Raw genomic sequence first — 115343 nt, forward strand, 5'->3', positions numbered from 1 at the left:
ACCCAATGATCAAACCGGGCGGAACTCTGGAAGAGCTGATCATGGATTGTTAGAAGGGAGAATGAAATTATGAGTGGAACAAATAATGGAATGAAAAAACGCTGGATATCACTTTATGTAGAAAATCAGGTAGGTGTTCTGTCTAAAATTTCCGGACTCTTTTCTGGAAAGTCATATAATCTGGACAGCCTTACTGTAGGAACAACAGAAGATCCGACTGTGTCGAGAATGACAATAGCAACGGTCAGTGACGATGAGACGTTTGAACAGATCAAAAAGCAGCTCAACCGTACGGTAGAGGTTATTAAAGTCATTGATTTTACAGATGTTTTTGTAAGAATGAAAGAAATTATGTACATTAAAGTTCAAAAATGTACACCGGAGGATAAGGTGGAATGTTTCCAGATCGCGGAGACGTTTAAGGCAAAAGTCATTGACTACGGAAGAGATAGTCTTTTGCTGGAATTTGTACAGACAGGAACCAAAAATGACGCAGTTATTAAGCTGATGAAAGAAGAGTTCAAGAGTATTGAAGTTGTGCGTGGAGGAAGCGTTGGAATTGAGTCTATTAGTATGATGGAAAGATAATTCTAAAAAAACAGAGCGCACTCTTGAATTTTGAATATGATGGTATTATAATAATGTTAGTAAAATAGTTAAAAAATTAAAGTTATATAGATGAACGGAGGAAATTATCATGGAGAAAAAGAACATTGACTGGTCAAACATCGGATTTGGCTACATGCAGACAGATAAGAGATATGTATCCAACTACAAAGACGGAGCATGGGATGAAGGAACTCTTACCTCCGACGCAACCATAACAATCAGTGAGTGCGCAGGTGTACTTCAGTATGCACAGACATGCTTTGAAGGAATGAAAGCTTACACAACAGAAGACGGACATATCGTAACTTTCCGTCCAGATTTAAATGCAGCAAGAATGGCTGATTCAGCAGCAAGACTTGAGATGCCGGTATTCCCAGAGGACAGATTCGTAGATGCAATCAAACAGGTCGTAGCAGCTAATGCAGCATATGTACCGCCTTATGGATCAGGAGCTACACTTTATGTAAGACCGTATATGTTTGGTTCCAGTCCGGTTATTGGAGTAAAACCTGCAGAGGAGTATCAGTTCCGTGTATTTGCTACACCAGTTGGACCATACTTTAAAGGCGGCGCTAAGCCGATTACAATTAAGGTTTCAGACTTTGATCGTGCCGCACCGCATGGAACAGGTCATGTAAAAGCAGGTCTTAACTATGCAATGAGCCTTCATGCAATCGTGACAGCACATGGAGAAGGATACGATGAGAATATGTATCTGGATGCTGCAACAAGAACAAAAGTAGAAGAGACAGGTGGAGCAAACTTTATCTTCGTAACAAAAGACAATAAAGTCGTAACACCGAAGTCATCTACAATCCTTCCTTCTATTACAAGACGTTCTCTGATGTATGTAGCAGAGCATTATCTTGGACTGGAAGTAGAAGAAAGAGAAGTATACCTTGATGAAGTAAAAGATTTTGCAGAGTGTGGACTTTGTGGAACAGCAGCAGTTATTTCACCAGTTGGCAAGATTGTAGATCATGGCAAAGAAATCTGCTTCCCAAGTGGAATGGAAGAGATGGGACCAGTTACAAAGAAACTGTATGAGACATTGACAGGAATCCAGATGGGTCACATTGAAGCACCAGAGGGCTGGATCTGTAAGATCTGCTAGGATTGAGAAAAAGCCAGGCACAAGAACAATCACAGACTCTACATTGTTTTCAGATAATACAAGATTCATATGCGAGATGAGGTTGACGGAAAAATAAGAATTTTGTAAAATAATGTCAAGACACATGGAGCGGGACAGAAACGCGAAAATCTGTCCCGCTCTTTTCGCAATATAGGGAGTTTTCCTTTTAACGGAATCCGGGAGCGGGCATGATGCGGGGATTCTGCTTTTGATGGAAAAGTATCATATTCCATTGATTCTGTTATCTATGGGCAAGAAATGAAAAGGAACTTGGAGAGATGCTGGAGTTTGCCAATGCAGCAGCATCTATTGTAACAACAAGAAAAGGGGCGCTTCGGGTAATGCCCAAGTTAGAGGAGATTTTGCATGTGCAAAGAGGAGTGTAAGTCAGAAGAAATGAAATATCGCCTGGCGGAAGCTGTGAAAGTCTGCATGAAGACGACATCGGTGGAGAAGATTACGGTAAAGGAAATCGTAGATGCGTGCGGAACGACCAGACAAACATTTTACCGGCATTTTCAGGATAAATATGACCTGGTTAACTGGTATTTTGATAAGATCCTTCTGGAATCCTTTGAACATATGGGAGAAGGCGAAACCATCTATGAAGGACTGGTGAAAAAATTTCAGTATATTCAGAAAGAGAAACTTTTCTTTAAAATGGCATTTAAATCTGATGATCAGAACTGTCTGAGAGACCATGATTTTGAACTGATCCTGGCATTTTATTCAGACCGGATCCAGGAAAAATCCGGAAAGCCATTGTCGGAAGATTTAAAATTTCTGCTGGAAATGTATTGCCAGGGTTCTATTTACATGACTGTACAATGGGTGTTTGGAAGGGTGAAACGCACGCCGGAGGAACTGGCAGCAGATCTCGTGAAAGCAATGCCGGAAGAACTGGCGGGGGTGTTTGAAAGACTGGATCTTTTATGATCCGGTCACGTTACATTTTCATAATTTTGTAACTTTCATTTTTTTAATAACATTGTTAAAATAAAAACATAAAAGCAAATTATGTCATGTAAGAAAAGGAGAGATTGAAATGGCAAACAGAATTATGCTGAATGAGACATCTTATCACGGAGCAGGAGCAATCAAGGAGATTGCAACAGAGGCAAAATCAAGAGCATTTAAGAAAGCATTTGTATGCTCTGATCCAGACCTTATCAAATTTGGGGTAACAAAGAAAGTGACAGATGTATTAGATGAGGCTGGACTCGCATATGAGATTTATTCTGACATCAAAGCCAATCCTACGATTCAGAACGTACAGAATGGTGTTGCAGCATTCAAGAGCGCTGAGGCTGATTACATTGTAGCAATCGGTGGAGGATCTTCCATGGATACAGCAAAAGCAATCGGTATCATTATTGCTAATCCGGAATTCGAGGATGTAAGAAGTCTGGAAGGTGTTGCGCCAACTAAGAAACCTTGTGTACCGATCATTGCAGTTCCGACAACAGCAGGTACAGCAGCAGAGGTTACGATCAACTACGTTATTACAGATGTAGAGAAGAAGAGAAAATTTGTCTGTGTTGACCCACATGATATGCCGGTCATCGCAGTTGTAGACCCGGATATGATGTCCTCTATGCCAAAAGGACTGACAGCTTCCACAGGTATGGATGCTCTTACACATGCAATCGAAGGATATACAACAAAGGCTGCATGGGAGATGACAGATATGTTCCATATCAAAGCAATCGAGATTATTTCCAAATCCTTAAGAGGAGCAGTTGCAAATGAGAAAGAGGGTCGTGAGGGAATGGCTCTTGGACAGTATATCGCAGGAATGGGATTCTCAAATGTAGGTCTTGGAATTGCTCATTCTATGGCTCATACACTTGGAGCTGTTTATGACACACCACATGGTGTTGCATGTGCTATGATGCTTCCAATCGTTATGGAGTATAATGCTGAATGCACAGGCGAGAAATACAAAGAGATCGCAAGAGCTATGGGTGTCAAAGGTGTTGATGATATGTCTGTAGAAGAATACAGAAAAGCAGCAGTAGACGCTGTTTCGCAGCTTTCTATCGACGTTGGAATCCCAACAAAACTGGAAGCGTTAAAAGAAGAGGATCTTGACTTCTTAGCTGAGTCTGCACACGCAGATGCATGCGCTCCGGGTAATCCGAAAGATGCAAGTGTTGAAGATCTGAAGAATCTGTTCAGAAAATTAATGTAATGATGCCAGAGTAATCCGCATGCATCATGCATTATTACATAATCTAAGATAAGAGAACTCCTGACATTGATATCCAGTGCCAGGAGTTTTTAATATTTCGAAAAATTAAAATGAGAAGAAAACAGTATAAAACAGTATATAACAGTTGACAACTGTTATATACTGTTTTATACTGTTTATAACGAAGGAGGAGTTTTATGGATATCATAGTAAACCATTCATCCATGCAGCCAATCTATGAACAGATTGGAGATCAGATAAAAGAAAAGATCATGCATGGTATATTAAAAGCAGATACCCCACTCCCGTCAGTTCGTACTTTAGCTAAAGAACTTAAGGTCAGTGCACTGACCGTGAAAAAAGCATATGATGCTCTGGAAGAAGAAGGATTTGTAATTACGATTCATGGAAAAGGAAGTTTCGTAGCATTTGCAGATCAGGGGCTGATGCTGGAGGAGAAGAAAAAGGAAGTGGAAGCTGATTTGGAGATGGCCATCCGAAAAGGCAAAAGCTGTGGAATGACGGATCAGGAATTACTGGAGTTGTTTCAGATTGTTTTGGAGGATTGATAAGTATGTTGAAATTTGAAGGTGTGAAAAAGCACTATGAAGATTTTGAACTGGATCTTACCCTGGAAGTACCGGAAGGTTATGTTACCGGACTGATCGGAGCCAATGGTGCAGGAAAAAGTACAGCGTTTAAAGCAGCATTAGGTCTGATCAGACCAGACGCAGGTGTTGTAAAGATGCTGGGAAAAAATGTAGAAGATTTTACAGTGCAGGATAAAGAGTGGATTGGAGTTGTTCTGGCTGATTCCGGTTTCAGTGGATATTTACGTGTGAAAGATATACTTCCGATGCTTGAAAGTATGTACCATAAGTTTCAGAAAGAAGATTTCCTGGAAATGTGCAAAAAATACCAGTTGCCATTAGACAAAAAGATCAAGGAGTTTTCAACGGGAATGAAACGTAAATTACAGATTGCAGCGGCAGTTTCACATGGCGCAGATGTGTTGCTTCTGGATGAACCGACCGCAGGACTGGATGTTATGGCAAGAGATGATATGCTGGAAATTTTAAGAGAATATATGGAAACTCCGGGACGTTCTATTCTGATTAGTTCACACATTTCCACAGATCTGGAAGGAATCTGTGATGACATTTATATGATTGATGAAGGAAAGATTCTTTTGCATGAAGAGACCGACAAACTTTTGGATCAGTATGGACTTTTAAAGGTGAAGGCAGACCAGTACGAGGCGCTTGACAAGGCGTACATTTTGGCGCATAAGAAAGAAGAGTATGGTTATAGCTGCCTGACAAATGAACGGCAGTATTATCAGGAAAACTATCCGGATATCACCATTGAAAAAGGAAAAATTGATGATGTGATTATTATGATGAAAAGGGGGCAGCAAGAATGAAAGGATTGTTGATCAAAGATTACAAACTCATGTTGGGACAAAAATCCTTTTTGGGAATGGCAGCTCTTATGGCGGTATTATATCTCATTATTTACAAAGACCCTATAGTTGCTGTTATATTTATTACGGTCATGTGTACTATGTTTACCGTTAGTACACTAAGTTATGACGAATATGAAAATGGAATGGCTTATTTGTTTACACTTCCAATCAGTAGAAACACATATGTATTAGAAAAGTATGCATTTGCATTGGTGAATTGCATCGTGACAGGAGTGATCATGTATGTTATGGCATGTGGATCCATTAAAATCCGCGGACTGGCAATATCACAAAGCGATATGTATTCAGGTCTGGCCGGTGCCTGCTTTGTATCAATTATTATGATAAGCTATATGATTCCGTTGTATATAAAGTTTGGAATAGAAAAGAGCAGAATTGTGTCAGTAAGCGGAATGGCAGCTATTTTTTTAATACTGTACCTGGGAATAAAAATATCAAAAGAACGGAATGGGGCGATACTGAAAATCATAAGTCGAGCTGAAAAATTAAGTGATGGAATTGTAATTTTACTGATTTTTGCAGTTTCGGTTATATTAATTTGCATTTCACTAGTGTGCGCAATGAAAGCAATGAAAAAGCGCGAATTTTAAAAAGGGACAGGTGTGAGAAACAGTAAAGACTGAGAATACGTGATGGTAAAAAAATTGGGGACGGGGTTTTTTTAGAAAAACCCCGTCCCCAATTTTTGAAAAATGCAGTTTTATTGTCTGTGGCTTGCAATTATTAGCCGTACTGTCCGATACAGATAAGGCTTATATTCTTCGATGGACAGTGGTTCGTTATATAAAATCGAATTATATGCCGTGGATCCGGTCAGTTCTACGATGGTGAATAGCATAACGTCCGGACATTCGTATTTGTAAGAATCTTCATTAACGAGATTGAGAAATTCTTCATAAAAATCTGGTTCGGTCCGTTCTTCGGTGAGAAGGGCGGAGCGAAGTGCGCCCATGACTAGATTCTTGGAAATAAAGTTTAACAATGCCTTATTGCTGGCGAGAGCATCTATAATGTAATCAATGATAAAGATTAATTGTTCTTCCAGCCCGGAAATGTCTGCTTTCCGTAATGCTTTTGCTGCTTTCTCAAATAGTTCATGAGTCTTGAAAGCGGTAAGTTTATTCTTGATATCATATTTGTCTTTAAAATACAAATAGAAAGTTCCTTTTGCAACACCGGCTTTTTCTACAATATCAGAAATAGCAGTAGCATTGATACCTTTTGTGGTAAAAAGTTCGTATGCGGTGTTGAAGAGGGCTTCTTTTTTCTTCTTTTTATTTTCGTCTACTTTTCCCATGATTATCCTCTTTTCTGTTCAACAGCAATTATAACTGTACGGTAAGGTAATGTGCAAGTTAATTTTTTGCTTAAAGGTAGAAAACGTGAGTGTATTTCTAATGTATGATTGTAAAAGTAATGTGTCATATTTTTATTGATGAAAATATTTTAACACAAAAATGACCAATAGTCAAAAATATATTGACTATTGGTTATTTTTGGTGTATTATGCTGTTTGAAAAAGAAAATGACTAACAGTCATAAATGAAAGGGAGAAGGAGTTATGGTTAACTTTGGAAAGAAAGTGGTGAAATACAGAGTATTGATACTGATACTTGGCGTGCTGTTGCTGATTCCGTCAGTCTTCGGTTATCTGAATACCCGGGTCAATTATGATGTGCTGACTTATCTTCCAGACAATATCGAGACGATGAAAGGACAGGATATTCTGGTGAATGATTTTGGAACCGGAGCATTTTCTATGTTCATTGTTGATGGTATGGAAGAGAAAGATGTAGCGGAACTGAAAGAGAAGATTGAGAAAGTCGATCATGTGGCAAATGTAATATGGTACGACTCTATTGCAGATATTTCCGTGCCGATGAGTATGTTGCCGGACGACATTTACGATGTATTTAATTCCGATACCGGAACGATGATGGCGATTTTCTTTGATGAGGGAACATCTTCAGATGGAACGATGGATGCAATTGCACAGATCCGGAAAATTGCCGGCAAGCAATGTTTTTTAAGTGGAATGTCCGCAGTAGTTACGGACACGAAGAATCTGGCAGAAAAAGAGACTCCGGTCTATGTACTGATTGCCGTTATTTTGGCGGTCATTGTACTTGGACTGACAATGGAATCATTTTTCGTACCGTTACTTTTTATGCTGAGTATCGGAATGGCAATCATTTACAATCTGGGAAGTAACTATTTTATGGGAGAAATTTCTTATATTACGAAAGCGTTGGCAGCGGTATTGCAGCTAGGTGTTACGTTAGATTATTCCATTTTCCTGATGCACAGTTATGAAGAACAGCAGGTGAGATACGACGGAGATAAGAAGCGTGCCATGGCACATGCGATTTCCCAGACATTTTCATCTGTTATAGGAAGCTCCATTACAACAATTGCCGGATTCATTGCATTATGCTTTATGTCCTTTACACTGGGACTGGATATTGGAATCGTTATGGTAAAAGGAGTTATCTTTGGAGTGATTGCATGTGTGACCATTCTTCCGTCTATGATTCTTTGCTGTGACAAAATCATTGAGAAGACGAAACACAAACCATTCCTCCCGGATATTGGAAGAATTTCTGACAAGGTTACGAAACGATACCTGGTATATGTAGTATTGTTTTTGTTATTCTTATTTCCTGCAATTTATGGAAATAATCATACAGCAGTTTATTACAACCTGGACGAGACATTACCAAAGGATCTGCCAAGTATCATTGCAAATGAAAAGTTAAAAGAAGATTACGATATGAATACAACGCACATGATTCTGGTGGACAGTTCCGTATCTTCAACAGATGTCAATAAAATGATAAAAGAAATGGATAAGGTAGACGGTGTCAAATGGGCACTTGGGCTGGACTCTCTTGTAGGTCCGTCAGTTCCGTCTGATATGATTCCGGAGTCCGTATCCAGTATGCTGAAAAATGATAAATATCAGCTGCTTCTTGTAAACTCTGAATATAAGGTAGCATCTGATGAAGTCAATGCCCAGATTAAGGCATTGAATAAGATTTTGCACAAATATGATAAGACCGGAATGCTGATTGGTGAAGGACCGCTGACCGCAGATCTGATTGATATTACAGATCAGGATTTTAAGACAGTCAGTGCAGTATCCATTGGAATTATATTTGTCATTATCCTTGTGTTATTCAAATCCATTTCACTTCCGGTCATTCTGGTAGGTGTTATTGAATTTGCAATTTTTGTAAATATGGGAATTCCTTATTACACAGGCACGAAGCTTCCGTTTGTTGCTTCTATCGTTATCGGAACGATTCAGCTGGGATCTACGGTTGACTATGCAATCCTGATGACGACAAGATATAAGCGTGAACGAAACCATGGGGCAAATAAACATGATGCCATTACGACAGCCCACCGTGTATCAGCACAGTCCATTATGGTCAGTGCCTTAAGCTTCTTCGCAGCGACCATCGGAGTCGGACTTTATTCCAACATTGATATGATCAGTTCGCTGTGTATCCTGATGGCAAGGGGAGCGCTGATAAGTATGGTAGTTGTAATCTTCGTACTGCCATCCATGTTTATGGTATTTGACAAAGTAATCGTAAAAACAAGTAAAGGTTTTCTGCCGAAAGAGGCATAAGATTTACAGGAGGGATCACTATGAACGGAAATAAAAAAATCGCAAAAAAAATTGTAGCAGGATCTATGGCTGTCATGATGGCTGCCGGACTTGCCGGAACATATGAATATCACAGTAATGCTATGCAGGTACAGGCAGCAGAGCAAAAGGACAAAGACACTCAGGAATTAAAAGAGACTGCGGAAAATGTATTGGCAGACCACGCAACAGATTCTGAGGATACAGGATTTTCAAAAGAGGAATCTGTGTATGTAAAAGCAGATGCAAGTGGAAATGTAAAGAAAACGACGGTATCTGAATGGCTGAAAAATCCGGAAAAAGGAACTATTTCTGACACATCTGAATTGAAAGATATTAAAAATGTAAAAGGTGACGAAACATTTGAGACAGGAAGCAACAACAACGTAAGCTGGAAGTCTGAAGGAAATGACATTTACTATCAGGGAACAATAGATAAAGAGCTCCCGGTAGATGTGAAAGTATCCTACAAACTGGACGGAAAGAGCATTTCCCCGAAAGATCTGAAAGGTAAAAGCGGAAAGGTTGAGATTCAGTTTAGCTATGACAACAAATCAAAACAGACTGTCAATGTAAATGGTGAAGATGTAGAAATGTACACACCATTTACCATGGTCAGTGCAATGATGCTTTCCTCTGATGAGTACAGCAATGTGTCTGTTGAAAATGGAAAACTTATTTCTGACGGAGATAAAAATATTGTAGTCGGAGTTGCATTCCCGGGACTTGCAAATGATTTGAATCTGAAAGATCTGGATCTGGACATTGATATTCCGGAGACAGTAACAATTACAGCAGATGTCAAAGATGCAACAGTCGGAACAAGTATTACAATGGCTTCCGCAGAGTTGATGAATGAATTCGGACCGGACGACATCGACAGCTTTGATGACTTGCAGGATTCTATCGATGACCTGGAAGATGCAACAAATCAGTTGGTAGATGGATCAAAGGAAGCAGCAGATGGATCAAAAGAGCTGGCAGACGGAGCTGGAACATTGAATGACGGAGCCGGAACACTGGCAAGTGGAGCCGGAACACTGGCGGACGGTGTGAATACACTGAATGAAAAGAGTGGAACACTGGTCAGCGGAGTGAACACACTGGCGAGCGGAGTGCAGGCTTATACTGGTGGAGTAGAAGAATTATATGCCGGAAGTAATGACCTGGTTTCAGGAGCACAGACATTGGCAAGTGGAGCGGCTGCAGTAAATGAAGGTGTGAAAGCGGCAAAGAGTGGAGCAGATGCGCTGGCAGCAGGAGCAGAGTCAGAAAAAAAAGGATTTATAACGGCAAAAAATAATTTACAAACAGCTAATGAACTTATCGGAACGATTAGCGCACAGAAAATTCTTGATAGTGTGAGTGTAGATACATCGAAAGTAACTGCGAGCGTAACAAAACCGAAGGAAGAAAGTATAGCAGCTATTGCAGCAAGTACCGGATTATCAGAGGACGATCAAAAGAAAGTAATTAAGGCAATAAATACAGCATTAGACAGCTGTGAAGTTACAACAGACACAAGTAGCATATCGAAATCATTAAATAATACGGATATATTGACTAATATGGGCTATGCTCAAGCATATATAAACGGAGTTGGTACATCTCTTACAACTAAATCAGAAAATCCAAAAGCACCTAGTCTGTATGACGGAATTGATTCTATCGAATCGGGAGCATCTGAATTAGCAGGAAAATTAAGTGTTGGTGATGGAAAGACAGAAACGATTGGCTTAGGAGCAGCAGGATTAGCTTCTGGAAGTGCATCACTTCTTGAGGGAACTCAAAAACTTCAGGCAGGAGTATCGCAGCTCCATGAGAACAGTGCACCTCTTATGGCTGGTGTAACATCCTTAAAGGATGGCGGTGCCCAGCTTGCAAGCGGTGTCAGCCAGTTAGCAAGTGGTGCTAATCAGGTTGCAGACGGAGCCGGAACATTATCTAACGGAACTCAGACATTATTAGATGGAGCGAACACCTTAGCGGATGGAAACCAGACTCTGGCAGATGGAATGCAGGAGTATAAAGAAGAAGCAATCGATAAGCTGACAGATCTTTTTAATGGTGATATCAGCAGTGTGACAGACCGAATTGATGCAATGTCTAATCTTGCAAAAGAGTATAATTCATTTGCAGGAATCAGTGATGGAGTATCCGGAACAACAAAATTCATCATCGAGACAGAAGGTGTCGATGACTAATATCAGCTGGGAGATGACTCCCACCTATAGGTGGTGAGAAACAAGCTGGTATCAGTGGCGGGAGTCAATCCCCAAGCTGATATAGCCTCCGGCAGGATTGCAGAGGTGCGCAGTAGAAGTAAGTCATGCAATTGCATTCTTGAATTTTCCTTATAAATTGAGTAAAGAGAAATAATCAATCACAGGGCGGGAGTGAAAAGACTTCCGTCCTTTTCAATCTTATTTCTTAAGGAAAAGATAAGAAAATATTTCTTGAGTTCATATCACGACTATGCTATTCTATCTACACGCAGACGATGGTTCTAATTATCTGCAAAGTATCTATATTGATTTCATTCATTTTCGGAGCTAGAAGAATCGGCAGCAATTCCTAAAGTGATGATAAGCAGACAGATAAATTAAGTTTGAAAAAATGAAGTGAAATTTTCTTCATATACTGGAATATACTGAAAGTATATGTTAATCTATAAGTAGAAATCATAGCATTTTCTTTCAGACAGACATTTATCTGCAAAAAGAAAGGAGAAGCTATGGCAGCAAAAGAGAAGAGAAAACTGAAAGACCTGAACCTGTTGGATAAGTTCCTGTTTGATGAAGCGATGGAAGATGAGGAAAATATGAAGACGCTTCTGGATATCATTCTGGGACAGGATACGCATCTGAAGCAACCGCCACAGACGGAGAAGGAGTGCAGAAGTTCTTTAGAAAAACGTCAGATAAGACTAGATGTTTACACTGTCGATGAAGACGATGTGGTGTATGATACAGAACCACAAAAGACAAACACGAAAAATCTTCCAAAACGAAGCCGGTTATATCAGGGAATGATAGACAGCCGTTTGTTACCGCCGGGGTGCATTGATTTTAATTTGCTAAATCCTGTGGTAATTATAATGATTATGCCATTTGACTTATTTGGATATGAGTTATATCGCTATACATTCAAAATGCAATGTGAGGAAGTTCCGGAACTGGAACTGGGAGACGATGCAACGAGAATCTTCCTGAATAGCCATGGAAAACACCCGGAGTTAGTCAGCCAGGAATTGATTGAACTTCTGGAATACATGGAGAAATCCACAGATGTGGTTGTGGAGGAATGTGAAAGTAAACGGATCCATCAGATGCATGAACGAATCAACAGGCTAAAGTCGAGCAAAGAAATGGAGATAAAGTTTATGCAGAAGTGGGAAGAAAAAGAAATGGAAAGACAGGAAGCATATGCAGAAGGCGAACGTGCTGGAGAGGCACGAATTAACAAACTGATCATGTATTTGATTGAGCAGGGGCGCAATGAAGACTTGGCAAAAGCAGCAGCGAATTCCGAGTATCAGGCGAAGCTTTTAAAAGAACTGGGGTTGTAGATGACATGTTCAATGTATATACTAGTAGTTTTCAGTAGTTTTCAGAAGCAAAATCTGCATTGTTTAATAGTTGGCATATCCGGAAAAATAAGATATAATGGACGATGGTAACGGATGCGCTACCTGGAATATGATACGAAAGTATAGAAGGAGTCTTTCTGAATATGGAAGCTTATACGAGTTTTGCGAGGGTATATGATACCTTCATGGATAATGTGCCGTATAAAGAGTGGGCGGATTATCTGGGGAAAATATTAAAGGAATATGGAATTGATGACGGGCTTGTTCTGGATCTTGGCTGTGGAACTGGAAGCATGACAGAAATGCTGGCTTCATCCGGTTATGATATGATCGGTGTGGATAATGCAGAAGAGATGCTGGAGATTGCCATGGAGAAGAAGGTCGAGAGTGGACATGATATTTTGTATCTTCTTCAGGATATGCGGGAATTTGAATTATACGGAACGGTCAGAGCAGTTATAAGTGCCTGCGATTCTGTGAACTATATTACGGACGATGAGGACCTGACGGAAGTTTTTCGGTTGGTGAATAATTATCTGGATCCGGAAGGGCTGTTTGTATTTGATTTTAATACGGAGTATAAGTATCGGGAGATACTTGGAGAACAGACAATTGCAGAAGACCGTGAGGAATGCAGCTTTATCTGGGATAATTATTACGATGAAGACGAACGGATCAATGAATATGAACTGACTCTTTTTGTGCGGGACGAAGAACAACCACAGCTTTATCGTAAGTATCAGGAAGAACATTTTCAGAGAGCATATACGCTGGAGCAGATCAGACATATGCTTACTGAGGCAGGACTTGAATATGTAACTGCCTACGATGACTATACAAAAGAAAGTCCACATGACCGGAGTGAGAGAATCTGTGTAGTGGCAAGAGAACATGGGAAAGGATTGGCATAAGACAATTATGGAAGATTATATTGTAAGAGCGACAGCGGCAGGAGGACAGATGCGTGCATTTGCTGCGACAACGAAAAACCTTGTAGAGTCTGCAAGAGTGCATCATAATACAAGCCCGGTTGCGACTGCGGCACTTGGAAGGACACTGACAGCAGGGGCAATCATGGGAAGTATGATGAAAAATGATACAGATATGCTGACACTTCAGATTCGTGGAGACGGACCAATCGAGGGCATCACTGTAACTGCAGACAGCCATGCAAATGTAAAAGGATATGTTGGAAATCCGGACGTGATGCTTCCACCAAAGAATGGCAAGCTGGACGTCGGAGGAGCAGTTGGTATCGGTCTTTTACAGGTGATTAAAGATATGGGACTGAAAGAGCCTTATGTGGGACAGACAATTCTTGTAAGCAGTGAGATCGCAGAAGATCTGACTTATTATTTTGCAAGTTCCGAGCAGGTACCTTCCTCAGTGGGACTTGGTGTTCTGATGAATAAAGATAATACTGTACGCTGTGCAGGTGGATTTATTATTCAGTTGATGCCATTTGCAACAGAAGAGACTATCAGCCAGTTGGAGGAGAATCTGAAGGATGTGACTTCTGTTACAGATTTTCTGGACAAGGGCTATACACCGGAGCAGATGTTAGAGAAACTGATCGGACATTTGGATCTTGAAATCACAGATACTATTCCAACACAGTTTTACTGTAATTGTTCTAAAGAACGCGTAGAGCAGGCAGTTGCAAGTATCGGAAAGAAAGACATTCAGGAAATGATCGATGAAGGAAAAGACATCGAAGTAAAATGTCATTTTTGCAATACGGCATATAACTATACAGTCGAAGACTTGAAGAACATTCTGAAAAGAAGTAAGAAATAATCAGGTGAATAGACCGGATAATAGAATAGTAGAGAGAGAATTGCGGTCAAATTTATGACCGCAATTCATTATAAGATATTAGATGTAAATTTGTATGGAGGAAGATTATGAGACATGGTTTTATAAAAGTCGCGGCAGCAACACCGGATATCCGGGTAGCGGATGTGGATTACAATAAAGGGCAGATTATAAAGCAGATGGATGAGGCAGCAGAAGCAGGTGCCAAGATTATTGTATTTCCGGAGCTTTGTATTACAGGATATACATGCAGTGATCTTTTCCTTCAGGATATTTTATTAAATAGTGCGAAAAAAGCACTTGTAGAAATTGCAGAACATACAAAAAATCTGGATGCGCTTGTGTTTGTGGGAGTCCCTATTGCAGTTGGCGGGGAACTTTATAATGTAGCAGCAGCTTTGAACCATGGAAATATATTAGGTTTCACAACGAAGAGCTTTCTGCCCAATTATGGGGAATTCTATGAGATGCGCCAGTTCCGTCCGGGACCGAAAAAAGCAGAGAAAATTCTGTTTGGCGGAAAAGAGATTCCATTTGGACCGCAGCTTTTATTTGTGGAAAATCAGATGGCTAATCTGATCGTGTCAGCAGAAATCTGTGAGGACGTGTGGTCACCGGTTCCACCGAGCATTGAGGCGGCAAGAGAGGGAGCGACTGTGATCGTCAACTGTTCGGCCAGTGATGAGACGATTGGAAAGGCTTCTTACCGGGAGGCATTAATTTCCGGGCAGTCTGCAAGGCTGATCAGCGGGTATATCTATGCCAACGCAGGAGAAGGTGAATCGACTACAGATCTTGTATTTGGCGGACATAATCTGATCGCGGAAAATGGAACGATTTTGGCAGAGGCGAAGAGATTTTCGAACGGGATTATTTATACAGAATTTGATGTACAGAAAATTGCGAATGAACGCAGAAAAAATACGACATTTACAGAGACACAGGAACATGTACTTCCGAGGATTCCGTTTGGATTAGAACAGACAGAAACTATTCTTACAAGAACATTTCCGTCCAGACCATTCGTTCCTCGTGATGATCAGGAGAGGGCAAAGCGCTGTGAGGAGATTTTAACAATTCAGGCGATGGGACTGAAAAAGCGGCTTGCACATACTCATGCAAAAAGTGCAGTAGTTGGAATATCCGGAGGTCTGGATTCTACATTGGCACTGCTTGTGACAGCCAAGGCATTTGATGCACTGGGACTTGAGCGCAGCGGTATTACGGCAGTGACCATGCCGTGTTTTGGAACGACAGACAGAACGTATCAGAATGCATGTAAAATGTCTCTGAAAGTCGGAGCAACTCTCAGAGAAGTCAGAATCGGTGATGCAGTTATGCAGCATTTTAAAGATATTGGACATGACCCACAAGACCACAGCGTAACTTATGAGAATTCACAGGCAAGGGAACGGACACAGGTGCTTATGGACATTGCTAATCAAACGGGAGGACTTGTAATCGGAACGGGAGATATGTCGGAGCTGGCACTTGGCTGGGCAACCTACAATGGAGATCATATGTCTATGTACGGAGTAAATGCTTCCGTGCCAAAGACGCTGGTCAGACATCTGGTTCATTATTATGCAGACACTTGTGAAGATTCATCGTTGAAAGAAGTGCTTTATGATGTGCTTGATACGCCGGTAAGCCCGGAACTTCTGCCGCCAAAAGACGGTGAAATCGCGCAGAAGACAGAAGATCTTGTAGGACCATATGAACTTCATGACTTTTTCCTGTATTATTTCCTGAGAATGGGATATGAGCCAGGAAAGATTTACCGGATCGCGAAGCTTTCCTTTGCCGGGGAGTATGACGACGAGACAATTTATAAATGGCTTCGTACGTTTTGCTGGAGATTCTTTTCACAGCAGTTTAAGAGATCCTGTCTGCCGGATGGTCCGAAGGTCGGAACGGTTGCATTGTCTCCGAGAGGCGACTGGAGAATGCCAAGTGATGCGTGTGTAGCATTGTGGATACAGAATCTTGAAAAAGAGGCGGGAAAATAACGTCTATAAAGGTAATAAGAGATTAAAAAAAGGAACATTGCCGAATTATAAAGATTACGGGAATGTTCCTTTTTTGTTGCCAAGCATACGACAAAAAGGTCCGGTGGACCTTTTTTAGTTTTACAAGTAAATGAAAAGTTTTATAATTGGATGTTCTTGAAAAGATCGCCAAGGCTTGTTCCGATGTCTTCGCTCTTTGGAATCTCGACCTTAACTTCTTCCTCCTCCTGGATGGCTTCTTCAAGAGCTTTCATGCTCAGGCTGATCTTGCCATCTTTGACACCGATGACTTTGACCTGAACTTCATCACCTACATTCAGGACATCTTTTGGGAATTTGATACGTTTCTGGCTGATCTGGGAAACGTGTACAAGTCCGGAAAGTCCGTCTTCCAGACGTACAAATGCACCGTAGTTCTGGAGGGATTCTACGGTTCCGGTAAGAACGCTTCCTACTTTGATGTTTGCAATTTTTTCTTCACGCTCTTTTTTCTCTTTTTCTTTGAGAAGTTCACGGGCGGAAAGTACCAGCCGGTTATTTGCCTGATCTACATCAATGACCTGAACTTCGATATCTTTTAACAGATAAGATTCCAGATCTTCGATATAGGATAAAGAAAGTCGGGAAGCAGGAATAAATCCACGGATTCCTTCTACCATTGCGATAGCACCGCCATTTACAATTCCTTCGATTTTTACAGGGAGCACAGTTCCTTTTTCGAGGTAGGACTGAACTACATTCCATGGATTTGCATCATCAAAATGATCTTCCAGATCTGCCATAGTTACATTTTCTTCGTTGAATTCTTCGCTCATAGTATATTCCTTCCTATCAGTAAAATTGTTGCTTTTAGTATAGCATAAATAAACTGCATGTACAAAGAAAATTAACTATGTTAGAATATGTTGTAGAAAATAAGTAACAGTTCGAGTGAGATATACAAATTATTGGAAAAATGATGAGTATAGCCGGATGCAATCAGAAAAACCGATATGGACTGCTCGAATTAGCAAGAAGATAATAAGGTGATATATATGGGAAAGAGAAAAGAAAAAGTTTATGTGATCGGACATAAGAATCCGGATACAGATTCTATCTGTTCCGCGATTGCCTATGCAGATCTGAGGCAGAAAGTGACCGGACAGGTTCATGAGGCAAAGCGGGCAGGACATGTGAATGATGAGACTGCTTATGTACTGGATCGTTTTGGGGTAGAGGCTCCCAAGCTTCTTACAGATGTCAGACTTCAAGTGAGAGATCTGGATATTCACGAGATGCCGGGGCTTAAGCCCAATGCGTCCATTCGTGATACATGGGAGCGTATGCGGCAGGAGCAGGCAAAGACACTGCCAATCGTGAAGGATGATGAGCTGGTAGGAGTTGTATCTACCGGAGATATTGCAAAATCTTATATGGATGTGTATGATAGTGAGATATTATCAAAAGCGAGAACCCAATATCGGAATATTATCAAGACACTGGACGGTACAATGATAACAGGTAATGAGCATGGGTATTTTATGAGAGGAAAAGTAGCAATCGGAGCCTCAAGTCCGAATCTTATGGAAGAGTTTATTGAAAAGGACGATCTGGTGATATTAGGAGATCGTGAGGAAGCTCAGGCATGTGCCGTGAATATTGATGCCAGCTGTATGGTTATCTGCAAAGATGCAGAAGTTTCTCCGAAATTGATTCAGAAGGCAAAAGAACAGAGTATAGTGATCATTCAGACTCCGTATGATACATTTACGACAGCAAGACTGATTAATCAGAGCATTCCGGTGAAGTTTTATATGACCTCTGGACCACTGACTATGTTCCGGATGAATGATTATGTTGATGATATTAAAGATATTATGGCGAAAAAGCGTTTCCGCGATTTCCCGATTCTGGATCGTCATGGCAGATTTAAAGGATTCATTTCCAGACGTCGTTTCCTCGGTGCCAGCAAGAAAAAAGTAATCCTGGTGGATCATAACGAACGGTCACAGGCAGTTGATGGAATTGAGGAAGCAGAAATCATTGAGATTATTGATCATCACAGACTTGGAGATATCGAGACAGTCAGCCCGATTACGTTCCGTAATCAGCCAGTGGGATGCACGGCGACGATTATTAACCAGATGTATGAGGAGAATGAAATCGAAGTTCCAAGAGAGATTGCCGGGCTTTTATGTGGCGCAATTATTTCGGATACATTATTGTTCCGTTCACCGACCTGTACGCCGTTAGATGAAAGGACTGCGAAAAAACTGGCAAAAATTTCAGATATTGACCTGGAACAGATGGCGCAGGAAATGTTCAATGCAGGAAGCAACTTGAAAGGCAAGAGTGCAGAGGATATCTGTTTCCAGGATTTCAAGCAGTTTACAGTCAACGACACGATATTTGGTGTAGGACAGATCACGTCCATGAGCAAAGAAGAACTGGCAGCTATTCGTGATATGATGACGGAGCATTTGCCAAAGGTACTGGAAGCACATAACCTGAATATGATTTATTTTATGCTGACAGATATTCTGGCAGAATCCACGGAGCTTTTGTGTGTGGGAACCGGTGCGAGAGGAATTGCCCTCAGCGCATTTGATCTTCCGGATAATGCAAAGAGTCTGATATTAAAAGGAGTTGTGTCCAGAAAGAAACAGCTGATACCAGTGCTGGTCGAGACCATGCAGCAGATGTAGAAAGGATAGCGTACTATGGGAAAAGAATTATGGAAACCGGGGAATATGGTGTATCCGCTCCCGGCGGTTATGGTAAGTTGTGCGGACAAAGAAGGGCATGACAATATCATTACAATTGCATGGACAGGGACAATCTGTACAAATCCGGCAATGTTATATATATCCGTGCGTCCGACGAGATATTCTTATCATTTGATTAGGGAAAGCGGAGAATTTGTAGTGAACCTGACGACAAAAGATCTGGTAAAAGCGACGGATTGGTGCGGGGTGCGTTCAGGAAGAGATGTGGACAAATGGAGTGAAATGCATCTGACTCGCGGAAATGCTCAGACACTTATCTATGCTCCGATAATTGAGGAAAGTCCAGTCAATATTGAGTGTCAGGTCGTGAAAGTCGAAGAGTTGGGTTCACACCACATGTTTCTTGCAAAAGTGACCGGCGTGCAGGTGGATGACCGGTTCATGCAGGATAATGGAAAATTTGCACTGAACAAAACAGGACTTCTGGCATATTCCCACGGGGAATATTTTGATCTTGGAAAATCACTTGGAACATTTGGCTACAGTGTGAAAAAGAAGAAAAAGGTGAAAAAGAAAAAATAATAAAGCGCAGGATTTCATATATATAAAGAGACTGGTAGTGCAAAGGTAACAGGTCTCTTTATTATGAAAGAATGGAAATTAAAAAAAGTGATACAGATTCTTACAGCGTGTCTGGCAATGATAGTTGTTTTAAATGTTTCAGGAATTTCTATGAAAACAATGCAAACAATTGATATTAATAAGAAAGAATCAAAAACGAACCGACGAGATTCAAATCTGCAAATGGAGTCAGAAACACGGGAAACAATATCCCGGATTTTGAATGAGCAGATACAGACAGAGCTGCCTCAGATTGCCATTACATTTGATGACGGACCCAGTGTGTGCACACCGGCACTTCTTGACGGATTAAAAGAGAGAGGTGTGAAGGCAACATTTTTTCTGGTAGGAGAAAATGTTGAGACCTATCCGGATATTGTGAAACGAATTTATGAAGAAGGACATTTAATTGGAAATCACACGTATCATCATGTTGAGATTACGAAACTTTCTGATGAAGAAGCAATGTATGAAATTAACAAGACTGATGAGCTGATTGCGGCAATTACCGGACAGCGCGTGCAGTATATCCGTCCGCCCTTTGGAGTCTGGCAGAGAGAACTGGAGAATTATCTGGACGTATTACCTGTCATGTGGACGGTAGACCCTTTGGACTGGACTACGGAAAATATAGATGAAGTTGTGAATAAAGTAGTGTCGCAGGCGAAGGAGAATGATATTATTTTATTACATGATTGTTATAAATCCTCGGTAGAGGCGGCGCTTCGGATCGTAGATCTTTTAAAGGCAGAAGGCTTTGAATTTGTGACAGTAGATAAACTGATTCTTGAGTAAGGAAAACCAGAAGAAATCAGGAAGAATGGAGATAGAAAAAGCATGGATTTGTTTGAATATGCAAGACAGAAAAATATGGATCAGGAGGCACCGCTGGCGTCCAGGCTTCGGCCGACAACGCTGGAGGAAGTGGTAGGACAGCAGCATATTATTGGAAAAGACAAGTTGTTGTACCGTGCAATCAAAGCGGATAAGTTAAGTTCTATTATCTTTTATGGGCCGCCGGGAACCGGTAAGACGACACTGGCGAAAGTGATTGCCCATACGACAAGTGCAGAATTCACCCAGATCAATGCAACGGTGGCGGGCAAGAAAGATATGGAAGAAGTGGTACAGAAAGCGAAAGAGACGCTGGGCATGTATCAGAAGAAGACCATTCTTTTTGTAGATGAGATTCATCGTTTTAACAAAGGACAGCAGGATTATCTGCTTCCATTTGTGGAGGACGGAACAATTATTCTGATTGGAGCTACCACGGAGAATCCTTATTTTGAGGTCAATGGAGCATTAATTTCCCGTTCCAGTATCTTTGAACTTCATCCGCTTGAAAAAGAAGATATCAAAACACTTTTGAAGCGGGCAGTCTATGATCAGGAAAAAGGTATGGGAAGCTATCATGCGGAAATTGACGAGGAAGCACTGGAGTTCCTTGCAGACATTGCAGGAGGAGATGCGAGAAATGCATTGAATGCTATTGAACTCGGGATTCTCACGACAGAACGAAGTGCGGACGGAAAGATCCATATTACACTTGACGTGGCGTCCGAGTGTATTCAAAAACGTGTAGTGCGCTATGACAAGACAGGAGACAATCATTACGATACGATCTCTGCATTTATCAAAAGTATGAGGGGGTCAGACCCTGATGCGGCAGTATATTATCTTGCAAAAATGCTATATGCAGGGGAAGACGTGAAATTTATTGCCAGAAGGATCATGATCTGTGCATCGGAAGATGTTGGAAATGCAGATCCGATGGCGCTACAAGTGGCTGTGGCAGCAGCCCAGGCAGTAGAGCGGATCGGAATGCCGGAATCCCAGATCATTTTATCTCAGGCAGTGACATATGTGGCAACAGCACCAAAGAGTAATGCGGCAGTCAAAGCAATCAGTGCCGCCATGGAAAATGTAAGAAATTATAAAACTACGGTGCCGGCGCATTTGCAGGATGCTCATTATAAAGGTTCACAAAAACTTGGACATGGTGTGGGTTACAAGTATGCACATGATTATCCGAACCACTATGTGGAACAGCAATACATGCCTTCCGAAATCCAAAAAGCAAAGTTTTATGAGCCGAGTGACAACGGACATGAAAAAGAAATAAAAGAATGGATGGAGTTTTTAAAGAAGAATTCATAGAAAAGCTTGAATTTTTTATAGAGAAAACGTATAATCGAAGCAGAATCTGTACTGTCGTCAGAAATGTGGCGCCAGAGTGTATGTTATTATCAGGAGGGAAAATAAAATGAAGGTATACGATTCAGTAAACAAAACAGAAGTAGAAGTAGACGGAACACAGGGACTTATCGACATTATGGTATCCGGACGTCAGGTAGACATTTATCTTAAAGGAGAGAAATCTGATGCAGATGGATATCTGACATGGGATGTTGAGCACTGGTCAAGCATTGACAAGCAGAGATTTATCCGCTGCTATTCTTACAAAGGAAAGGTTCTGACCGAGTCTACAGGACACAACATCTACGATTTACAGAACGACTTCAAGCCAGAAGAGGCAGAGAAGATCGAGTTAAGCTAATATAAAAAATCAAAGTAGCTGAAAACAAAAGAATTTAAATCTGTAATAAAAAAAGAAACTGACAGATGCAATTTTTCCCAATTGCATCTGTCAGTTTCTTTCGTATAATGGAAAGATTATTTTTCTTCATATTTATTTCACAAAAAAAGTAAGAAATGTTGTTGACAAAAGTCAAATCGAGTGATACATTAATAGTCGAAAGGTGTTAGCACTCCAATATAATGAGTGCTAACAAATCCGAAAGAAGGAGGCATATGATGATTCAGGAACAGGAACTGAGCGAACGAAAATTAAAGATCCTTCAGGCAATCATTAAGAATTATCTGGAGACAGGCGAGCCGGTGGGTTCCAGAACAATTTCCAAGTACACGGATCTGAACTTAAGTTCAGCAACTATTCGTAATGAGATGGCGGATCTGGAAGAACTTGGATATATTTTACAGCCTCATACGTCTGCTGGACGTATTCCTTCGGACAAAGGCTACAGACTCTATGTAGATATGCTGATGGAGCAGAAAGAACAGGAACTAAGTGAGATGCAGGATCAGATGCTTGAGAAAGCAGATAAGATGGATCAGCTTCTGAAACAGGCAGCAAAAGTTCTGGCGAACAGTACGAACTATGCGACATTGGTTTCTTCACCGATGAACAATCGTAACCGGATCAAGTTCATACAGCTTACGATGGTTGATGAGGAACAGATGATTGCAGTAATCGTACTTGAGGGAAATGTGATCAAGAATAAGATTATACATGTAGATGAGCCAATCAACAATGAAAACTTGTTAAAGCTCAACATGCTTCTGAACACAACACTTAATGGTATGTCTATAGAAGAGATTAATCTTGGACTGATTGCGAGACTGAAAGAAGGAGCCGGAATCCACAGCGAGGTTGTGGGGAATGTACTGGACGCAGTTGCAGATGTTATTCAGGTCGATGAAGACATGCAGATCTACACAAGCGGTGCAACAAACATTTTCAAGTATCCGGAACTTAGTGACAAGCAGAGTGCACAGGAAATTATCAGTGCATTTGAAGAAAAGCAGCAGCTTACAGATCTCGTTACACAGACATTATCCAATGAAGAGAACACAGGCATTCAGGTATATATCGGAGATGAAGCTCCGGTGAAGACTATGAAAGATTGCAGTGTTGTCACCGCCACTTATGAATTAGGAGACGGTGTGAAGGGAACGATAGGTATTATCGGACCGAAGCGAATGGATTATGAGAATGTGTTAAAGTCAATGAAGCGTCTCCAGAGTGAACTGGATCAGATGTTTCATAAAGAGGAATAGAAAGGTGGAATTGATCCTTGGAAGATAAAGAAAAGAAAAGCCAGGAAGATATGGTAAAAGAAGCCGTAGAAGAGGCAAAGAAAGAAGCAGAAGCTTCAAAAGATGAAGCAGAAGAAGCCAAGACAGAAGAAGCTTCAGAAGAACAGGAAGCAGAGACAGAGAATCAGACAGAAGAAAAAGCTTCCAAAAAATTCTTCGGCAAGAAGGATAAGAAAGACAAAAAGGACGAGAAGATCGAAGAACTGACAGACAGACTTACTCGTCAGATGGCAGAGTTTGATAACTTCCGCAAACGTACAGAAAAGGAAAAATCCCAAATGTACGAAGTAGGAGCGAAAGATATCATAGAGAAGATTCTCCCGGTGGTAGATAACTTCGAAAGAGGATTAGATGCAGTTCCGGAAGAGAAAAAAGAAGACCCGTTCATTCAGGGAATGGAAAAGGTCTACAAACAATTTATGACGGTTCTGGAGAGCGTTGAGGTTAAGCCGATAGAGGCGCTTGGCAATCAGTTCGATCCGAATTTCCATAATGCAGTGATGCATGTGGAAGATGAAAACTTCGGAGAGAATGAAGTCGCAGAAGAGTTCCAGAAAGGTTATATGTATCGTGACTCAGTAGTGAGACACAGTATGGTAAAGGTAGCAAATTAAGGAGGAATAGATCATGGGCAAAATTATTGGTATTGACTTAGGAACAACAAACAGCTGTGTAGCCGTTATGGAAGGTGGACAGCCAACAGTTATTGCAAATACAGAAGGAGCAAGAACAACACCATCAGTTGTAGCATTTACAAAGACAGGTGAGCGTCTTGTTGGTGAGCCTGCAAAACGTCAGGCAGTTACGAATGCAGAGAGAACAATCTCTTCTATTAAGAGAGAGATGGGATCTGATTACAGAGTAACAATCGATGATAAGAAATATTCTCCACAGGAGATTTCAGCTATGATCCTTCAGAAACTGAAAGCAGATGCAGAAGGATACTTAGGAGAGAAAGTAACAGAGGCTGTTATCACAGTACCTGCTTACTTCAACGATGCTCAGCGTCAGGCAACAAAAGATGCTGGTAAGATTGCAGGACTTGATGTAAAACGTATCATCAATGAGCCTACAGCAGCAGCACTTGCTTATGGACTTGACAATGAGAATGAGCAGAAGATCATGGTATATGACCTTGGTGGTGGTACATTTGATGTATCTGTTATCGAGATTGGTGATGGAGTTATCGAAGTATTATCAACAGCAGGTAACAACAGACTTGGTGGAGATGATTTCGATCAGAAGATTACAGACTACATGATTGCTGAGTTCAAGAAACAGGAAGGCGTTGACTTATCTACAGATAAGATGGCACTTCAGAGATTAAAAGAAGCTGCAGAGAAAGCGAAAAAAGAGCTGTCTTCCGCAACAACAACAAACATCAACCTTCCGTTCATCACAGCAACTGCTGAAGGACCGAAGCATTTTGATATGAATCTTACAAGAGCTAAATTCGATGAGTTGACACATGATCTTGTTATGAAGACATCTGAGCCGGTACAGAGAGCTCTGTCTGATGCAGGAATCACAGCATCTGAACTTGGTCAGGTACTTCTTGTAGGTGGATCAACACGTATCCCTGCTGTACAGGAAGAAGTAAAACGTCTGACAGGTAAAGAGCCAAGCAAATCTCTGAACCCAGATGAGTGTGTAGCACTTGGAGCATCTGTTCAGGGCGGTAAACTTGCCGGAGATACAGGCGCTGGAGATATCCTTCTTCTTGATGTAACACCACTGTCACTGTCTATTGAGACTATGGGTGGAGTTGCTACAAGACTGATTGAGAGAAATACAACAATTCCTACAAAGAAGAGCCAGATCTTCTCAACAGCAGCAGATAACCAGACAGCCGTTGATATCAACGTTGTACAGGGTGAGAGACAGTTCGCAAAAGACAACAAGTCTCTCGGAAGATTCCAGCTTGACGGAATCGCACCAGCTCCAAGAGGAGTACCGCAGATTGAGGTTACATTCGATATCGATGCAAATGGTATTGTAAATGTATCTGCAAAAGACCTTGGAACAGGTAAAGAGCAACATATCACAATCACAGCAGGATCCAACATGTCTGATGATGAGATTGATAAGGCTGTAAAAGAAGCAGCAGCATTCGAAGCTCAGGATAAGAAACGTAAAGAGGGCATCGATACAAAGAATGAGGCAGACGCTTTAGTATTCCAGACAGAGAAAGCAATCCAGGAGGTTGGAGATAAACTGGATGCTAATGATAAAGCAGGTGTAGAGGCTGACTGCAAGGCACTGAAAGAAATTCTTGAGAAAGTAAACATGGACGATATTACAGACGCTCAGATCGCTGAGATCAAAGCTGGTAAAGAGAAACTTTCTGAAAGTGCTCAGAAACTGTTCACAAAGATGTATGAGCAGGCAGGAGCAGCTGCACAGGGAGCACAGGGAGCAGGTGCTCAGGCAGGACCAGAGGCAGGACCGGCACCGGATGGATTCCAGGGAGACGATGTAGTAGACGGAGATTATAAAGAAGTCTAAAGCATAAAATGGCGGAATAATACCGCATCGAATGCGAAGGCTGTTCCGCGGAATGTGACTGAATTTTAAGGAGGTCAGGTTTCGCGGAACTTCCTTTTATTAAGGAGAGAAAGTAATGGCAGAAGCAAAGAGAGATTACTATGAGGTTCTCGGCGTCAGCAAAGATGTCGATGAAGCGACTTTGAAAAAGGCATATCGTAAAGTTGCCAAAAAGTATCATCCGGATATGAACCCGGGAGATGCAGAGGCGGAGAAGAAGTTTAAAGAAGCTTCGGAGGCATATGCGATACTTAGTGACCCGGAAAAGAGACGTCAGTATGATCAGTTTGGTCATGCAGCATTTGAAGGTGGAGCAGGAGGAGCCGGCGGATATGGCGGCTTTGATTTTAATGGAGCTGATTTCAGTGACATCTTTGGCGATATCTTTGGTGACATATTTGGTGGTGGAAGAAGCAGAGGCCGCAGCCAGGGACCGATGAAGGGTGCAAGCATTCGAAAGACTGTAAGAATTTCTTTTGAAGAAGCAGTATTTGGATGTGAGAAGGAGCTTGACGTAATTTTAAAGGATCCATGCCCGAAATGTAATGGAACAGGTGCAAAACCAGGAACAACCCCAGAAACATGTTCAAAGTGTGGTGGAAAAGGTCAGGTTGTATACAGCCAGCAGTCACTGTTCGGTATGGTACAGAATGTCCAGACTTGTCCGGATTGTCATGGAACAGGTAAGATTATTCGTGAAAAATGTCCGGATTGTGCCGGTACAGGATATATTTCCAGTAAGAAGAAGATTTCTGTCAAGATTCCGGCAGGAATTGATGACGGACAGAGTGTAAGAATTCGTGATAAAGGTGAACCGGGAGTGAATGGCGGACCAAGAGGAGATCTTCTTGTGCAGGTCACAGTATCCAGACACCCAATTTTTCAGCGTCAGGATGTACACATTTTCTCAACGGTTCCGATTTCCTTTGCACAGGCAGCACTTGGTGCAGATATCCGCATCAAGACAGTAGATGGGGAAGTTATCTACAATGTGAAACCAGGTACTAAGACAGATACGAAAGTGCGCTTGAAAGGAAAGGGTGTTCCATCACTTCGTAATCCGCAGGTTCGCGGTGATCACTATGTAACACTGGTGATCCAGACACCGGAGAAGTTGAGCCATGAGGCAAAAGAAGCACTTCGTAAGTTCGATGAACTGGCGGGAAATACACTAAATCAGGCAGGAAAAAATGACGGTGAGAAAGAAAAGCCGGAAAAGAAGAAAAAAGGATTTATGGATAAAGTAAAAGAAGCCTTTGATGATTAAGTTCATCAGGGGCTTCTTCCCGTTTATATAAATGTAAATTATGCGGTCTGACGTCTCATACGGCCTGCAATGAGGGCGAGACTTAAGAATGCGAGGGCGAAGAGAAGCTGTATGCCGTAGCAGGTGTACAGGGTGTGAATCTGTGTTCCACTGAATGTGTTGTGGCTTTTCAGCAGGTTATTTGCAACTTCGTACCAGTAGACCGGAAGAAACTGGGCAATTTTCTGTACACTTTTTCCGAGGATATCCATACTGACGAAGACTCCGCACAGGAAGGACATTCCAAGGCTGACCACATTGACGACTGCACTGATCAGTTGTTCTTTGTCTGTAAATGTGGAGACAAAGAATGCCAGGCTTAGTGCAGACAGAGACATCATAAAACTGTTGGTCAGATAGTATGTAAGGTTTGTGTCTGCCAGAAATGTTTTTCCATACAATATGATTGGAAGCAGTGTGCATAAAAACCAGACGGCAAGTCCGATGACTGTGCAGCCGAGCGCAAGCTGCAGGTTGTACTTCCGGCTGGAAATGGAAGTACACAGTATTCGTGAGCGGACTTCTGGATTGTTGAATGACATCATGATCGTTATAATGACATAGCATAGAATGGACAGGATAATGTAAGGCATATACTGATACATGTATGCGTGCATCGGAATATTTCCACCATATCCGTTCTGATCCAGCATCGTTACATGAGATTCTTCTGTCATAGCCTCCTTAAGCATTACAGTGGCATCTTCGGCTGAATAACCGGAGGCAAGAAGCATATGCATTTCCTGAACCCATGCATTGACCTGACTGTCTACATAGTAACCACTTGTACTGCCCGGAACTTTTGTGACGGTAAGACTTGCAGTTTTGCTTTTACAGCTTTGAGTGAAATCTTTTGGAATCGTCAATACATAATAAACGTGCCGGTAGAACAGGTTATCCTGAATGGCAGTTTTGGTATCCGGAATATCAATCAGATTGTGCCGGGAAGCCAGATAATCGGTCAGGGCTTCGGACACCGGACTTTTGTCATGGTCAATGACTGCAATGTCGAGTTTTGTCTGTTCAAACATTTTATCGGTATCTGTAAGTTCACTTTTTTGTACAGCAATTGTAATTGTGAGAAAAATGATAATATACATGAAAACATATCCGAGATTTCTTTTTGTAATTGTCAAAAATCCTTTAAATACTGTCATAACGTTCCCTCCTTACTCCTAAGAATGCAATACCAAGGAAAAGAACACTCATGATGAGCAGAGTGATCATACATCTCTGGTATCGTAACGTGTCATTGTAGACACTGATGCAATAGTAAGCATCACTTAAAACAGCCGCCGGATTGATACGGTTCAGAATAGGGGCATTCTGTTCTATTATATCTTTCATATTGCCAAACATCAGACCAGACAAAAAACCGGTCAGTAAAGTTGTGGAGGTACAGATGCCGATTTTTGCTGAAAATGTAAGTTTCCCGATGCAGCCGATCATGAGTCCCAGGCAGATTCCGATGAGGCTTCCCATAAAATTCGTGGCAAGGATAGCCAGATAATTATTCCCCAGGTCAATGTCAAGAATATAGTTCACATAAAAAGTCAGAATCATTACATTTATGAAATGTATAAAAATCAGCACCAACATATCAATAAAAATAAGAAATTGTTTTCGGTAAGGGGTGATACTTCGTCTGGCTCCTAAGGGACTTAAGTTCGCCTGGGTATCACGTACTGCTTCGATACTTAGATATGCACCGGACATACAAGCATAGGCAATCAGGGCGAAGAAATACAATACAGTCGGATTTAATGTTTTTCCACCGACACTTTTTTCCGTGATGAAACTGCCATTCGTCTGCAAGGAAGCAACAGCATCAGTCAGACGCTCCGGATGAGTTCTGGCAATCTCTTTGAACAGATGTGCATTCTGGTTATAAGTATTTAAAAGAGAAGTCAGAATACTTTGGCTGACTCCATTTTTTGTGATTGTAAGAGACGGGATCTCTTTTACATAGTAGATTCCAAGAATCTCATCATTTTCCAGTTTCTTTTTCGCGTCTTTTTCATTCTTTACGTCTTGAATATCTAGAACGCTACCGTTCATGGCGTCAAGGAAATCTGCAAAAAATGTACCGGATGACTTCGTTTCAAGCTTATTGATAACAGCAACGGGTACCGGATCCCAGTCGGAGTCTCCGGTGGCAGATATGCCGATATTTCCAAAGGAAATGTAGAACAGTGTGCCGAGAATCATTGGGAATGCAAGTGCCCAGAACATCATAGGCCGATTCCTTGTAATCTGTAGAAAACGATATTTTATTAAATGACACATAAAAATTCCTCCTTAGTCCCGAAGTTCTTTTCCCGTGATTTCCAAGAAGACATCGTTGAGTGTTGGAAGTTCTGAAAATACGCGCCCGAAAGAAATGTTGTGATCACCCAGGTATTTTAAGAGGCTGATCAGATTGTGTTTTCCTCCACTTAGGCGGATTTTTAATACCTGTTCTTCATAGGTCAGTTCAAATACATTTGGCATCGTACGGATTTCAGAGAGTGTTTCCGGATTTAGGTTTATAGCTTCGATGGTGATCGTCTCACCGGTTTTGATCATATTTTTCAGCTCTTCACATGTTCCGGTCGCAAGTACATGGCCATGATCAATGATTGCAATACGGCTGCAGATCTGTTCAACTTCTTCCATATAATGGGAAGTATAAATGATTGTAGATCCCTGACGGTTCAGTTCTAAGATTCCTTCCAGGATCCGGTTCCGGCTCTGTGGATCGACAGCTACCGTTGGTTCGTCCATGATGATAAGCTTTGGCTTGTGGGCAATACCGCAGGCAATGTTGAGTCTTCTAAGAAGACCGCCGGACAATTTTCCGGGACGTTTTTTTGCATATTCCGTAAGTCCCACAAAATCCAGTGCTTCGTCCACCAGCTTTTTACGCTTTTGTTTGTCAGTTACATACAGACCACAGAAATAGTCTACATTTTCACGGACACTCATCTGAGGAAACACAGCCACATTTTGCATGACAACACCGATCTCTTTTTTGATATCGTAACTGTCCGGGGTCATGTTTTTGCCAAAAATCTGAATCGTACCTTTGTCATATTTCAATAGCGCCAGCATACAGCCGATCGCGGTGGATTTTCCGGAGCCGTTTGGTCCCAGAAGTCCAAAAATCTCCCCTTCTTTAATGTCCAGGTTCAGGTGATCTAGTGCGATCAGATCACCATATCTTTTTACAAGATTTTCAATATGGATCATAGGAAATTCCTCCAGTTCTTAGTTTTGAGACTTGCATATTTCTTACTTGTAATTATAAATGTCTTATGCTTATAATGTTAGTGGCAGACGTCATAAAACGATGTGACAAATGTCATGTTTTGCTTTTTAGAAAAGTTAGGAGAGAACAAATATGAGAAGAATGACAGGGCAGCTTCTGTTAATTTTATATAGTTTTCTTTTTTTGTTGCTTTCGCCGGCTGACCTGAATTTTGTGGTGGGCTTTCTGGTGTCATTGATCTGTATTGGCATGCAGATGTTCTTAAAAGATGACTGGGAAAGGTATGTTCTGTTAATATGTATTTTAGCCGGAAGTTGGTACTGTGTGGGAATCTGTGAATTCCTGCCGGTTCTTTTTTATGGATTCTGGACGAAAGAGAACCGGGGTATCATGATACTCGCTGTGGCAGGAGGGATATTTACCGGTGCGTCAGGGAATGTGAATCTAAGTCATGGACAAATGTATTTTTTGATAGTTGGAATTTTACTGTCGCTTGTGTTGAAGTTAAAAGAAGAGGCTTATGAGGAGTTGGAACAGGAATACCGGAAAACCCGTGATGACAGTAAGGAAAGGAATCTGCTTTTACAGGAAAAGAATCGCAGCCTGATTGAGAAGCAGGACTATGAAATATATACGGCAACACTTCAGGAGCGAAATCGCATTGCAAGAGAAATTCATGACAATGTGGGACATTTGCTTTCAAGATGCATCCTTATAGTGGGCGCAATGAAGATTGTAAATGAAGACGAAAAACTGTCCTCTTCCATTGAACAATTGGAGGAGTCGTTGAATACAGCCATGACCAGTGTGCGGGAGAGTGTCCACGACCTTCATGATGATTCTGTGAATCTGAGAGAAGTGACAGAAGAACTGGTGGGGGAGTTTACATTTTGCCCGGTAGATTTATCTTATGATATGGGATATGATGTTCCAAGAGAGATTAAATACGGCTTTATCGCAATTGTAAAAGAGGCACTTCACAATATTGTAAGGCACAGTGATGCAAGTAAAGTGAAGATAGTCATGCGGGAGCACCCAGCGCTTTATCAGCTGATCGTGGAGGATAATGGGACTGTGAAAGAACCAATACAAAGTGGCGGAGTAAAAGCTGTATCCAGAGAATATCAGTCTGGACAGGGTATGGGACTTCGCAATATGAGCGACCGCGTCCGGATGCTTGGAGGCATGATGCAAATTGTAAGAAAAGAGGGATTTCGTATTTTTATTACGATCCCCAAGGAGGTATCTTAAAATGAGAATCGTGATTGCAGATGATGATATGCTTGTATCAGGGGCACTTAGGACGATTCTGGAAAAAGATCAGGATATAGAAGTTCAGGGTATTGCCTCAAATGGGAAGGAAGCTATAGAACTTTACCGGAAATATGAGCCGGATGTGCTGCTGATGGATATCCGCATGAGTCCAATGAGCGGTCTGGAGGCATCGGAAGAGATTTTAAAAGAAAAACCAGAGGCAAAGATATTGCTCCTTACAACATTTTCTGATGACGAGTATATTGTAAAAGCGTTGAAATGTGGTGTGAAAGGATATCTTTTAAAACAGGATTATGCAAGTATTCTGCCGGCAATTCGGGCAGTGTGCACGGGGCAGACGGTGTTCGGAACTCAGATCATATCTAGACTGCCGGAACTTTTAGAGCGAAAGAGTGCTTTTGATTATGCGACTTATGAGATTACAGAAAAAGAACGCGCTGTTATGAAGCTTGTGGCAGACGGAAAGAGCAATAAAGAAATTGCAGGGGAAATGTTTTTAAGCGAGGGAACGATCCGAAATTATATCAGTGGGATTTTGGATAAATTGAATTTAAGAGACCGTACACAGCTTGCAGTTTTTTATCTCAGAAATTGCACATAAAATTATTGGCAGGCGCCAGAATGTGCCAAGGCACATTCTTTGTTCTAAATATCAGAATTGTAGCTGTGGATGAAAAATATAAAAAAGAAGGAGAAATTGATGATGCAGAGTTTTGTACAGTATACCCCGACGAAAGTTGTATTTGGAAAAGACACGCAAAAAGAAGCTGGAAAGCTGGTCAGTGAATTGGGGATAACGAAGGTATTTCTTGTATATGGCGGTGGAAGTGTTATAAGAAGTGGGCTTCTCGATGAAATTAAGAAATCTCTTGATGAAGAACACATTTCTTATGAGGAACTTGGCGGTGTAAAACCGAATCCGCGTCTGTCCTTTGCAAGAAAAGGAGTTGAAAAAGCGATTGCTTTTGGAGCAGAACTGATTCTTGCAGTAGGCGGTGGAAGTGCAATCGATACAGCAAAAGGAATTGCGATAGGTGCTGCAAATCCGGGCACAGATATCTGGGAGTTCTGGAAGAATAAAAAAGAATTAAAGAAGGCACTTCCGGTAGGAACCGTTTTGACAATTTCAGCAGCCGGAAGTGAGATGAGTAATTCTGCGGTACTGACAGATGAAGAGACGCAGGATAAATCTGGAATCGGAAGCGATCTGATTCGTCCAAAATTTGCAATTATGAATCCAAAGCTGACATACACACTTCCGAAATATCAGCTTACTTGCGGAATTGTAGATATTTTTATGCATACAATTGAACGTTATTTCACACCGGTACATGGAAATGAACTGACAGATGAGATTGCAGAAGGACTGATGCGTACATTGATCCGGAATGCAGCAAAGGCATATGAGAATCAAGAAGATTATGATGCCATGAGTGAAATCATGTGGTGCGGAAGTATTTCCCATAATGGAATTACCGGACTTGGAAGACCAAAGGATTTTCTGTGCCATAAGCTGGGACATCAGCTTGGTGCAAAATTTGACGAAGCCCACGGTGCAACATTATCTGCAGTCTGGGGAAGCTGGGCGAGATACGTCTATCATCTGGACGAGGAAAGATTTGCAAATTACGGAAGAAAAGTATGGAACATTGATGAGGAAAATGATGAAAAAACGGCTGTGGCAGCGATTGAGAAAACCGAAGAATTCTTCCGGTCTTTGCATATGCCGACTTGTCTGGGAGATATGAAAATGGGTGTACAGCCGGATGAAGTATTAAAAGAAATGGCTGGCAAGGCGACTGCAGGAGATACCATGAAAGTGGGCGCTTTCCAGAAAATGGGGGAAAAAGAGTTATATGAGATTTATAAAAAGGCAAACCACAGATAATCTAAATATTGACTGGCATGCATTTTACAAAAATGTATTTGCCTTAATTATTCCGATGGCACTCCAGAATCTGATCAACGTCGGAGTGACTGCAGTTGATGTTATGATGCTTGGAAGAGTGGGAGAAAAAGTGTTGTCTGGTTCTTCGCTGGCAGGACAGATCCAGTTTATTATGATGCTGATTTTTTTCGGCATCACATCTGGAGCAACAGTACTGACAGCGCAGTACTGGGGAAAGAAAGATATCAGAACTATTGAGAAGATTCTTGGTATGGGACTTACAATCTCACTTGCAATTGCGGTAATTTTTATGACATTGGCCTTGACTATTCCGGGTCCTTTGATGCGTATTTTTACATCGGATCCGGAAGTAATTGCAGAGGGAGTGAAATACTTACGGATTGTTGGAATATCTTATCTTTTCATAGCGGTAACGCAGGTTTATCTGAATATTATGAGAAGTATTGAACGGGTGATGATTGCTACTTTTGTATATTTTATGTCTTTGGTTGTCAATGCAATTATTAATGCAATTTTGATTTTTGGACTTCTTGGATTTCCGGCACTTGGAATACAAGGAGCTGCAATCGGCACATTATGTGCCAGAATGACAGAGACATTGATCGTGCTTATTTATGCACATTTCATGAATCAGGATGTGAAAATTCGTCCTCGATTTATGATACAGATTGACAGGGTACTTGCAAAAGATTATCTAATCTATGCCATGCCGGTTGTGTTAAATGAAATGATGTGGGGACTTGGAGTTTCTGCGAATACTGCTGTCATCGGTCATCTTGGGAGTGCGGCGGTTGCATCAAATTCAGTTGCACAAGTAGCGAGACAGCTTGCCCAGGTCGTTGTATTTGGAATTGCAAATGCGACAGCCGTCTATCTGGGTAAGACGATCGGGGAGCGTAAATTCGATTATGCGAAGGCTTATGCAAAAAGATTTATTCGGCTGGCACTTATTATGGGCTGTTGTGGTGCATGTGTAATTTTAATCTGTGCTCCGATTGCAAATACATTTCTTGTATTATCGCCTGAGGCAAAAGAATATCTTTATATGATGTTTGGCGTCATGTCTTATTTTGTCATTGCACAGGCAGTCAACACAACATTGGTAGTAGGTGTATTTCGTTCAGGAGGAGATACGAGATTCGGATTAATTTTGGATGTGTCTACGATGTGGGGATTTTCTATATTACTGGGTGCAGTCGCAGCATTTTTCTTACACGCAAGTGTACCGGTCGTTTATATACTTCTGATGAGTGATGAGCTGGTGAAATTACCGCTTACGCTAAAGCGGTACCGCAGTTACAAATGGCTCAAAGATGTCACGAGGAATAACCTGGAAATTTAAAGCTGTGAAAAAGGGAGTAAAAGCAAAGATTAAAGGTAATTCAAGGTTGATAAATTACCTGAAAAGGTAGTACAATAGATTCAGAGCTCAGAAATACAGAGCAGTTTCAGAATAATGAAAGAGAGGTATAGGATTATGAAAGTAATCGCAACAGAAAAAGCACCGGCAGCAATCGGACCATATTCACAGGCATATGTTAATAACGGAGTTCTTTATACATCCGGACAGCTTGGAATTAATCCTGAGACAGGAAATCTTGGCGGAGATACAATCGAAGAGCAGGCTGAGTGGTCTTGCAAGAATGTAGGAGAGATTTTAAAAGCAGCAGGTACAGATTACGAGCATGTACTTAAAACAACATGTTTCCTGTCTGATATTGCTGATTTCGGAGCATTCAATGAAGTTTATGCAAAATATTTCACATCTAAACCGGCAAGAAGCTGTTTTGCAGTGAAAGATCTCCCTAAGGGAGCACTCTGCGAGATCGAAGTAATCGCAGCAGTAGAAGAGTAAAAGAGGCCAGAAAGGAAGTTTTAGTTATGTCAGAGAATCAGAAAGGATGCTCACCATCCGATTGCCAGGGGTGTGCACATGCAGGGACTTGTAATAGTAAACCGCAGGATTTTCATAAACCGGCGAATGCAAAATCACACATTCGTAATGTGATCGCAGTTGTCAGTGGAAAGGGCGGAGTCGGAAAATCGATGGTAACTGCATCATTGGCAAGAATGATGAGAGAACAAGGATTTTCTGTAGGAATTCTGGATGCAGATATTACAGGACCGTCTATTCCGAAGATGTATGGAATCCATGATACAGCAAAAGGAAGCGATGATGGAATCTTTCCGGAGATTGCAAAAGACGGAACAAAGATTATGTCTGTCAACCTGCTTTTACCGAATGAATCGGATCCGGTAATCTGGAGAGCACCGATTATTACAAGTGTTGTGACGCAGTTCTGGACAGATGTTATCTGGGGAGATCTGGATTATCTCTTTGTGGATATGCCACCTGGAACTGGTGATGTTCCACTTACAGTATTCCAGTCACTTCCGGTGAATGGAGCAGTGATCGTAACATCTCCACAGGATCTTGTGCGTATGATTGTAGAGAAAGCTTACAAGATGGTAAGACAGATGAATATTCCAGTGCTCGGAATCGTAGAGAATTACAGTTATCTGACTTGCCCGGATTGTGGAAAGAAGATTTCCGTATTTGGAGAAAGCCATATCGATGAAGTGGCAGCTGAGTTAGGTATTCCGGTTCTTGGTAAGATGCCGATTGATCCGGCTCTTTCTGAGATGGTAGAGAATGAGAAGTTCTATGAAGTTTCGAATGAGTACCTGGCAGATGCAGTAAATAAAATATAAGAAGATTACAAGGAATATTTTGAAAAATATTTGCTGATAAGAGTGCAGAGATGTACTTCATGTAACAATAAAAGAAAGAGTAACCGACTGATATGTGAGAAGAAAGATATCAGTTGGTTATTCTTTTTTTATCCTGGCATCATTAAAATATAAATTGACAAATCGAACAAATGTTCTTATAATAAAAACAGAACAGATGTTTGCACTATGATATTAGGAAAGCAGGAAAGAATATGAAGATACAGAATCCCATGTCTATCTATGAAAAATTAAATATTTTATCGGATGCAGCAAAGTATGATGTGGCGTGTACTTCCAGTGGAACGAAGAGAAAAGGTGATGGTTCCGGAATGGGAAACTGTACACAGTGTGGAATCTGCCACAGTTTTTCTACAGATGGCAGATGTATTTCACTTTTAAAAATTCTGTTTACGAATGAATGCATTTTTGACTGTAAGTACTGCGTGAACAGAAGAAGTAATGATGTAGTGAGGACTTCTTTTACACCTGATGAAGTTTGTACGCTTACAATGGAATTCTATCGGAGAAATTATATTGAAGGACTATTTTTAAGTTCCGGCATTCTGGTAAGTCCGGATTATACGATGGAGTTAATCTGTGCAACACTTTATAAGCTGAGAAAAGAGTGTAATTTTCAGGGATATATTCATGTGAAAGCCATTCCTGGAGCAAGTCAGGAACTGATTCAAAAAGCAGGATTTCTGGCGGACAGAATGAGTGTGAATCTGGAACTTCCGACAGCAGAAGGATTGAAACTATTGGCACCGCATAAATCCAGAAAGAATATCCTCGCACCGATGAGGCTCATCCAAGAAGGGAGGAATGAAAATAGCCGTGAACTGTCATTATACCGTCAGGCACCGAGATTTGTACCGGCAGGGCAGAGTACCCAGATGATTATCGGAGCAACTTTGGAATCGGATTATCAGATTATGAAGGTGACAGAGAGCCTGTATAAGAAGTTTGAACTGAAACGAGTGTTTTATTCTGCATTCGTACATGTGAATGAAGATAAAGCACTTCCGGCAAGGACAGATGACGGACCGCCGCTTCTCCGGGAACATCGGCTTTATCAGGCAGACTGGCTGCTTCGTTATTATCATTTTCGGGCAGATGAATTACTGTCGGAGGAGGAACCTAATTTTAATGTTCTGTTTGATCCGAAGTGTAACTGGGCGCTGAAGCATCTGGAGTATTTTCCTGTGGAGATCAACAGGGCAGACTATGAGATGCTGCTCCGTGTACCGGGTCTTGGATATAAATCAGCAACAAGAATTGTGAAAGCGAGAAGGCTTGGAACGCTGGATTTTGCAGATCTTAAGAAACTTGGAGTGGTACTGAAACGGGCGGTGTATTTTATTACCTGTAATGGGAAGACAATGTATCCGCTCAGGATAGAAGAGGAATCCATAGCCAGAAATCTTCTGGATTCCAGAGAAAAACTGCCACAGGAGGTGAGAAATCTCGGTTACAGACAGCTTTCATTATTTGATGATGTCAGGTTCCGGGAGAATTTCTATGAAAAAGATTTATGTGTGTAATGATACGATCACAGGAATATTTTCTGCAATTTATGATGCATGGAAAGAAGGAAGAGAAGAAAAAGAGTGTGGGATTGCAATAAAGGGAATGTTAGAACAGGAGCTTTTTTGTGAGTACATTTTGGTGGAGGAGAATCTTCACAAGGAACAGGCAGTAGAACGATTGATCCGAAAACATCTGGGAGGACAGGCTTATGCTGATATCTGGCATGCATCTCTTGCTTCGGATAAGGATAAGGCAGATGCAATTTATGGGACAATGCTGGCTGCAAGAAGGCTTCGTGACAGTAAAAAGGTTATGGAACATTTGAGCCACCCACAAGTTGAACGTGTATTTGAACTGAGCAGGAAGGTAGGAAGTGAAGCCCATAATTATAAAGGATTTTTGAGATTTCGGGAGTTGTCTGGCGGGATTTTGTATGGAGGGATTGCACCAAAAAACAGGATACTGACTTGTATTGCTCCACATTTTGCTAACCGGCTTCCACAGGAAAACTGGCTGATCCATGATAAGACACATCATATGTATGCAGTGCATGAGGCGGGAAAGGAATGGGTATTGGTAGAAAATGAACGGATTCAGGAGGAGAGGCTGGGACATATATCGGAAAATGAACAGATGTATGCAAGTCTGTGGACTGCCTTTTGCAGGACAATATCTATTGAATCCAGGGAGAATCCAAGAAGTCAGATGCAGCATCTTCCACTCAGATATCGGCCGGAGATGACTGAGATGGCAGGCGAGGTGTAAAATTACTTTAAAATATTTTATATTTATGTGTTATAATATGGGCGTTTACAAGAAGTGTCAGGGAAAGGGAGAAACACAATGGATCTTGAACAGCCTGTGATTCGCATTTCTGTGCGAAATCTGGTGGAATTTATACTTCGTGCGGGAGATATAGACAATCGAATAGCGTCGACAGATAAAGATACTATGCAGCTTGGAAGCAGAATCCACAGGAAGATTCAAAAGCAGATGGGTCCGGATTATCATGCAGAGATTTCACTAAAATATGAGATTCCATGTAAAGATTTTACGCTGAAACTGGAAGGAAGAGCAGACGGAATTATTGAGCTTCCGGAAGGAATTGTCATTGATGAAATTAAAGGTGTGTTAAGAGAACTGAATCAGATTAAAGAGCCGGTACCGGTACATCTTGCACAGGCAATGTGTTATGCGTATATTTATGCGGCATCTCATAATTTGCCGGAAATTGGTGTGCAGATGACTTACTGTAATATGGAGACAGAGGAGATAAAGCGTTTTCAGAGTGGTTACATATTCGAAGATTTGGAACGGTGGTTTTATGAGCTGATTGGAAAGTATGAAAAGTGGGCGAGATATCAGATTCAGTGGAAGAAAAAGAGAGATAAGTCGATCAAGAATGTGGAATTTCCATTTGCATACAGAGAAGGGCAGAAGAACCTGGTAACATCAGTATATCGGACGATACTTAGAAAAAAGAAGCTGTTTATTCAGGCACCGACCGGAGTTGGAAAGACGATCGCAACATTATTTCCGGCAGTGAAAGCAGTAGGAGAGGGATTGGGTGATAAGATATTTTATCTGACAGCGAAGACGATCACAAGAACAGTAGCCTGGCAGGCATTTGAGACATTAAGGGAACAGGCGCTTCGTATGAAAGTAATTGTTCTGACAGCAAAAGATAAAATTTGCTTTTGTGAAGAGACAAATTGTAATCCAGATTATTGCCCTTATGCGAAAGGACATTTTGACCGGGTGAACGATGCAGTCTATGAACTTCTGACATCTTCTGATGAACTGAACCGGGAGATACTAGAGGAACAGGCAAGAAAATGGAAGGTGTGTCCGTATGAGATGAGTCTGGATGTGGCGGTCTGGGTTGATGCAATTATCTGCGATTATAATTATGTATTTGACCCACAGGCGCATTTGCGCAGATTTTTCGGAGAAGGAAATAAAGGCGATTATCTGTTTTTAATTGATGAAGCACATAATCTGGTGGAACGGGGCAGGCAGATGTACAGTGCCAGTATCTGCAAAGAAGATTTTCTTGGAATTAAGAAAAAGGTCCGATATGAGGATGAGAAGCTAACAGAGAGACTGGAAGATTGTAACCGGGGGCTTCTGGCAATGAAACGGGAATGCGAAGAATATAAAGTTCTAAATAGTGTATCGCATATTTACCTCAAGCTTTTAAATCTGGTGACAGAACTGGAACGTTTTCTGGAAGAATGTGAGAAAGAAGATATCCGGGAAGAAGTTCTGGAGTTTTATTTTCACATTCGAAGCTTTATGGATATACATGAGCGGTTAGATGAGAATTATGTGATTTATAGTGAACTGGATGGGGAAGGGAAATTCCGGGTACATTTGTTTTGTGTCAATCCAGCGGGAAATTTGGGAGAATTTCTGCAAAAGGGAAACAGCACAATTTTCTTTTCAGCTACATTATTGCCAATTACATATTATAAAAAACTGCTTTCCACGGGAAAAGAAGATTATGCAATCTATGCAGAATCCCCATTTGATGTAGAGCATCGCCTGCTAATGGTTGGAGGAGATGTAAGTACAAAGTACACACGGAGAAATGAAGAGATGTATCAGAGATATGCCAGGTATCTGTGGAAGCTTGCAAATGGAAAGAAAGGGAACTATCTGGTATTCTTTCCGTCTTATCGTTTTCTGGAAGATGTCTATGAAGCTTTTGAAAAGATTCAGGAAAAGGAAGAGTTAGAAGCCTTCCCGGCTTTGGGTCATCGAATTACTTGTGTGACACAATCCCAGTCTATGTCAGAAAAGGGCAGGGAGGAATTTTTGAATACATTTGAAGAGGAAAGAAAGGAAAGCCTGCTTGGATTTTGTGTCATGGGTGGTATCTTTTCAGAAGGAATTGATTTGACGGAGGATAAGCTGATCGGGGCCGTGATTGTAGGAACAGGACTGCCACAGGTTTGTCGAGAACGGGAGATTTTAAAGGATTATTTCGATCAGCACGGGCAGAGGGGATTTGACTATGCTTATCTGTATCCGGGAATGAATAAGGTACTTCAGGCAGCCGGACGTGTCATAAGAACAGACGAGGACAGAGGAGTGATATTGTTGCTGGATGATCGCTTTTTCGACAGGCGGTATCAGGAGACTTTTCCAAGAGAATGGGAAAACCAAAGAAGCTGCAGCCTTGGAAATATGGCAGAGCAGATAGAAGAGTTCTGGAAAAAAGAAAAGGAAGAAGCACAGACCGTCCGGAGAAAAGAATAAATATTGATGCATTGTTTTTCTTGCGTCAGGCGGTCTGTGATTTTGCAGATTCATATATATCAGCTGGGTGATGACTCCAACCTCTATAGGTGGTGAGAAACAAGCTGGTATCAGTGGTGGGAGTCAATCCCCCAGCTGATATAGCCTCCGGCAGGGCGCACATTGTCCGGTGGACAATGGTTTTGCGCCGACCGAAACGGAGTGTAGACTTGCAGAGGTGCGCAGTAGAAGTATGTCATGCAATTGCATGACGCGCACCTCGCAGCAAGAATGCCGAGGCATTCTTGAACTGGTCTATGTTGTGAATAATGCTGTTGCTGTATAACGATTATGCCAGATTTAATTTACGGTTCAGACGATAATAAGTAATAATATAAAGAATCACACTCCATATAATCATCAAAGCCAGAGAGATTCCCAAAAGACTGAGCATATACTGAGATGGTGTAGACATATAAAGTGTTGTACTTGTTCCAATCGTTACAGCCTGGGTGTTTAGCAGTCCAAGTGGGATAAAAATCAAAAAACAGCTAATGCTTTCTACAAATGTAACGATAAAGTACATGGCAACAGCGCCAAAGACGCGATGACCGGTAAATATCTGTCCCAGAGAGATGCAGGCGTAATATAATATAACATTTGCAACTGTTCCGGCTATCATGAAAAAGATGTAAAAGGCAATTGATCCAAAGACTCCAAGATGGGATCCCAAACCGAAAATTTCCATTAGGAGAGCTTTATTGCCGGAGAGAGAATCTTTTACATATGGCACCCAGGCAGCAATGTATATAGCGGCAAAGAGTCCAATTATGTCGATTATGCACCAGATTGTTCCTGCAATGACTTTTGCAATCAGGAGAGTTCCCTTTTTGACCGGCAGGGTGTGGGTCAGATATCCTTCGTCAGAGTATGTACTCTTATAAAAATGCACAGCAATGATAATTGAGGTTGCAAAAGCAACACAGGTAAGCAGGATAATACCAAAAGAAACAGTCAATCCAAGAATTAAGAAGTAAGTATTACCCAAGTTATGAACATTGTTGGCTGTAAGTCTGCCTGTGATCAGTATACGGATAAAAAATGCGTATATAAGCAGAAATGCATGAATGATGATTAAAAAACGATTCATGGCTTTCATATCGTATTTGATGATTTTTCCTAACATTTGAATACCTCCCGGAATAATGCGTCAACAGATTTCTTTTGTTCTGACCGGATATCATCGACGGTTGCATTTAATACAAGTTCACCGTTCTGGATAAAGAGTACGCGGTCTAAAATATTTTCAATATCGGAAATCAGATGTGTTGAGATCAAAATCGTTGCATGTTCATTGTAATTACTTAAAATCGTGTGTAAGATGTAATCTCTGGCAGCAGGGTCAACACCTCCGATCGGTTCATCAAGTATATATAGTTTGGCGTCACGGCTCATAACAAGAATCAGTGCTACTTTTTCCTGATTTCCTTTGGAAAGAGTTTTCAAACGTGCTGTCTGATCTATGTTCAGGTCCTTCAGCATCGAAGTGGCTCGGATTTTGGAAAAATCTTCATAAAAGTCAGCAAAGTAAGAAACCAGATCTTGGATTTTCATGGAACCGTCCAGATAACTGTGGTCTGGGAGATAGGACACGATATTCTTGCTGTGGACACCAGGAAGTTCTCCGTCGATAAGAACAGTCCCTTCTGTCGGTGTTAAGAGGTCGTTGATCAGTTTGATCAGTGTAGTTTTCCCGCTACCGTTTGGACCAAGCAGTCCGATGATCTGACCATGGTTCAGTGTCAGGTTCAGATTGTGGAGAGCGTAGGCACTTTTATTGTACTTTTTGGAAAGCCCTTTACATTCTAAAATGGGTTTCATATTATTTTTCCTCCTTCATTGTATCTTGAACCAGTTCCAGGATTTCCGGTCTGGTAAATCCAAGATGTTCCATTGATTTTAAAAATTCACGGATATGCTCGGTGGCAGTCTCTGTTTTTAATTGTTTTATCATTGTTTCGTCCTCCGTAATAAATCGTCCGCTTGTACGGCGGGAGTGTACCAGACCAATTCTCTCCAGTTCGGAAAGTGCTTTTTGCATTGTGTTAGGATTTACGGATGCTTCCATAGCAAGTTCGCGAACAGAAGGAAGTTTGTCCCCGGGTTTATAGCTGCCGGAGATAATATCATGCTGAATTCGTTCCATGAGCTGAAGATAAATGGGACGGTCACTATCTAAATTCCATGGCATATTATGTACTCCTTTCACTTTGTATTATTGTACTATCTGAGCAATACAATAATACAGATACACGCAAGTGTCAAGTACAATTTCAAAAAAATGATTCATTTAAATATTAGTGGGCATTTTACAAGAATCTGTCAGTAGAGTTTGCTGGAAATGAGTAACAAAAAAGCAGCAAACCTTTAAAGATTTACTGCTCAGATATCTATTTGTTTAAATTTAAAGTAGTACTGACTGATTGTAATAGTAACTTAATGTTCATTTTCTGCAATAATATTATCCGGAAAATTCTTATCGAACTGGCTGGCTCTTAACATTGCAATCTCATATTTGTATGGTGCGTAAGATTTCTTCTCTTTTGTTGGAGAAGGAATATATGGAGTTTCAAGGATTTTCGGAATTTGTTCAAAATCCGGGTGGTGTACGATATAGGAGAGGGCATCAAATCCAATCTCTCCGGTGCCGAGATTGGCATGCCTGTCTTTCTTTGCACCACACACATTTTTACTGTCGTTAATATGAAAGACCGCAATCTGATCTTTACCGATCAAATGATCAAACTCGTCGATCACACCGTCGAAATTACCACGGATATCATAACCACTGTCGTGAGTGTGGCAGGTATCAAAACAGACACGCAGTTTGTCGCTGTAGACTACGCCGTCATAGATTGCTGCAAGTTCTTCAAAAGACCGGCCAAGTTCCGATCCTTTTCCCGCCATGGTTTCCAGTGCAATATGAAGAGGTGTGTCTTTTGTCAAGACTTCATTGAGCCCCTTTATGACCTGTTGAAGTCCGGTTTCAACTCCGGCACCGACGTGGGCACCAGGATGCAGAATCAGAGTCTGGCTTTTGCAGGCGGCCGCGCGGTCAATTTCTTTTGCCAGAAATTCCACGGCCAGTTCATATGTCTCAGGTTTTACGGTATTACCAAGATTGATAATATAAGGAGCGTGAACGACGATATCTGAAATATTTTTTTCGTTCATATAGTTCCAGGCGGCATCAATATTGAGTTCAGAAATATCTTTTCTTTTGGTGTTTTGTGGTGCTCCGGTATAGAACATAAATGTATTTGCTCCATAGGATTCAGCTTCTTTTGCAGAACCAAGGAGCATGCTTTTTCCGCTCATGCTGACATGAGATCCAAGTTTTAAATTCATAGATGTAACCTAACCTTTAATTTAATATAAAATGTGTCTGTCAGACAAGTTATCGCTGCTTAAATTTATCCTTGCCCTGTTTACAGATTGGACAAACAAATGTGTCTGGAAGTTCTTCAAATGGAATATCACCATCATAGACATATCCGCAGATACTACACACCCATTTGCCATTTCCGGAGGAATTACTGGAGGTGATTGAAGAATCAGAAGAAGCAGAATCTACCGTATCCAGATCTTCCGGCTGGTAAGTCGGTGCATTTTTCGGACTCTTGCCTTTGATGATATTGTGATAGTATGCATAGGTCATAGGTGTTTCCTGATTCAACATATCACAGTCAATGATTTCCCCAAGAAAGACTGTGTGGGTATTTGTTTCCATTTTATCGATGACCTTACAGACAAGATAACCGCATGCATCATCGACAACGGCAATATTATGCTTTGTAATAAAAGGAACATTCATAAATTTGTCCACATCTCTGGAAGACTGAAATCCAAGCTGGCTGATGATATTGGGGTCAGTCTTTTCAGAAAGTATGGAAACTGCGAACATTCCACTTTTTTCAATGCATTCATGCGTATAATTATCATGATTCATACTGACAGCTAAAGTTGCAGGAGAAGAAGTAATCTGCATAATACTGTTGGCAATGCAGCCGGACATACGATTCTCCCCAAGTGCCGAAACGGCATATACACCATAAGATAAATTTCGAAGTACTTTTTTGTTCATAGGTAACCTCCCATCTATTAAATTGCATAATAACAGTAATTATTACTATTATAATAGCATGGATTTGCTGGAATAGCAACCAGACTTTCTAAAAAAGCGTTGAAAATCTTGTGTGTGAAAAGAATTAAGGTTGTTGGCTTTATTTTCTTGTGCTAAAATACAATGTGACATATTTTGTAAATGAAAAATTACGATAAATAAGAGGTAGAGAGCATGAAGAGAATATCAGATTTTATAGCGGAAGAACTGGCAGCAGCTTTCGAAGCAGCAGGATATGACAGGAATTATGCAAAAGTAACATTGTCGAACCGCCCGGATCTTTGCGAGTATCAGTGTAATGGTGCTATGGCAGGAGCAAAAGCTTATCATAAAGCACCGATCATGATTGCGCAGGATGTTGTGGCAAAATTAGAAGGAAGTGGTTGCTTCTGCGATGTTCAGGCAGTAAATCCGGGATTTATCAATCTGAAATTAGACGAAAGATTTGTAGCAGATTATCTGGATGAGATGGAGACGGATGAAGACCTCGGACTGAATAAGACTGACAATCCTAAGATGATCGTGATCGACTACGGCGGACCGAACGTGGCAAAACCGCTTCATGTAGGACATCTTCGTTCTGCAATTATTGGTGAGAGCGTAAAACGAATTTCAAGAAAAATGGGACATAATGTTCTTGGAGATATCCATTTGGGAGACTGGGGATATCAGATGGGACTGATTATTACGGAATTAAAGGAAAGAAAACCAGAACTTCCATATTTTGATGAGAATTTTAAAGGAGAATATCCGGCAGAGGCTCCATTTACCATATCTGAGTTGGAGGAGATCTATCCGACAGCAAGTGGAAAAGCAAAAGAGGATGAGGAGTACAGAGAGCGTGCGCTGCATGCCACATATTTACTCCAAAACGGACATAAAGGTTATACAGCAATCTGGAACCACATTATGCATGTATCTGTAAATGATTTGAAGAAGAACTATGCGAATCTGAATGTGGACTTTGATCTGTGGAAAGGTGAGTCTGATGCACAGGCTTACATTCCGGATATGATTGAGCGGCTGAAAAAAGAAGGATTTGCACATGTCGATGACGGAGCTCTTGTGATTGATGTACAGGAAGAGTCAGACACAAAGGAAATTCCACCATGCATGATCCAAAAGTCAGACGGAGCATCTCTCTACGGAACGACAGACCTTGCAACGCTGGTTCAACGAGTGGAAGATTACCATCCGGACAAAGTCATTTATGTTGTAGATAAGCGTCAGGAGTTACATTTTGTACAGGTATTCCGTGCAGCAAAGAAGACAGGAATCGTTCCTTCTGAGACAGAACTGAAATTCTTAGGTTTCGGTACCATGAATGGAAAAGACGGCAAACCATTTAAGACAAGAGAAGGTGGTGTTATGCGTCTGGAGAATCTGATCGCTGAGATTCAGGAGGAAATGTACAAGAAGATCACAGACAACCGTACTGTAGAGGAAGAGGAAGCGAAGAACACTGCGAAAACGGTAGGTATGGCTGCAATCAAGTACGGGGATCTGTCCAATCAGGCTTCCAAAGATTATGTCTTCGATGTAGACAGATTTACTTCCTTTGAGGGAAACACAGGACCGTATATTCTGTACACCATCGTGCGTATCAAATCTATCCTGAACAAATACCAGGAAGAAGGAAAAGCTGTCACAGGACTTAAGGTAAATCAGCAGTCCGGCGAGAGCGAGAAAGCATTGATGCTTGCGCTGGTAAAATATAACGAGATGATGGAAAATGCTTACGAAGAACTTGCACCACATAAAATCTGTGCGTATATTTATGATCTTGCAAATGCATTCAATCATTTTTATCATGAAACCAAAATTCTGGCAGAGGAAAATGAAGCAAAGAAACAGGGATACATTGCACTGCTTATACTGACAAAGAAAGTATTGGAGTCCTGCATTGATGTTCTTGGATTCGAAGCACCAGAGAGAATGTAATGATAACAAGGTCGAATAGTGTGGTCGGATTGTGGGAGTGCATAGCACGGAGCAATCTGAAGGTATCATGAAGAGTAGTATATATTACAGGAAGGATTTATAGGTAACATGACAGACAAGTTGTACTACGAAAGTAGTCATAGAAAAGATTTTGAGGCACAGGTAATTTCATGTGAGCCGGAAGGAGAAGGATACAAAGTAGTTTTGGATAAGACAGTATTTTTCCCGGAAGGCGGCGGACAGTATGCAGATACAGGAATTCTTGGAGGGGTTCATGTGCTGGACGCGCAGGAGAAGGATGGAATTATCTATCATTACACAGATGGAGCACTGACACCGGGCGAGATCGTGAAAGGCGAAATTGACTGGGAAAAGAGATTCGAAAGTATGCAGCAACATAGCGGCGAGCATATCATTTCAGGAATTGTACATGGAAGATTCGGATACAACAATGTAGGATTCCATCTTGGAGCTGATTACTGTACGATGGATTTTGACGGACCGATTACAAAGGAGCAGTTGAAAGAAATCGAAGAAGAGGCGAATCGCATCGTTTACAAGAATTTGAATATAGAGATTCTTTACCCGACAAAGGAAGAGTTGAAAGATCTGACTTACAGAAGTAAGATTGAAATTGAAGGACAGGTTCGTATTGTGAATATTCCGGGCGTGGATATCTGTGCATGCTGTGCACCACACGTAGATAGAACTGGGGAGATTGGAAATATCAAACTGGTGGATATGGTGTCATACAAAGGCGGCGAACGCATCACTATGTTAAGTGGAAGCCGTGCACTTACAGATCATCAGCAGAAAGAGGAGAGCGTGAAGAAGATTTCCGCACTGCTCTGTGCAAAGGATACAGAAGTTGCCGAAGCTGTAGAAAAATTAAAAGAAGAGCAGCTTGACTTGAAAAATCAGGTATCTGCTCTCAAACAAAAATTACTGGCTTATCAGGCAAAGGAGATTGACGTTACTCCGGAACTGGTAAAGGTATTTGACAGTGAACTTAGTGGAAATGAACCGAGAGAACTAATGAACATTCTATTAGAGAGAGGTGCAAAGATTTGTGCAATTTTTGCAGGAAATGATGAAGAAGGATATCGTTATGTTATCGGAAGCCATTCTGAAGATGTAAGAGTGATCAGCAAAAAATTAAATGAGGCTTTCCAGGGCCGTGGCGGTGGAAAACCTCAGATGGTGCAGGGATCCTTAAAAGGAACTGCTAAAAATATTTCAGAAATTCTGTAGCTGCCTTGGTGATGGGAACGCGGTCATTGTAAGCAATGACCAGTTCTCTCACCGGCAGTTTTTCTTTTGTCTCAACAATAAATAATTTTTCCAGATCTTTTCCGGTAATACAGTAATCGGGTATACATGCAATGCCGAGCCCGATTTTTGCAAGGTCAATGAGAAGATCATTACTGCTCAGCTCAATTTCCGGCACGAGATCTAACTGGTGCTGTAAAAAGAGATTATGCAGGAATTCGCTGGTTGTACTTTTTTTATCCAGCATCAGAATCGGATGTTCTAAAAGTTCTTTATAGCTTAAGCATCTTCCAACAAGTTTATCAAAAGAATGATTTGCAACAAACACGTCCTGGAAAGAGCGGATATGTTTTGTTTCACAGTTTCCAAGATATGGATTTGGAGAATTGACAACAATCAGGTCAACCTGTCCATTTTCTAATAGTTCTACACAGTGGATAGAAGTTGCATTCGTTACTTTGATGTGAGCTCCCGGAAATTCCTTATGGAAACGCTCCAGGTAAGGAACAAGAAAATAACGGCAGATAGTGTCACTGGCACCGATGCGAAGTTGTCCTACACCTTCAGAAGCTTCTAAAAGCTGGATTTCCCCACGGTGAATCAGATTCATAGCTGGTTCCACATGACGAAGAAGCAATTCGCCTTCCGGTGTCAGGCGTACCTTTTTGGTACTCCTGATAAAAAGCTTTTGATTTAATTTTTTTTCCAACGCTTTGATAGACTGGCTTACGGCTGACTGAGAGATAAATAATTTATTCGCAGCTTCCGAAAAACTTAGTGTAGTTGCTACGTGGTAAAACACTTTATATAATTCGTAATTAATATCCATAATAAGACTCCCTAATAAATACTAATTTGATTATAAGGTAAATTAATGCAAAATGCAATGGCAGAATTTGTTTTGAAGTGATTTTTCTATACAGATATGAGATATCTTGGTATAATACTAGAGATAAAAACCTGGACCGCAAAAAATGCGCAGGTAGTTTAGGAAAGAAAAGGAAGATAACATGAAGATCTGGTACAGAGTTACCATTACATTTACGATGCTCCTGGTAATCTTTGCATTGCTGATCACTGGATTTCAGCTTGCAGTTTATGGAGACAGCCATTACGGATTTTATAAAAAGGAATATGAAAAGTACCGGGTCACGGACAATCTGAATATGAAGATTGACAATGTGATGGCAGTGACAGAACATATGATGGCTTATCTGATTGGAAAGGAAGAAAAGCTGTCAATTGTCACAGATGTGGACGGTGAGCATCAGGATTTCTTCAATGAACAGGACAGGCTTCACCTGGCAGATGTGAGGAATTTGTTTCTGGGAGGTTTGAAGCTTCGGAATTATGCGGTGATTCTTGCAACTATTTTAATGATTGTTCTTAGGGCAAAAAAAGCAGATTTCCGAAGACTGGTTCCGCTAGGATATTTGCAGGCGCTGTTTGTTTATCTTATTTTGGCGGTAATTCTGGGAGTTGCCATGAGCATTGATTTTACAAGCTGTTTTACGCTGTTTCATAAATTGTTTTTTACAAATAATCTCTGGATCTTTGACCCGGAGACAGATTATATGATCCGCATGCTGCCGGAAGGATTTTTCTCAGACATGGTAATCCGGGTCGGAGTGATATTTATCGTATTACTTGCCGTGCCGGGAGTTGCAGCGGTCGTGTACAACTGGAAATGGAAAAAAGAAAGAAATTAGTAAAACTTATAAAAGGATTTAAATATATTAATTTTAATAATAATGGTGGGTATGTTACAATGAAATAAATAATGAAGATTTAAAGTAACAGAACTATTACCAAATAAAAATATAAACACAATGGAGGAAGACGAATGAGTAATGTAAGAAGAGTGTATGTTGAGAAAAAGGGCAGCTATGATGTCCAGCAGAAGGCACTTGCACATGAGATTCGCAATTATCTTGGAATCAAAGACGTAGAGTATGTGCGTATCTTGAATCGTTATGATGTGGAGAACGTATCAGATGAGACATTTGAAAGAGCATGCAATGGTATCTTTGCTGAACCACCGGTAGATGTCCTTTGGAAAGAGGAGGCTCCTGTTGGTTCCGGAGACAGTCTGTTTTCCGTAGAATTTCTTCCGGGTCAGTTCGATCAGAGAGCAGATTCTGCTGTTCAGTGTATCCAGTTCGTAAAAGAGGACGAGCAGCCGGTCATCCGTACTGCAACGACTTATATTATTCATGGTAAGAATGGAGCTATTACAGAAGAAGAACTTCAGAAGATTAAGGAACACTGCATCAACCCGGTAGACTCAAGAGAAGCAGCAGAGGAGAAGCCGGAGACACTAGTGACAAAATTTGACGAGCCTGCTGATGTTATTGTATTTGACGGGTTTAAGGATATGGAAGAGGAAGAGCTTAAGAAATTATATGATTCTCTTGGACTTGCAATGACATTCCGTGACTTCCAGCATATCCAGAATCATTTCAAAGGGGAAGAGCACCGCGATCCTTCCATGACAGAGATCCGCGTACTGGATACTTACTGGTCAGACCATTGCCGTCATACAACATTTTCAACAGAACTTACAGAAGTTTCCTTTGGAGACGGAGATTATCGAAAACCGATGGAAGATACTTACAAGCAGTACCTTCGCGATCACAGCGAGATTTTTAAAGGGCGTGAGGACAAATTTGTATGTCTGATGGATCTTGCATTGATGGCTATGAGAAAGCTGAAAAAAGAAGGCAAGCTTCAGGATCAGGAAGAGTCAGATGAGATCAATGCCTGCAGTATCGTTGTACCGATCAAGGTAGATGGCGTGGAAGAAGAGTGGCTTGTGAACTTTAAAAATGAAACACACAACCACCCGACAGAGATTGAGCCTTTTGGTGGAGCTGCTACATGTCTTGGCGGAGCAATCCGAGATCCATTATCAGGACGTACTTATGTATACCAGGCAATGCGTGTGACCGGAGCAGCAGATCCGACTGTGTCTATCAAAGATACAATGAAAGGAAAGCTTCCTCAGAAGAAACTGGTTCGGGAGGCAGCTCATGGATATAGTTCTTATGGTAACCAGATCGGACTTGCAACTGGTGCAGTTAAGGAGATCTATCACCCGAATTATGTGGCAAAACGTATGGAAATCGGAGCAGTTCTCGGAGCAGCACCAAGACGTGCAGTAATCCGTGAGACTTCAGATCCTGGTGATATCATTATCCTGCTCGGTGGACGTACCGGACGTGACGGCTGCGGTGGAGCAACCGGATCTTCTAAAGTACATACAGAGGAGTCTATCGAGACTTGTGGAGCAGAGGTACAGAAAGGTAATCCGCCGACAGAGCGTAAGATCCAGAGACTGTTCCGCAGAGAGGAAGTCAGCAAATTAATTAAGAAATGTAACGACTTTGGCGCCGGAGGAGTTTCTGTTGCAATCGGAGAACTTGCTGACGGACTTCAGGTAGATCTGGACAAAGTACCGAAGAAATACGCAGGACTTGATGGAACAGAAATTGCAATTTCTGAGTCTCAGGAGCGTATGGCTGTTGTTGTAGACCCGAAGGATGTAGATGAATTTATGGGATATGCAGCAGAAGAGAACTTAGAGGCAACAAAGGTAGCTGTCGTAACAGAGGAGCCAAGACTTGTATTATCCTGGAGAGGTAAGAAGATCGTAGACTTATCCAGAGCATTTTTAGATACTAACGGTGCTCATCAGGAGACAAAAGTAGCTGTAGATATTCCAAGCCGCAAAGACAGTATCCTCGTAAGAGAAGAAGTGACAGATGTCAAAGAAAAGTGGATGGAGACATTAAAAGATCTGAATGTGTGCTCACAGAAAGGTCTTGTGGAAATGTTTGACGGTTCCATTGGAGCATCTTCTGTATTTATGCCGCATGGCGGACAGTATCAGATGACAGAGACACAGGCTATGGTTGCAAAGCTTCCTGTACTGACAGGAGACTGCGATACGGTTACAATGATGAGTTTCGGATTCGACCCGTATCTGTCAACATGGAGTCCGTACCACGGAGCTATTTACGCAGTGACAGAGTCTGTAGCAAAAATTGTGGCAGCAGGAGGAGATTACAGTAAGATCCGTTTCACATTCCAGGAGTACTTCCGCCGTATGACAGAGGATCCACATAGATGGAGCCAGCCATTCGCAGCACTTCTTGGTGCTTACAGTGCACAGCTTGGATTTGGTCTTCCTTCTATCGGTGGAAAAGACAGTATGTCCGGAACATTTGAGCATATTGATGTACCACCGACACTGGTTTCTTTTGCAGTGGATGTGGCAACAGAAAAAGATATTATTACACCGGAGCTTAAGAAAGCAGGAGATAAGCTTGTATGGCTTCAGATCCCGACAGACGAGTATGATGTTCCGGCTTATGAAAAAGTTATGGACCAGTATGGTAAATTTACTGCTGATATCCATGACGGCAAGATTGTGGCAGCTTATGCACTTGACAGACACGGAATCGTTCCGGCTGTCAGCAAGATGGCATTTGGTAATCGCATGGGTGTAACATTAGATGCGAGCGTAGAGGCAAAAGACTTGTTCGCACCTGCATTTGGAGATCTGATTGCTGAAGTTCCGGCTGACAAGCTGGATGGACTGACGATTGATTACACAGTCATCGGTGAAGTGACAGAAGAGCAGAATTTTGAATACAAAGATACAAAGATTGCCCTTGCAGATGCTCAAAAAGCATGGGAGAGTACACTGGAGAGCGTATTTGCTACAAATTCCAAAGCAGAGGGACAGGACGAGAAGATTGACACAGGTCTTTTTGATACAAAAGAAGTACATATCTGCGAACACAAGATCGCTCAGCCGACTGTATTTATTCCGGTATTCCCTGGAACAAACTGTGAGTATGACAGTAAGAGAGCTTTTGAGAGAGCAGGAGCAAAAACAATCGTAAAAGTATTCCGCAATATGAGTGCTTCTGATATTGTAGATTCTGTCGATGTATTTGAAAAAGCAATCGCGCAGTCTCAGATGATCATGTTCCCAGGTGGATTCAGCGCTGGTGATGAACCGGATGGTTCTGCAAAATTCTTTGCAACTGCATTCCAGAATGCGAAGATGAAAGAGGCGGTTGAGAAACTTCTTGGGGAGCGTGACGGACTGGTACTTGGTATCTGTAATGGATTCCAGGCTCTTGTAAAACTGGGACTTGTTCCAAATGGAACAATTACAGGACAGACAGAGGATTCTCCGACACTGACTTACAATACAATTGGACGCCACATTTCTAAGATGGTGTACACGAAAGTAGTCAGCAACAAGTCTCCATGGCTTTCCGGAGCAAAGCTTGGCGGAGTTTACACAAACCCGGCATCTCACGGAGAGGGACGTTTTGTTGCAAGTAAAGAGTGGCTTGACAAGCTGATCGCAAATGGACAGGTTGCAACTCAGTACTGCGACCCACAGGGAAATGTATCTATGGATGAGACATGGAACATTAATGGTTCCTATCTTGCAATCGAAGGTATCACCAGCCCGGATGGAAGAGTATTTGGTAAAATGGCCCATTCAGAAAGACGTGGACGTTCCGTTGCAATGAACATTTACGGAGAACAGGATCTGAAGATCTTTGAGTCTGGAGTGAAATATTTTAAATAAAAATAATCAGGCGCTTGCAAATTTTGCAGGCGCTTGTTCTGTATTTCGGCAAAAATACAAAATTATGCAGGAAATGAAAATTAAAATTGCACAAAATATAAAAATAACATTTTTTTGCAAAAAAAATCTTGTGTTATAAAGTAAAATACTTTACAATATTAAAGGACAAAAGCGTCGAAGGAGAAGAACGGTTTTGCCGTCCTTCTTTTTTGAATGATGAATGCAAATAAATCAAGAAATATGGCGCTTTAAATTTCATAATAACATTTTTTCAGGAGGTACAAAGGTATGTCATATGTTGATGAAGTACTGGAAAAAGTAGTGGCAAAGAACCCTGCTGAGCCAGAATTCCACCAGGCAGTAAAAGAAGTATTGGAATCATTGAGAGTGGTAATCGAAGCAAACGAGGAGAAATTCAGAAAAGACGCTTTGCTTGAGAGACTGGTTGAGCCTGAGAGACAGATCAAATTCCGTGTTCCATGGGTAGACGATAATGGACAGGTTCAGGTAAATACAGGTTACCGTGTACAGTTCAACAGTTCAATCGGACCATACAAAGGAGGCTTACGCCTTCATCCTTCCGTAAACCTTGGAATCATCAAATTCCTTGGATTTGAGCAGGTATTCAAGAACTCACTGACAGGTCTTCCAATCGGAGGAGGAAAAGGTGGTTCTGATTTCGACCCTAAGGGAAAATCCGACAGAGAAGTTATGGCATTCTGCCAGAGCTTTATGACAGAACTTTGCAAATATATCGGTGCTGACACTGACGTTCCGGCCGGAGATATCGGAACAGGCGCAAGAGAGATTGGATATATGTTTGGTCAGTACAAGAGAATCCGCGGAGTATACGAAGGTGTACTTACAGGTAAAGGATTAAGTTACGGTGGATCTTTAGCAAGAACAGAAGCCACAGGTTATGGACTTCTGTATCTGACAGAGGAACTTCTGAAACTCAACGGAAAAGATATCAAGGGTATGACAGTTGCAGTATCCGGTTCCGGTAATGTTGCAATCTACGCAACAGAGAAGGCTCAGGAGCTTGGAGCTAAGGTTGTTACAGTCAGCGATTCTACAGGCTGGGTATATGATCCAGAAGGAATTGATGTTGCAGCTCTGAAAGAAATTAAAGAAGTAAAACGCGCAAGACTGACAGAGTACAAGAACTATCGTCCGAACTCAGAGTATCATGAGGGACGTGGCGTATGGTCTGTAAAGGTAGATCTGGCTCTTCCATGTGCAACACAGAACGAGCTTCACTTAGAGGATGCAAAACAGTTAGTAGCAAACGGTTGTGTAGCTGTATGCGAGGGTGCTAACATGCCTACTACATACGAGGCAACTGAGTATCTGCAGGAGAACGGTGTAATCTTTGCACCTGGAAAAGCAGCGAATGCCGGTGGTGTTGCTACATCTGCTCTTGAGATGTCACAGAACAGTGAGAGACTTAGCTGGACATTCGAGGAGGTTGATGCAAAACTGAAGAACATCATGGTAAATATCTGCCACAACATGGTAGATGCTGCAAAACGTTACGATATGGAAGGTAACTACGTAGCAGGAGCTAACATTGCAGGATTTGAGAAAGTTGTAGATGCTATGACAGCTCAGGGAATTGTATAAAAAGTACTAAAATATTTGGAAAGTCCCGGATTTACGGGGCTTTCTTTTTTTGCATAACAGGAATCTTATTTCCTGTTATGCAAAAAATCTCCGGCAGAATCAGTATTTTATGTTCAAAAGATTTTCCACTTATTAAAAAAATAATTGAATTTTATACATAAAAGAGTATAATATAAACAACTAATGTTATCACGATAACATTAAAAAGCGTGCGGAAAATTTTATACAGAAAGGATGAAAAAAATGGGCTCAAAAATGGAAGTGTCTGAGGCGGAAATCCAGAAAGTCTACCACAGGGATTGCATTCTTCTGGCAGGGTTTGCAATATTTATGTGGTGTATTTTAAGTACGATATTACGACAGGCTTTACAGGTAGCGGGAGATTCTACTACAAGAACAATTATGATTTGTATTGCGTTGGTGACTGGAAGTGCATTGTCCCTCGGACTTTTTGCAGTTTACAGACACTTAAAAAGAAACAAAGATGTGATTTATAAAGAGGATCTTGAAAATTTGAAATTGCAGAAGAAAGATGCGTAGTAGGAGTGACAGAAGATGGAAAATAAAAAAGAGACGAAAAATGAAAAAATAATGCAAGTGATAGATGTGTTTTTCGTAATGATCCTATGCTTTGTGGTTTTGCTTGTGACGATGCTTTTTCAAAATCTTGCAGGTGTCAAGGAGGCAGGAAAAGCATATGTGATCAAGGTATCTACACTGGTGCCGGTTGTAGTTGCGCTGGCAGCATATGTAACATTTCTTGTGAAAAGAAGCAAAAAAGATTTAAAGGAAATTATTGAACTGGAATATAGCGAAAAGGAGCAGGAACAGGTATGAGCATATGGACAATTATAAATATTGCAGCATGGGTATTATGTGCAGTATTTCTTTATTTGATCTTGAGTGATCTGATAAAAGTGGAAAAAAGGAACAGAGAAGAGAAAAAGCTTGAAAAGAAAGACTAAGAGGCATACTTATGGAGAAAGAAAAGACAAATGAAAAGAGTCAGGGACTTTCGAAAGTTCTTGGACCAATGCATATCTGGGCTCTTGGAGTAGGAATTGTACTTGTTGGAGAGTTCATGGGATGGAATTTTACGGTCGCAAAAGGAGGATCGATTGGTTCTGTTATTGCACTTTGGACGGTAGCCATGCTTTATGTCATGATCGTGATGATGAATACGGAGATGGGTTCTGTCATGCCGGAGGCAGGCGGACAGTATACAATGGCGAAATATATGCTTGGACCTTTAGCTGCATTTAACGTAGGGCTGATGCTTGTGCTGGAATATGCAATGCTGGAAGCGGCCGATGTTCTGGTCGTCGGACAGATACTTGAATCATTGAACCCGAATGTGAAAGCGCTGCCATTTATCATATTAAGTCTGCTTGTGCTGACATATATGAATTACCGAGGTGTCTATGCAACCTTGACCCTGAATTTTGTGATTACGGCAGTTGCATTTGTGACGATATTTATTTTATTATTTTCAACAAGCTTTTATGATCCACAGATGACTTTGATTAATTTGAAAAAAATGACAGATGGACTTCCATATGGTTATCTTGGAATTATTGCAGCCATGCAGTTTGCAGTCTGGTTTTTCCTGGGAATCGAAGGAGGAGCACTGGCGGCAGAAGAATGCAGGTCTACCAGCAGAGCTTTGCCACTGGGAACTATGATAGGTTTGTCTGTGCTGCTGATTGGTGCTACTACAACATGGTTTGTGTGCTCAGGTCTTGTCCCGGCAGAAAAGCTTGGTGAGTCTGCATATCCGTTGTACGACGCGGCACTGGCAACTGGAAAATTATATGTTATCATTGCATTGTTTGTTGGCACGATCATGGCGTGTCTGGCTTCAGCAAATGGCTGCATTAACGATGCAAGCAGAGCTTGGTTCGCAATGTCAAGAGATGGGCTGATTCCGCCGATATTTGCAAAGACACATCCGAAATATAAGACACCGTACCGGGCAACTGTATTTTTACTGCCGATATCTATGGCATTTGCATTTACAGGAATGTTGGATCAGGTTGTTACATTTTCTATATTTTCAGCGTTGATGGTATATGTGCTGACAGTGATCATGATGTTCCGGTTCCGGAAAATGTATCCCCTTGGAACGATTGAGCGTGGATATGTTGCACCAATCCATCCGGTACCTGCATTGATCGCAGCAGTGTTGATCGGTATGACGCTGCTGGGTATGTATCTGGGTTATTGGATTAATATACTAGGCGGAGTTGCATTTTATTTCCTGGCATCTGTCTGGTTCTTGAAAAGGAGACTGAAGTTTATAGATAAATCACAGTTCTTAAAAGCCGGTACTCAGAAGTGGCCGAAACCGAAGGAATTATAATCGGAAGATTGTACTTTAATATTTTTATTTTACGAAATTCATACAATTTTCATAATATAAAACTAGAATAATCAGACAAAAACTGTTACCATATAAAAGAAAATTGAATTCGATATTGAAAGAATGGAGGAATGATTATGGAACAGGTGAAACGGCCGAAAAAACCGTTGATGTTTTATTATACGATTGTGCTGATTATCCTGATACTATTTAACATTATTGCGATGCCTTACATAAAGGAAAAGCAGATCAAAGATGTAGATTATGGAACATTTATCTCTATGACCGAGAAAAAGGAGATAAAAAAAGTAGAATTGCAGCAACAGGATAATACGATCTTATTTACAGGAAAAGACGGGAAGACCATTTACAAAACGGCGATGGTCAATGATCCGGATCTGACGAAACGATTATATGAAGCGGATGTTTCTTTTTACGGAGAAGAAATTGATCAGTCATCTCCGATCCTGGTTAATATTTTATCCTGGGTGCTTCCAATCTTGTTTTTTGTAGCATTGGGAGAATACATGTCCAGAAAATTGATGAAGCGGGCCGGTGGAAAAAACGCCATGTCTTTCGGAATGGGAAAAAGCAGTGCGAAGATTTATGTGAAATCATCCGAGGGAATCCGTTTCCGTGATGTTGCAGGTGAAGATGAGGCGAAAGAGAATTTAAGCGAGATTGTAGAATATCTTCATAACCCGGCCAGATATAAAGAAATCGGAGCATCGATGCCGAAAGGAATTCTTCTTGTAGGACCTCCGGGAACAGGTAAGACGATGCTTGCAAAAGCAGTTGCCGGTGAGGCAAATGTTCCATTTTTCTCCATGTCCGGTTCTGAATTTGTAGAGATGTTCGTTGGTATGGGTGCATCAAAGGTGCGTGATCTGTTTCAACAGGCAAAAGAAAAAGCACCATGTATTGTGTTTATTGATGAGATAGATGCAATCGGTAAGAAGCGGGATGGACAGATAGGTGGAAATGATGAACGTGAGCAGACCTTGAATCAGTTGCTGACAGAGATGGACGGATTCGAAGACAACACGGGTGTGATCATTCTTGCGGCAACGAACCGTCCAGAATCCCTGGATCCGGCTCTTTTAAGACCGGGACGGTTCGACAGACGTGTGCCGGTAGAACTTCCTGATCTGAAAGGAAGAGAAGATATCCTGAAGGTTCATGCAAAGAAAATAAAAGTTGGTGATAATGTAGATTATAATAAAGTGGCACGTATGGCTTCCGGAGCTTCTGGAGCGGAACTTGCTAATATTGTAAATGAAGCAGCACTTCGTGCAGTTCGTGACAACCGTAAATTTGTAACGCAGGAAGATCTGGAGGAGAGTATTGAGGTTGTTATCGCCGGATATCAGAAGAAAAATGCGATCCTGACAGATAAAGAAAAGCGGATTGTGGCATATCATGAAATCGGGCATGCGCTTGTGGCTGCAAAACAGACTAATTCAGCTCCGGTACAGAAGATTACCATTGTTCCCAGAACGTCGGGGGCTCTTGGCTATACGATGCAGGTCGAGGAAGGCAATCATTATCTGATGACAAAAGAAGAAATCCTGAATAAAATTGAGACTCTTACAGGAGGAAGGGCAGCGGAAGAAATTGTGTTTGGTTCAGTCACGACGGGAGCTTCCAATGATATTGAACAGGCAACCAAGCTTGCAAGGGCTATGATCACAAGATATGGAATGACGTGTGATTTTGATATGGTTGCAATGGAAGTGCAGACGAATCAGTATCTGGGAGGAGATTCTTCCCTGACCTGTTCGACAGAGACGCAGACAAAGATTGATGAGAAGGTTGTGGAAGTTGTTCGAAGTGAACATGAAAAAGCAGCTGGAATATTGATGGAGAACAGAGAAAAACTGGACGATCTGGCAAGGTATCTGTATGAGAAAGAAACGATTACAGGAGAAGAATTCATGAATATTTTAAACGCCTGATCAGGAAGAGGAGTGAATACACTCAGCGAGAATGTGCAGGAGTTCGGGAAAATATATCTACGAGGTAAAACCGGATTCCACGCACAGACTCGCTTTTTCTTTTGAGTATCTATTGGAACACAGGTATTTACTGATGCGAGGGACGAAATAAAAGATGAAATTTTTGCAAATGTAGAAAAAATTGAAAAATTGAAAAAAAGTTGTTGACGAAAGTAGAATCTTATTGTAAACTTAGGAAGCTGGTTCAAGAGAGCAGCGAATATAAATATGGCGGGATAGCTCAGTTGGCTAGAGCACGCGGTTCATACCCGCGGTGTCGCTGGTTCAAATCCAGTTCCCGCTACTTGGAAAGAGAATTCACATTGTGAGTTCTTTTTTTCTTTTTATACTTTGCCATAGAAAAATATAGACATGAGAAAATAAGAAGTGCTATAATTAAAATAATATTTTGGGCAAAACAGACGAAAGTCTGCGACGCAAAGCTATAGGACCTGTAAAATGGTAGCCAGTTGTAAAAAAAGGATGCACACTGTCTATTTGGTATGGATGGATTTTTATCCAAGCCAATTGTTATTAAAGATTTGATTGATGCGTTACAACATAATCTGGAGAGAGTTTAGCACAGCAAAAATCAAACAAAGAAGGAGACGATGAGATTATGGAACAAGAAAATTATTCAATCGTATTCAGTAGTTCAACTGGTAATACAAAGAAGCTGGCTGATGCAGTCTATGAAATATTGCCAAAAGATAAGTGTGATTATTTTGGGGAGAATGATTCAAAGATCCCTCCATCCGATTTGTTGTATATCGGATTTTGGACTGACAAAGGGAGCGCGGATACCAAGACATTAGAATTATTAGCGAAACTAAAAAACAAGAAGATTTTTCTGTTTGGAACGGCTGGGTTTGGTGGAAGTGATGTATATTTTGAAAAGATTCTCGGGCAAGTCAAACAATCCATTGATTCAAGCAATGCTGTTATTGGAGAGTATATGTGCCAGGGGAAAATGCCACAATCTGTGCGTGAACGATATGTAAAGATGAAAGAAAATCCGGAACATCCAGCTAATCTTGATATGTTGATTGCAAATTTTGACTGTGCATTGTCGCATCCTGATATGGACGATCTGGAAAAATTAAAAAAGATAATAAAAAAATAAAAAAAGTTATTGACAATACTCACTATATTGATGTATACTAACGAAGTCGGTTCGAGAGAGCCACAAGATATGGGATCATAGCTCAGCTGGGAGAGCATCTGCCTTACAAGCAGAGGGTCATAGGTTCGAGCCCTATTGGTCCCATATATACCTCAATATATGGCGGGATAGCTCAGTTGGCTAGAGCACGCGGTTCATACCCGCGGTGTCGCTGGTTCAAATCCAGTTCCCGCTACTTGTATAAGAAAAGGAATTTGCAAAAGCAGATTTCTTTTTTTTGTATAAGAAATTGCATTTCCTATTGTGCAAAAAAACTCTAGCTATAGTGGCCGTTCATTGACTCTGAATATTCTCTCATGTATAATAAAAAAAGACATTGACAATGGAGAATGAAAAAAAGTTTTGTGGAGGAATTAAAATGCGAGTTGGTTTGGGATACGATGTTCACAAATTAGTAGAAGGAAGAGATCTGATTATCGGAGGTGTCCAGATACCGTATGAGAAAGGTCTTTTGGGACATTCGGATGCGGATGTGCTTCTCCATGCGATTATGGATGCCCTTCTCGGAGCAGCAGCGCTTGGAGATATTGGGAAGCATTTTCCGGATACAGACTCAAAATATAAAGGAATTTCCAGTATAAAGCTTCTGGAGTATGTACGGGAGCTGATTGATGATGAGCTGTATGTGGTTGGAAATATTGATGCGACAATCATTGCACAGCGTCCGAAGATGGCACCTTATATTGAGCAGATGAAAAAAAATGTTGCAGATGCCCTTGCAATTGAAGTAAGTCAGGTGAATATTAAGGCAACTACAGAGGAAGGACTTGGATTTACCGGAAGCGGAGAAGGTATTTCGGCACAGGCAATTGCGTCACTTGAGACGATTGTGAATTACAGTTACGGTGTCGGTCCGGCGGATGTAAGTTCTGGTTGTGCAGGCAGTTGTGGCGGATGTACGGGCTGTAGTGGATGCCAGAATCCGTAGGTATCATAGTTGTGTGCTTTTGAGCCCAACATCTATATAATCTGGAATTATAAAGTAAAATGTACAGTGTGGCTGGAGGAAAGGACATATGAAAATTGAAAAGCTGGAAGTTTCACAGCATTTAGATACGAGAAAGCTTTATGAAGAAGTGTTTTCGGAAGACGAGAAAAGCTTTGTAGATTATTATTATCAGGAGAAGACGAAGGACAATATAATTTATGTTGTTCGGGAAAACGATGATATTCAGGCTATGCTGCATTTAAATCCATATACACTGATGGTCAATGGAATTGAAAAGGAATCTTATTACATTGTGGCAGTTGCAACGAGAAAGGAATACCGTGGCAGAAGGTATATGGCCGGACTTTTAAGAGAGGCTCTTTTGGATATGTACCAGGCCGGTGTAACATTTACTTATCTGATGCCGGCAGCGGAGGCTATTTATCTGCCACATGATTTCCGGACGATGTATGAACAGAATATTGAATATTATGCTCCGGAGGAGAAACTGGCGGAAAGTATTACTGTACAGGCGGCTGAAGACAAAGATTGTGATGAAATTTCAGCTTGGGCACAGAAAGAACTGGCGAGGAAATACCAGGTTTACGCTAAGCGTGATAAGAATTATTATGAACGGTTACTGAAAGAGCTGTCATGTGAAGATGGAAAGCTTATCATCTACAGAAAAGATGGACAGATTGTTGATGTAAGACCATATTATGAAGAATCTAAAGAGACGGAAGAAGTGGAAAAAAAGGAAGCAAAACCGAAGATTATGATTCGGATCGTAGATGTCAGAAGAATGTTGATGTCGTTGAAGTTAAAAAGTCTCATGGCAGTCAGCTTTCAGATTACAGACCCACTGATTCCGGAGAATAACCGTTACGTTACAATGACAGGAACGGAGTTTTCAGGACTGATGCTTATGGATGGAAAGCCAGAAACCAGTGAAGGTATTTTGCCGGTCAGTGCATTGGGAGAACTTGTCTTTGGTGCAAAAACGGTAGAAGAAATCAGTAAAGAAGAAGGAGTTTCCATGTCAGGACGAATGGCATCGGAGCTTGAAAAGATTATTCCACTTTCCAGGATTTATCTGAATGAAACAGTTTGATTCAAGTATGCTTTTTCATATTTCTGCAATAGACGAATACAGGAAAATGTGCTATGATAAAAAGACGATGTAGTCATCGTAAATATTGGCGGGCAAAGCATTATTTTACAAAAATATTGCCCTGCATATTTATAGATTTACTTAGGAGGAATGAGAAATGAAATTTTGTCACAAATGTGGAGCTCAGTGTGAGGACGGAGCAAAGTTCTGTAAACAGTGCGGAGCGGCTTTAGCTGATGTGAATGCGAATCAAAGCCAGCAGACATACGAAGTACCACGACAGGCTCAGTATACAAGTGCAGATACGAATAATAGTCAGAATGCATATGGAAATCAGAATAATTATGGAAACCAGAATCAATATGGCGGCCCGGCAGGCGGCATGAATCAGAGATTCCCGGGAATCCAGGAGAGAAATATTGCGATTGCAGTCATTCTTTCGATTGTAACATGCGGACTCTATGGAATTTACTGGATGATCAAGCTGAATGACGAGGTTAATCAGATCTGTGGCGATACACAGGCGACAGGAGGCGGACTTGTATTTCTGTTCACATTGATTACATGTGGAATCTATGGATGGTACTGGATGTACAAGATGGGTGAAAAATGCGATCAGATCAAGGGCGTGAATGGAAGTTCAGGAATCTTATATCTGATCCTTGGAATTTTCGGCCTCGGAATTGTAAGCTATTGTCTGATGCAGGATACAATTAATAAAGCAATTATGTAGAATCTGTGATTGACAAAATGTATTTTTTCACATATTATATATTCTAAACAGGCAAAGACCTAGAACGGAAAGAGTAACAGAATAAGAATCTGACAGAGAGAGAACGTCACCGGCTGAAAGCGTTCTTAAGAGGAATATCTGTGAAGTGCCTCCGGGAGTTGACTGGGCGAAGGATTTATCGGAATCTGGTAGTGCAGTACGTGGATACGCGTTAAGTATGAAAAGTGGAGATTGGTGTCTGCATAAGATCATAAGACAGAATCTCTAAAAGAGTGGAACCGCGGATATACTTCGTCTCTTATTATGAGAGACGAAGTTTTTTTATATATGATGCCAGGGTCAAAAGGTCTAAATCCACATGAGCTTGCTCATAAGTGGATGAAAGATCTTGGGACCCGCCCCAATATGAGCCTAGAAGTGGGATGACAATCCCACGATATGCGAATAATTGGGAGGATTGTGAGAGTGCAAAGCACGGAACAATCCGTAGGCATCATAGTTGGGGCTTTTGCCCCAACATCTATATATTTGATCATTATATGTCAAGGGAGGAACTTAAAATGGGAGTTGTATCCTATGTCAAGGAAGAAATTCAGGTGATTCGTGAGCGGGATCCTGCAATCAAATCGAATATGGAAGTATTTTTATACCCTAGTTTTAAGGCAATTCTTCATTACAGAGTCGCACATAAATTATACAAAAAGGGACATTATGTTATGGCGCGCTGGATTTCTCAAAGAGCAGTCAGAAAGACAGGAATTGAAATCCATCCGGGTGCGACCATTGGAAAAGGTCTTTTTATTGACCACGGAAGTGGCGTTATCATTGGTGAGACGGCAGAACTTGGTGATAACATTACTTTGTATCAGGGGGTAACACTTGGCGGTACAGGAAAAGAACAGGGAAAACGTCATCCGACGCTTGGAGATAATGTTATGGTCAGCGCAGGAGCAAAGGTTCTTGGATCATTTAAAATTGGCGAGAATTCAAAAATCGGAGCAGGATCCGTTGTGTTGAAAGAAGTGCCGGCTAATTGTACAGTTGTTGGTGTCCCTGGAAGAATTGTAAAGCAGGATGGTGCAAAAATCCCACGTATGGATATGAACCAGGTAGATCTTCCGGACCCGATCAGCAATGACATCAAAGAGCTTCAGGTTGATAACCTGCGTATGCATAAAAAGCTTATGGAACTGGAAAATCAGTTAAAAATGGTTGCGCATGCCCAGTGCGCAAAAGAAGAGAAGGAGCAATAAAAATGAAGATTTATAATACAATGTCCAAGAAAAAAGAAGAATTTATACCACTTGAAGAAGGAAAAGTCCGCATGTATGTATGTGGACCTACTGTATACAACTTTATTCACATTGGTAATGCAAGACCGATGATCGTATTTGACACTGTCAGAAGATATTTCGAATATAAAGGATATGATGTAAATTATGTATCGAACTTCACGGATGTAGATGATAAGATTATTGCAAAGGCAAATGAAGAAGGTGTGACTGCTGAAGAGATTTCACAGCGTTACATTGAAGAATGTAAAAAAGATATGGCTGGCATGAATGTAAAGCCTGCAACAACAAATCCGCTTGCAACACAGGAAATTGACGGTATGATCCAGTTGATCCAGACACTGATGGACAAGGGATATGCTTATGAAAAGAACGGTACTGTTTACTACAGAACTCGCCAGTTCAAAGAGTACGGTAAATTGTCCCACAAGAATCTGGATGATCTTCGTTCTGGAGAGCGCTCACTTCTTGTATCTGGTGCAGATGAGAAGGAAGATCCATTGGATTTCGTTCTCTGGAAACCGAAAAAGGAAGGAGAACCATTCTGGAAATCCCCATGGAGTGACGGACGTCCGGGGTGGCATACAGAGTGTTCTGAGATGTCCAAGAAATATCTTGGAGAGCAGATAGATATTCATGCCGGTGGAGAAGATCTTGTATTCCCACATCATGAAAATGAGATTGCCCAAAGTGAGGCTGCCAATGGAAAGACATTTGCAAATTACTGGATGCACAATGCATTTTTAAATATTGACAACCGCAAGATGAGTAAGTCTCTCGGAAACTTCAGAACTGTCCGTGAGATCAGTGAGCAGTATGATCTTCAGGTGCTTCGTTTCTTTATGCTGAGCGCACACTATAGAAGTCCATTGAACTTCAGTGCTGAGCTTATGGAAGCAGCTAAGAGCAGTCTGGAGCGAATTGTAAATGCAGTAGATAACCTGAACTTCCTTATAAAAAATGCAAAGGATGAGCCGATGACTGCAGAGGAAGCAGAACTTTTCGCTCAGACAGATTCGTTTGTAAAAGCATTTGAAGATGCGATGGATGATGATTTTAATACAGCAGATGCAGTAGCTGCAATTTTTGAGCTTGTAAGATACAGCAACACCAATGCAGATGCCGAGAAGACAAAAGAGTATCTTGGAAAGATCAAAGACTTGATCGTGAAGCTTGCAGATGTTCTTGGTCTTATTGTAGAGAAGAAAGAAGAAATTCTGGCAGAGGACATTGAAAAACTTATTGAGGAGCGTCAGGCTGCAAGAAAAGCAAAGGACTTTGCAAGAGCAGATGCGATTCGTGATGAATTATTAGAAAAAGGTATCATTTTGAAAGATACAAGAGAAGGAGTACAATGGAAAAGAGCGTAGATTGGCAGTTTGACAGTTATATGCAGGAGATTTTCCAGATGAAAGAGGTGGATATCAGAGAATATTCACCTCTTGCTCTGGCTTATATCGGAGACTGCATTTTTGACCTTGTAATTAAGTCTTTAGTAATGAATGAGGGAAATAAACAGGTTCAGAAAATGCATAAGGAGACCAGCTCTTATGTACAGGCATCTGCCCAGTCCAAAATGATGCGTACCATTCAGGAACATTTAACAGAAGAAGAGCATGGCATATACAAACGCGGAAGGAATGCCAAAAGTGTGTCTCCTGCAAAGAATCAATCCATCACAGACTACAGGCGTGCTACGGGATTTGAAGCGTTGATGGGATATCTGTATCTGAAAAAGGACTGGAAACGACTGCTGGATTTGGTGAAGATCGGGCTTTGCAGTGTTTCTGACAGGTCCGCTTTAAAGGAAGAAGAATAGCTGGCAGCAGGATTTGAGTAAGTTTTGAAGAAGGAGAATTTCATGATAGAACACAAAGACAAACATGGAAATGAAAATATGATTGAGGGACGCAATGCGGTATTAGAAGCATTTCGTTCCGGAAAACCAGTGGACAAATTATTTGTTCTGGACGGCTGCCAGGATGGCCCGGTGCGGACGATTGTACGTGAGGCAAAGAAGCATGATACTTTGGTTCAGTTTGTAGATAAAGAACGTCTGACACAGCTTTCACAGACAGGAAGACATCAGGGAGTGATTGCTTATACAGCGGCTTATGAGTATGCACAGGTAGAGGATATGCTGGCACTGGCAAAAGAGCGGGGAGAGGATCCATTTCTTATTTTGCTGGACGATATTGAAGACCCACACAACCTGGGTGCGATTATCCGTACTGCAAATCTGGCAGGTGCGCATGGAGTCATTATTCCTAAACGAAGAGCGGTAGGACTGACGGCGACTGTGGCAAAGACATCGGCAGGAGCAATCAACTATACACCGGTTGCAAAAGTGACTAATCTGACTAAGACGATGAAAGAATTAAAAGAAAAAGGGCTTTGGTTCGTGTGTGCGGATATGGGTGGTGAGTCTATGTATAAGCTGAATCTGACAGGTCCGATCGGTCTTGTGATTGGAAATGAAGGAGAAGGTGTCAGCCGCCTTGTAAAAGAAACCTGTGATTTTGTTGCAAGCATTCCGATGAAAGGGGATATTGATTCCCTGAATGCATCTGTGGCAACCGGAGTTCTTGCATATGAGATTGTAAGACAGAGGCTTGGATAATTATGGACAGATATGAGAAGATGACAGATGAACAACTGATTCAGAAGCTGCGCGATGGAGACAACAGAATCGTAGATTATATTATGGAAAAATATAAAAATCTTGTGCGAAAAGAAGCGAATGCTATGTATCTTCTTGGAGGAGAAAATGAAGATCTGATCCAGGAAGGTATGATTGGTCTTTTTAAAGCGGTGCAGAATTATGAGCCGGATCAGAATAGTTCATTTTTCAGCTTCGCAAAACTGTGTATTTCCAGACAGCTTTACTCCGCAATCGAGGCTTCCAGGAGAAAGAAACACAGTCCGTTAAATTCTTATGTTTCACTTTATGATATGACGGAGGAGAAAGAACCTCTGATCAATACGATGGAAGCACATAAAAACAGCAATCCGGAAGAACTATTAGTCAGCCAGGAATACGCAGAACTTCTGGAAAGTAAACTGGAAGAGAGCTTAAGTGATCTTGAGAACCGTGTACTTTATCTGCATCTTATGGGCACCGATTACCGCACGATAGCAAGGCTTTTAGACAAAAGTCCAAAGACGGTGGATAATGCCTTGCAAAGAATTAAAGCAAAGACGCAAAAGATTCTGGAAAAAGAGAAGTTGTGAAAAACAGGAATGCTGAAAAATAGAAATACTCGATTAGGCATTGACAACAAGTGCCGGATATTGTATATTATTAACGTTGCATAGAACATATGCGCGCTGCCTTGGCTCAGTCGGTAGAGCGTCGCCTTGGTAAGGCGGAGGTCGGCGGTTCGATTCCGCTAGGCAGCTTGTTTAAATTAACCTCGTAAACTCGCGAAGAACGTGAGTTTACGGGGTTTTTACTATCTGACTTTTTAAAATCGTATGACTGCCGGGCAAAGAAGAGTATAGCTGAAAGAAGAATTTTGGGTGTTAGAAGAGAGGCGTAGAGAGAAAATATGAGTAAGAAAAGTACAGTGATGACAGAAGGGGCAATTTGGAAAGAAATTTTATTCTTCTCCATTCCGCTCATCTTGGGAAATTTATTTCAACAATTATATAATACAGTAGATTCTATTATTGTGGGAAACTGGATTGGGAGTGAGGCATTGGCAGCAGTCGGATCCAGTGGCGCAATCATCAATCTTCTGCTTGGATTCTGTATCGGTGCATCCGCAGGTGCCGGAGTCGTTGTTTCTCAGTTTTTTGGAGCCGGGAATCGTGAAGGAGTAAGGAAAGCAGTACATACGACACTTGCAATTGCCGTGGCAGCAGGAGCGATATTGACAGTGGCAGGGGTTGTGACAACACCGATGATTTTGCGGGCAATGGACACACCGCAGGAAGTATTTGAACAATCATCACAGTATCTGCAGGTGTATTTTGGCGGAATATTTTTTTCTGTTATTTATAATATGTCAGCAGGAATTCTCAATGCAGTGGGAAATTCCAGACGGTCATTAATCTACTTGATTATTGCAGCGGTTTCCAATATATTTTTAGATATATTTTTTGTTGTGATTTTGAAAATGGGAATTATTGGAGCGGCTCTTGCAACAGATATCAGCCAGCTTTTATCCTGTATTTTTATTCTGGGATTTTTAATGAGAAGCCAGGAAAGTTATCATGTAAGACTACGTGATATTCGGTTTTATGATAATCTGCTTGGAAGGATTTTGAAGATCGGTCTGCCAACAGGATTTCAAAATATTGTTATATCCATTTCAAATGTTATTGTACAGTCCAGCGTCAATAGCTTTGGTGCAGTTGTAATGGCAGGCTATGCAGCTTATGTAAAAGTAGATGGATTCAATATTCTTCCGGTGCTGAGTTTCAGTATGGCGGCCAGTACATTTGCAGGTCAGAATGTAGGCGCAGGAAAATATGACCGCGTGAAGAAAGGAATGTGGGTATCAACAGGTATGGGCGTTGGATATACCATTATTTCCGGAATATTATTGTTAATCTTTGCGCCGCAGGTCATTGGAGTGTTTTCTGGCAAACCAGATGTAGTCCAGTATGGAATTTATGTTATGAAGTTTTTCTGTCCGTTCTACTGGCTGCTTGGTTTCTTACATGTTATGGCAGGAACAGTCCGGGGAACAGGAAAGACATTTCAGACAATGGTTGTATTCCTTGTATCCTTATGTGTATGCAGAGTTATCTGGATTTGGGCGGTACTTCGAATCGACCACAAACTGTCTTATGTTATGACGGCATATCCGGTGACATGGCTGATCGGTGCAGTACTGATCGCACTCTATGTATGGAAGGGAAAATGGATGCCAGAGGCGTATTATCGAATGAAGAAAGAAGTATAGAAAGTGAGTGATGTATCATGACAGCTTTTTTAAATGATTTTAGCAAGTTTTACGGAACTGGTGAGAAAAATGAGGCGGGACAGAATCTGGAAGAATTCCTGGAATTGTATGATCCGAGAAAATATGAAACACCAAGCAATACGACAGATGCAGTCATATTTGCATATGAAGGGGAAAGTTGTGATTCTATTGACGGATTAAAGGTTCTTCTTGTAAAGAGAAGCAATCACCCAAGTATTGGTTACTGGGCACTGCCGGGCGGTTTTGCCAATATGCGGGAGAATTTAGATGAGACTGCAAGGCGTGAGCTGGAAGAAGAGACAGGTGTAAAGGGGCTTGTTATGGAACAGCTTGCAACTTATGGGGATTATGATAGAGATCCGCGGACCCGCGTGATCACGACTGCATATATGGCGGTCGTTCCGGAAAATGCTGTGAAAGTACAGGCAGGTGATGACGCCGCGGATGCTGTGTGGTGTGAGGTGAATCTACAAGGAGTCAGCACAGAAGAAAGAGAGAATGATTTGAAATGCTATGGAGGCGCCGTGTCAGATTCGGAAAAACAGATGGAATATCACTATAAACTTCACGTGAAAAATGTAAGCAGAGGCTTGGATACAGAGGCAGAAGTTGTACAGACGATCCGTGGCGAGCTGGTGCGCGAGGAACATTTTCAGGTGGAAAAAGCAGGTGAGATTGCGGTCGACCACAGTGCAATTATTGTACAGGCACTTTTAACGCTCAAAAAACGTTTGTAATCTGTGCCGTCATAGGGTAAAATATTGAGTGATATAGGAATGGAAGAGGGGCATAAGCCACTCGATATTCGAATATCCGAAGGATTGCAGGAATATGCAGCATGGAGCAATCCGTGGATATCACTAGCGTATATTTAAAATAATTCAGATAAATCAGGAGGAGAGAAATGGCAGAAGAGACAGTTTCTAAGAATTTTATAGAGCAGGAAATCGATAAAGATCTGGCAGAGGGAGTTTATACAGAGGTCTGCACAAGATTCCCGCCAGAGCCGAATGGATACCTTCATATCGGACATGCAAAGTCCATTCTTTTAAATTCCGGACTTGCGAAAGAATACGGTGGAACATTTCATTTAAGATTTGACGATACGAACCCGATGAAAGAGGATATGGAATTTGTAGAGTCTATCAAAGAAGATGTGCAGTGGTTAGGAGCAGATTATAAAGACCATCTGTATTTTGCTTCTAACTATTTTGATACCATGTATGAATGTGCAGTAAAATTGATCAAAAAGGGAAAAGCATATGTGTGTGATCTCAGCGCTGATGAGATTCGCGAGTACAGAGGAACACTGACAGAGCCAGGGAAGGACAGCCCATATCGTGACAGAAGTGTTGAAGAAAACTTAGATCTTTTTGAACGCATGAAGAATGGTGAGTTTGAAGATGGAACAAAGGTACTTCGTGCGAAAATCGATATGGCGTCTCCGAACATTAACATGCGAGACCCGGTCATTTACCGTGTGGCACATATGACACATCACAACACAGGGGATAAATGGTGCATTTATCCGATGTACGATTTTGCTCACCCAATTGAGGATGCAGTAGAGCATATCACACATTCTATCTGTACACTGGAGTTCGAGGATCACAGACCGCTCTATGACTGGGTTGTAAAAGAGTGCGAGTTTGATCCGGCACCGCGTCAGATTGAGTTTTCAAAATTATACCTGACCAATGTTGTGACAGGTAAGAGATACATTAAGAAACTTGTTCAGGACGGCATCGTAGATGGCTGGGATGATCCAAGACTTGTTTCCATCGCAGCACTCAGAAGAAGAGGATTCACACCGGAATCTCTGAAAATGTTTATCGAGCTGTGTGGAGTATCCAAGAGCCAGAGTTCGGTAGACTATGCAATGCTTGAGTATTGTATTCGTGAGGATTTAAAATTGAAACGTCCGCGTATGATGGCAGTACTAGATCCAATTAAACTTGTGATCGACAATTATCCGGAAGGAGAGGTGGAATATCTGGAAGCAGATAATAACCTGGAGAATCCGGAACTTGGAAAGAGACAGATTCCATTCTGCAAAGAGCTTTACATTGAGCGTGACGATTTTATGATCGAGCCTCCGAAGAAATATTTCCGTCTCTTCCCAGGCAATGAAGTACGTCTTATGAATGCATATTTTGTGACCTGTACAAGTTATGAGACAGACGAAGATGGAAATGTGACAGTTGTTCACGCTACTTATGATCCAGAGACAAAATGCGGAACAGGATTTACAGGACGTAAAGTGAAAGGAACGATCCACTGGGTAGCAGCACCTTATGCAAAACAGGCAGAAATTCGTCTCTATGAGAATCTTGTAGATGAAGAGAAAGGTGTATACAATAAAGAGGACGGTTCTCTGAACCTGAATCCACATTCTCTTGAAATCCGCAAGAACTGCTATGTAGAGGATAGCTTTGCAGAGGCAAAGGGATGTGACAGCTTCCAGTTCGTAAGAAATGGATACTTCTGCGTTGACAGTAAAGATTCTACACCGGAGAATCTGGTGTTCAATAGAATCGTGTCACTGAAGAGCTCTTTCAAACTGCCTAAGAAATAAAGAGGAATAACATGAACGAACTGACCATGAATCTGAAGACAGATTCAAAAGTTCCCCTCTATGAACAGATTTACAACTATATAAAAAGTGATATCCAGAATGGCAGGATTTCTTATGGAGAGAAGCTCCCTTCCACAAGAGCTCTTGCCAGACATCTGGAAATCAGCCGCAGTACGGCAGAGCTTGCGTATGAACAGTTACTGTCAGAAGGCTATATAGAATCGGAGCCGTGCAGAGGATATTTTGTAGCAAAGATTGATGAGTTATATCAGATCCGTCCTGCAAAAACACCAACAGAAGAAAAAAAAGAACAGAAGCCACGATACCGTTATGACTTTACGCCAAACGGAGTGGATTTAAAAAGCTTTCCCTACAATGCGTGGAGAAAGCTTTCTAAAGATATACTGACAGATGATAAAACAGAGCTGTTCAGATCCGGTGAATCCAAAGGGGAACTTGGGTTCCGGCAGGCAATCTGTAATTATCTGCATCAGGCCAGAGGCGTGAATTGTACACCGGGACAGGTAATCGTCGGTGCCGGAAGTGATTACATTTTAATGCTTCTTGGTATGATACTTGGAAGAGAACATGTCGTTGCATTTGAAAATCCGACATACAAACAGGCATATCGTCTCTTCCGGGGACTTGCCTATAAGACTGTTCCGGTCGGTATGGACAAAAATGGAATGAAAGTGACAGAATTATCTGATAGTGGGGCAGATATTGCATACGTGACTCCGTCTCACCAATATCCGACAGGGATCATTATGCCGATTGGACGAAGAATGGAACTTTTGAAATGGGCGAAAGAAGAACCGGATCGTTATGTGATCGAAGACGATTACGACAGTGAGTTCCGTTATAAAGGGAAACCGATTCCGGCACTGCAGGGATATGACCGGGACGGAAAAGTTATTTATCTTGGTACATTTTCAAAATCCATTGCACCGGCAATCCGTATGAGCTATATGGTGTTGCCGGAAAAACTGCAGAAACGCTATGAACGGGAATATAGTTTTGTGAATTCAACCGTTTCAAAAGTCGATCAGATGATCGTACAGCGATTTATTGAAGAGGGCTATTATGAACGGCATTTGAATAAGACAAGAGCCATGTATAAAGGACGTCATGATACGCTGATCGAGGAATTAAAGCCTCTTTTGAAAAAATGCAAGATTTCCGGAGAACATGCAGGTGTGCATCTGCTTCTGACGTTTGAAGATGGGTATTCAGAACAGGAACTGATCGAACTTGCAAAAAAATCAGATATCCGGGTCTATGGAATGTCAGATTATCGGGTGGGTGAAGAAAAAAGTAAGAAAGCAACGATTCTTCTTGGATATGCCAATTTAAGCGAAGAACAGATTAAAGAGGCGGCAAGAACCCTGTGTAAGTGCTGGGGAACATAGAAGAGTGCAGATGGATGACTACGATAGTAGTGAAGCAGCTGCGCGTATTCAAGAATGCCTCGGCATTCTTGCTGCGAGGTGCGCGTCATGCAATTGCATGACATACTTCTACTGCGCACCTCTGCAATCCTGCCGGAGGCTATATCAGCTGGGGGATTGACTCCCACCACTGATACCAGCTTGTTTCTCACCCTATAGAGGTGGGAGTCATCTCCCAACTGATATAAAATATCAGTTTATGTATAGAAAAGGAGCTGCTTTTTGGCAACTCCTTTAGTAGTTTTTTAGTAAATCTTTTAGTAATTCCCTGTTAAATTTCTTACTGTTCGGAAGTCTCTGTACCGCTACATTCCTCGGCAGCCTCATTGGATTCTGCATCAGCTTCTTCAGCTTCTTTGGCAATCGCTTCGCCTATATGTTCTTCTTCAGCTTTGTCAGCTTCCTCAACAGCGTCAGGAGCTTCTTCATTATCAGAAGCGTCTGCGTCTTCAGCCTCTTTTTTAGGTGTAAGCGGAACGTAGCCGCGCTCGCCAACTGGCTTCAGATCATTATCTAAATCAAAATCATCATCGTCCAGTTCATCATCAAAATCATCAAGATCAAGCTCTTCTTTGCTCTTAAGATAATAAACAAGACCTGCTGCAGCTCCTCCAATTGCTGCGAGACCTAATAATTTCTTTCCCCATTTAGCCATAATAATAAAATCTCCTTTCGTACGATGAAATTTCTACTAATAGCAATATTGTAATACTTTTTTAACAAAATTGAAAGGGAGAGTCTATAAAAAATATATTAATTTCCCGTAACATATTTAATAAAAATGTGAGAAATATGTCGAGCCGGGGTTGTTGAGACAAATGGGAAAATGTGCTAAAATATAGAAAGAGTATTTGTGAGAAATGACGAAACGACAGTTGAGAGGAACGAGAAGAAGGAGAAAGACATGAGTAGTGAACAGAATTTTAAAAAGTCAAAAGTAGCAAAAGTAGCAAAAAAGGGCCTTTTTCGAATTGTTTTCAGCCGAACTGGTATCATGTTGCTCCTGATTCTGATTCAGCTTGGAATCTTTATTATGATTCCGTATTATCTGAATGCTTATACAACTTACATATATGGAGCATTCCGCGCAGTGAGTCTTCTGGTACTGATCCACATCATCAATTCCAAGGGGAATCCAGCGTTTAAAATGACGTGGACACTTTGTGTTCTTGTGTTTCCTGTAGTGGGAAGTTTATTCTATCTGTTTGTCCAGTTTCAGATAGGAACAAGATTTTTGAAAGCAAGACTTGCGGAACTCAGGATAGAGACAGACCCGTATATGCAGCAGGATCAGGAAATCGTAGAGGCAATTTGGGCGAGCAAATCAGCCAATGCACATTTGTCCTATTTTCTGTCACATCAGGTAGGATTTCCGACATACCGTAATACTGCAGTTAAGTATTTCCCGTTGGGAGAAGATAAATTTGCTTCCATGGTCCAGGAATTGAAAAAGGCAAAAAAGTTTATTTTTATGGAGTATTTTATCGTAGAAGAGGGATATATGTGGGAGACGCTCCTGGATATATTAAAGGAAAAAGCGGCAGAAGGTGTAGAAGTCCGGTTTATGTATGATGGCATGTGTGCCATTTCGATGCTCCCTTACGATTATCCGGAACTCATCAGAAGTTATGGAATCCAGTGTAAGATGTCTAACAAGATCACACCGTTCTTATCTACTTCACAGAATAATCGGGATCACAGAAAAATCTGTGTTATTGACGGCAAAGTAGCATATACGGGAGGTGTGAATCTCGGTGATGAATACATTAATCGAAAAGTCCGTTTTGGACATTGGAAAGATACCGCAGTTATGTTAAAAGGCGATGCTGTCCAAAGCTTTACTATGATGTTCCTTCAGATGTGGAATATTGAGGCCAGAAAACCAGAAGATTACCGCAAGTATCTGACGCCGAAGGTCAAGGGGCTCAGACGGGAACTTGGATATGTCATTCCGTATGCAGACAGTCCATATGACGATGAGAACGTGGGCGAGGAAGTATACTTCCATATTTTAAATCATGCAAAGAAATATGTGCATATTATGACGCCGTATCTGATATTGGACAATGAGATGATCACAACATTGACTCGTGTGGCAAAATGCGGAATCGAAGTAATTATTATAATGCCGCATATCCCGGATAAATGGTATGCTTTTGCAGTTGCAAAAACTTATTACAAGGAACTGATCGAGAGCGGAGTACAGATTTATGAATATACACCAGGATTTGTGCATGCAAAGGTATTCGTATCGGACGATGATACTGCGACGGTAGGAAGTATTAATCTGGATTATCGGAGTTTGTATCTGCATTTTGAATGTGGAGTATTTATTTATAATAATTCTGAAGTTGACAAAGTGGAACGGGACTTTCAGCAGACACTTGCAAAAAGCCATAAAGTGACGCTTATGGAAGTAAAAAAACAGACACTTGCAACCAAAATATCCGGTCAGGTATTGCGCCTGATTGCTCCACTTATGTAAAAACAGCGGATTTCTGTCAGTTTTTGTGAAAATCCATTGTACAAGTGAAGAAAAATATAGTATAATGCATAAGGTGATTTATTAAGTTAATAACACAGGAGGAATAGATATGGTTAAAGCAGTAGTAGGTGCAAACTGGGGAGACGAGGGTAAAGGTAAGATTACTGATATGCTCGCTCAGGAAGCGGATATCATCGTACGTTTTCAGGGAGGTGCCAACGCAGGGCATACCATTATTAATAATTATGGAAAATTTGCGCTTCACACATTACCATCCGGTGTGTTCTATGGACATACAACAAGTATTATCGGTAATGGTGTAGCACTTGATATTCCTGTATTGATGAAAGAGATTAATTCTATCGTGGAAAGAGATGTCCCGATGCCGAAGATCCTTGTATCTGACAGAGCACAGATGGTAATGTCTTACCACAAGAATTTTGACGCATATGAGGAAGAAAGACTTGGAGGGAAGTCATTCGGATCTACAAAGTCCGGAATTGCTCCGTTCTACTCAGATAAATATGCTAAAATTGGATTTCAGGTCAGTGAGTTATTTGACGATGACTTGTTAAAAGAGAAAGTTGTACGTGTGGCAGAGCAGAAGAATGTTCTTCTTGAGCATCTGTATCACAAACCGCTGATCAATCCAGACGATTTATATAAAGAGCTGCAGGAGTACAAAGAGATGATCGCACCGTATGTATGTGATACATCATTGTTCCTTCACAATGCAATCAAAGAAGGAAAGAATATCTTGTTAGAGGGACAGCTTGGTTCATTGAAAGACCCAGATCACGGAATCTATCCGATGGTTACATCATCTTCTACATTAGCCGGATATGGTGCAATCGGAGCTGGAATCCCACCATATGAGATTCAGAAGATTGTAACTGTATGTAAAGCATACTCCAGTGCTGTTGGAGCAGGAGCTTTCGTAAGTGAGATTTTTGGAGATGAGGCTGATGAACTGAGACGCCGCGGTGGAGATGGCGGAGAGTTCGGTGCTACAACCGGACGTCCGAGAAGAATGGGCTGGCTCGACTGTGTTGCTTCCAAGTATGGATGCAGAATGCAGGGAACAACAGATGTAGCATTTACAGTTCTTGATGTGCTTGGATACTTGGAAGAGATTCCGGTATGTGTAGGATATGAGATTAATGGAGAGATTACAAAAGACTTCCCACCGACACATTATCTTGAGAAAGCAAAACCAGTTCTTAAAAAGCTTCCAGGATGGAACTGTGATATCCGTGGTATTAAGAAGTATGAAGAGCTTCCGGAGAACTGCAGAAAATACATCGAGTTCGTTGAGCAGGAGATTGGATACCCGATTACAATGGTATCTAACGGACCAGGACGTGAGGACATCATTTATCGTGAGTCACCACTTAGTAAATAATGATTGAAAATCAGAGATTGCAGACTGAGAACCGAGAGTTATAGTCATGGATCTTATACTGTAAGACGAAATAATAAGAGATTACTTCGAATGGGAGGTAATCTCTTTTTTATATGTTAGGAAAGTTCTTTCCTAACATATAAAAAACGCTACGCTAGGGATGCGCACTGCGGCGTACAAGGTAGGTGTCGCAAGCGACCGCCGCAGGCGCAAGAATGTGCCGAGGCACATTCTTTGTTCTAATCGGAAATTGCATTTATTTTATAAATTCATAAGGTTTTCTTTAGATTCCTTCCACAGGTCGTACACATTTTCCTGTTAATATTACAGATGTCAGATGAAAAATCATCTGGCGGGGAGTTCATAAACGTTGCAGAGACAAAAATGTATGGAACAAAAGCAGTCATAAAAGCAGACATAGCACCATATAATAGTAAAGTCGGGATAAACAGACTGATTAACAGGTGTTGTAGGAGGTATTGCAATGGAGAACAATAACAGGGAAACGAAAGATTACCAGCAGCCAATATCGCCGCTGGAGTATTTGAACAAAAGAAAAAAGAAAAAAGAGAAACGAAAATATGGATTTACTTCGGACTATTCTGGTCGTCCTGGTCCTCTGAGTTTATGTCAGTGTCTCTTCTAGTAACACGGTACACAAGAATATAGGCATAAATCAATACCGGGAGAATAATCGTGCATGCAATGGAAGCCCTGAGGAAAGTCAGGGATACATCCGAGTCGATAAATGCAAATATAAGTGTGCTGGCGTAGAGTGCGAATAAAAGCATGGCACCGGCAAGAGCAAGAATACGTTTTACTTTTTTCATAAGAAAGTCCTTTCAATTTGATCAACTAGCATCATTATATAAAATCGGCAGTAAAAAAGCAAACAGGTCTTTGAAAATATGAAAAAATGTTATATAATAAGACGAATAGGATGAAAAGATACAAAGGAGTATATTAAGATGAGTCGTACATTATTAGAGCAGTGGAAAGATATTGCATATGACGAGAGCGCTGACAGAGCAACTCTGCAGAGATTCTGGGGAACATATTTCCAGATTGAGAAAGAGATTTATGAACAGCTTCTTTCTAATCCGGACGAGGAAGTAAAAGGAACAGTAAAAGAACTTGCTGAGAAGTATGGACAGGAAGTTCTGACTATGGTAGGTTTCTTAGATGGAATCGATGAGAGCTTAAAAGAACCAAATCCGATTGAGACAATGGATGAGGATACAGTTGTAAGCCTTGCATTTGATAAAGAGAAGCTTTATAAGAACATGGTTGCAGCAAAAGCTGACTGGTTATATGAACTTCCACAGTGGAAAGAGATTTATTCTGAGGAAGAGCTGAAGAAGCTTTACAAAGAGCAGAAAGAATCCACAACAATCCGCAAGGAGAAGAAGATTGGAAGAAATGATCCATGTCCGTGTGGCTCCGGTAAGAAATACAAGAAGTGTTGCGGTAAGAATCTGTAAGAACTTCTTGACAACCACATCTTCGATGCTATAATGAGACATATGAAAACACGGTGAAGAGACGAGTAAGTTGGGAACGTGATACCAGAGAGAGAAGCCGCAGGCTGAGAGCTTCTTATCCACAGAACCTTCTGAAGACTACCTCTGAGTGGCTGTAAAGCAGTCCGGTGACTCCGTTATCGTCAAGAATGAAGTGAATCTGATTTTATTTATGATCAGATTAAGCAGGGTGGAACCGCGAGAAGAGAACTCGTCCCTTACAGCATATTTGCTGTGAGGGACTTTTTGTATAATGAAAATTACATCTTCTATTATGCAAAAAGCCTCCGGCAGGATGCACCAAGACACATTCGTTGTTTTTGTATTACTTAGAAAATTCAGGCAGGTGATAAGATGAATTCAATGAAAGATTGTTATGAACTGGCAAATGGTGTGAAGATTCCGTGCATGGGGTATGGCACCTACAAGGCAGCAGAAGGAAATAATGAAAGCATTATAAAAACTGCGATTGAAGCAGGATACAGGTATTTTGATACAGCATCTTTCTATGATACAGAAGAAGCGCTTGGAAGAGCGATTCATGAGTCGGGGATTCCAAGAGAAGAATTCTTCCTGACTTCCAAGGCATGGAAGACGGAGATGGGATATGAAGAAGTAAAGAAAGCATTTGCACAAACGCTTGAAAAACTAGGAACAGATTATCTGGATATGTATCTGATCCACTGGCCGCTTCCAAATCCAGAATATAAAGATTGGAAAGAACTGGATGTTGAGACGTGGAGAGGATTGGAAGAATTATATAAAGCAGGTAAAGTAAAAGCAATCGGAGTCAGCAATTTCCTTTTGCATCATTTGGAAAACCTGATTCAGAATTGTGAGATCATGCCAATGGCAGATCAGATTGAATTCCATCCGGGATTTACACAGGAAGCGACAGTTCGTTATTGCCAGGAAAAAGGAATTTATGTGCAGGCCTGGTCACCGCTTGGAAGAAAACGAGTTCTAGAACATCCACTATTAGTAGGACTTGCAGAAAAATATAACAAATCAGCAGCGCAGATCTGTCTTCGCTATGAGATACAACGACAGGTCATACCACTTCCGAAAGCATCGACAAAGGAACGGATGGTACAGAATTATCAAGTGTTTGATTTTGAGATTGAAAAGGAGGATATGTATCGGATCGATTCTATGCAGCCGGCAGGCTGGTCAGGAGAGCATCCGGATTTTCCAAGAGTAAAATAAGGAATATTTAAGAAGCATAAGATGAGTGAACAGACAAAAACATGGAATAAATATATCCACAAAGTACAGAATTACGAAACAGATCAGATGGGAATCGTACATCATTCCAATTATATCCGCTGGTTTGAGGAAGCAAGATGCGACCTTTTAGATTATATGGGCGTCGGATTTGCAGATCTGGAGAAACAGGGGATAATCAGTCCGATTCTTTCGGTGGAAGCGGATTATCTGAGAATGGTCTATTACGGAGATACGGTCAGTATTGACGCATACATTAAGGAATATAATGGAATAAAACTAACCGTTGGATATGAAGTTAAGGACGATAGAACAGGAATGGTTCATTGTCGTGGAACAAGCAAGCATTGTTTCATAGATAAGACAGGAAGACCACTGGTACTTCGAAAGTCTTTCCCGGAACTCAATGAAGCATTTGAGGCTGGGGTAAAGATACATAAAGAAAACAAAAAAGCATTAATAAAGAAGAGAGAGGATAAATAGCATGAAGATCACATTAAAAGACGGCTCTGTAAAAGAGTATGAACACAGCATGTCAGTTATCGACATTGCAAAAGATTTAAGCGAAGGACTTGCAAGAGTTGCAACATCAGGAAGAGTCAATGGAGAACTGGTAGATCTGCGTACAGTTGTAGATTCTGACAGTGAAGTAGAAATCCTGACATTTGATAATGAGGAGGGAAAAGGAGCATTTTTCCATACAACATCTCATATCATGGCTCAGGCAATCAAGAGACTCTATCCGGAGACAAAACTTGCGATTGGACCTTCCATCGAAAATGGATTTTATTATGATTTGGATCGTGAGACGCCATTTGTGGCAGAAGATCTTGAAAAAATCGAGAAAGAGATGAAGAAGATTGTTAAAGAAGATCTTGAAATCACAAGATTTACGAAGCCAAGAGATGAGGCTATCGCTTACTTCAAAGAGAAGGATGAGCCTTACAAAGTAGAATTGATCGAGGATCTTCCGGAAGATGCAGAAATCAGTTTCTATCAGCAGGGTGAGTTCGTTGATTTATGTGCAGGCCCACATCTGATGACAACAAAGCCGGTAAAAGCAATCAAGCTTACAAGTCTTGCAGGTGCTTACTGGAGAGGAAATGAAAAGAACAAGATGCTTACAAGAATTTATGGTATTTCTTATCCTAAGAAAGCACAGCTTGATGAGTATCTTACAATGTTGGAAGAAGCTAAAAAACGTGATCACAGAAAACTCGGTAAAGAGCTTGGACTCTTTATGATGTGTGAAGAAGGACCGGGATTCCCGTTCTTCCTTCCAAAGGGAATGGTTCTTAAGAATACACTGCTTGATTACTGGAGAGAACTTCACAAAAAAGCAGGTTATGTAGAAGTATCTACCCCAATTATCTTAAGCAGACATCTTTGGGAGACATCCGGACACTGGGATCACTATAAAGAGAACATGTACACAACACAGATCGACGGAGAAGACTATGCTATTAAACCAATGAACTGTCCAGGTGGAATGCTTGTGTATAAAGCAGAGCCACGTTCATACAAAGACCTTCCACTTCGTGTCGGTGAGCTTGGTTTAGTACATCGTCATGAAAAATCCGGTCAGTTACATGGACTGATGCGTGTACGTTGCTTCACACAGGACGATGCACATATCTTTATGATGCCAGAGCAGATTCGTGACGAGATCAAAGGTGTTGTAGCATTGATCGATGAGGTATACAGCCTGTTCGGATTTAAATATCATGTAGAACTTTCTACACGTCCGGAAAACAGTATGGGAACGGACGAAGACTGGGAGCTTGCTACAGAAGGACTTCGTGGTGCGTTAAATGACCTTGGACTTGATTATGTAGTCAATGAAGGCGACGGAGCATTTTACGGACCGAAGATTGACTTCCATCTGACAGACTCTATTGGCAGAACATGGCAGTGTGGAACAATTCAGTTAGATATGCAGCTTCCACAGAGATTTGAACTTGAGTACACAGGAGCTGACGGAGAGAAACATCGTCCGATCATGATCCACCGTGTAGCATTCGGTTCTATTGAGCGATTCATTGGAATCCTGATTGAACATTTCGCAGGAGCATTCCCGACATGGTTAGCTCCGGTACAGGTAAAAGTACTTCCGATCTCTGATAAATATATGGATTACGCCAATAAAGTTCTTGATGAGTTAAATGCAGCAGGTGTTCGTGCTGAGGTCGACTCCAGAGCAGAGAAGATTGGATACAAGATTCGTGAGGCTCAGATGCAGAAGATACCATACATGCTTGTTGTAGGTGAAAAAGAGCAGGAAGCAGATCTCGTATCAGTAAGAAGCCGTTTTGCAGGAGATGAAGGACAGAAGAATCTGGAAACATTTATTGCAGATATTCAGAAAGAGATTGCTGACAGAGTAAAACGAGAAGTTGTAAAAGAAGACGAAAAATAAAATAATAAGAATATTTTTGCGGCGTGAGGGCATAATAAGCTATGTTATTAAATAAAGGAGGTAGCATTATGCCAGAATTAAAATGTACAGTACAGACATGTCTGCATAACCAGAATTATTATTGTGATCTTGATAGTATCAAAGTAGGTGGAAGCTCTGCAAAACATGCACAGGATACATGCTGTGACAGCTTTGAAGAGAGAAAAGATGGAAACAGTTACAGTAATACTATGAAAGAGGCATCTCCAAAGAGTGAGATTGACTGTAAGGCTACAGAATGTATGTACAATGAACAGTGTCACTGTCATGCCGGAAAAATCAGTGTGGAAGGCGGAAATGCCCGTCGATGTCAGGAGACAGAATGCGCAACATTTAGTTGTGGCTGTCATTAGCTAAAAATGAATATATGTGATTAGAAAAAGAGAGGCAAGTCCTCTCTTTTTTGTATGTTTTCTTTAGAATTTCTTCAAAGTTTCGCAGTTGACGGGGTATATTTCTGAGGGTATAATAATTATACATGCTTAGGAAAGAAGAGAAGAATATGGGGAATATAGAAATTAAAACTCGAGAAGAAAAAAAACAACGTGAAAAAGCCTATTACGAGGAAGCGCCACAGATTGGAGGACGCAGACCATCCAGAATACGGCAGCAGATCAACCGGGGAATGACAGTATTTGTAATTGTTGCAGCCTGTATTCTGTTTTATTTTGCGCTTTTAAGATTAGGACATATTTCGGATGTGATTTTTAAAATTATAGATGTATTAAAACCGGTATTGTACGGGTGTGTTATTGCATATCTCTTAAATCCGATTGTAAAAAGGGTAGATGCATTTTTGATTCCCAAGCTTCAGGAACGCATGAAAAAGCCGGAGAATGCTGAAAAGGTATCCAGAAGTGTCGGCATCTTCGTATCGTTAATCATATTAATTGTGTTGATTACGGTATTATTAAATATGCTGATACCGGAACTCTACAGCAGTATCCGTAATATGGTACTGACATTGCCAAAACAGGTCAATGATGCACTGGATAAGATTAATTCTATCCAACTGGAAGACAGTACAACAGTTGCTATTTTGAAAAATGCGCTGGAAGAAGGAACGACAATGTTGACAAATTGGCTGCGTACTGATCTGATGACGCAGGTGAACAGTCTGATGTCGAACCTGACAGTCGGAATCTTCAATGTTATCAGTGAAGTTTTTAACATGCTGATTGGTGTAATTGTATCTGTTTACATACTTTATAGTAAAGAAATATTTGCACGACAGTGTAAGAAAGCGGTTTATGCATTGTTCCGTGCAGATCGTGCCAATATGGTCCTTCATATTACAACAAAAAGTAATGAGATCTTCGGAGGATTTGTGATCGGCAAGATTCTGGATTCAGCAATTATCGGTCTGTTGTGCTTTATTGGCCTGACAATTCTGAATATGCCATATACAATGTTGGTAAGTGTGATTGTAGGAGTGACAAATGTAATTCCGTTTTTTGGGCCATATATCGGAGCGATTCCAAGTACGATATTGATCGCATTGGAAGATCCAATGAAAGGAGTTTATTTCCTAATATTTATTTTGGTTTTACAACAGTTTGACGGGAATATTCTGGGACCGAAGATTCTTGGAAACTCTACCGGACTGTCAGCATTCTGGGTCGTAACATCTATTTTACTCGGTGGCGGATTGTTTGGCTTTGTCGGTATGGTTATGGGAGTCCCGACATTTGCAGTCATCTATTATATTGTAGATATGATTCTGGATAATAAGTTAAAGAAAAAGAAACTACCTGTCCGGTCAGATTCATATGACGAATGGAGTTATGTGGATTCTTCGGGAGAGTATATCCATTCAGAAGAGATTAAGAGTAAAGCAGAGGAAAAATAAAAGAAAAGCAGAAGGGAGCATAAATTATGCCAATTCGTGTACAAAATGACCTTCCGGTAAAAGAGATACTGGAAAAAGAAAATATATTTGTGATGGATGAACATCGTGCAACACATCAGGATATCCGTCTGATAAAAATTGGACTTCTGAATCTGATGCCGCTTAAGGAGGATACAGAACTGCAGATTTTACGATCCTTGTCCAATACACCGCTTCAGATTGATGTAACATTTGTGGCTGTATCCAGTCATGAATCTAAGAATACATCGTCCAGCCATCTGAATAAATTTTACGAGAAATTTTCAGATATAAAAGATCAGAAATTTGATGGATTTATCATTACCGGAGCACCGGTAGAACAAATACCATTCGAAGAAGTGGATTACTGGAAAGAGTTAGAAGAGATTATGGAGTGGACCAAGACACATGTTATGTCTACCATCCATCTGTGCTGGGGAGCTCAGGCAGGATTGTATTATCATTATGGAATTCAGAAAGAACAGTTAGATCATAAATTATTTGGAGTGTTCAGACATCGTGTCCTAAACCGTAGAATTCCACTTGTACGTGGATTTGATGATGTGTTCTATGCGCCGCATTCCAGGCATACAGATGTGCCGATTGAGAAGCTGCGTGCGGATGACAGAATTACAATCCTGGCAGAATCTGATGAAGCAGGAGCATTTCTGTCTATGGCAAAGGATGGACGTCAGATTTTTGTGATGGGGCATCCGGAGTATGACCGCATGACACTGGATCAGGAGTATAAGAGAGATCTTTCAAAAGGACTTCCGATTGATATACCGAAGAATTATTATCCAGATGATAATCCGGACAACCGCCCGCTTCTGACATGGCGTGCACAGGCGAACAATCTTTATACAAACTGGCTGAATTACTACGTTTATCAGGTAACACCGTATGACCTGGACGGAACACCGGATCTGGAGGCATTTACGCAGTTTCAGAAGGCTTCACTGGAAGAAGAGAATTAATATAATTTTATGCATTTTCGTGTATTTTATTCCATTTGTGGAGACAATCCAAAAATGTATGGAGACAAAATAAAAGGACAAGCTCCGATTAAATTAAATGAATGGAATCATAAGAGAGGGAATGACAGAAATGCCATTCCCTTTCATAATATAAGATTTATTTTTTGTTATATAGTAGTGTTTTGATGGACAACATTCATAATAGCATCGTACTTATCAAACATTGAGAAAGCCTCCTTCATCATTAATTTGAAATGCAAAATCCGTGGTTTCATACTGAGTTTTTAATTGTGACAGATACTGGGATAAAAGTGCATCTGTCAAAGTCAGGAGAAGAGATTATTGATTCGAAATACAAGCAAGAAAAGAAGAACAGCATTATTACATTTCCTGGTGATTCGTTGGTTGTGTAATTATGATATGGATTCTGTTTCAGATATTGCCTTTACAACCTATCATAATTATAGTAAAATTATATCATAATAAATGGAGGTGATATGATGATTATTAAAGCATCAACAGCGTTGAGAAATGATTATGCTGGAATATCCAATCTTGCGAAAGAGACGAATGAGCCGATTTATATTACAAAGAATGGTGACGGTGATTTGGTTGTTATGAATATAGAAGCATTTGAGAAAAGAGAGCAGATGCTGAAATTAAGAGAGAGAGTTTTGAAAGCAGAGCAGGAGCGTATCGAAGGACAGCCAACCATGAGTGTTTCAGAAGCAAGAAGACGATTGAGAGAACGAGCAAATGAAGTATAATGTAGAGATCCTCCCAGCAGCATGGGAAGATTTAAAGAAGATTGAAGATTGGTATTTAATCAATTTTGATGTGGAGACAGCAATAAAAGTCAGTGACCATATTTTAGACGGAATCGAAAGGTTAGGGGACTTTCCGGATTCTGGATCAAGGGCATCTGATGATTGGCTGAACGAACAAGGCTATAGAATGGTGATAAGCGGTAAACATGTGTCGATTTACAGAGTAATCAAGGACACAGTATATATTTATCACATTGCGGATACGAGAACTGAATATACGAAGTTATTCAAATAAGGAAGGTCTTCCAGTGGGCATACTGGAAGGCATTCTTTATGCATAAAATATGAAAGACCTGGATGGAACACCGGATTTGGAGGCATTTACGCAGTTTCAGAAGGATTCTGCGGAAGAAGATAAAGAATATGTTAAAAACTAAAATTTGCCATAATTAAAGGAAAAATATTGCATAAGTATAGATGGTGAGATTATAATAAATGTATATGAAGAGAAGAAATGAGCTGTGAAGTTGATAAATTATAAGAAGTAAATTTGCAATCTATCAAAGATTGATGAAAAAGGCTGTCATGGTGCACCGGACTGGATTATTGAAATTGCATCCCCGAGTAGTGAGAGAATGGATTATGTTGTAAAACAATTTAAATATCGGACTGCTGGAGTGCGTAAATATTGGGTGATTGATAAGCCGTTACAGAAGGTCACGGTATTCGATTTTGAAAATGACAAGTTTAGAAACTATGACGTAGAAAATGAGAGTGTGGTAAATCCACACTCTCGTTGTATTATAAATAGAAAATCGTAAAAATAATAGATAGTAGATTGTTACCCGTAAGAACAATGAAAATGTTGTTATGATGCCTGAGGAAGTGTACAATAACTTAATGGAAAATATTCATGTTATGGGAAATAAGGAGACGATTGAGAGAACGGGCAAATGAAATATAAAGTAGAAGTTATTGTTTGATGGAATATACTTTTGTGCAGAAGAAACAAGCGTAAAGGTATAGTAACTTATAGGCTTTTTTTTGCGGTGAAATGCCAAAATATATTGAAAAACACCTTCGGTTAGACTATAATATAATTATTGATGGAGGTGTATAGATGTTTAAAATTAATCCATATAGACCTGGTGCTGGTCTGAAACCAATGTACATTGCAGGTAGGGATGAAGACATTGAAAGCGTCGAGCAAATATTTGAAGCGTTAACAATGAATGTTCCTGTACAGTCAATCATATATAGTGGACTGCGTGGGGTTGGAAAAACTGTTTTGATAAATAAGTTAGAAGAAATTGCAAATGAAAAAGAAATATTTTGTAGACATATAGAAGTAGAAGAGAGGAATGATTTTATCTCTCAATTGGCTGAGTGCGCACAGGCTTTTTTGCGAACAGTAAGTGCAAAAGAAAAGTTTAAACATCTGATAAAAAAGCCATTGGACGCAATAAAATCGTTAGTTGTTTCTTTTAATCCGAATGATACTACATTCTCTTTATCTGTTCAAGACCGAGAATTGTACGTATCAAATAACTTGACGCAAAGTTTGACAGATGTCTTTACTACGATAGGTGAGACGGCTTTAAAAACAGAAACACCGATTTGTTTTTTTATTGATGAAATACAATATATGAAGCAAGAACAGTTGGGATCATTAATTGCGGCGTTGCATAGAACAAATCAATTAGGGTACCCTGTTATGATTATAGGTGCCGGGCTCCCGAAGATATATAAAATGCTTTCTGATGAAAAATCATATTCAGAGAGATTATTTATGTACAAACAAATTGGTTCATTATCATTAGAACAGTCAAAAAAGGCAATAGAAGAACCAGCTAAAAAATTCAAGGTAGAGTATACGGAAGAAGCAATAGAAAAAATTGCGGATATTACAAAGGGATATCCATTTTTTATTCAGCAGTTATGTAAAATAGTTTATCAAAATACAGATGAGGATTTGATAGAAATATCAGATGTTGAAAATTGTATTGATGAATTTTTGAAAACTTTGGATGAAGGATTCTTTAGAGCTCGATATGAAAGATGCGCTGAGAGTGATAAAAAATTTGTTTTTGCAATGGTAAAATGCGGAGAATTACCTTGTACAATCTCAAATGTTGCACATAATCTTGGAAAAGAGGTTTACTCAATATCTACGACAAGAGCACAATTAATCAGCAAAGGAATAATTTATCCAGTAAGATATAAGGAACTTGATTTTACAGTTCCGGAATTTTCCGGGTACATTCAAAGACTTGATGAATATAAAAAATGGAATAATCAATAATAGTAAACACTCATTTAAAGAGTGCCTGGATATGCTGGCAGATGGAAGCTGTTTATTATGAACTTTATCCTGATATAATGATTATGCTGATGAAAGAACGGCATAGACAACTGAATACAAGAAAGAGACGGAAGCTTCAGTAGTTAAGAAAAAACTACTGAGGCTTTTTTCTTTTTAAAATTACTTTTTACATACATTTAACATTTGACTTAACATAGATTTTACGAAGATACGTTACACTGATTTTGATAATGAGGAGGAACATGTAATGACAAGAAAAAAATGGTCATTTTTATTTACAGTCTGTCTGATGACTGCTTTAATTGGCTGCGGACAGAAAAACTCTCAGGTAGATAAAAATAATAGTGAAGAACTTAATAAACTCGGGCAAATTCAGGTGATTTCCAGAGAAGAAGGCTCAGGGACAAGAGATACATTTGCTTCGCTTGCAGGATTTAATAAAGACGGAGCTGATGGTATAGACAAAACAGTGAATACAGCTACCATTGCTGACAGTATGGACTCAGTCATTGAAACTGTGAATAAAAATCCATCTGCGATCGGTTATGTGTCAGCGGGAACTACCGGGATTGGTGGTGTAAAGACTTTGGAAATCAATGGAGAAGCGGTTTCTGATAATAAGGGGAAATATCCGCTGACTCGTTCGTTCTATCTTGCCTACAGTGGAACACTTAATGATGTGGAACAGGATTTTATGACATATGTTCAAAGTGCAGGACAGGAAATTGTAAGTGGGCATTATGAAACAATTGCGAAGAATGCGACATTTTTATCGAACCAGTCAGAAGGAACAATACGAATCGAAGGTTCAACATCAATGGCTGCACTGATGAAGGAAATCGCAGATGCATATATGAAGATTAATACACATGCAACTATTCAAGTTACGGCAACGGATTCTACAAAGGGTCTGAACAGTGTTATGTCAGGAAATTGTGACATGGCAATGTCATCAAGAGATTTAAAAGATTATGAAAAAGAACTTTTGAACTATAATACGGTGGCAAAAGACAAAATTGCAGTGATTGTAAACCAGAAAAATCCACTATCTGATATCACATTATATATGCTGAAAAGTATATATACCGGTGGAGTTAAGAACTGGGAAGACTTACAGTAAGTAGTGTATGAAAAAGAGAAAGAGGAGAATTCGAAGATGAATGAAAAGTTACAGATTGTATTTGGCCTGCTAGGTGGTCTTGCAATATTTTTGTATGGTATGAATATGATGAGCGAATGTCTGCAGAAGGCAGCAGGAGAGAAAATGAAGACGATTCTTGCATTACTCACAAAGAATCCGATCCTTGGTGTTTTGGCAGGTGCACTTACAACAGCAGTGCTTCAGAGCAGTAGTGCAACGACAGTTATGGCAATTGGTTTTGTCAGTGCAGGACTTATGAATCTGCCACAGGCAATTTCGATTATATTAGGTGCAAATATCGGTACGACAATGACAGCTCAGATTATCGCATTTAAGCTGAGTGATTATATTTACATCATTATATTTATTGGATTTATTATTTCGTTTATTGTAAAATCAGAAAGAGCAAAGAGTATCGGACAGACTATTTTTGCATTTGGTTTATTGTTCCTTGGAATTGAGACTATGGGAAGTGTTATGAAGCCATTGGCATCCAGTCCGTTTTTCGTAGACTTAATTGCAAAAGTTGCAGATATGCCGGTGCTTGGTGTTGTAGTTGGAACGATGATGACGCTGGTTGTACAGAGTAGTAGTGCGACCATCGCAGTACTGCAGAATTTTGCATCGCAGGCAGGTCCGGATGGTGTAACCAGTATTCTGGGCCTGACCGGTGCAATCCCGATTCTTTTAGGAGACAATATCGGAACAACGATTACGGCACTTCTTGCCAGTGTCGGACAGCCAAGAGATGCCAAGAGAACTGCGGTTGCACACTGTATTTTTAACCTGTCCGGTGCACTGATTTTTATCTGGCTTATCAAACCATTCGCATATGTGATCCAGATGATCTCACCTAAGGGACCGGAGGTTCAGGTGATTTCCCGACAGATTGCAAATGCACATACAAGCTTTAATATTGTGATGACATTGATCTGGATTCCACTGATCTGGCTGATGGTGAAGATTGTGATGAAAGTCATTCCGGACGCAAAGACAAGTGAAAAGAGAGAGCCTTCACGTCCGCAGTTTCTTGATGATAAACTGATCGGACAACCGACAGTTGCACTGAGCCTTGCGAGAAAAGAGATTACAAGATGCAGTGAGATGGCAGGTGAAACACTCCAGAAATTGATCAGTCTTGTGAAAGGGGAAACCAATGAACAACTGGAAGAAGTGCTGGAACAAGGACATGATGTAGGAAAATTAACAGAGCAGATCAATGAGTATCTGACAAATATGTTTTCTTCCGGTTCCCTGACAGAGAAGCAGACTACCCAGACAGCAGGGCTTATGTATATGCTTGGAGATGTAGACCGCGTCAATGGTCTGAGTATGGAGATTGCAGAATCTGTCCGTGAGAAGAAAGAACAGAAGTACAAATACTCCAAAGAAGCCATGCGTGATCTGACGAAGAGTCTGGAGCAGATTCAGGGTATGTACCGGGAGGCAATTCAGGTACTTATGACGGGCAGTACAGAGAATGCAAAAAAAATTGTGAAGAAAAAAGAAAAGGTTCTGGATCTCACCATACATATGGGGAAATCCCATGTCGAGCGTGTAGGAAAGGGAAAATGTTCCAGTAAGTTGACGGTACCGTTTAACCATGTTCTTCAGAATATCGGAAGAATGGGAAACTGTTGTGTAAATATTGCAGATGCTGTACTTGCGCAGTCTGATTTAAATGAATTTACAGCATTTGTAAAGGAGGAAAATTAAGTAAAATGACAAATGAAACGATATTTATGAATCGGGAATTATCCTGGCTGAAATTCAATGAAAGAGTGTTGGAAGAAGCAGAAAGTGAGAAAAATCCGCTCTGTGAACGGCTGACATTTGCATCAATTTACCAGAGTAATCTAGATGAATTTTTCATGGTGCGTGTAGGATCTTTGATCGATCAGATGATTGTTTCGAAAAATGTAAAAGACAATAAAACTGGAATGACAGCAAAAGAACAGATTCAGGCAATCCTGGCACGGGTCGCAAAGCTGAATCGCAGAAAAGATACAGTCTATGAAAATCTGATGGATGAAGTTGCACAGGCAGGGATTCGCCTTGTGGATTTCCGTAAAATTGGCAAAAAAGAAGGAAAATATCTGGAACAGTATTTTGATGCAGAGATTGCCCCGCTCATTTCTCCAATTGTTGTCGGAAAAAGACAGCCGTTTCCATTTTTGAAAAATAAAGGTATCTATGCAGTTGTCGTACTGGAGAAGAAAAACGGAAAAGAAAAACTTGGAATTATTCCGTGTAATTCCGGTGTATTCCCGAGACTTGTGCAGGTGCCGGGGGAAGAAGAAACTTACATGCTGGCAGAAGAGCTGATCCTCCACTTCATTTCGAAAGTATTCAAAGGTTATTTTGTGAAGGCAAAATCTCTGATCCGCGTAACGAGAAATGCAGATATAGATGCAGATGCGTTGTATGATGAAGATCTGGATTACCGCGATTTTATGGAAGTAATCATCAAGAAAAGAAAGCGTCTGCTTCCGGTAAGAGTGGAGTTTTCCAGAGAACTGGATGGAGATATCGTGGATAAGATCTGCGAGTATCTGGATCTGGATGGCAAATATGTATTCCGTGGAAGTTCACCACTTGATCTGTCCTTTGTATTCCAGATCCAGGACAGCCTGCGCAATCATCCGGAATTGTTCTATGAGAAACGAGTGCCTCAGAAATCTACACAGATTGACAGCAAAAGATCGATTCTGGAGCAGATCAAGGAGAAAGATAAATTATTGTCTTATCCATATGAGAGTATACGTCCGTTTCTGGATATGCTTTCTGAGGCTGCAAATGACGATGAAGTTGTATCAATCAAGATGACACTGTATCGTGTCGCAAAGCAGAGCAAGGTCGTGGAAGCTTTGATTGATGCGGCGGAAAATGGAAAAGATGTATTGGTTCTTGTAGAGTTAAAAGCAAGATTTGATGAGGAAAATAATATTGAATGGTCAAGAAGACTGGAAGAGGCTGGTTGTACAGTCATATATGGTCTGGACGGCTATAAGGTTCATTCAAAATTGTGTCTGATCACAAAAAAGACGAATGGAAAAATCGAGTATTATACACAAATTGGTACTGGAAATTATAATGAGAAGACAGCAAGACTGTACACAGATCTGTCTCTTATGACGTATGATCAGGAGATTGGTGAGGAGGCAGCAGCAATCTTCCAGGCGTTATTTATGGGAGAAACGGTTCAGGTCAGCAAAAAACTTCTGGTAGCGCCAAATTGTCTTCAGAACCGATTACTTGATATGATCGAGGAAGAGATTCGTCATGCAAAGAGAGGCGAAGAAGCTTATATCGGTGTGAAAATGAATTCTCTGACTGATAAAAAGCTGATGGATAAATTGATTGAGGCATCTCAGGCAGGCGTGGAGATAGAACTTATTGTACGTGGAATCTGCTGCCTTATCCCGGGAGTGGAAGGGTATACAGAAAACATCCGGGTCATCAGTATTGTAGGACGTTTTTTGGAACATTCCAGAATTTATATATTTGGAAAAGAAGAAAGACAGAAAATTTATATAGCATCTGCAGACTGGATGACAAGAAATACGGTACATAGAGTCGAAGTGGCGGCACCGGTGGAGAATCCGGATCTGAAGCTGCGTCTGAACGAGATGTTTATCACGATGCTCAGTGACAATGTACAGGCAAGAGAACTGAACAGCAGCGGAAAATATACGAGATTACAACCGGGAGAAGAGGCACCGCTTAATTCACAGGAGTTTTTCTATGAAAGTGCATATGAGGCTTTGGAAAATCAGGAGAAAAATAAGACTATTTTGCAATAGATATGAAAATTGATGTAAAATTGCAAAAAAAGAACTTGACAAAATAAGTTTAACACGTTAAAGTATAGAACATAAATAAAACAAATATTTATAGAAACCGTTGAGAAAGAGGAGTAGATAATCTGACGAAGTTTCAGAGAGCGGCAGGTGGTGTGATTGCCGTACTAAGTGGATGATCGAATGGACTTTCGAGGGCAGCCGGAAATTCTGAATGCAGAAGATTATGGTTTGTCGGGAACCGAACCCGTTATCAATCAGGAGTGTATGTTAGTACATGAGAAAAGTGGACATTATGTCAAGTTGAGTGGTACCGCGATAATAGATAATATTACCGCCTCAAACAGTTTGTTTGAGGCGGTTTTTTTGTATAATAGGAAATTGCATTTCCTATTATACAAAAAGCCTCCGGCAGGATGCGCACTCGCGCGAATAAGAATTATGCCGCAAGCGTCTCCGTATTCACTTCGGTCGTTGCTAGACGAGCGTCACTGGCGCTCAGCAACGCGCTCGGCGCGAGAATGTGCCAAGGCATATTCTTTGTTCTATCCAGATAAATCCCTCAGAACATTTTCTCTCCTAACAAGTGGTCAGTCGGCTGGCGATATGCAGACTGCAGACAGGAAAAATTTAAACAAAGAAAAGGAGACAAAATTATGAAGAAAAAATTAGTAGCAGGATTATTAACAGGAGCAATGATGGCAGCATTACTGACAGGATGTGCAGGATCCGGAAGCGACAAGAGCAGTGATGCAAAAGAAAGTTATACGATTGGAATTGAACAGTTTGCAGAGCATGGTTCCTTAGATAATTGCCGGGAGGGATTTTTACAGGGACTGGAAGAAGAAGGAATCAAAGAAGGAGATAACCTGAAAGTTGAGATGAAGAATGCAGCGGCAGATATGGGAACAGCAGGACAGATTTCTGATAGTTTTGTATCTGATAAAGTGGATCTGATCTGTGCAATTGCAACACCAAGTGCACAAAGCGCATACAACGCAGCAATGGATGCTGGAATTCCGGTCATTTATACAGCAGTTACAGATCCGGTTGCAGCAGAGCTTGCATCAGAAGATGGGACCCCGGCAGGAGAGGTGACAGGAACATCTGATAAACTTCCGGTAGAAGAGCAGCTTAAGATGATCCGTGAGATGCTTCCGCAGGCAAAGACGATCGGAATCATGTATACAACAAGTGAGGCAAATTCTGTATCAGCAATCAAAGAATATGAAGACCTTGTAGGTAAATATGATTTTGAACTTGTGACAAAAGGAATTACAACAACTGCAGATGTTTCTCTCGCAGCGGATGATCTTTTAAGTAAAGTAGACTGCATTACAAACCTGACAGATAATACAGTTGTTGCTTCTCTTCCAACGATACTTGAAAAAGCGAATGACAAGAAAATCCCGGTGTTCGGAAGTGAGATTGAGCAGGTAAAGATCGGATGCCTTGCAGCAGAGGGAATCGATTACATTTCTCTTGGAAAACAGACTGGTAAAATGGCAGCCCAGGTATTGAAGGGTGAGAAAAAAGCATCAGAACTTAATTTTGAGACGATTACAACTCCAGGATTCTATGTAAACAATAAAGTGGCAGAGAACCTTGGAATTACAGTTCCAACAGATCTTTCAGACAATGCAGTAGAAACATTTGACGAGATCACACAGAGCAAGTAAATGGAGGCATTTTCATGAATCTTATCGTAACTATATTAGAACAAGGTCTTATCTATGGAATTTTATCACTTGGACTTTATATTACATATAAAATACTGGATTTTCCGGATTTGACAGTAGACGGAAGTTTTCCACTGGGGGCGGCTGTAACAGCAGCCCTCATTACAAGAGGAGTGAATCCATATCTGACGCTTCCGGTGGCATTTGCAGCCGGTGTGCTGGCAGGTATCTGTACAGGGCTTATCCATGTAAAATGCAAAGTACGTGATCTTCTGTCAGGTATTATTATGATGACAGCCCTGTGGACCATGAATCTGTATATTGCAGGAACGGCAAATGTACCGCTGTTTTCACAGCAGAGTATTTTTAAAAATGATTTTATAAATGGACTTCCGACAGGAATAAAACCATATATGACTCTGATCCTGATTCTGGTTCTGACGATAATCTGTAAAATCCTTCTGGATCTTTATATGCAGACAAAATCAGGCTATCTGTTAAGAGCAGTAGGAGACAATCATGTGCTTGTAACTTCTCTTGCAAAAGACCAGGGAAATGTAAAGATTCTTGGACTTGCTATTTCAAATGGACTTGTCTCTCTGGCAGGCTGTGTATTTGCTCAGGAGGAGCGAGTGTTTGAGATTTCTATGGGAACAGGAGCAATGGTTATTGGACTTGCGAGTGTCATCATTGGAACGAGTATCTTTAAAAAGATTTCATTTGTGAAGACAACAACGGCAGTTCTGGTTGGCTCGATTATTTACAAAGCATGCGTGGCAGTGGCAATCCGTAACTTTGAGCCACAGGCAATGAAGCTTATTACAGCAATATTATTCCTGGTTGTTCTTGTAATCAGCATGGGTGGAAAGAAGAAGGTGAAAGGAAATGCTTGAATTAAAAGGAATTTCAAAGTATTATAATGTAGGATCCGTCAATGAGATGTGTCTTTTTCAGGATTTTAATCTGAATATTGAAAAAGGAGAATTCCTTTCCGTAGTCGGAAGCAATGGTTCCGGAAAGACTTCCATGTTGAATATTATCTGTGGAAGTATCCCGGTTGAGTCTGGACAGATTCTGATCGGGGATACAGATATTACAAAAGAAAAAGAATATAAGAGAAATAAAAGAATCGGCCGTGTTTATCAGAACCCGTCCATGGGCACGTGTCCAAGTATGACAATTCTGGAAAATATGGCACTGGCAGACAATAAAGGGAAATTATATGGTCTTGGACGTGGGACGAATAAAGCTCGGATAGAATATTACAGAGAGCAGCTTGCCCAGCTTGGTCTCGGACTGGAAGGTAAGATGGACGTGAAAGTCGGTTCTTTATCCGGAGGTCAGAGACAGGCAATGGCACTTTTAATGTCCACTATGACACCGATTGAATTTCTGATTCTTGATGAACACACAGCAGCACTGGATCCAAAGACGGCAGAGCTGATCATGCAGCTCACTGATAAGATTGTAAAAGAAAAACAATTGACAACGATTATGGTCACACACAATCTGCGCTATGCAGTAGAATATGGGAATCGCCTCGTGATGATGCATAATGGTCACATGATACTGGACAAAAAGGGCAAAGAGAAAGAAGATATGGCAATCGATGATATTCTTACCTTATTTAATGAAATCAGTATTGAATGTGGCAATTAATACGGGAGATTTCAAAAAAATGTAAGGAAAAAAAGGAGAACATATGATGGCAAAGAGAATCGCACAGTTTCACAAAGTAAGTTTTGAACAGTTCGCAGAAGGATTTCAGGACACCTTCGGAGAAATGAAAGAAGGGGAATTAAAGGAAATCTATCAGTCGATCAAGCTTCCGAAACGTGCAACGGCCGGATCTGCCGGATATGATTTCTATACACCGATCCCGATTGTGCTCGCACCAGGGAAAACAGTAAAGATTCCGACTGGAATCCGCGTGGAGATGCAGGAAAACTGGGTGTTAAAATGCTACCCGAGAAGCGGACTTGGATTTAAGTACCGTCTGCAGCTTAATAATACGGTAGGAATTATCGATAGCGATTATTTTTACTCAGACAATGAAGGACACATTTTTGCAAAACTTACGAATGATTCCAATGAAGGAAAGACTGTGGAACTGGAAGCAGGAAGTGGGTTTATGCAGGGAATCTTTGTGGAATATGGAATTACAATGGATGATGATGTAACAACTGTGAGAAATGGCGGGTTCGGAAGTACATCCCAGAGATAATTAGAAGGATTACTGAAAAAATGTCAGGGCATCAAGTATGATACTGCAAGTTTCAGACATACTATTATCATAGATTTTGACTTATTATTACTTTTCAAGATATACCGATTAACAGATGAAACAACGAAAAGAAAATGTAAGTAGAATTTTAGAAGATGAGGGTAAATGTATGGCTGACAAGACAAAAGTTTTTTCAAAAAGAGATAAAAATGTAGACTATATGAATCAGATGCTGCCGGTAGAAGACAGTTTTGATATCGTTCAAAGGGATATACAGATTGGAGGAAAAGACGCTACATTTTACTTTATAGATGGTTTTACGAAAGATGAGTCTATGTTAAAAATCATGGACTCTTTTTTTAATATCAAAGAGGGAGATATGCCAAAGGACGCAGCGGCGTTCGCAACGACCTGCATTCCCTATGTGGAAGTGGACGTGATCGGGGATTTTGATCAGATTTTCCGGAATCTTTTGTCAGGAGTCACGTGTTTGTTCATTGACGGATATCAGGCTTGCCTTGCCATCGACTGCAGAACATATCCGGCGAGAAGTGTGGATGAACCGGACAAGGATAAATCTCTTCGTGGTTCCAGGGACGGGTTTGTGGAGACAATTGTATTTAATACCGCTCTCATGCGGCGGCGTATCCGTGACCGGCATCTTGTTATGAAAATGCTGGAGGTTGGAGAAAGTTCCAGAACGGATGTGGCACTTTGTTATATGGATGACCGGGTAGATCAGGAACTTTTAAAGAATTTAAATTACCGGATCCGGGATATCAAAGTGGATGATCTTCGCATGAATCAGCAAAGTCTGGCAGAGTGCCTGTTTAAACGGAAATGGTACAATCCATTCCCGAAATTTAAATTTACAGAGCGGCCGGATACCGCGGCTGCCTGTCTGCTGGAAGGGAAAGTCGTAATCCTGGTGGACAATTCACCGTCTGCAATGATTCTGCCAACGTCAATTCTGGATATTATTGAAGAAGCAAATGATTATTATTTTCCGACGTTGACGGGCATGTATTTGAAAATATCCCGGGCGCTTATTACATTTCTGACCATCTTTCTGACACCAGTGTTTTTGTTATTTATGCAGAATTTGAGCTGGCTGCCGAAAATTTTTGCATTTGTGGCGGTAAAAGATACCGTTAACATTCCGCTTATTTTTCAGCTTTTGATGCTGGAAGTAGCTATTGATGGTCTGAGGCTTGCAGCGCTGAACACCCCGAGCATGCTTAGTACGCCTTTGAGTGTGATTGCCGGTCTTGTTATGGGAGAGTTCTCCGTGAAGTCCGGATGGTTTAACGCAGAAGTTATGCTGTACATGGCATTTGTGGCAGTTGCGAACTATACGCAGCCTAATTTTGAGCTTGGATATGCGTTAAAATTTATGAGACTGGAATTACTGGTACTGACTGCGGTATTTAACTGGATTGGATTTCTGGCAGGAACGGTGATTGTGATCTGCAGCATCTGCTTTAACAAAACGCTGTCCGGACGGAGTTATTTGAATATCAGATTGAATTAAAACATTAGAATTGTGTGAAATATCCTCCAGCAGGCTTGCAGAGGTGCACAGTAGAAGTATGCCATGCAATTGTATGACGCGCACCTCGCAGCAAGAATGCCGAGGCATTCTTGAAGTTAATAGCAAATATAAGAAAAATTTTGCAACCTTCCTATAAACATGGTATGATATTGCATAGGTGAGTATAGCATTTATACACTGCCAAAAAGCGGTTATATAAGGAGGACTTGCGATGAGCGACTATATCATTACTGTAAACAGTACCGTAGATACAACGAGAGAATGGCTGGCCGAGAGAGGCGTGCCGTATATTCCGTTGAAATATACAATTGATGGACAGACATATTCGGATATGGAAGGTCTGTCTTCAAAAGAATTCTTTGACAAATTAAGAGAAGGAAAAATGTCTACTACTTCCCAGATCAATCCGGACGAAGCACGTGAGGCGTTGGAGCCATATCTGAAAGAAGGAAAGGATATTTTGCATCTTTCATTTTCATCTGGATTAAGTGGAACATGCAACAGTATGAAAATTGCGGCAGAGGAACTTCAAGAGGAGTATCCAGAACGTAAGATTATTGTAATTGATACACTGTGTGCATGTCTGGGAGAGGCGTTACTTCTATATTATGTATTAAAACAAAAGGAAAACGGGGCAACGATTGAGGAGGCTGCAAAGTGGGCAGAAGAGAATAAGCTTCATATTTGCCATGATGTAACAGTGGATGATCTGAATCATCTGCATAGAGGCGGACGTGTGTCCAAGACAAGTGCTGTGCTTGGAACAATGGTACAGATTAAACCAATCATTATTATGGATGATAATGGATGTCTGAAAGTAGTTGGCAAAGAGCGTGGCAGAAAGAAGTCTCTGAACAAGATCGTAGACATGGCCGCAAAGCAGGCAGAGGGATATGAAAATGAGATCATAATGATCACACATGGTGATTGCCCGGAAGATGCAGAGTATGTTGCAAAAAGAGTTCAGGAAAAAATGGGAATCCAGAACATTTATATTAACAATATCGGAACTGTTATCGGAGGACATACCGGTCCGGGTGTTGTAGCAGTATTCTGTATGGGAGATAAAAGAGAAGTAAAGCTGTAAGGTCAGCATAGGAAAGTGTTGAAATGTCAAAAAGTCAAAAATATTTCAGGAAAAGTCAAAAAAGTTGTTGACACTACAGGATTGATGTGTTAATCTATCACTTGTGTGAAACAAAAACAAAGTAGAGTATCCACTCTCACCATAGCACAATCGGGTGACTATTGGTCAGATATTGAGCTGATAACCATAATAGGATTATGATGCAGATATATAAGTGGATAGTCTCGAACTATTCACTTATTTTATTTTTATGATGGGGGTGCACGACAATTAGCGATTTAATGATTAACGGACAGATCAGAGACAAAGAGGTAAGAGTAATTGCAGAGAACGGAGATCAGTTAGGTGTAATGCCGGTTAAGGAAGCCATGAAACTGGCTCAGGAAGCTGAATTAGATCTGGTCAAGATTGCTCCAAAGGCTCAGCCACCTGTATGCAAGATTATCGACTATGGTAAATACAGATATGAGCTTGCAAGAAAAGAAAAAGAGGCTAAGAAGAAGCAGAAAACCGTTGAGGTGAAAGAAGTAAGAATTTCACCTAACATTGATACCAACGACCTGAACACGAAGGTAAACAATGCAAAGAAATTTATCGCAAAAGGAAACAAAGTAAAAGTTACATTACGTTTCCGTGGTCGTGAGATGGCACATATGCAGCAGAGCAAGCATATTCTTGACGATTTTGCCGAGATGCTGGCAGAGGTTGCAGTAGTAGAGAAGCCGGCCAAACTGGAAGGTAGAAGTATGAGCATGGTTTTAACTGAAAAACGTTAAAAATAATTACATGTAATTTCATTAAAGGAGGAACTATATCATGCCAAAAATTAAAACAAGCAGAGCAGCAGCAAAGCGCTTCAAAAAGACAGGTACAGGAAAATTAAAAAGAAATAAAGCTTACAAGAGCCATATCTTAACAAAGAAGTCTACTAAGAGAAAGAGAAACTTAAGACACGCTACAATCGCAGACGAGACAAACGTAAAGAACATGAAGAAAATCTTACCATATTTATAAGATTTTCAGCAGATAGATTGAAGGAGGAAAATAAGACATGGCAAGAATTAAAGGCGGACTTAACGCTAAAAAGAAACACAATAGAACTTTAAAATTAGCAAAAGGATACAGAGGAGCACGTTCTAAACAGTACAGAGTTGCAAAACAGTCTGTAATGAGAGCTCTTACATCCTCATATGCAGGAAGAAAACAGCGCAAACGTCAGATGCGTCAGCTCTGGATCGCTCGTATCAACGCAGCAGCCAGATTAAATGGACTTTCCTACAGCAAGATGATGCACGGACTTAAAGTTGCTGGTGTAGATATCAACAGAAAGATGCTTGCAGAGATGGCTGTTAATGATGCAGAAGGATTTGCAACACTTGCAGAGCTTGCTAAAAGCAAAATCGCTTAATTAAATTAAGAATACTTATTTGAATAAGAATAAATCAGAGAACAAGATGTATATATTTTGTTCTCTTTTTTTGTTTTTTTTATCTACAACTGCACTTGCATTATTCACAAAGATTATATAATATAGAAAACAGAGAGCAAAATGTCGAAAAAAGTATTGGAGGGTTATAGATTATGAAGATATTAGTCGTAATTGACATGCAGAATGATTTTATTGACGGTGCGCTTGGAACAAAAGAAGCTCAGGCGATTGTGCCAAAAGTGGCAGAGAAGATCAAGAACTTTGACGGAAAGGTGTTCTATACCCGTGATACACACGATGAAAAATATCTGGAGACACAGGAAGGAAAGAATCTTCTGGTTAAACATTGTATCCGAGGTACAGATGGATGGAAACTGACTCCGGAAATTGATGTACTCTGTGAAGGAGATATTTTAAATAAATCATCATTTGGAAGTATTGAACTTGGATTTAAGCTGAATGATTACAGAAGTAATCTTCGTGTCATTAAGAATGAAAGAGTGGAGAGTATTACACTGATTGGTGTCTGTACAGATATTTGTGTGATCTCTAATGCAATGATTCTTAAAGCCTTCTTCCCGGATAAACCGATTATCGTTGATGCAGCATGCTGTGCCGGATCAACACCAGAAGGCCATAAGAATGCACTGGCAGTCATGAAGACATGTCAGATTCAGATTGAAAATGAGGAATAAAATTATTCAGGATAGATCAATCTTTCATCAGTAATATCGTTCAGGACTTCGGCCAGATACTTTTTCGCAAGGTATTTGGCCATTCCTAAATTCTGATCCAGATAGTTGCCACAGTCACGGGCAGCAGCACCAGGAATATCGCCTTCGAATTCAGCGATAAATGTAAACATGCGCTGCATCAGTGGAACGATGTCGCGAGACTTATATTCGCCTGCAAGTACAAGGTAGAAACCAGTACGACAGCCCATAGGTCCGAAGTAGATGTCTTTTTCACCGAATTCCGGATCGTTTCTGAGGAATGTTGCGCCAAGGTGTTCAATGGTGTGCATCTCTGCAGTGTTCATAACAGGTTCGCGGTTCGGGGCAGTCATACGAAGGTCAAAAGTTGTAACCGGATTGCCTGCAACATAATCTACGCGAGATACGTAGACGCCAGGTAACAGTTTCAGATGATTTATGGTGAAACTTGTGATTTTTTTCATAATAAAATACTCCTTTTCATTCTGATTTATTGTATTGGAACATTAGAATATGCATCAATACAATAATACCAGTATAACATTTGGCAGACAGATATGCTAGAAAAATGCGAGATTGAAATGCAAAATTTGTTTTTGCAAAATAGAATTTTAGGGAACAGGTGACAGATTATGAAGTTATATTTAGTCAGGCATGGACAGACAGACTGGAACAAAGAAAAAAGACTACAGGGACAGGAAGACATTCCGTTAAATGATTTTGGAAGACATCTCGCAAAAGAGACAGGGATCGGTCTTCGCAATGTCAGATTCGATCTTTGTTTTTCAAGTGACTTAAAAAGAGCACTGGAGACGGCTAATCTGATTTTAGATGAAGGAAGCAATAAAGTTCCAATTATTATGGATAAAAGACTGAAAGAAATTGCCTTTGGTGAATGGGAAGGAAAAAGTGTAGCAAGAAACCAGATGGAAGTTCCGGACGAATTCCTGAAATTCTACGATGATCCGGAACATTTTGCAGGAGCACCGGGTGGAGAATCCTTTGCAGAAGTAAAAGAACGTACAGATGATTTCCTTAAATGGCTTGTAGGACAGGAAGAATACGAAGATAAAAATATTCTTTTGGTCACACACGGAGTTGCGCTGGCAACATTACTCAATAATATAAAAAAAGCACCATTATCCGAACTTTGGGCTGGCAGCATTCATAAAAACTGCGCAGTCACAGAAGTAGAGATCAAAGACGGAGAAATGCAGATACCGTCCGAAAATCAGGTATATTACGAAGATGAGGTGCCGGATTGGGCGCGGTAGAATAGTGTGAAAATATAAATAGAATTCCAAACTATAGTGTCTTGAACACGAAGGATTTTCCGGCATCAGTTGCGTCGTTTATTTTTCGTGAATATGTAAACTCGCCTAAAAACAGGCTCAGACAGTACATATTCACGAAAACTCTACTCACTGATGCTCGGAAAATCCTTCTACCGTTCAATCCATTATAGTTTGGGATTTTTAATTCTCATCACTACTCTGATGATTAGAAGAATTTTGGTATATATTTGTTTAATTCACTTAAAAAGTTAGTAGCACACAGATATTTAGAATTCAAGAATGCCATAGTCCAGGCTTATTATTTACAAATAACACTATATTTCTAAATACCTCATCAGATTCTCATAGTTCCGCTTCATGAGGTGATATCCATGTTCGTAAAATTCTCTTAGAACGTCACAGTCCTGCTCCAGTCTTGATACGGTTGGAACGAGTGGACGCAGTACGAAAATCCGTCCTTCATGTTCTAATTTTTCGATGAGCTCCAGTTCTTTGTTATATATATAATTCCGGCGGATCATAGTCTTGACAGCCTCCGGATATTTGCCATAAGCGCGGCGATATAACTTTGCCATGCCTTTTGTCATTGACTTTTTGCGATATCCCGGATTGCGAGTCAGAATCACAACAATCTTTTCATTGTTCTGATGCAATGCATGTCGGATTGGAATGGAATCTGCAAGTCCGCCGTCCAGATAAGGTACATCGTCAATATTAACCATAGGACACAGAAGAGGCATGCTGCTTGATGCCCGGCAGATGCGCAACAGTCTGTCAAAATCTTGTGTTTCAATCATATATTCTGCTTTTCCGGTAATGCAGTTCGTTGTGACCTGCTCGCAGACCACGCCTTGTTCACAGGATTTCTGAAATGTTTCGAAATCAAATGGAAAGATTTCGCGTGGGTACTTGTCAAAAACCATGTCCATATCCAGAAGACTCTTTTCACGCATGAAATCACGAAGATTATTGTGATAGTTGTATTCTTTATCTTCCACGATCATACAGTTTCGTGTACGCCCAATCTGTTTTGACACGTAATCCACGGCATTACATGCTCCTGCAGAAACACCAATAACGTGGGAGAGATAAGTATCCTGTTCCATAAGATAATCTAAAACTCCCGAAGTGAATACACCTCTGGTAGCACCGCCTTCCAGTACGATTGTTGCATTTATCATAATCAACACCTCTTGTTTTGTAATAATTCGATAATAGTTTTCGGTGAAACATGATTCAAAGGCAGGGATTCCTGACTTTGAAAACATTTTCTAAGTGATATTATATAACGAAAAATAGAATCATGAAAATGCCTTTTTACAAAAAATCAGTTAAAAATGCAGGAAGTAGATAAAAAGGCAGTAAAAAGATGCGACGGAAATAGAAAAAGTGCGTAAAGTGCCGAAAAACAGTGGTTTCCCGGCTTGCTATTTTGACGTATCTTTGGTAAGATATTCTTCGTATGAGCTAAAACGTGATTGATAGATAAAAAGGAGCAAATATAATGATCAGTACAAGTAATATTACATTACGAGTTGGGAAAAAAGCATTATTTGAAGACGTTAATATTAAATTTACAGAAGGGAACTGTTATGGTCTGATCGGTGCCAATGGTGCAGGTAAGTCTACATTTTTAAAGATTCTTTCCGGACAGCTTGAGCCGACCAACGGAGAAGTCATCATCACTCCGGGACAGAGACTTTCATTTTTACAGCAGGATCACTTCAAATATGACGAGTATCCGGTTCTTGATACAGTTATGCTTGGAAATGCGAGACTGTACGAGATTATGAAAGAAAAAGAAGCAATCTATGCAAAGGAAGATTTTACAGACGAGGACGGTATCAAGGCAAGTGAGCTGGAAGCAGAGTTCGCGACCATGAATGGCTGGGAAGCAGAGTCTGATGCAGCAACATTGTTAAATGGTCTTGGAATCGGAACAGAACTTCACTATGAGATGATGAAGAACTTAAATGGTCCTGAGAAAGTAAAGGTTCTGCTTGCACAGGCATTATTTGGTAATCCGGATATCCTGCTTCTCGACGAGCCTACGAACCACTTGGATCTGGATGCGATCGCATGGCTTGAGGAATTTTTGATCAACTTTGAAAACACAGTCATCGTTGTATCACATGACCGTTATTTCCTGAATAAAGTCTGTACACAGATTGCAGATATTGACTATGGTAAGATTAAGCTCTATGCCGGAAACTATGACTTCTGGTATGAGTCCAGCCAGCTTCTCATCCGCCAGATGAAAGAGGCGAACAAGAAGAAGGAAGAGAAGATCAAAGAGTTGCAGGAATTTATTTCAAGGTTTAGTGCAAATGCTTCAAAATCCAAGCAGGCTACTTCAAGAAAGCGTGCATTGGAGAAAATCCAGCTTGATGATATCCAGCCATCCAGCCGTAAATATCCATACATTGATTTCCGTCCGAACCGTGAAATCGGAAATGAAGTATTAACAGTAGAAGGACTGAGCAAGACCATTGACGGAGAAAAAGTATTAGACAACATTTCTTTTACATTGGGACATGATGATAAAGTCGCATTTGTCGGAAGTAACGAGCTTGCCAAGACAACACTGTTCCAGATTCTTATGGGAGAGATGGAGCCAGATGAGGGAACATACAAATGGGGCATCACAACTTCTCGGGCATATTTTCCATTAGACAGTGGAAGTGAGTTTGATAATGACTATTCAATTGTAGACTGGCTGACACAGTACTCTGAAGAGAAAGATGCGACTTATGTACGTGGATTTCTCGGACGTATGCTTTTTGCCGGAGATGACGGAGTAAAGAAAGTGAAAGTTCTGTCCGGAGGAGAGAAAGTGCGCTGCCTGTTATCCAAGATGATGATTTCCGGTGCAAATGTACTGATTTTTGATGAGCCTACGAACCACCTGGATATGGAAAGTATCACAGCACTGAACAATGGAATGACAAAATTCCCAGGTGTCATTCTCTTCTCATCAAGAGACCACCAGATTGTTCAGACAACTGCAAACCGTATCATGGAAATTGTTCCGGGCGGAAAGATGATTGACAAGATAACAACATATGACGAATATCTGGAAAGTGATGAGATGGCAAGAAAACGTCAGACATACACAGTCCAGAATGACGACGAAGACTAAAAAGTAAATTTAATATGTAGAGATGAAAAGACTGTAACTTGTAAGATTGAGTTGCAGTTTTTTTGTATAATAGTGAGAATTGCATTTTCTATTATATCAGCTGGGAGATGACTCCCACCTTTATAGGTGGTAAGAAACAAGCTGGTATCAGTGGTGGGAGTCAATCACCCCAGTTGATGGAGGCATTCTTGAAAAGAAACCTCAACAGGCACTTTTATTATATGATGGAATTTGTTATACTAAAATCGTATAATGATAGGGATAAAATATCATTACAGTTTAAATACAGGGAGTATAAGATTATGAGAAACATAAAAATTACAATTGAATATGATGGCAGCCGTTATCAAGGCTGGACAAGACTTGGAAAAGATGAATCTAACAACACAATATCTGCCAAGATTATTGATGTATTAGGGAAAATGACTGGTGAAAAGAATATTGAGCTGAATTGTGGCTGCCGTACAGAAGTCGGTGTACATGCTTACGCACAAGTGGCGAATTTTAAGACTTCTTCTAATCTGAGTACAAAAGATATTCAGCATTATCTGAATCGGTATCTGCCAATGGATATTGCAATCACGGAAGTTGAAGAAGTTCCGGATCGTTTCCATGCCCAGTTGAATGCAGTATCAAAAACTTATGTTTACCGTATGACGATTATGGATGTTCCAAGTGTTTTTGAGCGTAAGCATACTTACCATTGCTTTAAGACACCGGATAAAAAGGCAATGCAGCAGGCTGCTCTTTTATTTATCGGAGAACACGATTTCCGTAATTTCTCTACTGCAAAGAAGAGCAAGAACACGACACGTGAGGTCTATGACATTGACATTTACGGAGATAATGAGGAAATGCAGATCCTCATTCAGGCAGACGATTTTCTGCACAACATGGCAAGACTTATGATCGGAACACTTCTGGATATTGGATTCGGTCTTCGTAAGAAAGAAGATATTGAGGCAATTTTTAACGGTGAGAAGGCAGTTGGAAATCCTTGTGATCCGAAGGGACTGTATTTACAGGAAGTAGAATATTAATATGAAAGTAGAAAGCAGAAAAGTATCGGATTCCAGAGTAGAGACTGTTCATATTGTAAGACCAAACCATCTGAATGCAGCAGGACGATTGTTCGGCGGCATGCTCATGCAGTGGATTGATGAGGTGGCTGCACTTGTAGCAAAACGCCATACCCACACAAATGTGACGACTGCAAGTGTGGATAATTTAAGTTTTTTAAAAGGAGCTTATCCAGGTGACAGTGTTGTGATCATTGGCCAGCTTGTCTATGTGGGACGGACTTCCATGGACATTAAGGTGGATAGCTATGTAGAATCCATGGATGGCACAAGAACATTGATTAATCATGCTTATCTGACAGTGGTAGCACTGAATCAAAACGACCATCCGATTCCAGTGCCAAGGCTTGAACCTACAACAGAAGATGAAGCCGCAGAATGGGAAGAGGCAAAACGACGCAGAGAACTTAGAAAATCACTGTAATTTTATATCAGCTGGGAGTCAATTCCCCAGCTGATATAGCCTCCGGCAGGATTGCAGAGGTGCGCAGTAGAAGTATGTCATGCAATTGCATGACGCGCACCTCGCAGCAAGAATGCCGAGGCATTCTTGAATGATAAAAGAGCTAAGAGAGCTGGGATTATTTCCCGGCTCTCTTAGCATATCCGGAAACCATCCGGACCATGCGGTCAATTTGTGCCTGCTCTTCCTTTGATTTTCCATCTTTTAAGATTTCCAGAACAAAGGACATTTCTTCCGGAGAAAAAGTGATTCCCTTTTTATGGGCACTGCTGATTAGAGACATCATGACCGGGGTAAGTGATTTCCCGTTTTTCCCCTCTGTCTGTTTCGCAGCAAGCTTTATCAGCTCCAGTTTCACAGGATCCATATTTTTTAGTGCCGGGTGGTTTAACCATTCATTCATTGTCAAAAACTCCTTTCATAAAATCCATAGGGGAGAAACCATTTTCCCCATCGGAATCAGAATTCATAGTCTGCATCATTTCCATCATATTCATGAGATCTTCCATTTGTGACATCTGCGTCTGTTCTTCCGGGCTTAAACAGGATTTTAACTGCTCCAGGACGGAACCAGGATGGTCTGTATTTAGAAATCCATAGAAATGTTCCATCGTAGCTTTCAGTTCCGAAAATTTTATGTAGATAGCTAAGGAGCGCTGCATGGAAGCAGGTGCAAAAGGCAGCATCAGCTTTAGTGTATAAAGAGAAGAGGAAGTAACAAGCATGTCAAAAGGAGTCATTAATTTGGGCTTCTGCTCCATAAGCGCTCCTTAAATTATCGTTGTAAATATATATGTGATTTGAATGGAAATTATGAAAAACGGGCATATTTTATAGTAAGAAGATATTTTAAGGAGATTAAAAATGAGTAGAAAGTTGATCATAGATGGAAATGCCGTATACGAACTGGATGAAAATTGTATGCTGAAAAAGAGACTGGAAGATGTACAGACGGAAAAGAACCAGATGGAAGAGAGGAGAAGAACTCAGGAGAATTTGAACGAATATAAACGTATGCTCAGGATGCGGCAAGTGTAGTTGTAACATTCGGAAAAATGTAACAGAATTGTAAGAAATCTGTAATGGCAATTCCTGAAAGAGTATGGTAATCTATCGACATGCGGATGATGCTTCTTTATCATCCGCAAAATGTATCTGCAAATTTCAATCATTTCGGAGCCTAATAGTAATCAGGTAATATTCCAAAGTGGTGAATAAGTGACAATAATATGTTTATAGCAATATATCTTGAATATATTTTGAATATGAGATAATATAATTATATATCAGCAGGGAGATGACTCCCACCGCTATAGGTGGTGAGAAACAAGCTGGTATCAGTGGGGGAGTCAATCCCCCAGCTGATATAGCCTCCGGCAGGATTGCAGAGGTGCGCAGTAGAAGTATGTCATGCAATTGCATGACGCGCACCTCGCAGCAAGAATGCTGAGGCATTCTTGAATTCTTTCGGACATATTACATTTGTCAAAGAAAGGAGAACGAAGAAGATGAAAAAAGACGTAGAAAACATGATGCAGCCGGACAGAGTGGCAGAGGCAGTGACTTATCTAGCAGAGAAAAAGAAGCAGGGAGAGTATACCATCTCGGATTACTATGCCATTCCTGAAGATGTGAGGGCTGAACTGATTGATGGTGTGATTTATGATATGGCACCGCCTCTAAGCGTACATCAGTTGCTGTCGGCTAAAATACATGGATATTTAGCAAGATACATAGAGAAAAAAGGCGGATCATGTATTCCGTTTTTTGCACCAATAGGTGTGCAATTGGATAAAGATGATAAGACAATAGTAGAGCCGGATATTTTAATTGTGTGTGACAGAAATCAGATTACGAGACGTGGGATTTACGGAGCGCCGGATTTTGTGATAGAGATTTTATCTGAAAGTACAAAGAAGAAAGACTCTTATCTGAAATTAATGAAGTATCAGAATGCAGGTGTACGGGAATACTGGCTTGTTGATCCGGAAAAGAAAAAAGTGATTGTCTACGATTTTGAACAGGAAGAAATTCCGAAAATCTATGGATTTGATACGCAGGTTCCAGTTGGAATATTTGGAGGAGAATGTAAGGTGGATTTTGCTGAATTTTATGAAGAAATCAGATTTATATATGAGAAAGAAGAAAAATAGAACGAGGGAGATTCAACCGAATCTCCCTCATTTTGACTTTATAAAACAGTCTACGCAATTGCTTTGAAAGATGAGAACTAACAGCAGTCATTGCCACAGCCACATCCACCACAACCATTGCCGAGTCCACCGCAGCAGATGAGTAATAAGATGATCCACAGGCAACTGTCATTGCCGTATCCGCCACAGCCATTGCCATATCCGCCACAGCAGATAAGCAATAAGATAATCCACAGGCAGCTATTATTTGCAAATCCGCAATCATTACCGCATCCGCAGCCATTTCCTCTTCTTCCGTCATCGCATCCACAGCCACAGTTTGTTGCGCTTAAATCGCTCATGTCAATTCCTCCGCATAAAGAATATTTACACTATATCCTATGTCTGCGGAGAAAATGTGTGAATAAATTATATCTTTTAATATTGCGCATTACATTAGACTTTACAGGAAAGCTGTGAGTAATAACATAACATTTTAATAATGCTTGGGGCTTTAGTAGCGCAGCAACTTCTTCACAGAATGCTGATAGCGGTAAGCCCGGTTCTGCAGTTTTAACTTTTCAATTTTGTTCATATCATTCTTTTCATGCTCATCATAAAGCTTCAGAAGATATGCAAGATTATAATTCCGGTTCTGATACCATTTGAACAGAAGCCAGTTCATAATATCCGGATACCAGTAGCGCTCCGGAATTTTTGCTTCGCGCAGCAGAATGATATGATGCAGTGCCTTGACAGCCAGTTCGCCAAGCACGGTCGAGTTGTTTTTCTGATGAAACAGGGCATTGCTTTGCTCGATGATATCATATAAGGCACCGGCTGCTTTCCAGTAAGTTACAAATGTAGGATGATCTGGGTCTTCAACTTCTTCAGATTCTTCATAGAGATTAAATGTCTGCATTTTCGAAGGACGGTTTCCGCGGATTTCCCGGTCATATTCGGCACGCTTTACCGGATCGGAAAGAACAAGGTAAGCCTCCAGAATTTCCTGCATCTTATCAGTTGTATCAATTCCGTTCCTCATATTGACGTCCGGGTGGTAACGCTTGGCCAGTTTATTTTTAGCCAGTGTAATCTCCTGTGCGGACGCCTTTACGGAAACTTCAAGTATATCATAATAGTTTTTGGATTCCATAAATTTCCTCCCCTTATGGTGTCACTATTTACTCCCCAGTAATTAGCAAGAATATCATACGACAAATGCGTGAAGAAATCAATTTCTATTTCGTCGAATATTCTATTTTTAAAGGAAATATTTTGGAGAGACATTTATGGATCGTGTAAAAAAGATGGTGCATTATTGGTGTGATGATATAAAAAAAGCAGGGCTTACCGGAAAAGGGGTGACGGTTGCGGTTCTGGATACCGGACTTGCGCCACATCCGGATTTTAAGAGCAGGGTTGTCGGCTGGCGGGACTGTATATATAGGAAAGAAAAATGTTATGATGATAATGGACATGGAACTCATGTGGCAGGGATCTTAGGTGGAAGTGGACAGATGTCCGGTGGGATTCTGTCCGGAATTGCTCCGCTTTGTCGATTTGTTATTGTAAAAGTGTTGGATCAAAAAGGGGAGGCAAATGTAGCGAGTATTCTTGCAGGTCTTAAGTGGGTGGAAATGAATCACAGAAAATATAAGATACGGATTGTGAATCTGTCAGCAGGAGCTGGGGAAAATCTGGAGCCCGGGAAAGAAAAAATGTTGATCGAAGCTGTAGAACATCTCTGGGACTTGGGTCTAGTTGTTGTGGTGTCATCGGGAAATAACGGACCGGGAGAAGGAACCATTGCAATTCCGGGAAACAGTCGTAAAGTGATTACGGTCGGTGCTGTAAAAACAGAAAAAGCAGAGAAGGGGAGCTGTTCGGGAGCCGGTCCTACGAAAGAATGTGTAGTGAAACCGGACGTAATAGCACCGGGATACCAGATCATTTCCTGCAACAGTCAGATACACGGAAAGAAAGATGCGTATACGGTAAAAAGTGGAAGTTCCATGGCGACCCCGGTCGTGTCCGGTGCGGTTGCTTTATTGATGGAAAAATATCCGAGGATTAGCAATGTAGAGGTGAAATTAAGACTCAGGGAGACGTGCATACATTTACCCGGAGCAGGCGAACAGGGGTGGGGAATGTTGAATATCCGCGATTTTCTGAAACTTTAGAAGTCTAAAGAGGAAGGAATAGGGATTGTATGCGAGAAAATACAATAAAAATATAAGTGTAAAGAAAAAATACTTGACACCATGAGGCGTATCGTGTATGATAACACAGGTGATAAATGTGAATGAGATTCTAAAACAGGCTCTTCTGTTTGATTTCTATGGAGAATTACTGACAGATCATCAGAAAGAGATATACGGACAGTTTCTATTAGAGGATCTCTCCCTTGGGGAGATTGCCAGGGATGCCGGTATCAGCAGACAGGGAGTACATGATATTGTAAAGCGGTGTGAACAGGCACTGGCAGGATATGAAGAAAAGCTTCATCTTGTTGAGAAGTTCATGACCGTGAAGAATAAAGTAAAACAGATTGATGAATTGCTGGATGAGTATGAGAAAGAACGCAGGGAAGATATTTTAAGCGGAATTCGAATCTTGTCCGGAGAAATCATAGAGGAGTTATAGTATGGCGTTTGACAGTCTGACAGAAAAACTGCAGAATGTATTTAAGAATCTTAGAAGTAAAGGAAGACTTACGGAAGCAGATGTGCAGGAAGCGTTAAAGGAGATTAAGCGTGCGCTTCTGGCGGCAGATGTAAACTTTAAGGTTGTAAAGGATTTTATTAAGACTGTTCAGGAAAGAGCGGTCGGCCAGGATGTTATGAATGGTCTGAATCCGGGTCAGATGGTAATTAAGATTGTAAATGAAGAACTTTGTAATCTGATGGGATCTGAGACAACCGAGATCAAGCTTCAGCCGGGAAGTGCCATTACAGTGATTATGATGGCAGGTCTTCAGGGAGCAGGTAAGACGACTACAACAGCAAAGCTTGCTGGGAAGTTTAAGTTAAAAGGCAAGAAACCGCTTTTGGTTGCCTGCGATGTTTATCGTCCTGCAGCAATTAAGCAGTTACAGATCAACGGGGAAAAGCAGGGTGTGGAAGTATTTACCATGGGTGACAACCATAAACCGGCGAATATTGCAAAGGCTGCAATTGAGCATGCCCAGAAGAATGGCAATAATCTGGTGATCCTTGATACGGCAGGACGTCTTCATATCGATGAAGATATGATGGCTGAGCTGGAAGAGATTAAGAATACTGTTACTGTACATCAGACAATTCTTGTTATTGATGCTATGACCGGACAGGATGCGGTCAATGTGGCAAAAGAATTTGATGAAAAGATTGGTGTAGACGGTGTGATCGTGACCAAACTGGACGGTGACACAAGAGGTGGTGCTGCGTTATCCGTTAAGGCAGTAACCGGAAAACCGATTCTGTATGTCGGTATGGGCGAGAAGCTTTCTGATTTGGAGCAATTTTATCCGGATCGTATGGCAAACCGGATTCTCGGTATGGGAGATGTCTTATCTCTGATCGAGAAGGCGGAGGCAGAACTTGACATTGACGAGGACAAAGCAAAAGAGATGTCCAAGAAGATGAAAAAAGCCCAGTTTGATTTTGATGATTATCTTGAGAGCATCAAGCAGATGAAGAAGCTTGGAGGACTTGGAAATATCATGAACATGTTGCCGGGACTTGGCGGTATGGGAATGGGCAAGATGAAAGGTCTTGGCGATGAGCAGATGGATGAAGCAGAAAAAGGTATGGCACGTATGGAAGCTATGATCCATTCTATGACACCAGCTGAGAGAAGAGATCCGGATCTTTTAAATCCATCAAGAAAGCACAGAATCGCAAAAGGAGCAGGTGTAGACATCAGTGAAGTAAACCGT

At 40.8% G+C, this 115343-nt stretch carries 110 protein-coding genes, 4 tRNA genes, 1 pseudogene, 1 riboswitch and 3 other annotated features (2 of these 119 cut by a window edge); of the genes and pseudogenes, 96 read left to right on the top strand and 19 right to left on the bottom strand.

Going from position 1 to position 115343, the window contains the following annotated elements:
- The 9 genes and pseudogenes from ilvB to NQ560_RS06410 form a co-directional block, all read left to right on the top strand.
- A protein-coding gene (gene ilvB / locus NQ560_RS06370) for a biosynthetic-type acetolactate synthase large subunit (protein WP_005331565.1) crosses the window boundary here: on the top strand, positions 1-53 show its final stretch. Its footprint begins 1675 nt before the window's first position; the window shows 53 of its 1728 coding nt (coding positions 1676-1728); its start codon lies beyond the left edge, outside the window; it ends in the stop codon at positions 51-53.
- 16 nt (positions 54-69) lie between these two features.
- On the top strand, positions 70-588 hold the full coding sequence (gene ilvN, locus NQ560_RS06375) for an acetolactate synthase small subunit (protein ID WP_005331564.1): 519 nt from the start codon (positions 70-72) through the stop codon (positions 586-588).
- Positions 589-697: 109 nt separating this feature from the next.
- Entirely contained in the window at positions 698-1723 is a 1026-nt protein-coding gene (locus NQ560_RS06380) for a branched-chain amino acid aminotransferase (protein WP_005331563.1), read from the top strand.
- A gap of 281 nt (positions 1724-2004) precedes the next feature.
- Positions 2005-2130, top strand: a pseudogene (locus NQ560_RS15760) (carbohydrate kinase); the annotation flags it as partial.
- A complete protein-coding gene (locus tag NQ560_RS06390; protein WP_005331557.1) occupies positions 2111-2680 on the top strand; it encodes a TetR/AcrR family transcriptional regulator C-terminal domain-containing protein in 570 nt (189 codons plus the stop codon). The pseudogene NQ560_RS15760 and the gene NQ560_RS06390, both read left to right, overlap by 20 nt.
- A gap of 109 nt (positions 2681-2789) precedes the next feature.
- On the top strand, positions 2790-3935 hold the full coding sequence (gene fucO, locus NQ560_RS06395; RefSeq protein ID WP_005331556.1) for a lactaldehyde reductase: 1146 nt from the start codon (positions 2790-2792) through the stop codon (positions 3933-3935).
- Positions 3936-4132: 197 nt separating this feature from the next.
- Positions 4133-4504, top strand: a complete 372-nt coding sequence (locus NQ560_RS06400; RefSeq protein ID WP_040015332.1) for a GntR family transcriptional regulator — start codon at positions 4133-4135, stop codon at positions 4502-4504.
- Between the two features lie 5 nt (positions 4505-4509).
- Positions 4510-5358, top strand: coding sequence for an ABC transporter ATP-binding protein (locus NQ560_RS06405; RefSeq protein ID WP_005331553.1), 849 nt, complete (start codon positions 4510-4512; stop codon positions 5356-5358).
- Positions 5355-6011, top strand: a complete 657-nt coding sequence (locus NQ560_RS06410) for an ABC-2 transporter permease (protein WP_005331551.1) — start codon at positions 5355-5357, stop codon at positions 6009-6011. Before NQ560_RS06405 ends, NQ560_RS06410 begins: the two co-directional genes overlap by 4 nt.
- A gap of 110 nt (positions 6012-6121) precedes the next feature.
- Here NQ560_RS06410 and NQ560_RS06415 read toward each other — a convergent pair whose 3' ends face one another.
- On the bottom strand, positions 6122-6718 hold the full coding sequence (locus NQ560_RS06415; RefSeq protein WP_005331549.1) for a TetR/AcrR family transcriptional regulator: 597 nt from the start codon (positions 6716-6718) through the stop codon (positions 6122-6124).
- Between the two features lie 264 nt (positions 6719-6982).
- Between NQ560_RS06415 and NQ560_RS06420 the strand changes: the two genes are divergently transcribed.
- The 6 genes from NQ560_RS06420 to NQ560_RS06445 all read left to right on the top strand — a co-directional run bounded on the left by NQ560_RS06420 (position 6983) and on the right by NQ560_RS06445 (position 16486).
- Positions 6983-9055 carry an efflux RND transporter permease subunit gene (locus tag NQ560_RS06420; protein ID WP_005331547.1) on the top strand — a complete coding sequence of 691 codons (2073 nt, stop codon included), beginning with the start codon at positions 6983-6985 and terminating at the stop codon, positions 9053-9055.
- A gap of 20 nt (positions 9056-9075) precedes the next feature.
- Positions 9076-11277, top strand: coding sequence for a hypothetical protein (locus NQ560_RS06425; RefSeq protein ID WP_005331546.1), 2202 nt, complete (start codon positions 9076-9078; stop codon positions 11275-11277).
- A gap of 530 nt (positions 11278-11807) precedes the next feature.
- The gene (locus NQ560_RS06430; RefSeq protein WP_005331544.1) at positions 11808-12641 is read left to right on the top strand and encodes an Rpn family recombination-promoting nuclease/putative transposase; all 834 of its coding nucleotides are present in this window, start codon (positions 11808-11810) and stop codon (positions 12639-12641) included.
- Between the two features lie 164 nt (positions 12642-12805).
- Complete coding sequence (locus NQ560_RS06435; RefSeq protein WP_005331542.1) at positions 12806-13573, top strand: class I SAM-dependent DNA methyltransferase; 768 nt, start codon at positions 12806-12808, stop codon at positions 13571-13573.
- A gap of 7 nt (positions 13574-13580) precedes the next feature.
- Positions 13581-14459, top strand: coding sequence for an Hsp33 family molecular chaperone HslO (hslO, locus tag NQ560_RS06440; RefSeq protein ID WP_029731893.1), 879 nt, complete (start codon positions 13581-13583; stop codon positions 14457-14459).
- Between the two features lie 107 nt (positions 14460-14566).
- Positions 14567-16486: an NAD(+) synthase gene (locus NQ560_RS06445; RefSeq protein WP_005331539.1), complete on the top strand. Its 1920-nt coding sequence runs from the start codon at positions 14567-14569 to the stop codon at positions 16484-16486.
- A 140-nt stretch (positions 16487-16626) separates the two neighbouring features.
- On the opposite strand, the gene NQ560_RS06450 is transcribed toward NQ560_RS06445, so the two are convergent.
- Positions 16627-17301 (bottom strand): S1 RNA-binding domain-containing protein, encoded by a 675-nt coding sequence (locus tag NQ560_RS06450; RefSeq protein ID WP_005331537.1) that lies wholly within the window; start codon positions 17299-17301, stop codon positions 16627-16629.
- 219 nt (positions 17302-17520) lie between these two features.
- Between NQ560_RS06450 and NQ560_RS06455 the strand changes: the two genes are divergently transcribed.
- From NQ560_RS06455 to dnaJ, 9 genes are all read left to right on the top strand, one after another.
- Positions 17521-19170, top strand: coding sequence for a putative manganese-dependent inorganic diphosphatase (locus NQ560_RS06455; RefSeq protein WP_005331531.1), 1650 nt, complete (start codon positions 17521-17523; stop codon positions 19168-19170).
- Between the two features lie 15 nt (positions 19171-19185).
- Positions 19186-19773: a flavin reductase family protein gene (locus NQ560_RS06460; protein WP_005331528.1), complete on the top strand. Its 588-nt coding sequence runs from the start codon at positions 19186-19188 to the stop codon at positions 19771-19773.
- A gap of 63 nt (positions 19774-19836) precedes the next feature.
- Positions 19837-20607, top strand: a complete 771-nt coding sequence (locus NQ560_RS06465; protein ID WP_005331526.1) for a polysaccharide deacetylase family protein — start codon at positions 19837-19839, stop codon at positions 20605-20607.
- A gap of 42 nt (positions 20608-20649) precedes the next feature.
- Positions 20650-21969, top strand: a complete 1320-nt coding sequence (locus tag NQ560_RS06470) for a replication-associated recombination protein A (RefSeq protein ID WP_005331524.1) — start codon at positions 20650-20652, stop codon at positions 21967-21969.
- Positions 21970-22075: 106 nt separating this feature from the next.
- Positions 22076-22369 (top strand): hypothetical protein, encoded by a 294-nt coding sequence (locus NQ560_RS06475; RefSeq protein WP_005331523.1) that lies wholly within the window; start codon positions 22076-22078, stop codon positions 22367-22369.
- Between the two features lie 257 nt (positions 22370-22626).
- Positions 22627-23670, top strand: a complete 1044-nt coding sequence (gene hrcA / locus NQ560_RS06480; protein ID WP_040015331.1) for a heat-inducible transcriptional repressor HrcA — start codon at positions 22627-22629, stop codon at positions 23668-23670.
- A gap of 50 nt (positions 23671-23720) precedes the next feature.
- Positions 23721-24323, top strand: coding sequence for a nucleotide exchange factor GrpE (gene grpE / locus NQ560_RS06485; RefSeq protein ID WP_173794198.1), 603 nt, complete (start codon positions 23721-23723; stop codon positions 24321-24323).
- 13 nt (positions 24324-24336) lie between these two features.
- On the top strand, positions 24337-26214 hold the full coding sequence (gene dnaK / locus NQ560_RS06490; RefSeq protein WP_005331515.1) for a molecular chaperone DnaK: 1878 nt from the start codon (positions 24337-24339) through the stop codon (positions 26212-26214).
- Between the two features lie 115 nt (positions 26215-26329).
- A complete protein-coding gene (gene dnaJ, locus NQ560_RS06495; protein ID WP_117494710.1) occupies positions 26330-27520 on the top strand; it encodes a molecular chaperone DnaJ in 1191 nt (396 codons plus the stop codon).
- A gap of 38 nt (positions 27521-27558) precedes the next feature.
- Here dnaJ and NQ560_RS06500 read toward each other — a convergent pair whose 3' ends face one another.
- The 3 genes from NQ560_RS06500 to NQ560_RS06510 are packed head-to-tail and all read right to left on the bottom strand — an operon-like array spanning position 27559 to position 30787.
- A complete protein-coding gene (locus NQ560_RS06500; protein ID WP_005331511.1) occupies positions 27559-28716 on the bottom strand; it encodes an ABC transporter permease in 1158 nt (385 codons plus the stop codon).
- On the bottom strand, positions 28703-29845 hold the full coding sequence (locus tag NQ560_RS06505) for an ABC transporter permease (protein ID WP_040015330.1): 1143 nt from the start codon (positions 29843-29845) through the stop codon (positions 28703-28705). Before NQ560_RS06505 ends, NQ560_RS06500 begins: the two co-directional genes overlap by 14 nt.
- A gap of 12 nt (positions 29846-29857) precedes the next feature.
- Positions 29858-30787, bottom strand: a complete 930-nt coding sequence (locus NQ560_RS06510) for an ABC transporter ATP-binding protein (protein WP_005331507.1) — start codon at positions 30785-30787, stop codon at positions 29858-29860.
- A 151-nt stretch (positions 30788-30938) separates the two neighbouring features.
- Between NQ560_RS06510 and NQ560_RS06515 the strand changes: the two genes are divergently transcribed.
- The 9 genes from NQ560_RS06515 to NQ560_RS06555 all read left to right on the top strand — a co-directional run bounded on the left by NQ560_RS06515 (position 30939) and on the right by NQ560_RS06555 (position 41511).
- On the top strand, positions 30939-32057 hold the full coding sequence (locus tag NQ560_RS06515; protein ID WP_040015329.1) for a sensor histidine kinase: 1119 nt from the start codon (positions 30939-30941) through the stop codon (positions 32055-32057).
- 1 nt (position 32058) lies between these two features.
- Positions 32059-32682 carry a response regulator transcription factor gene (locus NQ560_RS06520; RefSeq protein ID WP_005331505.1) on the top strand — a complete coding sequence of 208 codons (624 nt, stop codon included), beginning with the start codon at positions 32059-32061 and terminating at the stop codon, positions 32680-32682.
- A 102-nt stretch (positions 32683-32784) separates the two neighbouring features.
- Positions 32785-33969: an iron-containing alcohol dehydrogenase gene (locus NQ560_RS06525; RefSeq protein WP_040015328.1), complete on the top strand. Its 1185-nt coding sequence runs from the start codon at positions 32785-32787 to the stop codon at positions 33967-33969.
- The gene (locus tag NQ560_RS06530) at positions 33938-35332 is read left to right on the top strand and encodes an MATE family efflux transporter (protein ID WP_005331501.1); all 1395 of its coding nucleotides are present in this window, start codon (positions 33938-33940) and stop codon (positions 35330-35332) included. The genes NQ560_RS06525 and NQ560_RS06530 overlap by 32 nt, the downstream gene beginning before the upstream one ends.
- A 135-nt stretch (positions 35333-35467) precedes the next feature.
- The gene (locus NQ560_RS06535; protein ID WP_040015327.1) at positions 35468-35845 is read left to right on the top strand and encodes a RidA family protein; all 378 of its coding nucleotides are present in this window, start codon (positions 35468-35470) and stop codon (positions 35843-35845) included.
- Positions 35846-35871: 26 nt separating this feature from the next.
- Positions 35872-36702, top strand: a complete 831-nt coding sequence (locus tag NQ560_RS06540) for an Mrp/NBP35 family ATP-binding protein (protein WP_005331498.1) — start codon at positions 35872-35874, stop codon at positions 36700-36702.
- Positions 36703-36935: 233 nt separating this feature from the next.
- Positions 36936-38264 (top strand): putative DNA modification/repair radical SAM protein, encoded by a 1329-nt coding sequence (locus NQ560_RS06545; RefSeq protein ID WP_005331496.1) that lies wholly within the window; start codon positions 36936-36938, stop codon positions 38262-38264.
- Positions 38242-39015: a TIGR03915 family putative DNA repair protein gene (locus NQ560_RS06550; RefSeq protein WP_005331494.1), complete on the top strand. Its 774-nt coding sequence runs from the start codon at positions 38242-38244 to the stop codon at positions 39013-39015. Before NQ560_RS06545 ends, NQ560_RS06550 begins: the two co-directional genes overlap by 23 nt.
- Before the next feature lie 78 nt (positions 39016-39093).
- On the top strand, positions 39094-41511 hold the full coding sequence (locus NQ560_RS06555; protein WP_005331493.1) for an ATP-dependent DNA helicase: 2418 nt from the start codon (positions 39094-39096) through the stop codon (positions 41509-41511).
- A gap of 328 nt (positions 41512-41839) precedes the next feature.
- Here the strand turns inward: NQ560_RS06555 and NQ560_RS06560 are convergent, their stop codons facing one another.
- The 5 genes from NQ560_RS06560 to NQ560_RS06580 all read right to left on the bottom strand — a co-directional run bounded on the left by NQ560_RS06560 (position 41840) and on the right by NQ560_RS06580 (position 45634).
- A complete protein-coding gene (locus NQ560_RS06560) occupies positions 41840-42676 on the bottom strand; it encodes a hypothetical protein (RefSeq protein WP_005331492.1) in 837 nt (278 codons plus the stop codon).
- Positions 42670-43371, bottom strand: coding sequence for an ABC transporter ATP-binding protein (locus NQ560_RS06565; protein ID WP_005331491.1), 702 nt, complete (start codon positions 43369-43371; stop codon positions 42670-42672). Before NQ560_RS06565 ends, NQ560_RS06560 begins: the two co-directional genes overlap by 7 nt.
- Position 43372: 1 nt before the next feature.
- On the bottom strand, positions 43373-43741 hold the full coding sequence (locus NQ560_RS06570; protein WP_005331490.1) for a GntR family transcriptional regulator: 369 nt from the start codon (positions 43739-43741) through the stop codon (positions 43373-43375).
- A 245-nt stretch (positions 43742-43986) separates the two neighbouring features.
- A complete protein-coding gene (locus NQ560_RS06575) occupies positions 43987-44898 on the bottom strand; it encodes a deoxyribonuclease IV (protein ID WP_005331489.1) in 912 nt (303 codons plus the stop codon).
- 49 nt (positions 44899-44947) lie between these two features.
- Positions 44948-45634, bottom strand: a complete 687-nt coding sequence (locus NQ560_RS06580; RefSeq protein ID WP_005331488.1) for a flavin reductase — start codon at positions 45632-45634, stop codon at positions 44948-44950.
- A gap of 213 nt (positions 45635-45847) precedes the next feature.
- Between NQ560_RS06580 and argS the strand changes: the two genes are divergently transcribed.
- Positions 45848-47614 (top strand): arginine--tRNA ligase, encoded by a 1767-nt coding sequence (gene argS, locus NQ560_RS06585; RefSeq protein WP_005331487.1) that lies wholly within the window; start codon positions 45848-45850, stop codon positions 47612-47614.
- A 108-nt stretch (positions 47615-47722) separates the two neighbouring features.
- Positions 47723-48865 carry an alanyl-tRNA editing protein gene (locus NQ560_RS06590; RefSeq protein ID WP_005331484.1) on the top strand — a complete coding sequence of 381 codons (1143 nt, stop codon included), beginning with the start codon at positions 47723-47725 and terminating at the stop codon, positions 48863-48865.
- Here the strand turns inward: NQ560_RS06590 and NQ560_RS06595 are convergent.
- Entirely contained in the window at positions 48840-49712 is an 873-nt protein-coding gene (locus NQ560_RS06595) for a LysR family transcriptional regulator (RefSeq protein ID WP_005331483.1), read from the bottom strand. The genes NQ560_RS06590 and NQ560_RS06595 overlap by 26 nt on opposite strands.
- Positions 49713-49893: 181 nt before the next feature.
- Between NQ560_RS06595 and NQ560_RS06600 the strand changes: the two genes are divergently transcribed.
- The 25 genes from NQ560_RS06600 to pdxR all read left to right on the top strand — a co-directional run bounded on the left by NQ560_RS06600 (position 49894) and on the right by pdxR (position 74632).
- A complete protein-coding gene (locus tag NQ560_RS06600) occupies positions 49894-50592 on the top strand; it encodes a TIGR01906 family membrane protein (protein ID WP_005331482.1) in 699 nt (232 codons plus the stop codon).
- Between the two features lie 134 nt (positions 50593-50726).
- Positions 50727-54494, top strand: a complete 3768-nt coding sequence (locus NQ560_RS06605; RefSeq protein WP_005331481.1) for a phosphoribosylformylglycinamidine synthase — start codon at positions 50727-50729, stop codon at positions 54492-54494.
- 288 nt (positions 54495-54782) lie between these two features.
- Positions 54783-56117 (top strand): NADP-specific glutamate dehydrogenase, encoded by a 1335-nt coding sequence (gene gdhA / locus NQ560_RS06610; protein WP_005331479.1) that lies wholly within the window; start codon positions 54783-54785, stop codon positions 56115-56117.
- 243 nt (positions 56118-56360) lie between these two features.
- Positions 56361-56657 (top strand): hypothetical protein, encoded by a 297-nt coding sequence (locus NQ560_RS06615; protein ID WP_005339212.1) that lies wholly within the window; start codon positions 56361-56363, stop codon positions 56655-56657.
- Between the two features lie 15 nt (positions 56658-56672).
- Positions 56673-56954, top strand: coding sequence for a hypothetical protein (locus NQ560_RS06620; protein ID WP_005331476.1), 282 nt, complete (start codon positions 56673-56675; stop codon positions 56952-56954).
- Complete coding sequence (locus tag NQ560_RS06625; protein WP_005331475.1) at positions 56951-57082, top strand: hypothetical protein; 132 nt, start codon at positions 56951-56953, stop codon at positions 57080-57082. Before NQ560_RS06620 ends, NQ560_RS06625 begins: the two co-directional genes overlap by 4 nt.
- 11 nt (positions 57083-57093) lie before the next feature.
- Complete coding sequence (locus NQ560_RS06630) at positions 57094-58476, top strand: APC family permease (RefSeq protein ID WP_005331474.1); 1383 nt, start codon at positions 57094-57096, stop codon at positions 58474-58476.
- Positions 58477-58613: 137 nt separating this feature from the next.
- On the top strand, positions 58614-60431 hold the full coding sequence (gene ftsH / locus NQ560_RS06635; RefSeq protein ID WP_040015326.1) for an ATP-dependent zinc metalloprotease FtsH: 1818 nt from the start codon (positions 58614-58616) through the stop codon (positions 60429-60431).
- A gap of 269 nt (positions 60432-60700) precedes the next feature.
- Positions 60701-60774: transfer RNA gene (locus tag NQ560_RS06640), tRNA-Met, on the top strand.
- Between the two features lie 98 nt (positions 60775-60872).
- Positions 60873-60948, top strand: a riboswitch (cyclic di-GMP riboswitch).
- Positions 60949-61089: 141 nt separating this feature from the next.
- A complete protein-coding gene (gene bilS, locus NQ560_RS06645; RefSeq protein ID WP_005331472.1) occupies positions 61090-61593 on the top strand; it encodes a flavodoxin family protein BilS in 504 nt (167 codons plus the stop codon).
- A gap of 71 nt (positions 61594-61664) precedes the next feature.
- Positions 61665-61737, top strand: a tRNA-Val gene (locus NQ560_RS06650).
- A gap of 17 nt (positions 61738-61754) precedes the next feature.
- A tRNA-Met gene (locus NQ560_RS06655) sits at positions 61755-61828 on the top strand.
- 183 nt (positions 61829-62011) lie between these two features.
- Positions 62012-62581 (top strand): 2-C-methyl-D-erythritol 2,4-cyclodiphosphate synthase, encoded by a 570-nt coding sequence (ispF, locus tag NQ560_RS06660; protein ID WP_040015325.1) that lies wholly within the window; start codon positions 62012-62014, stop codon positions 62579-62581.
- 88 nt (positions 62582-62669) lie between these two features.
- Positions 62670-63692: a GNAT family N-acetyltransferase gene (locus tag NQ560_RS06665; RefSeq protein WP_005331470.1), complete on the top strand. Its 1023-nt coding sequence runs from the start codon at positions 62670-62672 to the stop codon at positions 63690-63692.
- Positions 63693-63849: 157 nt separating this feature from the next.
- Positions 63850-64425, top strand: a complete 576-nt coding sequence (locus NQ560_RS06670) for a DUF4234 domain-containing protein (protein ID WP_005331468.1) — start codon at positions 63850-63852, stop codon at positions 64423-64425.
- A gap of 51 nt (positions 64426-64476) precedes the next feature.
- Positions 64477-64727 (top strand) — a binding site (T-box leader).
- A 258-nt stretch (positions 64728-64985) separates the two neighbouring features.
- Positions 64986-65678: a serine O-acetyltransferase gene (gene cysE / locus NQ560_RS06675; protein WP_005339233.1), complete on the top strand. Its 693-nt coding sequence runs from the start codon at positions 64986-64988 to the stop codon at positions 65676-65678.
- A 2-nt stretch (positions 65679-65680) separates the two neighbouring features.
- Complete coding sequence (gene cysS / locus NQ560_RS06680) at positions 65681-67087, top strand: cysteine--tRNA ligase (RefSeq protein ID WP_005331458.1); 1407 nt, start codon at positions 65681-65683, stop codon at positions 67085-67087.
- Complete coding sequence (locus NQ560_RS06685; RefSeq protein ID WP_005331457.1) at positions 67072-67536, top strand: Mini-ribonuclease 3; 465 nt, start codon at positions 67072-67074, stop codon at positions 67534-67536. The genes cysS and NQ560_RS06685 overlap by 16 nt, the downstream gene beginning before the upstream one ends.
- Before the next feature lie 42 nt (positions 67537-67578).
- Positions 67579-68337 carry a 23S rRNA (guanosine(2251)-2'-O)-methyltransferase RlmB gene (gene rlmB / locus NQ560_RS06690; protein WP_005331454.1) on the top strand — a complete coding sequence of 253 codons (759 nt, stop codon included), beginning with the start codon at positions 67579-67581 and terminating at the stop codon, positions 68335-68337.
- A gap of 2 nt (positions 68338-68339) precedes the next feature.
- On the top strand, positions 68340-68948 hold the full coding sequence (sigH, locus tag NQ560_RS06695) for an RNA polymerase sporulation sigma factor SigH (protein ID WP_005331453.1): 609 nt from the start codon (positions 68340-68342) through the stop codon (positions 68946-68948).
- Between the two features lie 95 nt (positions 68949-69043).
- Positions 69044-69116: transfer RNA gene (locus NQ560_RS06700), tRNA-Thr, on the top strand.
- Positions 69117-69265: 149 nt separating this feature from the next.
- Positions 69266-70627, top strand: a complete 1362-nt coding sequence (locus tag NQ560_RS06705) for an MATE family efflux transporter (RefSeq protein WP_005331449.1) — start codon at positions 69266-69268, stop codon at positions 70625-70627.
- Between the two features lie 17 nt (positions 70628-70644).
- Complete coding sequence (locus NQ560_RS06710; RefSeq protein ID WP_005331445.1) at positions 70645-71385, top strand: NUDIX domain-containing protein; 741 nt, start codon at positions 70645-70647, stop codon at positions 71383-71385.
- Between the two features lie 167 nt (positions 71386-71552).
- Positions 71553-73223, top strand: a complete 1671-nt coding sequence (locus NQ560_RS06715; protein WP_005331443.1) for a glutamine--tRNA ligase/YqeY domain fusion protein — start codon at positions 71553-71555, stop codon at positions 73221-73223.
- 11 nt (positions 73224-73234) lie between these two features.
- The gene (gene pdxR / locus NQ560_RS06720; protein ID WP_005331441.1) at positions 73235-74632 is read left to right on the top strand and encodes a MocR-like pyridoxine biosynthesis transcription factor PdxR; all 1398 of its coding nucleotides are present in this window, start codon (positions 73235-73237) and stop codon (positions 74630-74632) included.
- Positions 74633-74951: 319 nt separating this feature from the next.
- On the opposite strand, the gene NQ560_RS06725 is transcribed toward pdxR, so the two are convergent.
- A complete protein-coding gene (locus NQ560_RS06725; protein ID WP_005333095.1) occupies positions 74952-75326 on the bottom strand; it encodes a hypothetical protein in 375 nt (124 codons plus the stop codon).
- Between the two features lie 249 nt (positions 75327-75575).
- On the opposite strand from NQ560_RS06725, the gene cls reads away from it, so the two are divergent.
- Together cls and NQ560_RS06735 are read left to right on the top strand one after the other, a co-directional pair.
- Complete coding sequence (gene cls, locus NQ560_RS06730) at positions 75576-77156, top strand: cardiolipin synthase (protein ID WP_040015474.1); 1581 nt, start codon at positions 75576-75578, stop codon at positions 77154-77156.
- Positions 77157-77265: 109 nt separating this feature from the next.
- Positions 77266-78558, top strand: a complete 1293-nt coding sequence (locus NQ560_RS06735; protein WP_005333093.1) for an adenylosuccinate synthase — start codon at positions 77266-77268, stop codon at positions 78556-78558.
- Positions 78559-79145: 587 nt separating this feature from the next.
- Here NQ560_RS06735 and NQ560_RS06740 read toward each other — a convergent pair.
- Positions 79146-79388: a hypothetical protein gene (locus NQ560_RS06740; protein ID WP_005333090.1), complete on the bottom strand. Its 243-nt coding sequence runs from the start codon at positions 79386-79388 to the stop codon at positions 79146-79148.
- Between the two features lie 138 nt (positions 79389-79526).
- Between NQ560_RS06740 and NQ560_RS06745 the strand changes: the two genes are divergently transcribed.
- The 25 genes from NQ560_RS06745 to NQ560_RS06865 all read left to right on the top strand — a co-directional run bounded on the left by NQ560_RS06745 (position 79527) and on the right by NQ560_RS06865 (position 103298).
- A complete protein-coding gene (locus tag NQ560_RS06745; protein ID WP_005333089.1) occupies positions 79527-80039 on the top strand; it encodes an SEC-C metal-binding domain-containing protein in 513 nt (170 codons plus the stop codon).
- A 44-nt stretch (positions 80040-80083) separates the two neighbouring features.
- Positions 80084-80300 (top strand) — a binding site (T-box leader).
- Between the two features lie 132 nt (positions 80301-80432).
- Entirely contained in the window at positions 80433-81284 is an 852-nt protein-coding gene (locus NQ560_RS06750; protein ID WP_040015473.1) for an aldo/keto reductase, read from the top strand.
- 21 nt (positions 81285-81305) lie between these two features.
- A complete protein-coding gene (locus NQ560_RS06755; RefSeq protein ID WP_005333087.1) occupies positions 81306-81785 on the top strand; it encodes an acyl-CoA thioesterase in 480 nt (159 codons plus the stop codon).
- 1 nt (position 81786) lies between these two features.
- Positions 81787-83718, top strand: a complete 1932-nt coding sequence (thrS, locus tag NQ560_RS06760) for a threonine--tRNA ligase (protein WP_005333086.1) — start codon at positions 81787-81789, stop codon at positions 83716-83718.
- Positions 83719-83786: 68 nt separating this feature from the next.
- Positions 83787-84110: a DUF1540 domain-containing protein gene (locus tag NQ560_RS06765; RefSeq protein WP_022279077.1), complete on the top strand. Its 324-nt coding sequence runs from the start codon at positions 83787-83789 to the stop codon at positions 84108-84110.
- A 149-nt stretch (positions 84111-84259) separates the two neighbouring features.
- On the top strand, positions 84260-85606 hold the full coding sequence (locus NQ560_RS06770) for an AI-2E family transporter (RefSeq protein ID WP_117606728.1): 1347 nt from the start codon (positions 84260-84262) through the stop codon (positions 85604-85606).
- A gap of 26 nt (positions 85607-85632) precedes the next feature.
- Positions 85633-86601 (top strand): homoserine O-acetyltransferase MetA, encoded by a 969-nt coding sequence (gene metA / locus NQ560_RS06775; protein WP_005333083.1) that lies wholly within the window; start codon positions 85633-85635, stop codon positions 86599-86601.
- 342 nt (positions 86602-86943) lie between these two features.
- Positions 86944-87084, top strand: a complete 141-nt coding sequence (locus NQ560_RS06780; protein ID WP_005333080.1) for a hypothetical protein — start codon at positions 86944-86946, stop codon at positions 87082-87084.
- Positions 87085-87101: 17 nt separating this feature from the next.
- A complete protein-coding gene (locus tag NQ560_RS06785) occupies positions 87102-87368 on the top strand; it encodes a type II toxin-antitoxin system prevent-host-death family antitoxin (protein ID WP_040015472.1) in 267 nt (88 codons plus the stop codon).
- Complete coding sequence (locus NQ560_RS06790; protein WP_005333078.1) at positions 87358-87663, top strand: type II toxin-antitoxin system RelE/ParE family toxin; 306 nt, start codon at positions 87358-87360, stop codon at positions 87661-87663. The genes NQ560_RS06785 and NQ560_RS06790 overlap by 11 nt, the downstream gene beginning before the upstream one ends.
- A gap of 271 nt (positions 87664-87934) precedes the next feature.
- A complete protein-coding gene (locus NQ560_RS06795; protein WP_330413014.1) occupies positions 87935-88189 on the top strand; it encodes a Uma2 family endonuclease in 255 nt (84 codons plus the stop codon).
- A gap of 299 nt (positions 88190-88488) precedes the next feature.
- Positions 88489-89670, top strand: coding sequence for an ATP-binding protein (locus NQ560_RS06800; protein WP_005333075.1), 1182 nt, complete (start codon positions 88489-88491; stop codon positions 89668-89670).
- A gap of 268 nt (positions 89671-89938) precedes the next feature.
- Positions 89939-90811, top strand: coding sequence for a substrate-binding domain-containing protein (locus NQ560_RS06805; protein ID WP_040015471.1), 873 nt, complete (start codon positions 89939-89941; stop codon positions 90809-90811).
- A 36-nt stretch (positions 90812-90847) separates the two neighbouring features.
- Positions 90848-92548 (top strand): Na/Pi cotransporter family protein, encoded by a 1701-nt coding sequence (locus tag NQ560_RS06810; protein ID WP_040015470.1) that lies wholly within the window; start codon positions 90848-90850, stop codon positions 92546-92548.
- A gap of 5 nt (positions 92549-92553) precedes the next feature.
- Complete coding sequence (gene ppk1, locus NQ560_RS06815) at positions 92554-94635, top strand: polyphosphate kinase 1 (protein WP_005333072.1); 2082 nt, start codon at positions 92554-92556, stop codon at positions 94633-94635.
- 91 nt (positions 94636-94726) lie between these two features.
- Positions 94727-94977 (top strand) — a binding site (T-box leader).
- Positions 94978-95288: 311 nt separating this feature from the next.
- Positions 95289-96311: an ABC transporter substrate-binding protein gene (locus NQ560_RS06820; protein WP_117606724.1), complete on the top strand. Its 1023-nt coding sequence runs from the start codon at positions 95289-95291 to the stop codon at positions 96309-96311.
- 14 nt (positions 96312-96325) lie between these two features.
- Positions 96326-97204: an ABC transporter permease gene (locus NQ560_RS06825; RefSeq protein ID WP_005333065.1), complete on the top strand. Its 879-nt coding sequence runs from the start codon at positions 96326-96328 to the stop codon at positions 97202-97204.
- Positions 97197-97970, top strand: coding sequence for an ABC transporter ATP-binding protein (locus NQ560_RS06830; RefSeq protein ID WP_005333063.1), 774 nt, complete (start codon positions 97197-97199; stop codon positions 97968-97970). The genes NQ560_RS06825 and NQ560_RS06830 overlap by 8 nt, the downstream gene beginning before the upstream one ends.
- 46 nt (positions 97971-98016) lie before the next feature.
- Positions 98017-98535, top strand: coding sequence for a dCTP deaminase/dUTPase family protein (locus tag NQ560_RS06835; RefSeq protein ID WP_029731653.1), 519 nt, complete (start codon positions 98017-98019; stop codon positions 98533-98535).
- Between the two features lie 169 nt (positions 98536-98704).
- The gene (locus tag NQ560_RS06840; protein WP_040015469.1) at positions 98705-100066 is read left to right on the top strand and encodes a spore germination protein; all 1362 of its coding nucleotides are present in this window, start codon (positions 98705-98707) and stop codon (positions 100064-100066) included.
- A gap of 232 nt (positions 100067-100298) precedes the next feature.
- Positions 100299-101174 carry a DegV family protein gene (locus NQ560_RS06845; protein WP_005333056.1) on the top strand — a complete coding sequence of 292 codons (876 nt, stop codon included), beginning with the start codon at positions 100299-100301 and terminating at the stop codon, positions 101172-101174.
- A 281-nt stretch (positions 101175-101455) separates the two neighbouring features.
- Complete coding sequence (gene infC, locus NQ560_RS06850; protein ID WP_005333055.1) at positions 101456-101950, top strand: translation initiation factor IF-3; 495 nt, start codon at positions 101456-101458, stop codon at positions 101948-101950.
- A 40-nt stretch (positions 101951-101990) separates the two neighbouring features.
- Entirely contained in the window at positions 101991-102188 is a 198-nt protein-coding gene (gene rpmI, locus NQ560_RS06855; RefSeq protein ID WP_005333054.1) for a 50S ribosomal protein L35, read from the top strand.
- A 37-nt stretch (positions 102189-102225) separates the two neighbouring features.
- Positions 102226-102582 (top strand): 50S ribosomal protein L20, encoded by a 357-nt coding sequence (rplT, locus tag NQ560_RS06860; protein WP_005333053.1) that lies wholly within the window; start codon positions 102226-102228, stop codon positions 102580-102582.
- Positions 102583-102755: 173 nt separating this feature from the next.
- Positions 102756-103298 (top strand): cysteine hydrolase family protein, encoded by a 543-nt coding sequence (locus NQ560_RS06865; protein ID WP_005333050.1) that lies wholly within the window; start codon positions 102756-102758, stop codon positions 103296-103298.
- A 2-nt stretch (positions 103299-103300) separates the two neighbouring features.
- On the opposite strand, the gene NQ560_RS06870 is transcribed toward NQ560_RS06865, so the two are convergent.
- The gene (locus NQ560_RS06870) at positions 103301-103780 is read right to left on the bottom strand and encodes an S-ribosylhomocysteine lyase (protein ID WP_005333049.1); all 480 of its coding nucleotides are present in this window, start codon (positions 103778-103780) and stop codon (positions 103301-103303) included.
- A 168-nt stretch (positions 103781-103948) separates the two neighbouring features.
- Between NQ560_RS06870 and NQ560_RS06875 the strand changes: the two genes are divergently transcribed.
- Positions 103949-104590, top strand: a complete 642-nt coding sequence (locus NQ560_RS06875) for a histidine phosphatase family protein (protein ID WP_005333048.1) — start codon at positions 103949-103951, stop codon at positions 104588-104590.
- A gap of 335 nt (positions 104591-104925) precedes the next feature.
- Here the strand turns inward: NQ560_RS06875 and NQ560_RS06880 are convergent, their stop codons facing one another.
- Positions 104926-105792 carry a patatin-like phospholipase family protein gene (locus tag NQ560_RS06880; RefSeq protein ID WP_040015468.1) on the bottom strand — a complete coding sequence of 289 codons (867 nt, stop codon included), beginning with the start codon at positions 105790-105792 and terminating at the stop codon, positions 104926-104928.
- A gap of 323 nt (positions 105793-106115) precedes the next feature.
- Between NQ560_RS06880 and NQ560_RS06885 the strand changes: the two genes are divergently transcribed.
- From NQ560_RS06885 to NQ560_RS06895, 3 genes are all read left to right on the top strand, one after another.
- Positions 106116-107750: an ABC-F family ATP-binding cassette domain-containing protein gene (locus tag NQ560_RS06885; RefSeq protein ID WP_005333046.1), complete on the top strand. Its 1635-nt coding sequence runs from the start codon at positions 106116-106118 to the stop codon at positions 107748-107750.
- 302 nt (positions 107751-108052) lie between these two features.
- Entirely contained in the window at positions 108053-108790 is a 738-nt protein-coding gene (truA, locus tag NQ560_RS06890) for a tRNA pseudouridine(38-40) synthase TruA (protein ID WP_040015467.1), read from the top strand.
- Position 108791: 1 nt separating this feature from the next.
- Positions 108792-109253 (top strand): acyl-CoA thioesterase, encoded by a 462-nt coding sequence (locus NQ560_RS06895; protein WP_005333043.1) that lies wholly within the window; start codon positions 108792-108794, stop codon positions 109251-109253.
- Between the two features lie 157 nt (positions 109254-109410).
- Here the strand turns inward: NQ560_RS06895 and NQ560_RS06900 are convergent, their stop codons facing one another.
- Complete coding sequence (locus NQ560_RS06900; protein ID WP_005333037.1) at positions 109411-109695, bottom strand: hypothetical protein; 285 nt, start codon at positions 109693-109695, stop codon at positions 109411-109413.
- On the bottom strand, positions 109688-110053 hold the full coding sequence (locus tag NQ560_RS06905; protein ID WP_005333035.1) for a hypothetical protein: 366 nt from the start codon (positions 110051-110053) through the stop codon (positions 109688-109690). Before NQ560_RS06905 ends, NQ560_RS06900 begins: the two co-directional genes overlap by 8 nt.
- 103 nt (positions 110054-110156) lie before the next feature.
- Between NQ560_RS06905 and NQ560_RS06910 the strand changes: the two genes are divergently transcribed.
- Complete coding sequence (locus tag NQ560_RS06910; RefSeq protein WP_005333033.1) at positions 110157-110330, top strand: hypothetical protein; 174 nt, start codon at positions 110157-110159, stop codon at positions 110328-110330.
- 470 nt (positions 110331-110800) lie between these two features.
- Positions 110801-111445 carry a Uma2 family endonuclease gene (locus NQ560_RS06915; protein WP_005333031.1) on the top strand — a complete coding sequence of 215 codons (645 nt, stop codon included), beginning with the start codon at positions 110801-110803 and terminating at the stop codon, positions 111443-111445.
- Positions 111446-111522: 77 nt separating this feature from the next.
- Here the strand turns inward: NQ560_RS06915 and NQ560_RS06920 are convergent, their stop codons facing one another.
- Positions 111523-111786: a hypothetical protein gene (locus NQ560_RS06920; protein ID WP_040015466.1), complete on the bottom strand. Its 264-nt coding sequence runs from the start codon at positions 111784-111786 to the stop codon at positions 111523-111525.
- Between the two features lie 152 nt (positions 111787-111938).
- Positions 111939-112580, bottom strand: a complete 642-nt coding sequence (locus NQ560_RS06925) for a J domain-containing protein (RefSeq protein WP_005333018.1) — start codon at positions 112578-112580, stop codon at positions 111939-111941.
- 136 nt (positions 112581-112716) lie between these two features.
- On the opposite strand from NQ560_RS06925, the gene NQ560_RS06930 reads away from it, so the two are divergent.
- The 3 genes from NQ560_RS06930 to ffh all read left to right on the top strand — a co-directional run.
- Positions 112717-113607: a S8 family peptidase gene (locus NQ560_RS06930; protein ID WP_005333017.1), complete on the top strand. Its 891-nt coding sequence runs from the start codon at positions 112717-112719 to the stop codon at positions 113605-113607.
- A gap of 97 nt (positions 113608-113704) precedes the next feature.
- On the top strand, positions 113705-114070 hold the full coding sequence (gene ylxM / locus NQ560_RS06935; protein WP_005333016.1) for a YlxM family DNA-binding protein: 366 nt from the start codon (positions 113705-113707) through the stop codon (positions 114068-114070).
- A gap of 1 nt (position 114071) precedes the next feature.
- On the top strand, positions 114072-115343 hold the 5' portion of the coding sequence (ffh, locus tag NQ560_RS06940; protein ID WP_005333015.1) for a signal recognition particle protein. The gene runs 87 nt beyond the window's last position; 1272 of the gene's 1359 nt are visible here — the first part of the coding sequence; its start codon is at positions 114072-114074; its stop codon lies off the right edge, out of view.

The organism is Dorea formicigenerans, assembly GCF_025150245.1.
In the GTDB taxonomy this organism is placed as follows: Bacteria; Bacillota; Clostridia; order Lachnospirales; family Lachnospiraceae; genus Dorea; species Dorea formicigenerans.

Excerpts from the sequence above, each read along its gene's own strand:
- NQ560_RS06500 (WP_005331511.1), bottom strand. The coding sequence starts at position 28,716 with ATGACAGTATTTAAAGGATTTTTGACAATTACAAAAAGAAATCTCGGA.
- NQ560_RS06810 (WP_040015470.1), top strand. The coding sequence starts at position 90,848 with ATGAATGAAAAGTTACAGATTGTATTTGGCCTGCTAGGTGGTCTTGCA.
- fucO (WP_005331556.1), top strand. The coding sequence starts at position 2,790 with ATGGCAAACAGAATTATGCTGAATGAGACATCTTATCACGGAGCAGGA.
- NQ560_RS06785 (WP_040015472.1), top strand. The coding sequence starts at position 87,102 with ATGATTATTAAAGCATCAACAGCGTTGAGAAATGATTATGCTGGAATA.
- NQ560_RS06545 (WP_005331496.1), top strand. The coding sequence starts at position 36,936 with ATGAAGATACAGAATCCCATGTCTATCTATGAAAAATTAAATATTTTA.
- NQ560_RS06670 (WP_005331468.1), top strand. The coding sequence starts at position 63,850 with ATGAAATTTTGTCACAAATGTGGAGCTCAGTGTGAGGACGGAGCAAAG.
- NQ560_RS06455 (WP_005331531.1), top strand. The coding sequence starts at position 17,521 with ATGGGAAAGAGAAAAGAAAAAGTTTATGTGATCGGACATAAGAATCCG.
- NQ560_RS06735 (WP_005333093.1), top strand. The coding sequence starts at position 77,266 with ATGGTTAAAGCAGTAGTAGGTGCAAACTGGGGAGACGAGGGTAAAGGT.
- dnaK (WP_005331515.1), top strand. The coding sequence starts at position 24,337 with ATGGGCAAAATTATTGGTATTGACTTAGGAACAACAAACAGCTGTGTA.
- NQ560_RS06875 (WP_005333048.1), top strand. The coding sequence starts at position 103,949 with ATGAAGTTATATTTAGTCAGGCATGGACAGACAGACTGGAACAAAGAA.
- NQ560_RS06575 (WP_005331489.1), bottom strand. The coding sequence starts at position 44,898 with ATGAATTTAAAACTTGGATCTCATGTCAGCATGAGCGGAAAAAGCATG.
- NQ560_RS06505 (WP_040015330.1), bottom strand. The coding sequence starts at position 29,845 with ATGTGTCATTTAATAAAATATCGTTTTCTACAGATTACAAGGAATCGG.
- NQ560_RS06380 (WP_005331563.1), top strand. The coding sequence starts at position 698 with ATGGAGAAAAAGAACATTGACTGGTCAAACATCGGATTTGGCTACATG.
- NQ560_RS06390 (WP_005331557.1), top strand. The coding sequence starts at position 2,111 with ATGTGCAAAGAGGAGTGTAAGTCAGAAGAAATGAAATATCGCCTGGCG.
- NQ560_RS06515 (WP_040015329.1), top strand. The coding sequence starts at position 30,939 with ATGAGAAGAATGACAGGGCAGCTTCTGTTAATTTTATATAGTTTTCTT.
- NQ560_RS06865 (WP_005333050.1), top strand. The coding sequence starts at position 102,756 with ATGAAGATATTAGTCGTAATTGACATGCAGAATGATTTTATTGACGGT.
- NQ560_RS06665 (WP_005331470.1), top strand. The coding sequence starts at position 62,670 with ATGAAAATTGAAAAGCTGGAAGTTTCACAGCATTTAGATACGAGAAAG.
- NQ560_RS06520 (WP_005331505.1), top strand. The coding sequence starts at position 32,059 with ATGAGAATCGTGATTGCAGATGATGATATGCTTGTATCAGGGGCACTT.
- NQ560_RS06565 (WP_005331491.1), bottom strand. The coding sequence starts at position 43,371 with ATGAAACCCATTTTAGAATGTAAAGGGCTTTCCAAAAAGTACAATAAA.
- NQ560_RS06525 (WP_040015328.1), top strand. The coding sequence starts at position 32,785 with ATGCAGAGTTTTGTACAGTATACCCCGACGAAAGTTGTATTTGGAAAA.
- NQ560_RS06845 (WP_005333056.1), top strand. The coding sequence starts at position 100,299 with ATGAGCGACTATATCATTACTGTAAACAGTACCGTAGATACAACGAGA.
- sigH (WP_005331453.1), top strand. The coding sequence starts at position 68,340 with ATGGACAGATATGAGAAGATGACAGATGAACAACTGATTCAGAAGCTG.
- hrcA (WP_040015331.1), top strand. The coding sequence starts at position 22,627 with ATGATTCAGGAACAGGAACTGAGCGAACGAAAATTAAAGATCCTTCAG.
- NQ560_RS06625 (WP_005331475.1), top strand. The coding sequence starts at position 56,951 with ATGAGCATATGGACAATTATAAATATTGCAGCATGGGTATTATGTGCA.
- NQ560_RS06475 (WP_005331523.1), top strand. The coding sequence starts at position 22,076 with ATGAAGGTATACGATTCAGTAAACAAAACAGAAGTAGAAGTAGACGGA.
- NQ560_RS06825 (WP_005333065.1), top strand. The coding sequence starts at position 96,326 with ATGAATCTTATCGTAACTATATTAGAACAAGGTCTTATCTATGGAATT.
- NQ560_RS06620 (WP_005331476.1), top strand. The coding sequence starts at position 56,673 with ATGGAAAATAAAAAAGAGACGAAAAATGAAAAAATAATGCAAGTGATA.
- ppk1 (WP_005333072.1), top strand. The coding sequence starts at position 92,554 with ATGACAAATGAAACGATATTTATGAATCGGGAATTATCCTGGCTGAAA.
- NQ560_RS06590 (WP_005331484.1), top strand. The coding sequence starts at position 47,723 with ATGACAGACAAGTTGTACTACGAAAGTAGTCATAGAAAAGATTTTGAG.
- NQ560_RS06900 (WP_005333037.1), bottom strand. The coding sequence starts at position 109,695 with ATGAATGAATGGTTAAACCACCCGGCACTAAAAAATATGGATCCTGTG.
- ispF (WP_040015325.1), top strand. The coding sequence starts at position 62,012 with ATGCGAGTTGGTTTGGGATACGATGTTCACAAATTAGTAGAAGGAAGA.
- NQ560_RS06740 (WP_005333090.1), bottom strand. The coding sequence starts at position 79,388 with ATGAAAAAAGTAAAACGTATTCTTGCTCTTGCCGGTGCCATGCTTTTA.
- cls (WP_040015474.1), top strand. The coding sequence starts at position 75,576 with ATGAGTAGTGAACAGAATTTTAAAAAGTCAAAAGTAGCAAAAGTAGCA.
- NQ560_RS06400 (WP_040015332.1), top strand. The coding sequence starts at position 4,133 with ATGGATATCATAGTAAACCATTCATCCATGCAGCCAATCTATGAACAG.
- NQ560_RS06555 (WP_005331493.1), top strand. The coding sequence starts at position 39,094 with ATGGATCTTGAACAGCCTGTGATTCGCATTTCTGTGCGAAATCTGGTG.
- NQ560_RS06570 (WP_005331490.1), bottom strand. The coding sequence starts at position 43,741 with ATGCCATGGAATTTAGATAGTGACCGTCCCATTTATCTTCAGCTCATG.
- ilvN (WP_005331564.1), top strand. The coding sequence starts at position 70 with ATGAGTGGAACAAATAATGGAATGAAAAAACGCTGGATATCACTTTAT.
- NQ560_RS06600 (WP_005331482.1), top strand. The coding sequence starts at position 49,894 with ATGAAGATCTGGTACAGAGTTACCATTACATTTACGATGCTCCTGGTA.
- NQ560_RS06530 (WP_005331501.1), top strand. The coding sequence starts at position 33,938 with ATGAGATTTATAAAAAGGCAAACCACAGATAATCTAAATATTGACTGG.
- NQ560_RS06905 (WP_005333035.1), bottom strand. The coding sequence starts at position 110,053 with ATGGAGCAGAAGCCCAAATTAATGACTCCTTTTGACATGCTTGTTACT.
- NQ560_RS06925 (WP_005333018.1), bottom strand. The coding sequence starts at position 112,580 with ATGGAATCCAAAAACTATTATGATATACTTGAAGTTTCCGTAAAGGCG.
- rpmI (WP_005333054.1), top strand. The coding sequence starts at position 101,991 with ATGCCAAAAATTAAAACAAGCAGAGCAGCAGCAAAGCGCTTCAAAAAG.
- truA (WP_040015467.1), top strand. The coding sequence starts at position 108,053 with ATGAGAAACATAAAAATTACAATTGAATATGATGGCAGCCGTTATCAA.
- NQ560_RS06915 (WP_005333031.1), top strand. The coding sequence starts at position 110,801 with ATGAAAAAAGACGTAGAAAACATGATGCAGCCGGACAGAGTGGCAGAG.
- NQ560_RS06755 (WP_005333087.1), top strand. The coding sequence starts at position 81,306 with ATGAGTGAACAGACAAAAACATGGAATAAATATATCCACAAAGTACAG.
- grpE (WP_173794198.1), top strand. The coding sequence starts at position 23,721 with ATGGTAAAAGAAGCCGTAGAAGAGGCAAAGAAAGAAGCAGAAGCTTCA.
- NQ560_RS06790 (WP_005333078.1), top strand. The coding sequence starts at position 87,358 with ATGAAGTATAATGTAGAGATCCTCCCAGCAGCATGGGAAGATTTAAAG.
- NQ560_RS06920 (WP_040015466.1), bottom strand. The coding sequence starts at position 111,786 with ATGAGCGATTTAAGCGCAACAAACTGTGGCTGTGGATGCGATGACGGA.
- NQ560_RS06770 (WP_117606728.1), top strand. The coding sequence starts at position 84,260 with ATGGGGAATATAGAAATTAAAACTCGAGAAGAAAAAAAACAACGTGAA.
- NQ560_RS06885 (WP_005333046.1), top strand. The coding sequence starts at position 106,116 with ATGATCAGTACAAGTAATATTACATTACGAGTTGGGAAAAAAGCATTA.
- bilS (WP_005331472.1), top strand. The coding sequence starts at position 61,090 with ATGGAACAAGAAAATTATTCAATCGTATTCAGTAGTTCAACTGGTAAT.
- NQ560_RS06535 (WP_040015327.1), top strand. The coding sequence starts at position 35,468 with ATGAAAGTAATCGCAACAGAAAAAGCACCGGCAGCAATCGGACCATAT.
- NQ560_RS06805 (WP_040015471.1), top strand. The coding sequence starts at position 89,939 with ATGACAAGAAAAAAATGGTCATTTTTATTTACAGTCTGTCTGATGACT.
- NQ560_RS06765 (WP_022279077.1), top strand. The coding sequence starts at position 83,787 with ATGCCAGAATTAAAATGTACAGTACAGACATGTCTGCATAACCAGAAT.
- rlmB (WP_005331454.1), top strand. The coding sequence starts at position 67,579 with ATGATAGAACACAAAGACAAACATGGAAATGAAAATATGATTGAGGGA.
- NQ560_RS06470 (WP_005331524.1), top strand. The coding sequence starts at position 20,650 with ATGGATTTGTTTGAATATGCAAGACAGAAAAATATGGATCAGGAGGCA.
- NQ560_RS06415 (WP_005331549.1), bottom strand. The coding sequence starts at position 6,718 with ATGGGAAAAGTAGACGAAAATAAAAAGAAGAAAAAAGAAGCCCTCTTC.
- hslO (WP_029731893.1), top strand. The coding sequence starts at position 13,581 with ATGGAAGATTATATTGTAAGAGCGACAGCGGCAGGAGGACAGATGCGT.
- NQ560_RS06705 (WP_005331449.1), top strand. The coding sequence starts at position 69,266 with ATGAGTAAGAAAAGTACAGTGATGACAGAAGGGGCAATTTGGAAAGAA.
- NQ560_RS06420 (WP_005331547.1), top strand. The coding sequence starts at position 6,983 with ATGGTTAACTTTGGAAAGAAAGTGGTGAAATACAGAGTATTGATACTG.
- NQ560_RS06930 (WP_005333017.1), top strand. The coding sequence starts at position 112,717 with ATGGATCGTGTAAAAAAGATGGTGCATTATTGGTGTGATGATATAAAA.
- NQ560_RS06615 (WP_005339212.1), top strand. The coding sequence starts at position 56,361 with ATGGGCTCAAAAATGGAAGTGTCTGAGGCGGAAATCCAGAAAGTCTAC.
- NQ560_RS06550 (WP_005331494.1), top strand. The coding sequence starts at position 38,242 with ATGAAAAAGATTTATGTGTGTAATGATACGATCACAGGAATATTTTCT.
- NQ560_RS06465 (WP_005331526.1), top strand. The coding sequence starts at position 19,837 with ATGAAAGAATGGAAATTAAAAAAAGTGATACAGATTCTTACAGCGTGT.
- dnaJ (WP_117494710.1), top strand. The coding sequence starts at position 26,330 with ATGGCAGAAGCAAAGAGAGATTACTATGAGGTTCTCGGCGTCAGCAAA.
- NQ560_RS06460 (WP_005331528.1), top strand. The coding sequence starts at position 19,186 with ATGGGAAAAGAATTATGGAAACCGGGGAATATGGTGTATCCGCTCCCG.
- NQ560_RS06450 (WP_005331537.1), bottom strand. The coding sequence starts at position 17,301 with ATGAGCGAAGAATTCAACGAAGAAAATGTAACTATGGCAGATCTGGAA.
- NQ560_RS06445 (WP_005331539.1), top strand. The coding sequence starts at position 14,567 with ATGAGACATGGTTTTATAAAAGTCGCGGCAGCAACACCGGATATCCGG.
- metA (WP_005333083.1), top strand. The coding sequence starts at position 85,633 with ATGCCAATTCGTGTACAAAATGACCTTCCGGTAAAAGAGATACTGGAA.
- thrS (WP_005333086.1), top strand. The coding sequence starts at position 81,787 with ATGAAGATCACATTAAAAGACGGCTCTGTAAAAGAGTATGAACACAGC.
- NQ560_RS06595 (WP_005331483.1), bottom strand. The coding sequence starts at position 49,712 with ATGGATATTAATTACGAATTATATAAAGTGTTTTACCACGTAGCAACT.
- NQ560_RS06880 (WP_040015468.1), bottom strand. The coding sequence starts at position 105,792 with ATGATAAATGCAACAATCGTACTGGAAGGCGGTGCTACCAGAGGTGTA.
- NQ560_RS06405 (WP_005331553.1), top strand. The coding sequence starts at position 4,510 with ATGTTGAAATTTGAAGGTGTGAAAAAGCACTATGAAGATTTTGAACTG.
- NQ560_RS06830 (WP_005333063.1), top strand. The coding sequence starts at position 97,197 with ATGCTTGAATTAAAAGGAATTTCAAAGTATTATAATGTAGGATCCGTC.
- gdhA (WP_005331479.1), top strand. The coding sequence starts at position 54,783 with ATGTCATATGTTGATGAAGTACTGGAAAAAGTAGTGGCAAAGAACCCT.
- NQ560_RS06410 (WP_005331551.1), top strand. The coding sequence starts at position 5,355 with ATGAAAGGATTGTTGATCAAAGATTACAAACTCATGTTGGGACAAAAA.
- NQ560_RS06870 (WP_005333049.1), bottom strand. The coding sequence starts at position 103,780 with ATGAAAAAAATCACAAGTTTCACCATAAATCATCTGAAACTGTTACCT.
- NQ560_RS06685 (WP_005331457.1), top strand. The coding sequence starts at position 67,072 with ATGGAAAAGAGCGTAGATTGGCAGTTTGACAGTTATATGCAGGAGATT.
- infC (WP_005333055.1), top strand. The coding sequence starts at position 101,456 with ATGATTAACGGACAGATCAGAGACAAAGAGGTAAGAGTAATTGCAGAG.
- NQ560_RS06430 (WP_005331544.1), top strand. The coding sequence starts at position 11,808 with ATGGCAGCAAAAGAGAAGAGAAAACTGAAAGACCTGAACCTGTTGGAT.
- NQ560_RS06605 (WP_005331481.1), top strand. The coding sequence starts at position 50,727 with ATGAGTAATGTAAGAAGAGTGTATGTTGAGAAAAAGGGCAGCTATGAT.
- NQ560_RS06840 (WP_040015469.1), top strand. The coding sequence starts at position 98,705 with ATGGCTGACAAGACAAAAGTTTTTTCAAAAAGAGATAAAAATGTAGAC.
- NQ560_RS06715 (WP_005331443.1), top strand. The coding sequence starts at position 71,553 with ATGGCAGAAGAGACAGTTTCTAAGAATTTTATAGAGCAGGAAATCGAT.
- NQ560_RS06580 (WP_005331488.1), bottom strand. The coding sequence starts at position 45,634 with ATGAACAAAAAAGTACTTCGAAATTTATCTTATGGTGTATATGCCGTT.
- NQ560_RS06630 (WP_005331474.1), top strand. The coding sequence starts at position 57,094 with ATGGAGAAAGAAAAGACAAATGAAAAGAGTCAGGGACTTTCGAAAGTT.
- NQ560_RS06835 (WP_029731653.1), top strand. The coding sequence starts at position 98,017 with ATGGCAAAGAGAATCGCACAGTTTCACAAAGTAAGTTTTGAACAGTTC.
- argS (WP_005331487.1), top strand. The coding sequence starts at position 45,848 with ATGAAGAGAATATCAGATTTTATAGCGGAAGAACTGGCAGCAGCTTTC.
- ylxM (WP_005333016.1), top strand. The coding sequence starts at position 113,705 with ATGATAACACAGGTGATAAATGTGAATGAGATTCTAAAACAGGCTCTT.
- NQ560_RS06540 (WP_005331498.1), top strand. The coding sequence starts at position 35,872 with ATGTCAGAGAATCAGAAAGGATGCTCACCATCCGATTGCCAGGGGTGT.
- NQ560_RS06820 (WP_117606724.1), top strand. The coding sequence starts at position 95,289 with ATGAAGAAAAAATTAGTAGCAGGATTATTAACAGGAGCAATGATGGCA.
- cysE (WP_005339233.1), top strand. The coding sequence starts at position 64,986 with ATGGGAGTTGTATCCTATGTCAAGGAAGAAATTCAGGTGATTCGTGAG.
- NQ560_RS06710 (WP_005331445.1), top strand. The coding sequence starts at position 70,645 with ATGACAGCTTTTTTAAATGATTTTAGCAAGTTTTACGGAACTGGTGAG.
- NQ560_RS06425 (WP_005331546.1), top strand. The coding sequence starts at position 9,076 with ATGAACGGAAATAAAAAAATCGCAAAAAAAATTGTAGCAGGATCTATG.
- NQ560_RS06745 (WP_005333089.1), top strand. The coding sequence starts at position 79,527 with ATGAGTCGTACATTATTAGAGCAGTGGAAAGATATTGCATATGACGAG.
- NQ560_RS06560 (WP_005331492.1), bottom strand. The coding sequence starts at position 42,676 with ATGTTAGGAAAAATCATCAAATACGATATGAAAGCCATGAATCGTTTT.
- pdxR (WP_005331441.1), top strand. The coding sequence starts at position 73,235 with ATGAACGAACTGACCATGAATCTGAAGACAGATTCAAAAGTTCCCCTC.
- NQ560_RS06750 (WP_040015473.1), top strand. The coding sequence starts at position 80,433 with ATGAATTCAATGAAAGATTGTTATGAACTGGCAAATGGTGTGAAGATT.
- NQ560_RS06510 (WP_005331507.1), bottom strand. The coding sequence starts at position 30,787 with ATGATCCATATTGAAAATCTTGTAAAAAGATATGGTGATCTGATCGCA.
- NQ560_RS06895 (WP_005333043.1), top strand. The coding sequence starts at position 108,792 with ATGAAAGTAGAAAGCAGAAAAGTATCGGATTCCAGAGTAGAGACTGTT.
- ftsH (WP_040015326.1), top strand. The coding sequence starts at position 58,614 with ATGGAACAGGTGAAACGGCCGAAAAAACCGTTGATGTTTTATTATACG.
- NQ560_RS06910 (WP_005333033.1), top strand. The coding sequence starts at position 110,157 with ATGAGTAGAAAGTTGATCATAGATGGAAATGCCGTATACGAACTGGAT.
- NQ560_RS06435 (WP_005331542.1), top strand. The coding sequence starts at position 12,806 with ATGGAAGCTTATACGAGTTTTGCGAGGGTATATGATACCTTCATGGAT.
- rplT (WP_005333053.1), top strand. The coding sequence starts at position 102,226 with ATGGCAAGAATTAAAGGCGGACTTAACGCTAAAAAGAAACACAATAGA.
- cysS (WP_005331458.1), top strand. The coding sequence starts at position 65,681 with ATGAAGATTTATAATACAATGTCCAAGAAAAAAGAAGAATTTATACCA.
- NQ560_RS06725 (WP_005333095.1), bottom strand. The coding sequence starts at position 75,326 with ATGGCTAAATGGGGAAAGAAATTATTAGGTCTCGCAGCAATTGGAGGA.
- NQ560_RS06800 (WP_005333075.1), top strand. The coding sequence starts at position 88,489 with ATGTTTAAAATTAATCCATATAGACCTGGTGCTGGTCTGAAACCAATG.